The 115,343-nt window shown below is 42.5% G+C and carries 96 protein-coding genes, 1 tRNA gene, 3 pseudogenes and 1 riboswitch (2 of these 101 only partly in view); of the genes and pseudogenes, 14 read left to right on the top strand and 86 right to left on the bottom strand.

Translation table 11 applies throughout. The annotated features are described in order from the left end of the window. The 11 genes from H8S51_RS02420 to H8S51_RS02370 form a co-directional block, all read right to left on the bottom strand. Positions 1 to 973 carry the 5' portion of a saccharopine dehydrogenase NADP-binding domain-containing protein gene (locus H8S51_RS02420; RefSeq protein WP_015521093.1) on the bottom strand. 212 nt of this gene lie to the left of the window's left edge, so 973 of the gene's 1,185 nt are visible here — the first part of the coding sequence; it begins with the start codon at positions 971 to 973; the stop codon falls past the left edge of the window. Between the two features lie 67 nt (positions 974 to 1,040). Beyond that, on the bottom strand, positions 1,041 to 1,658 hold the full coding sequence (locus tag H8S51_RS02415) for a class I SAM-dependent methyltransferase (RefSeq protein WP_015521092.1): 618 nt from the start codon (positions 1,656 to 1,658) through the stop codon (positions 1,041 to 1,043). 3 nt (positions 1,659 to 1,661) lie between these two features. After that, positions 1,662 to 2,519 carry a LicD family protein gene (locus H8S51_RS02410; protein ID WP_186899969.1) on the bottom strand — a complete coding sequence of 286 codons (858 nt, stop codon included), beginning with the start codon at positions 2,517 to 2,519 and terminating at the stop codon, positions 1,662 to 1,664. Between the two features lies 1 nt (position 2,520). Then, positions 2,521 to 3,702, bottom strand: a complete 1,182-nt coding sequence (locus tag H8S51_RS02405) for a CDP-glycerol glycerophosphotransferase family protein (RefSeq protein WP_186899968.1) — start codon at positions 3,700 to 3,702, stop codon at positions 2,521 to 2,523. Positions 3,703 to 3,713: 11 nt separating this feature from the next. Beyond that, entirely contained in the window at positions 3,714 to 4,460 is a 747-nt protein-coding gene (locus H8S51_RS02400; protein WP_186899967.1) for a DUF6564 domain-containing protein, read from the bottom strand. Next, positions 4,461 to 5,462: an NAD-dependent epimerase/dehydratase family protein gene (locus H8S51_RS02395; protein ID WP_186899966.1), complete on the bottom strand. Its 1,002-nt coding sequence runs from the start codon at positions 5,460 to 5,462 to the stop codon at positions 4,461 to 4,463. It lies immediately after the preceding gene. Positions 5,463 to 5,489: 27 nt separating this feature from the next. Continuing rightward, positions 5,490 to 6,785: a phosphoenolpyruvate mutase gene (gene aepX, locus H8S51_RS02390; protein WP_186899965.1), complete on the bottom strand. Its 1,296-nt coding sequence runs from the start codon at positions 6,783 to 6,785 to the stop codon at positions 5,490 to 5,492. A gap of 2 nt (positions 6,786 to 6,787) precedes the next feature. Next, on the bottom strand, positions 6,788 to 7,519 hold the full coding sequence (locus tag H8S51_RS02385) for a metallophosphoesterase family protein (RefSeq protein ID WP_186899964.1): 732 nt from the start codon (positions 7,517 to 7,519) through the stop codon (positions 6,788 to 6,790). Positions 7,520 to 7,581: 62 nt separating this feature from the next. Continuing rightward, on the bottom strand, positions 7,582 to 7,944 hold the full coding sequence (locus tag H8S51_RS02380) for a molecular chaperone (protein ID WP_186899963.1): 363 nt from the start codon (positions 7,942 to 7,944) through the stop codon (positions 7,582 to 7,584). Positions 7,945 to 8,038: 94 nt separating this feature from the next. Then, positions 8,039 to 9,229: an acylneuraminate cytidylyltransferase gene (locus H8S51_RS02375; RefSeq protein ID WP_186899962.1), complete on the bottom strand. Its 1,191-nt coding sequence runs from the start codon at positions 9,227 to 9,229 to the stop codon at positions 8,039 to 8,041. 27 nt (positions 9,230 to 9,256) lie between these two features. Continuing rightward, the gene (locus H8S51_RS02370) at positions 9,257 to 11,059 is read right to left on the bottom strand and encodes an aminotransferase class I/II-fold pyridoxal phosphate-dependent enzyme (RefSeq protein ID WP_186899961.1); all 1,803 of its coding nucleotides are present in this window, start codon (positions 11,057 to 11,059) and stop codon (positions 9,257 to 9,259) included. Between the two features lie 131 nt (positions 11,060 to 11,190). Here H8S51_RS02370 and H8S51_RS02365 point away from each other — a divergent pair, with 131 nt between their 5' ends. Both H8S51_RS02365 and H8S51_RS02360 read left to right on the top strand, forming a co-directional pair. Further along, entirely contained in the window at positions 11,191 to 12,174 is a 984-nt protein-coding gene (locus H8S51_RS02365; RefSeq protein ID WP_186899960.1) for a LicD family protein, read from the top strand. A 24-nt stretch (positions 12,175 to 12,198) separates the two neighbouring features. Further along, positions 12,199 to 14,223, top strand: a complete 2,025-nt coding sequence (locus H8S51_RS02360) for a sulfatase-like hydrolase/transferase (protein ID WP_186899959.1) — start codon at positions 12,199 to 12,201, stop codon at positions 14,221 to 14,223. A 95-nt stretch (positions 14,224 to 14,318) separates the two neighbouring features. On the opposite strand, the gene H8S51_RS02355 is transcribed toward H8S51_RS02360, so the two are convergent. Continuing rightward, positions 14,319 to 15,203: a LicD family protein gene (locus tag H8S51_RS02355; RefSeq protein ID WP_186899958.1), complete on the bottom strand. Its 885-nt coding sequence runs from the start codon at positions 15,201 to 15,203 to the stop codon at positions 14,319 to 14,321. A 205-nt stretch (positions 15,204 to 15,408) separates the two neighbouring features. On the opposite strand from H8S51_RS02355, the gene H8S51_RS02350 reads away from it, so the two are divergent. The 3 genes from H8S51_RS02350 (at position 15,409) to H8S51_RS02340 (ending at position 20,237) form a co-directional block, all read left to right on the top strand. Further along, the gene (locus tag H8S51_RS02350; protein ID WP_186899957.1) at positions 15,409 to 17,310 is read left to right on the top strand and encodes a CDP-glycerol glycerophosphotransferase family protein; all 1,902 of its coding nucleotides are present in this window, start codon (positions 15,409 to 15,411) and stop codon (positions 17,308 to 17,310) included. A gap of 69 nt (positions 17,311 to 17,379) precedes the next feature. Further along, positions 17,380 to 18,543, top strand: a complete 1,164-nt coding sequence (locus H8S51_RS02345; protein ID WP_186899956.1) for a CgeB family protein — start codon at positions 17,380 to 17,382, stop codon at positions 18,541 to 18,543. Positions 18,544 to 18,575: 32 nt separating this feature from the next. Continuing rightward, the gene (locus tag H8S51_RS02340) at positions 18,576 to 20,237 is read left to right on the top strand and encodes a glycosyltransferase family protein (RefSeq protein WP_186899955.1); all 1,662 of its coding nucleotides are present in this window, start codon (positions 18,576 to 18,578) and stop codon (positions 20,235 to 20,237) included. Between the two features lie 16 nt (positions 20,238 to 20,253). Here H8S51_RS02340 and H8S51_RS02335 read toward each other — a convergent pair whose 3' ends face one another. After that, a complete protein-coding gene (locus H8S51_RS02335; protein ID WP_186899954.1) occupies positions 20,254 to 21,387 on the bottom strand; it encodes a CgeB family protein in 1,134 nt (377 codons plus the stop codon). Then, positions 21,384 to 23,108: a glycosyltransferase family protein gene (locus tag H8S51_RS02330; protein WP_186899953.1), complete on the bottom strand. Its 1,725-nt coding sequence runs from the start codon at positions 23,106 to 23,108 to the stop codon at positions 21,384 to 21,386. The genes H8S51_RS02335 and H8S51_RS02330 overlap by 4 nt, the downstream gene beginning before the upstream one ends. Positions 23,109 to 23,197: 89 nt before the next feature. Between H8S51_RS02330 and H8S51_RS02325 the strand changes: the two genes are divergently transcribed. Genes H8S51_RS02325 through H8S51_RS02310 form a run of 4 tightly spaced genes read left to right on the top strand, consistent with a single transcriptional unit; the run spans position 23,198 to position 28,180 of the window. Next, a complete protein-coding gene (locus H8S51_RS02325) occupies positions 23,198 to 24,160 on the top strand; it encodes a hypothetical protein (protein ID WP_186899952.1) in 963 nt (320 codons plus the stop codon). A 43-nt stretch (positions 24,161 to 24,203) separates the two neighbouring features. Beyond that, complete coding sequence (locus tag H8S51_RS02320; protein ID WP_186899951.1) at positions 24,204 to 25,079, top strand: N-acetylneuraminate synthase family protein; 876 nt, start codon at positions 24,204 to 24,206, stop codon at positions 25,077 to 25,079. 13 nt (positions 25,080 to 25,092) lie between these two features. Beyond that, positions 25,093 to 26,268: a glycosyltransferase family protein gene (locus H8S51_RS02315; RefSeq protein WP_186899950.1), complete on the top strand. Its 1,176-nt coding sequence runs from the start codon at positions 25,093 to 25,095 to the stop codon at positions 26,266 to 26,268. Between the two features lie 25 nt (positions 26,269 to 26,293). Beyond that, positions 26,294 to 28,180, top strand: coding sequence for a CDP-glycerol glycerophosphotransferase family protein (locus H8S51_RS02310; protein ID WP_186899949.1), 1,887 nt, complete (start codon positions 26,294 to 26,296; stop codon positions 28,178 to 28,180). Between the two features lie 14 nt (positions 28,181 to 28,194). Here the strand turns inward: H8S51_RS02310 and H8S51_RS02305 are convergent, their stop codons facing one another. The 16 genes from H8S51_RS02305 to H8S51_RS02230 all read right to left on the bottom strand — a co-directional run bounded on the left by H8S51_RS02305 (position 28,195) and on the right by H8S51_RS02230 (position 45,714). Continuing rightward, positions 28,195 to 30,057, bottom strand: coding sequence for a motility associated factor glycosyltransferase family protein (locus tag H8S51_RS02305; protein WP_186899948.1), 1,863 nt, complete (start codon positions 30,055 to 30,057; stop codon positions 28,195 to 28,197). A 17-nt stretch (positions 30,058 to 30,074) separates the two neighbouring features. Beyond that, positions 30,075 to 30,371 (bottom strand): hypothetical protein, encoded by a 297-nt coding sequence (locus H8S51_RS02300; protein WP_186899947.1) that lies wholly within the window; start codon positions 30,369 to 30,371, stop codon positions 30,075 to 30,077. A gap of 105 nt (positions 30,372 to 30,476) precedes the next feature. Next, positions 30,477 to 31,289: a flagellin N-terminal helical domain-containing protein gene (locus H8S51_RS02295; protein WP_186899946.1), complete on the bottom strand. Its 813-nt coding sequence runs from the start codon at positions 31,287 to 31,289 to the stop codon at positions 30,477 to 30,479. 210 nt (positions 31,290 to 31,499) lie between these two features. Continuing rightward, the gene (flgN, locus tag H8S51_RS02290) at positions 31,500 to 31,979 is read right to left on the bottom strand and encodes a flagellar export chaperone FlgN (protein ID WP_330615233.1); all 480 of its coding nucleotides are present in this window, start codon (positions 31,977 to 31,979) and stop codon (positions 31,500 to 31,502) included. A 13-nt stretch (positions 31,980 to 31,992) separates the two neighbouring features. Further along, positions 31,993 to 32,373 (bottom strand): flagellar export chaperone FliS, encoded by a 381-nt coding sequence (gene fliS, locus H8S51_RS02285; protein WP_015521068.1) that lies wholly within the window; start codon positions 32,371 to 32,373, stop codon positions 31,993 to 31,995. Positions 32,374 to 32,486: 113 nt separating this feature from the next. After that, positions 32,487 to 35,228, bottom strand: a complete 2,742-nt coding sequence (gene fliD / locus H8S51_RS02280; protein ID WP_186899944.1) for a flagellar filament capping protein FliD — start codon at positions 35,226 to 35,228, stop codon at positions 32,487 to 32,489. A gap of 72 nt (positions 35,229 to 35,300) precedes the next feature. Beyond that, a complete protein-coding gene (locus H8S51_RS02275) occupies positions 35,301 to 35,759 on the bottom strand; it encodes a flagellar protein FlaG (protein ID WP_241070860.1) in 459 nt (152 codons plus the stop codon). Between the two features lie 241 nt (positions 35,760 to 36,000). Next, complete coding sequence (gene csrA / locus H8S51_RS02270; protein WP_006857370.1) at positions 36,001 to 36,216, bottom strand: carbon storage regulator CsrA; 216 nt, start codon at positions 36,214 to 36,216, stop codon at positions 36,001 to 36,003. Between the two features lie 2 nt (positions 36,217 to 36,218). Then, positions 36,219 to 36,680 carry a flagellar assembly protein FliW gene (gene fliW / locus H8S51_RS02265; protein WP_006857371.1) on the bottom strand — a complete coding sequence of 154 codons (462 nt, stop codon included), beginning with the start codon at positions 36,678 to 36,680 and terminating at the stop codon, positions 36,219 to 36,221. 81 nt (positions 36,681 to 36,761) lie between these two features. After that, entirely contained in the window at positions 36,762 to 38,354 is a 1,593-nt protein-coding gene (locus H8S51_RS02260; RefSeq protein WP_118772395.1) for a flagellin N-terminal helical domain-containing protein, read from the bottom strand. 21 nt (positions 38,355 to 38,375) lie between these two features. Beyond that, positions 38,376 to 40,217: a flagellar hook-associated protein FlgK gene (flgK, locus tag H8S51_RS02255; RefSeq protein ID WP_006857373.1), complete on the bottom strand. Its 1,842-nt coding sequence runs from the start codon at positions 40,215 to 40,217 to the stop codon at positions 38,376 to 38,378. A gap of 17 nt (positions 40,218 to 40,234) precedes the next feature. Next, the gene (gene flgK, locus H8S51_RS02250; RefSeq protein WP_186899943.1) at positions 40,235 to 41,998 is read right to left on the bottom strand and encodes a flagellar hook-associated protein FlgK; all 1,764 of its coding nucleotides are present in this window, start codon (positions 41,996 to 41,998) and stop codon (positions 40,235 to 40,237) included. 21 nt (positions 41,999 to 42,019) lie between these two features. Continuing rightward, positions 42,020 to 42,520, bottom strand: coding sequence for a flagellar protein FlgN (locus tag H8S51_RS02245; protein ID WP_006857375.1), 501 nt, complete (start codon positions 42,518 to 42,520; stop codon positions 42,020 to 42,022). A 28-nt stretch (positions 42,521 to 42,548) separates the two neighbouring features. Further along, entirely contained in the window at positions 42,549 to 42,830 is a 282-nt protein-coding gene (flgM, locus tag H8S51_RS02240) for a flagellar biosynthesis anti-sigma factor FlgM (protein ID WP_006857376.1), read from the bottom strand. Positions 42,831 to 42,958: 128 nt separating this feature from the next. Beyond that, positions 42,959 to 43,594: a GNAT family N-acetyltransferase gene (locus H8S51_RS02235; protein ID WP_186899942.1), complete on the bottom strand. Its 636-nt coding sequence runs from the start codon at positions 43,592 to 43,594 to the stop codon at positions 42,959 to 42,961. 68 nt (positions 43,595 to 43,662) lie between these two features. After that, on the bottom strand, positions 43,663 to 45,714 hold the full coding sequence (locus tag H8S51_RS02230; RefSeq protein WP_241070858.1) for a M28 family peptidase: 2,052 nt from the start codon (positions 45,712 to 45,714) through the stop codon (positions 43,663 to 43,665). Between the two features lie 168 nt (positions 45,715 to 45,882). Between H8S51_RS02230 and mscL the strand changes: the two genes are divergently transcribed. After that, a complete protein-coding gene (mscL, locus tag H8S51_RS02225; protein WP_241070857.1) occupies positions 45,883 to 46,281 on the top strand; it encodes a large conductance mechanosensitive channel protein MscL in 399 nt (132 codons plus the stop codon). 72 nt (positions 46,282 to 46,353) lie between these two features. Here the strand turns inward: mscL and H8S51_RS02220 are convergent, their stop codons facing one another. Continuing rightward, positions 46,354 to 47,040, bottom strand: a complete 687-nt coding sequence (locus H8S51_RS02220; RefSeq protein WP_006857379.1) for a DUF6198 family protein — start codon at positions 47,038 to 47,040, stop codon at positions 46,354 to 46,356. Positions 47,041 to 47,271: 231 nt separating this feature from the next. Between H8S51_RS02220 and H8S51_RS02215 the strand changes: the two genes are divergently transcribed. Continuing rightward, entirely contained in the window at positions 47,272 to 48,168 is an 897-nt protein-coding gene (locus tag H8S51_RS02215) for a LysR family transcriptional regulator (protein WP_186899940.1), read from the top strand. Here the strand turns inward: H8S51_RS02215 and bsh are convergent. The 19 genes and pseudogenes from bsh to H8S51_RS02120 form a co-directional block, all read right to left on the bottom strand. Continuing rightward, the gene (bsh, locus tag H8S51_RS02210; protein ID WP_172681930.1) at positions 48,165 to 49,139 is read right to left on the bottom strand and encodes a choloylglycine hydrolase; all 975 of its coding nucleotides are present in this window, start codon (positions 49,137 to 49,139) and stop codon (positions 48,165 to 48,167) included. The genes H8S51_RS02215 and bsh overlap by 4 nt on opposite strands. 52 nt (positions 49,140 to 49,191) lie before the next feature. Next, positions 49,192 to 49,728, bottom strand: a complete 537-nt coding sequence (locus H8S51_RS02205) for a hypothetical protein (protein WP_186899939.1) — start codon at positions 49,726 to 49,728, stop codon at positions 49,192 to 49,194. 142 nt (positions 49,729 to 49,870) lie between these two features. Next, a complete protein-coding gene (locus tag H8S51_RS02200) occupies positions 49,871 to 50,689 on the bottom strand; it encodes an MATE family efflux transporter (RefSeq protein WP_241070856.1) in 819 nt (272 codons plus the stop codon). 276 nt (positions 50,690 to 50,965) lie between these two features. Further along, positions 50,966 to 51,568: a pyridoxal 5'-phosphate synthase glutaminase subunit PdxT gene (gene pdxT / locus H8S51_RS02195; RefSeq protein ID WP_186899937.1), complete on the bottom strand. Its 603-nt coding sequence runs from the start codon at positions 51,566 to 51,568 to the stop codon at positions 50,966 to 50,968. A 110-nt stretch (positions 51,569 to 51,678) separates the two neighbouring features. Next, positions 51,679 to 52,569 (bottom strand): pyridoxal 5'-phosphate synthase lyase subunit PdxS, encoded by an 891-nt coding sequence (gene pdxS, locus H8S51_RS02190; RefSeq protein WP_015559695.1) that lies wholly within the window; start codon positions 52,567 to 52,569, stop codon positions 51,679 to 51,681. Positions 52,570 to 52,800: 231 nt separating this feature from the next. Continuing rightward, positions 52,801 to 53,853 carry a 16S rRNA (cytosine(1402)-N(4))-methyltransferase RsmH gene (gene rsmH / locus H8S51_RS02185; RefSeq protein ID WP_015559694.1) on the bottom strand — a complete coding sequence of 351 codons (1,053 nt, stop codon included), beginning with the start codon at positions 53,851 to 53,853 and terminating at the stop codon, positions 52,801 to 52,803. 375 nt (positions 53,854 to 54,228) lie between these two features. Next, on the bottom strand, positions 54,229 to 55,809 hold the full coding sequence (locus tag H8S51_RS02180; protein ID WP_117920303.1) for a glucose-6-phosphate isomerase: 1,581 nt from the start codon (positions 55,807 to 55,809) through the stop codon (positions 54,229 to 54,231). Positions 55,810 to 56,014: 205 nt separating this feature from the next. Then, on the bottom strand, positions 56,015 to 57,157 hold the full coding sequence (gene nagA / locus H8S51_RS02175) for an N-acetylglucosamine-6-phosphate deacetylase (RefSeq protein WP_117920154.1): 1,143 nt from the start codon (positions 57,155 to 57,157) through the stop codon (positions 56,015 to 56,017). Positions 57,158 to 57,257: 100 nt separating this feature from the next. Next, the gene (gene nagB / locus H8S51_RS02170; RefSeq protein WP_186899936.1) at positions 57,258 to 57,983 is read right to left on the bottom strand and encodes a glucosamine-6-phosphate deaminase; all 726 of its coding nucleotides are present in this window, start codon (positions 57,981 to 57,983) and stop codon (positions 57,258 to 57,260) included. 19 nt (positions 57,984 to 58,002) lie between these two features. Then, the gene (locus H8S51_RS02165) at positions 58,003 to 59,151 is read right to left on the bottom strand and encodes a BadF/BadG/BcrA/BcrD ATPase family protein (RefSeq protein ID WP_186899935.1); all 1,149 of its coding nucleotides are present in this window, start codon (positions 59,149 to 59,151) and stop codon (positions 58,003 to 58,005) included. 172 nt (positions 59,152 to 59,323) lie between these two features. Continuing rightward, positions 59,324 to 61,111, bottom strand: a complete 1,788-nt coding sequence (gene ilvD, locus H8S51_RS02160) for a dihydroxy-acid dehydratase (RefSeq protein ID WP_186899934.1) — start codon at positions 61,109 to 61,111, stop codon at positions 59,324 to 59,326. Positions 61,112 to 61,256: 145 nt separating this feature from the next. Further along, on the bottom strand, positions 61,257 to 62,612 hold the full coding sequence (locus tag H8S51_RS02155) for a GntP family permease (RefSeq protein WP_117920160.1): 1,356 nt from the start codon (positions 62,610 to 62,612) through the stop codon (positions 61,257 to 61,259). A gap of 227 nt (positions 62,613 to 62,839) precedes the next feature. After that, positions 62,840 to 63,544, bottom strand: a complete 705-nt coding sequence (locus H8S51_RS02150; RefSeq protein WP_117920162.1) for a FadR/GntR family transcriptional regulator — start codon at positions 63,542 to 63,544, stop codon at positions 62,840 to 62,842. Between the two features lie 76 nt (positions 63,545 to 63,620). Next, positions 63,621 to 66,659, bottom strand: a complete 3,039-nt coding sequence (locus H8S51_RS02145; RefSeq protein ID WP_117920164.1) for an AAA domain-containing protein — start codon at positions 66,657 to 66,659, stop codon at positions 63,621 to 63,623. Positions 66,660 to 66,672: 13 nt separating this feature from the next. Next, positions 66,673 to 68,115, bottom strand: a complete 1,443-nt coding sequence (locus H8S51_RS02140; RefSeq protein WP_186899933.1) for an ATP-binding protein — start codon at positions 68,113 to 68,115, stop codon at positions 66,673 to 66,675. A 195-nt stretch (positions 68,116 to 68,310) separates the two neighbouring features. Beyond that, a complete protein-coding gene (locus tag H8S51_RS02135; RefSeq protein ID WP_186899932.1) occupies positions 68,311 to 69,489 on the bottom strand; it encodes an ABC transporter ATP-binding protein in 1,179 nt (392 codons plus the stop codon). Between the two features lie 5 nt (positions 69,490 to 69,494). Then, entirely contained in the window at positions 69,495 to 70,499 is a 1,005-nt protein-coding gene (locus H8S51_RS02130; RefSeq protein ID WP_186899931.1) for a FecCD family ABC transporter permease, read from the bottom strand. A gap of 96 nt (positions 70,500 to 70,595) precedes the next feature. Then, positions 70,596 to 72,224 carry an ABC transporter substrate-binding protein gene (locus H8S51_RS02125; protein WP_241070855.1) on the bottom strand — a complete coding sequence of 543 codons (1,629 nt, stop codon included), beginning with the start codon at positions 72,222 to 72,224 and terminating at the stop codon, positions 70,596 to 70,598. Between the two features lie 469 nt (positions 72,225 to 72,693). Beyond that, positions 72,694 to 73,935, bottom strand: a pseudogene (locus tag H8S51_RS02120) (sirohydrochlorin cobaltochelatase); the annotation flags it as partial. Positions 73,936 to 74,185: 250 nt separating this feature from the next. Then, positions 74,186 to 74,379, bottom strand: a riboswitch (cobalamin riboswitch). A gap of 209 nt (positions 74,380 to 74,588) precedes the next feature. Here H8S51_RS02120 and H8S51_RS02115 point away from each other — a divergent pair. After that, positions 74,589 to 74,674 (top strand) — tRNA-Ser (locus H8S51_RS02115). Positions 74,675 to 74,853: 179 nt separating this feature from the next. Continuing rightward, positions 74,854 to 76,635: a methyl-accepting chemotaxis protein gene (locus H8S51_RS02110; protein WP_186899928.1), complete on the top strand. Its 1,782-nt coding sequence runs from the start codon at positions 74,854 to 74,856 to the stop codon at positions 76,633 to 76,635. Between the two features lie 172 nt (positions 76,636 to 76,807). Here the strand turns inward: H8S51_RS02110 and H8S51_RS02105 are convergent, their stop codons facing one another. The 8 genes and pseudogenes from H8S51_RS02105 to H8S51_RS02070 all read right to left on the bottom strand — a co-directional run bounded on the left by H8S51_RS02105 (position 76,808) and on the right by H8S51_RS02070 (position 83,907). Then, complete coding sequence (locus H8S51_RS02105) at positions 76,808 to 77,143, bottom strand: cupin domain-containing protein (protein WP_186899927.1); 336 nt, start codon at positions 77,141 to 77,143, stop codon at positions 76,808 to 76,810. 93 nt (positions 77,144 to 77,236) lie between these two features. Further along, entirely contained in the window at positions 77,237 to 77,569 is a 333-nt protein-coding gene (locus tag H8S51_RS02100) for a cupin domain-containing protein (protein WP_186899926.1), read from the bottom strand. A 125-nt stretch (positions 77,570 to 77,694) separates the two neighbouring features. Continuing rightward, on the bottom strand, positions 77,695 to 78,882 hold the full coding sequence (locus H8S51_RS02095) for an MFS transporter (protein ID WP_186899925.1): 1,188 nt from the start codon (positions 78,880 to 78,882) through the stop codon (positions 77,695 to 77,697). 12 nt (positions 78,883 to 78,894) lie between these two features. Then, entirely contained in the window at positions 78,895 to 80,106 is a 1,212-nt protein-coding gene (locus tag H8S51_RS02090; RefSeq protein ID WP_186899924.1) for an HD-GYP domain-containing protein, read from the bottom strand. A 340-nt stretch (positions 80,107 to 80,446) separates the two neighbouring features. Continuing rightward, positions 80,447 to 80,804: pseudogene (locus tag H8S51_RS02085) on the bottom strand (recombinase family protein); the annotation flags it as partial. 252 nt (positions 80,805 to 81,056) lie between these two features. After that, positions 81,057 to 81,395, bottom strand: a complete 339-nt coding sequence (locus H8S51_RS02080; RefSeq protein WP_117684373.1) for a hypothetical protein — start codon at positions 81,393 to 81,395, stop codon at positions 81,057 to 81,059. Positions 81,396 to 81,574: 179 nt separating this feature from the next. Beyond that, positions 81,575 to 82,531 (bottom strand): 2-hydroxyacid dehydrogenase, encoded by a 957-nt coding sequence (locus tag H8S51_RS02075; protein ID WP_117920182.1) that lies wholly within the window; start codon positions 82,529 to 82,531, stop codon positions 81,575 to 81,577. A 32-nt stretch (positions 82,532 to 82,563) separates the two neighbouring features. Beyond that, the gene (locus tag H8S51_RS02070) at positions 82,564 to 83,907 is read right to left on the bottom strand and encodes an MATE family efflux transporter (protein WP_117920184.1); all 1,344 of its coding nucleotides are present in this window, start codon (positions 83,905 to 83,907) and stop codon (positions 82,564 to 82,566) included. Positions 83,908 to 84,123: 216 nt separating this feature from the next. On the opposite strand from H8S51_RS02070, the gene H8S51_RS02065 reads away from it, so the two are divergent. After that, positions 84,124 to 84,582: an Lrp/AsnC family transcriptional regulator gene (locus H8S51_RS02065; RefSeq protein WP_117920186.1), complete on the top strand. Its 459-nt coding sequence runs from the start codon at positions 84,124 to 84,126 to the stop codon at positions 84,580 to 84,582. Between the two features lie 420 nt (positions 84,583 to 85,002). On the opposite strand, the gene H8S51_RS02060 is transcribed toward H8S51_RS02065, so the two are convergent. From H8S51_RS02060 to H8S51_RS01925, 28 genes and pseudogenes are all read right to left on the bottom strand, one after another. Continuing rightward, positions 85,003 to 85,341, bottom strand: coding sequence for an NAD(P)-dependent oxidoreductase (locus tag H8S51_RS02060; RefSeq protein WP_241070997.1), 339 nt, complete (start codon positions 85,339 to 85,341; stop codon positions 85,003 to 85,005). 20 nt (positions 85,342 to 85,361) lie between these two features. Further along, complete coding sequence (gene rhuM, locus H8S51_RS02055; protein ID WP_408639574.1) at positions 85,362 to 85,550, bottom strand: RhuM family protein; 189 nt, start codon at positions 85,548 to 85,550, stop codon at positions 85,362 to 85,364. A gap of 141 nt (positions 85,551 to 85,691) precedes the next feature. Beyond that, positions 85,692 to 86,150, bottom strand: coding sequence for a DUF4317 family protein (locus H8S51_RS18495; RefSeq protein WP_330646707.1), 459 nt, complete (start codon positions 86,148 to 86,150; stop codon positions 85,692 to 85,694). A 75-nt stretch (positions 86,151 to 86,225) separates the two neighbouring features. Next, complete coding sequence (locus tag H8S51_RS02045; RefSeq protein ID WP_117920190.1) at positions 86,226 to 87,326, bottom strand: Fic family protein; 1,101 nt, start codon at positions 87,324 to 87,326, stop codon at positions 86,226 to 86,228. A 123-nt stretch (positions 87,327 to 87,449) separates the two neighbouring features. Next, complete coding sequence (locus H8S51_RS02040; RefSeq protein WP_186899923.1) at positions 87,450 to 88,805, bottom strand: sodium-dependent transporter; 1,356 nt, start codon at positions 88,803 to 88,805, stop codon at positions 87,450 to 87,452. Between the two features lie 66 nt (positions 88,806 to 88,871). Further along, positions 88,872 to 90,254 carry an alanine/glycine:cation symporter family protein gene (locus H8S51_RS02035; protein WP_117920305.1) on the bottom strand — a complete coding sequence of 461 codons (1,383 nt, stop codon included), beginning with the start codon at positions 90,252 to 90,254 and terminating at the stop codon, positions 88,872 to 88,874. 170 nt (positions 90,255 to 90,424) lie between these two features. Further along, positions 90,425 to 92,146 (bottom strand): methyl-accepting chemotaxis protein, encoded by a 1,722-nt coding sequence (locus H8S51_RS02030; protein ID WP_118772381.1) that lies wholly within the window; start codon positions 92,144 to 92,146, stop codon positions 90,425 to 90,427. A 210-nt stretch (positions 92,147 to 92,356) separates the two neighbouring features. Beyond that, the gene (locus tag H8S51_RS02025; protein WP_117920196.1) at positions 92,357 to 93,292 is read right to left on the bottom strand and encodes an ABC transporter ATP-binding protein; all 936 of its coding nucleotides are present in this window, start codon (positions 93,290 to 93,292) and stop codon (positions 92,357 to 92,359) included. Then, positions 93,279 to 94,370, bottom strand: a complete 1,092-nt coding sequence (locus H8S51_RS02020; RefSeq protein ID WP_117920198.1) for an ABC transporter ATP-binding protein — start codon at positions 94,368 to 94,370, stop codon at positions 93,279 to 93,281. Before H8S51_RS02020 ends, H8S51_RS02025 begins: the two co-directional genes overlap by 14 nt. A 16-nt stretch (positions 94,371 to 94,386) precedes the next feature. After that, positions 94,387 to 95,457, bottom strand: a complete 1,071-nt coding sequence (locus H8S51_RS02015; RefSeq protein WP_006857402.1) for an ABC transporter permease — start codon at positions 95,455 to 95,457, stop codon at positions 94,387 to 94,389. Position 95,458: 1 nt separating this feature from the next. Continuing rightward, positions 95,459 to 96,394, bottom strand: coding sequence for an ABC transporter permease (locus tag H8S51_RS02010; RefSeq protein ID WP_186899922.1), 936 nt, complete (start codon positions 96,392 to 96,394; stop codon positions 95,459 to 95,461). 308 nt (positions 96,395 to 96,702) lie between these two features. Continuing rightward, on the bottom strand, positions 96,703 to 98,418 hold the full coding sequence (locus tag H8S51_RS02005) for a peptide ABC transporter substrate-binding protein (RefSeq protein WP_186899921.1): 1,716 nt from the start codon (positions 98,416 to 98,418) through the stop codon (positions 96,703 to 96,705). A gap of 343 nt (positions 98,419 to 98,761) precedes the next feature. Next, positions 98,762 to 99,514, bottom strand: coding sequence for a tRNA threonylcarbamoyladenosine dehydratase (locus H8S51_RS02000; RefSeq protein WP_118772422.1), 753 nt, complete (start codon positions 99,512 to 99,514; stop codon positions 98,762 to 98,764). 37 nt (positions 99,515 to 99,551) lie between these two features. Continuing rightward, a complete protein-coding gene (gene larE / locus H8S51_RS01995) occupies positions 99,552 to 100,361 on the bottom strand; it encodes an ATP-dependent sacrificial sulfur transferase LarE (RefSeq protein ID WP_117920306.1) in 810 nt (269 codons plus the stop codon). A gap of 160 nt (positions 100,362 to 100,521) precedes the next feature. After that, entirely contained in the window at positions 100,522 to 101,424 is a 903-nt protein-coding gene (locus H8S51_RS01990) for a PdaC/SigV domain-containing protein (RefSeq protein ID WP_186899920.1), read from the bottom strand. A 42-nt stretch (positions 101,425 to 101,466) separates the two neighbouring features. Further along, positions 101,467 to 102,120 carry an HAD family hydrolase gene (locus H8S51_RS01985; RefSeq protein ID WP_117920213.1) on the bottom strand — a complete coding sequence of 218 codons (654 nt, stop codon included), beginning with the start codon at positions 102,118 to 102,120 and terminating at the stop codon, positions 101,467 to 101,469. 139 nt (positions 102,121 to 102,259) lie between these two features. Then, the gene (locus tag H8S51_RS01980) at positions 102,260 to 103,288 is read right to left on the bottom strand and encodes an aldo/keto reductase (RefSeq protein WP_186899919.1); all 1,029 of its coding nucleotides are present in this window, start codon (positions 103,286 to 103,288) and stop codon (positions 102,260 to 102,262) included. Positions 103,289 to 103,356: 68 nt separating this feature from the next. Beyond that, a complete protein-coding gene (locus H8S51_RS01975; protein WP_186899918.1) occupies positions 103,357 to 105,297 on the bottom strand; it encodes an LTA synthase family protein in 1,941 nt (646 codons plus the stop codon). A gap of 219 nt (positions 105,298 to 105,516) precedes the next feature. Then, positions 105,517 to 106,281, bottom strand: a complete 765-nt coding sequence (locus H8S51_RS01970) for a response regulator (RefSeq protein ID WP_241070854.1) — start codon at positions 106,279 to 106,281, stop codon at positions 105,517 to 105,519. A 12-nt stretch (positions 106,282 to 106,293) separates the two neighbouring features. Then, complete coding sequence (locus H8S51_RS01965) at positions 106,294 to 109,152, bottom strand: response regulator (RefSeq protein WP_186899978.1); 2,859 nt, start codon at positions 109,150 to 109,152, stop codon at positions 106,294 to 106,296. A gap of 217 nt (positions 109,153 to 109,369) precedes the next feature. Then, entirely contained in the window at positions 109,370 to 109,603 is a 234-nt protein-coding gene (locus tag H8S51_RS01960; protein WP_117920220.1) for a purine biosynthesis protein PurH, read from the bottom strand. Positions 109,604 to 109,658: 55 nt separating this feature from the next. Continuing rightward, a pseudogene (locus H8S51_RS18350) lies at positions 109,659 to 109,907 on the bottom strand (ABC transporter ATP-binding protein); the annotation flags it as partial. 109 nt (positions 109,908 to 110,016) lie between these two features. Continuing rightward, complete coding sequence (locus H8S51_RS01950; protein ID WP_241070853.1) at positions 110,017 to 111,210, bottom strand: HNH endonuclease domain-containing protein; 1,194 nt, start codon at positions 111,208 to 111,210, stop codon at positions 110,017 to 110,019. A 170-nt stretch (positions 111,211 to 111,380) separates the two neighbouring features. Then, positions 111,381 to 111,821 (bottom strand): hypothetical protein, encoded by a 441-nt coding sequence (locus H8S51_RS01945; protein ID WP_241070852.1) that lies wholly within the window; start codon positions 111,819 to 111,821, stop codon positions 111,381 to 111,383. Between the two features lie 319 nt (positions 111,822 to 112,140). Then, a complete protein-coding gene (locus H8S51_RS01940) occupies positions 112,141 to 112,956 on the bottom strand; it encodes an alpha/beta fold hydrolase (protein WP_118210242.1) in 816 nt (271 codons plus the stop codon). After that, complete coding sequence (locus tag H8S51_RS01935; protein WP_241070851.1) at positions 112,937 to 113,569, bottom strand: TetR/AcrR family transcriptional regulator; 633 nt, start codon at positions 113,567 to 113,569, stop codon at positions 112,937 to 112,939. The genes H8S51_RS01940 and H8S51_RS01935 overlap by 20 nt, the downstream gene beginning before the upstream one ends. A gap of 99 nt (positions 113,570 to 113,668) precedes the next feature. After that, positions 113,669 to 114,568: an ABC transporter permease gene (locus H8S51_RS01930; protein ID WP_118592044.1), complete on the bottom strand. Its 900-nt coding sequence runs from the start codon at positions 114,566 to 114,568 to the stop codon at positions 113,669 to 113,671. Positions 114,569 to 114,877: 309 nt separating this feature from the next. Then, positions 114,878 to 115,343, bottom strand: the 3' portion of a protein-coding gene (locus H8S51_RS01925) for a class I SAM-dependent methyltransferase (protein WP_186899917.1). 350 nt of this gene lie beyond the right edge of the window; the window shows 466 of its 816 coding nt (coding positions 351-816); the start codon falls outside the window, past its right edge; it ends in the stop codon at positions 114,878 to 114,880.

The raw sequence follows: 115,343 nt of genomic DNA, 5'->3' as shown, positions 1-115,343 counted from the left end.
CTAAGGTAAATACCGATTCATCAATGTATGCCTGTAACTTATCTCCCGTTGCATCGATTCTGACCGGATAACCACCGATTTCTCCAAATACACCCGGAGAGAATATTTTTCTGCTGTCGCTCTCTCTTACAGCATCGATAATGGAACAGATAATATCGTAATTGCTGGATGCGTTCATCATATTTCGTTTTTCGTCAGTCGGCATTGTTATTTTACACCGTGCAAAAATATCATTCTGATCGATATCCAGTTCTTTCCCCTGATAAAATACCTTTAACAGCTGTGGAACTTCCTCTGTCTGTCCCTCTTTACTGATCACGACATCATGGAAATGTGCTGTTGCAAACATCACATCCACATTCCAGAAGTCCGGGATCTCTTTGATCTCGGCAACTGCATATTTGATCCGCGGTACCAGATGGTTCATATTGCCGCTTCCGAAATCAGGATATGGCTGTCCTGCCGTTTTTAACCATGGAATTACGGCATCAGAATAAGATGTATTAATTACAATTCCGTTCAGATCAGCGATTTCACATGCTTTCATGATATTTTTGATATACTTGATCGCTAACGGAGACCAGATACCATACGCACGTAAATTTTTCCATGAAATACTGCCATACTTCAATCCTGAATACACACGGCTTGAATTGACAATAAAATCAGGTTGATACTTTTTGATACATTCTGCCACCTGTCCGACTTCATCAAAATCCACTCCGCTCTCAATGATGATCTGCGAGCGATTCACATGACGGATCAATGCACTGATGCGGACAATATTCGCATTGTTTTCCAGCTTCTCTGCATTTCTTCCGACCACGACAAGTTTCATTGATGCGTCGTTTCTACTGGTCAGAAAATCCAAAAGATAGGTTCCCACGCTTCCCAGTCCTAAGATCATCACGGTAATGTTATTGTCTTCAATATGTTTTTTTACAAGCTGTAATCTGGTTTCCAGATCCTTCATTTTCTTTCACCTCATCCTTGAATCTATCCTAAGCCGCCTTGTTATGCTCCGTTCCTTAGGCTTTTTATTATTTTACCGCAACCATACGGAGTACAACCGGGTCCGAATCCCCAAATGGTGCAAATCCGGTTTTTTCTTCTGCATAGATAACCTGAAAGCCGGTTTCGGTCAACTGCTGTGCTAATTCTTCCTTTTCGATGAATCTTCTGTTGTGTCCATTATAGAAGTATGTATTTTTTGCCACCAGAGTTCCTTTTCCAAACAACTCATCCTTTACGCATCTTACTTCTATGAAAAATTTTCCGCCTGGTTTTAATGCTTTATAAGCATTTTTTATACAACATTCCTGCTCTTCCTCTAAAATAGCATGGATGGTAAATCTGCTGTAGAGATAATCAAACTCTTCGCTTCTCTCTCCCAGATAGCTGACATAGTCTTTGTTTTCCACATTTATTTTTCCGGCATAAACCTGCGCAATATGCTCGGTTGCAACATCGGAAGCATCTACTGCATAGACCTGCATCCCGTTTTCCATGAAATAGATACTGTCCCGTCCGTTTCCACAACCCATATCTACAATTTTTTTGTCTGTTTCTACCTGCTCAAGTACCCATCTTGCAAATAATGACGGCTCATTCACTCCTTTATTTGCTGCATAAAATGTATCCCAGTATGATTTATCCATTGATCACAGTCCCTCCTGATTTAATTCTAGTTTAGATACTGGCGCATGTCCCACTCTCTTTTCTTCTGGTGGAAGTTTCATATAATCGCCATATACGTATGACAAACAATCGTCATAGGCCCTGGTTCCCCAGAATTCTTCTCCCTCAAAGACATATTTTTCACGATCTAACAGCCAGTCCCTTTTAAATCCGTATCTGGAATACAGACTGTTGACCTTTTTATTCTCCTCTTTTCCCGGTGCCGTAAACAGCAGACAGCGGACTCTGTCTGAAACCTTATTTCCCTTATGTACCATCACATTGCGCAACTTATATATGGTGCTTTTGGGAATTGGTGCCAATATTTTGTATACCAGACGTACCAGTGGATTTTTCTCGGTATTTTTTCCAACCTTTGCCCACAACATTTTTCTCAGTACAAAACCATATGCATCCTGCAAAATACGGAATGGTAAAAACCACGGCACATTATCCAGAGGAAAGATATCGATAAATACTCCATTTTTATATGGAATATGCTCCTGTCCGCAACGGACATAAGTTGTATTCAAATTGCGCAGCTTGGAATATCCCCAGAGGTAATATTCATCGGAACATTCATCCTGAAGGAAATATTTTGGGGGCAGTTCTTTTTTGCATGCCTCGCGAAATCTTCTATAATCTTTACGTAGCATTAAAATATCCACATCATCATCCCATGGGATAAATCCCTTATGCCTTACTGCACCAAGCATGGTTCCATATCCCAACACATATTTGATATGGTTTTCTTCACAAATCCGATGTACTTCCCTTAGCATTTCCAACTGGATTTTTCTGATCCGCTCCCGCTGTTCTTCTGTAATCTTGATTTCTTCCATATTATCTGTTCGCTCCTGTCATTACTTTTTTGCATATCTCGCGATGAACTTTTTCACCACAGGTTCCATCGGTATTTGCCATTGAACTTCTTGCATATTCCATTCGTTCCTGCTGCTTTGGATCAATGCCAGCCAATACCATATTTAAAAAATCAGAAAGATTCTCTCCATCTTCTCTGAAATAGTTTGAAAAATAATCACAAAAAACACAATCCTTACGATTTTCGCTTTTCCCGGTCAGTAAATAGGACGGTTTGCCGGTGAAATTATACTGCATTACCAGTGAGCTGTAATCGCTGATCATGGCATCCGATGCTTTCATTGCCGCTTCCGCCGTATCACTGTCATCGATCATGGCATTTGGTGCTTTCCGGATGCGCTCCAACAGCGTGTCATATTCCGCCTGCTTTTGTAACATTGATCTCATCGTATCAAGTAACAGCGGGTGCGGACGCCAGATCAATGCCAGCCTGTTATCCTGCAAGATCGGTTCGATCAGTTTCTGGATCTGTTCCAGCCAGCTGGCATTTGTCAGGCAGGTGGTAATACTCGTATTTAACAGGATCACTTTGCGATTTTCTGTCACTAGCTTCCACTCATCTATTTTGGAAAACTGTTTTTCCCCGATCTTATAGACAGCATCTACCTTAGGGCTTCCTAATACCAGCAGTCTTCTTTCCGGGTAACCGCAAAATGCGTACGCATTTTTCAGATTTTCACTCTGCAGGATAAGGTAATCACTGTATACTGCTCCCATATTGGCACAGACCGGTAACATATTTTCGTATTTTTCACAAAACCCTGAAATATAATACGGTACATATACCAAGATACCTCCGCCTTTTTTCAGTTCTGTGGAAAAGAAACGCGGATGCACCATCGTTACTTTATTGTACTGGTCATAGGGATTGTGGATATACATAACATCCGGCATTTCCTGTTCCAAAAAATAGGTCTGATAATCTATGATCGGAACTTTTTTAGCAAACGCCGCTCCCTCATAATGTTCTTTTTCAATCTCCCCATCTGTGTTTTTGGAATAGTATGGTATCGGTATGACCTGACATTCACAGCTTTCATCCCGGTCTGCAGCTTCCCATATGCTCTCCAGAGAATCCCACATCGAAATTTTATACGGGAAAAAGGCAACTTTTATCTTCTTCGAACTTTCCTCTTTGTTCATCTGTCTTACCCTTACAACTGTTCTTCGTATTTTAAATAATCTGCTTTCGTATTGCAGTTTTCCCATGTTTTAAGAGGAAGCAGCTCTCTTTCCTCCTCACTGATCTGATGGAAATATTCCTCAATAAACTTAAGATTTGTTCCCTGCCACATCGTCTCCGGGCTGTCTGATACCAGCTGCTTCACAACGTCTGTATCAGCAAATTTCCAGATCTGTCCGGAATTATAAATTGCCAGAAATGGCTCTGTGATCTCCACCGATCCATGCTTGGTGCTAAATTTATATTTCAGTTCATGCGCCTCGTTTATGTATGCGATCACTGCTTTGTTGCTGTAGATCGTTTTATTGTTATAGGTAGCAACACTCCGCGTTGATCTTTTTACATCATCCAGGGATGCCTCATCAAAAAACAGATCGCCCTCGATCAGGGTAATTTCTGAACTGTTATCCTGCAGACATTGTTCCAGCCCCAGCTTTAATGTATAACCGGTTCCAAATTCCTGATAGTTTGGATTGTATACCATCTGGATTTGAAATGGAAAATCCTCCTTACAGGCAGATACATATTCAACCAGTTTCTCGTACTGGTATCCTCCTACCAGTACTACCCGGTCAAACCCTTTGCATTTTCTTAAGATGGAATATAACAGTGTCTTACGGACATCACCCTCTGTGTAAATCCCTTTCAACACCGGTTCTGCCATATCCTGATTAAATCGGCTCGACATGCCCGCAACTGCAACTATAACCGTTTTCATTTACTTTCCTTCCACCTGTCTTCTGTAATCTACACACATTTTGATGCCCTGTTCCAACGTGATCGTCGGTTTCCATCCCGTACGCGCCTTTATCTTTGCAGCAGATAATACACGTCTCTGCGGATCGGATTCACGATATCCTTCAAAAATAATTTCCGGTTTTTCAATCCCGATCGCTTTCGCACATACATCTACCAGTTCGATCATGGAAACTTCCTGCTCCGTTGCCACATTATAAACAGTTCCGTCCAGAGCCGCATCTGTGTCTGCAACGGCAAGCACTGCTGCACAGCTGTCAATATTATGAAGGAAAGTTCTTTTATTTACTTTGGAATTTTCTAACAGAGTTACTTTTCCATCTTCCATCAGACTGGTAATGACATGCGGGATCACATGTTTTGCCAGCAGCTCATTTTTACTGTAAACATTGGCAAAACGAAGGGAACATCCCTTTATCATTCCACGCTCTACCGCATCTTTCATAAAAAATTCTGTCAGAAGCTTTCCGGTTGCGTAACTGGTCCTCTGGCTGTGTTCTGCTGTTGCCAGAAGCAGGAAATCATCCTCTTTTACGCCGCCCTCTTTCCAGGATGCCATCGAATAAACCTCTGATGTGGAACAGTTGATATAACTGTCTGCCCCGACACGGATCGCCTGCTCCAAAAACTTTTTCATTCCGATCACATTCGTCTCAAATGTCCGGTCAACATGATAAAAATGTTCGGTATGTACGACTGCTGCACAGTTGATGTAGATCACCTTTTCATACTCTGCTTTTCTTGCGGTTACCTTTTCTTCCAGTTCTTTCATCTGTGCATCGTTATTAATATCGCCTTCAAAAAATTCCAGGTGTTCCGAATCGATCACATCCTTAATCGTTTCTGTGGATGATGCAAAAAAATTATCAAAACCGATCACATCATCGCCCCGTTTTACGATCTGGCGTGCAAGCTCGTTGCCTGTCATTCCTGTCATTCCACTTATTACATATAATTTCTTCATACGCTGCCTTCTCTCATTACTGTAACTTTATTCTACCGGAACCAAAGATAAAATGTCTTTGATCGACATGCAGTCCTGACTTGCCTCATAGCATCTCTCATTTTCCAGAACAGAGGTGACTACTTTTTGCATTGCCGGAAATGCTGCCCGTAACATATGGTTTGCATAAATAACCACATTTATCTTGTGCTCCTTAAATTCGCTCTCTCTTACCTGATTGTATGTCGTCGGTACCACAACGATCGCTGTATCTTTATCCGTTTCTCTGAAGCGGTCTGCAAATTCGAAGATCTCATCCGGAGTCTTTGCACGGGAATGGATCATAATACCATCCGCGCCTGCTTCCACATATGCTTTTGCACGCTCTAACGCATCGTCTACTCCCTGATCCAGTATCAGGCTTTCGATTCTGGCGATCAGCATAAACGCACTTGATCCGATCGCCTTTTTGCCTTCTCTGATCTTCTCACAGAAATGTTCGATGCTGTCCTGATGCTGTTCCACATCATTGCCCAACAGGGAGTTTCTCTTTAATCCGATCTTGTCCTCAATAATTACTGCGGAAACACCCATACGCTCCAGTGTCTTGATGTTGTAGACAAAATGTTCTACCAGTCCGCCCGTATCCGCATCGAAAATGATCGGTTTTGTTGTTACTTCCATGATATCATTTACGGAATTAAGTCTGGATGTCAGATCGACCAGTTCAATGTCAGGTTTTCCCTTTGCAGTAGAATCGCAGAGGCTTGAAATCCAGATGCCGTCGAACTGTCTTCTTTCTCCATCCTTTTCAATACTTGTTTTTTCAACGAGCAGCGCGCTCAATCCGTCATATGCGACCATGACTTTAAACACTTCTCCGGAGCAGATCTTCCGGCGCAATACCTGTCTTCTTACCTCTGGAAGTCCACGGCTCTCACTCATCGCATTTTCAAACAGATGCAGATTTGAGCTTTTATAATATGGGATTTCAATCAGTTCGCCACCCCACTCAGCTAACACCTCAATAACACGATCTCTGACCGCTTTCTGATATCCATCGGTCCAGTTATCTCCGTGGATTACGATATCCGGCTTTAATTCCCGAATGGTCTCATCATAATAGATATCATTCTGGACAACGACCTTTGATACACCTTTGATATTCTGAATGATCCTCATACGTTCTTCCAACGGAAGTATCGGATATTTCTCATACATTGCAACATACTTGTCACTTAAAACCCCGACGGTTACCTCGCCAAGCTCCGCTGCTTTTTCTATTACATTGATATGTCCTGTCTGAATAATATCAGTAGACATGCACAAATACACTTTTTTCATTTCTATACACCTATCCTTAGTCTCTCTTTGTAAAAAGAATCCACTTCATCCGAAAATGCCGCTATCTCATGCTCTATGTCATAGGAAACTGCTTTCATCTGAACGCTCATCGTCTCCGGTTCCAATATGGCATACTGTGCATTTGCATTATGATTACGTGGCTGTCCAACAGAACCCGGATTAAGGAACACGGTTTTTTTCCGGTTCCGGTATTCCTTACATTCTGCCGGATAAAAATGTTCAAAATAATGCGGGATATGGGAATGTCCGGAAAAGACATAATCGTATTTTTTATACGTTTCCTGATCCTCCCCATGAGAAATGCTCTTCCAGAAGAAATCAACAGCCGAACCATGGACTGCCAGACATTTTTTCCCTGCCAGCTCAAATTCCATGTGGCCGCTCTTGTCCATCTCGTTTTCCAGATACTGCATGGTCTGCGTTGTCAGCATCTTTCTGGTATGTGCTGCACACTTTTTCCCACGTTCGCTGGAAAATCTCGAATCGTCTCCATCCACGACTGCCTTTTCATGATTTCCCCAGATATTTACCAGGATCTTGTGTTTTGGCAGGTTCTTTAACTTTTCCACCACTTCATTGGAATGTGGTCCATAGTCGATCAAATCGCCTAACAACACAATACCTTCAAATTCCTCTATTTTTTCTGTTTCCCAGATTTTATTTAATGCAGACAAATTTCCATGAATGTCTGACATGATCAAGATTCTACTCATATTTTATCCAATACAAAAAGAGTTCACGAAAAGTATTAACATTTACCATGAACTCTTTCCCTTTAACCGATTACTTCTCTGGCTGCTGCTCCGAGCTTCTCCAGCTCCGGCTCTAACGCACGGAACGCATCTGCCATTTTTGCGTCATCTTTTCCTTTTACTGCCTCCCCCAATGCGATCACTTTCTCATTGAAAGCCTCTTTGACGATTCTCTCTTTTCCTTCGTTGATCACATCCAGCGTTGCGTTCAATACCTGGATTTCCCAGTTTATCGCATTGAGAATACTATCCAGAAACTTATCCGTATCATCCAGTCTCTGTCCGGATAATTCTTTAATCAAAATTCCTACATTTTTAACAACTTTGTCATTATAGGAAACAAGTGTCTCTAACGCCTCCAGCTTTTCTGTTCTGCTATCCTCCATGATTGCCACCTGACCTTGCGGTCATTCCTTTCGTAAAGTATTTATAAATCTATATTTATTTATCGGCTTTTTCTTCAAATACCTTAATACAACTTTATTCGTGTCCCGCCAGAATACATTCGATCACTTCGCGGACTGCGCCGCTTCCTCCTTGGCGTTTCGTTACATAATCAACGATCGCTTTTACCTCGTCCATCGCTCCCGGCACACTGGCAGAAAATCCTACCGCCTCTAAAAGCTCTTTGTCATTGATGTCATCGCCCACATATGCCACTTCCTGTAACGAAATTCCATACTGTCCGCACAGTTCCTTTACTACGGCCAACTTGTCTTTTATTCCCATTTTAAGGATATCCAGATGCAGTTTTTCTGCACGTCTTGCGACCAGTTTCGTATTCTCTCCGGTCACGATCCCGCAAAGGATGCCTTTTTCACGCATCAGACGCATCCCAAGACCGTCCAGCGTCGAAAACTTCTTTAACTCATCCCCGTTTTCCGAATAATACATTCCGCCATCCGTCAGACAGCCATCACAGTCTGTCAGAAACATCTTAATTGTTTTTTTTGCGTCCTGACCGGTTTTTTCCTGTGCCACACGTAAACGCCGTTCCAGCATTTTTTCAATGATCTGCCAGTCAGATGGTTCATCGATCTCAAAAAAGGTGTCCTCACTCATCTCCACTGCCTTGACTTTGCCGGAAATACGGTTTCCTGTCTCACACAAACGCTCTTTGGATGTGATATAAAATGCCCCGTTTTCGACACAGTATCCGTCAAATTCCTGTCGTCTCGGACGATGGAAATAATCATAATTTAATGCCTGTGCCGTTCCATCTTCTGCCACATTCCAGTTAAACCGTTTCTGCCGTACCACAGAGAGCACACTGTCGGTGTCCTCTTCTTCATATAATGCAAATCCCCGGTCCAAATCCTCTGCGGTCAGAAGTGGCGATGTTGCCTGGATCAGCACAATATGGTCAAACGCATGCTCATTCGCAAACTCCAGCATTGCAAATTCTGTCGATGCCGTGTCCGAAGCAGACTCCGCGCTTCGTCCGATCACTTCCAGTTTCTGAAATGCTTCATTTTCCTCCTGCTGCTTTACCTCAAGCAGTGTCTCCCGGATCTTCTCACTGTCCGTTGCCACATATACTTTGTCGATCTTTGCACAGCCGCAGGCTGCCGCTACCGTCCAATATACCAGTGGCTTTCCACACATTGGTTTGATGTTTTTAAGCGGGATCGATTTGCTTCCTCCCCGCACTGGAATAAATGCTACATTCATCTCTTGTCTCCATTTCATCGTTATCTTTTACAGTCTTTTTGCAAGTGCCCTTTGTAACTTCTCATTGTCCTCGCGATCTCTTATCGCGATCCGGATATACTGCTTTCCATTGTCAATCTTTCCGCTCAGATCTTTGATCAGGATATTATCTTTTAACAGTTCTGCTGCCAGTGCCTCACTACGCTTTCCATTTGTCAGCTCACACATAAAATAATTTGCTGCGGACGGATATACCTTAAGTCCTTTTATCTTGCAAAGTTCCTGATAAAAGAGAGCCCGCTCTTCTCTCAGCCAGACCAGTGACTGTTTATAATCGGCTTTATATTTATCCAGTATCTGCATGAAAAATTCTCCAAGTGAATTAATATTCCATATCGCCACTTTTTTCTTTAGTACCGCGATCATCTTTTCATCATAACTTGCCAGGATACCCAGCCGCAGTCCGGGCACTCCATAGGATTTGGAAATGCTCTTGACCAGATACAGCTTCGGATATTTTTTCATCATGCGTTCTGACAGCATGGATGCACTGGTATCGTCCGCAAAATCAAGAAAACTCTCGTCTAAGATCAATGCGGTTCCATTTGACTTACACCAGTCTAAAAGTTTCCTGATCTCTTTTTTATCCAGATAATGTCCCGATGGGTTATCCGGATTGATCAAAACCATTGAACTGACCGGATGCTCTGTAAAATAGCTGCACAGGCTGTCTACATCATAAGAAAAATCATGTTCTCTGCTGTCATATACCACATATCTGCCATTGCAGCGATGTGGGTATTCCTCAAATGTCGGGCTGATCACACCCACAGTTCCCTCTAACTCAGTCAAAAGTTCCTTGATCAGCTCTGCCGCCCCATTTCCGATCACGATATGCTCTTCCGATACGGAAAAACTCTTTGCAGCCAGAAGGCTGTTGACCCGCATACCGGATGGGTACTGTCTTACCAGCACATCAAAATTTGACTTCATCTCATTCATCATGCGCTCGGTCGGAAAATACGGGTTTACCAGATAACAATAGTCCTTCAGATGAGGGAAACGCCAGAATCCACCGTACCGTGAGGTTAATGTATGATAACGTTCTACATCATCCTCAAGGAATAAAAGTTCTGCGATGTCCAGATCCTGAATATCGTCTATCTCATACCACTGTTCGCCGTGCAGACGTTTTGCCTTCAAGGTGTTTTTATCCAGAGTCAGGATCAGCTTGATCACCGTCTCATAGTATTCGTTGTTTCCCATTACCTTGGCATATGCCTCCAGAAACGGGACATAGACATTTCTGGAAAAATCCGCGCTGAGTTTATAGATGTTAACAGTCTTATAATAATGCGCTTTCTCCGAGTATTTTAGCAGCTTGCCTGGAATGAAATCCAGAATATTGTCTTCCTCATCTACCACAACACAGGTTCCGTCCATCCAGTTCTCAAACTTATCCACAAGGACCAGCGTGTCCCTTTCATCCTCAAGCAGCAGATCAATCACACTCTCCTCAAAGATCAGATCAGACTCCAGTAAAAGTGTGTCTTCGCATCCAAGCTGTTCCTTCGCCAGAGCCAGTGAAAAAATATTATTTGTCTTGTCGTACACATCATTGATGATAAATTCGATTGGTGTACTGATATCCAGTTTGTTTACGAATGTCATCAGATTTTCATACTGGTATCCGACCACCATAATGATCCTTGATAATCCCTTTTTATCAAGGATACGCAAAACACGCTCCACCAGTCTTACCCCACCAACTTCTACCATACACTTTGTATTTTCTCTGGTTAATTGCCCCAAACGTTTTCCCATTCCTGCTGCCAGAATAATCGCCTGCATCTTTTTTCCTCCGCTCCTGAACGTATCGCCGTTCTGTTGATTCTTTTTTACAAAAATTATATATATGTTTCGTCTATTTTGCCGATATATTTATTATATCTTATATTATCACAATTTGAGGAGTAATGCATATGAATTTTCCTGCTGAATTTTTTCAAGATGAATATCGCTGCGATTTTCTTGTTCCAGAGTTGATGAAACGCGCCTGGGCGACAGAAATCGAGATTTTGGAAGTCGTGACACAGATCTGTGAGAAATACAACCTGCAATACTTTGCTTATTATGGTACACTGCTCGGTGCTGTCCGACATCAGGGTTTTGTTCCATGGGATGATGACATTGATATCTGCTTAAAACGAAGTGACTATAATACTCTGGTTTCCGTTCTGCCCGATGAATTACCGGAAGGCTTTATCACAGACGGACTGCACGCTGCTGATGCCACACGCAGATTACAGACCAGCATCATTCACACAGCAGTAAAAACAGATCCATCCTACTGGTCTCTTCCAGATTACATCAGACGATTTCATGGTTTTCCGTTCCGCGGAACAAGCATTGATATTTTTCCTCTTGATTATATTCCAAGAGATCCGGATACCTTTCTTCTGGAAAAACTTCTACTCGGACGCATTTTCGTACTTTTGCGTGATTTTGATACCTTACCGGAAGATACAAAAGAAGCCCGGATTGTGGAACTGGAAGAACTCACTGCGACAAAGCTGCCGCGAAACGAGACGACCAAATGGTCTTTATTTCATCTTCTTGAGGCGATTGCTTCCATGTTTGACGAAAGTGAATGTGACGAACTGGATCTATGTTTCCGTATTCCCTATGAAAACAAAGATCCTCTGAAAAAAGAATGGTATAATGAAACGATCTACCTTCCTTTTGAAGGTTTCCAGATCGCCGCTCCAAAACATTACCATGAAATATTGACTACCTACTATGGAGACTATCAGGTACCGGTCAAATTTACACAGTCACACGAATATCCATTTTATAAAAAAAGTGAACAGGAACTGACTGCCATTCTGACGCAAAAAGGCTTTCAGGGTAGTATCTGTGATTTTATCCACAATATTGATTCCTTTCACATTCTTGAATCCAAATAATTTTGAAAAGAGGACATCCCACCCATGAAGCAAAAACTTGAACAGGCAATCTTACAGCAGGACATTCCAGAGATCGAAGCCTGCCTGACACGTTATGAAGCCTGCAATCCCACCGACTTTGATCTTTTTTCTTACAAAATCTCACTGGCTCTGCTAAAAGAAGACTTCCAGGCAGCCTACGATCTTGCAAAAACGGCAATTACCCTCAATCCATTTGATGTAGAAGCCAATTATAATTTCATGGTCTGTGCCAGATCACTTGGGAAATACGCCGTCGCTTATCAGTCGTTCCTGATGATCCAGTTTGTGCAGATGCGATATCGGATAACAGTTATCAACGATGAGACACTGGCTGTATGGGAACAGGAATTTCAAATACTTGCTGCAGAAGACACTGACTTGGAGAACGAATTTTCCCGTATTGAGCAAAACCACCGCTATGCCATACTGGACCCTTTTAAGAATTATCAGGAAAGTCTGTGTGGAAAAATACTTACCTGTTATAATGGGCAACAATATTATATTGGGCTTGCTGACAACTGGTACGAATCATACTTTAACTTTTCGTTTATCAAGGATCCAATTCATGCCAAATGTGAATTATTCCCAATTGCCGATATCAGCACAAAATATGACATTCCTGCTGACCTCGGCAAGGTACTGGTTCCCATCTGCCTAAATTATGATCTCACACAGAAAAATTCCAATTACATTACTGATGCTGCAAAAGATCCAACAAAATTCTACCGGGAATCAGCACGAGAAAAATACTGCTATCTCCCTGTAGAAAATGGTACTGCACTGCGAACGGCTTATCCCACTGTTTTTGGCACCCCAATTCCATTGACGCACCCCGATGCAAACGGTCGAAAAAAACTGGTATTAAGCATTTTTATCGATAGTTTTAATTATTATCTGGTCAAAGATCTCGGTCTTGAAACACTAATGCCGGAAACTTTCCGATATTTTTCCAAAGGCATTATCTGTAATAATTATTACTCTGGTTCCGAATGGACTCTGCCGTCCATTGCGACCTACTGGACCGGAAAACATTCCAGTCATCACATGAACCTTATGGAGGACTACCGCTTTGACTTTATGAAAGACTCCAAAGTCCTGTCAGAATATTTTCACGATGCCGGATATGTGACCGCAAAGATCGGTGGAAACGATGCAGTTACTCCATGGCAGGGATACATCCGCGGGATTGACCGCTTTACCTATCAGTATTCCTCCCAGGCATACCGCACCAAAGAAGTTATCAGTGACGTCATCCAACAGATCGAAACCTTTAAGGATGCCTGTCAGTATATCTGGTTTGACTTCCTTGATCTGCACGATATTGCCGGGGGATTTATGTGTTCTCTTCCGGTGCAGTCCAGATTGCCACTGGCTGCACGACATATTGACAATGACATCACAACGACGGTAAAACAGTCATTCAGCCCTAACCGCCGGGAAATTTATATCCAGCAGTTACGCGAGTTAGATTTTTATCTTGGCATCCTGTATCAGTATCTGGAACGCAATTATAAAGATGAAGAGATCATCGTCTCACTGTTTTCCGACCACGGAACCGCTTTCATGGTGGAAGATGGGAAACCTTTCCTTTCCGAGCAGCGTGTCAATGTGCCATTTATGCTGCGTTGTAGCAATCTTTCTCCTCGGGTTTCGGATGAGCTGATAGAAACTGCCGATTATACTGCTATTCTGTGTAAACTAGCCGGTATTCCATATCACTTTGAGGGAACCGATGCCAATCTGCCCCTTACATTTGGTGGCAAACAGGAACGCGACTATACGTTTTCCCAGAACATTTTCCCGGGTGACCCTTACCGTGCCGCTTTACATGGAAAGGATTTTCATTTTTATATGGACTCCACCATTCCGGTATCGCCTGACCTTCGCATTGATCTGACCGGCCGGAAATGTCTTCTTACCGATACTAAGGGACACCCCGTTCAGGATGAAGTCCTCATGAAAAAATATGAAGCCATTATAAAAAAAGAGATTGCTCATCTTTTGATCTATCCTCTCGCAGGTAATTGATAATAATCATAGACTTTGGCTCGTTGCTCGCGTAAATAACACAAAATGGAGGGAAACATATTCGTTCCCCTCCATTCTATTGCCGTAAACATTTTCTATTCTTTTGCCAGTCTTGCATCCACAACAGCCTGCTGCTTCTTGTAAAATGGATAGTTATGACCATCTGTCCATTGCGTTGGTTTCTCGTAATCTCCATACATATTTCTTAGTACCGCGTCATACTCCTTTGGCACTGGAATTTCACTTGTCTCAAACGGTAATCGGATACTTTCACTATACCACTCCTGTTTATAGCGACGGCTCGATCTATTTAAATAATAAATCAGTTCTGCATAGTCTCCTCCGTCATCGTTATACATCTGCAGCACTCCATCTGCCACACGCAGTAGCTGATGCCATATCTTTTTCGTGCGGTCAATAGTTACTCCACACATATCTTCTATTATTCTTATCGTTTCCTCTGTTTCATCTTTTGAATAAATCGCTTTTATTAACATGCGAAGCATACTGCACTGTATATCTTCTTCATCTTTATCTACAGGCAGCTTATCCAATGGGAAAATATCCACTCCTACCGCATAAGGACATCCATGCCAGCGTTCCAGATACTCCTTAGTATAATTCACATAGTTTGAATTGACAACTCGCGCAAATATCTCGTTGTACTCTTCGTTCGCATAAATACTAAGCAAAAAGCATCCATCCGGACGTTCTCCATTAAAGATTCGTAAAAACCGGTTATAGTCATCTCTTTTCATTACAATATCAATGTCATCGTCCCACGGAATAAAGCCTTTGTGCCGGATTGTTCCAAGCAAAGTTCCCCAGTCGGCAAAATACTGTATGTCATATTCTTTACAAATCCGATCTATGATTTCAAGCACCTCTATTTGTGCTGCCCATGCTCGTTTCATCATTTCTTCTATGTAAAATCCTTCTCTTTCTTCTCCCCTAAAATAGAATTCTGGAAATTCTGCCATATGCCTGACTCCTTACCTTTCCGTGTATTCGCGAAAATGATGCTTATAAGTTATCTTTTATAATATCGGCATTTCAGGAACAAATATTAGTCTGTCAACAGATTTTTTCGCACATATATACCTGCAATTCCATACCGCTTTTCATTGCGAATCTTTTTAAAATCTTTTATACTATTAGCAGATAACACATCGGAGGTCATACACTATGCAAACACCAAAAGAAGAGATGATGCAGCTCATCTCCACCTGCATTGAAAATCAGGATTTTCAGACAGCCCGCGAATGTCTGAAAATTTACAGTAACTCTTTCGGAGCGGATGAATTCTTTGATTCCTGCACACTGTCACTCCTTAATGATAACGGACCCAGAGTTTCTCTTATCTGCCTTGATGTCAGTGCCTCTACGTTAGAGGATTATCTTGCAGTCGAGCCCTATAAGAATCTTGAAATCATCGACTTTGTCGGCAAAGATTATATCAATGACCTCACGACTTACCTTAAAACATGTAGCAGCAAATATTTATGCTTTCTGGAAGAGAACCAACGCTATGAGGCATCAAGGATCGCATCCATGGTCCGTCATCTCGAGCAGATACCGACATTGAATGCCGTTGTCTGCACGCGTAACCACATAGATAGCGATGGCGAGATCATTGCACATCCTGATTACGCTTATGAAGATACTCTCGAGAATAAAATTCTTGATGGAAAGCTTCTTTTGGAATATTCCATCCATGCAAATGTCAATCTGTATGGCACCCCGTCAACACTGGTATTATCTGTCGCATATGCACAGGGACTCCTTTTGTCTGACGCTCATGTAACACCTGATATCTGTGCCATGTCACTTCTGTACCAATTATTACTTCCGGCATGTATCGGCTATCTGCACACACCTTACGTTTCGACATTTTTGGAAAATTATCGTGATACCTCTGAAACACAGCTTCACTACGAAGCGTACATCCGTTTTCTGTCTGACAACGGACAACTTTCCTGCAATACGCCGGCACATGTATCTACCACATCTCCTGCTCCTCTGAAAGAGCCTCTTGCCCGTGACATTACATTTATCTCCGGAACATGCGGTGGAGAGTTTTTCAATATTAAGCCCATTGCAGAGGAAGCCAGCCGCCGTGGTTTTCATGTGCATTTTACAGAAGACCGATACGCAAAAGCAGAGATCGGTATCTACTCCCAGCATATCTGCCATCCTGAAAATTCAAAGTTTTCTGTTATTCTGCTACACGATATGGCACAGGGTAGTGACTCTTGGCCAAATCTCTGGGAAGTAGAACGGTGGAATAATTTTGACATTGGAATTCTTCCAGGCAGATCCTGGGCAGAACGCTGGACAGATTGCAGCTGTTTCTACTATACGCATCCCCGCAGTGGTGTCTATGAACTGGGCTATCCAATGAGTGATACCATACATGGCGAAGAATTGCAGAAACGCGCATCTGAACTTCGCCGTGAACTTGGACTAAAATATGACTACACAATCCTCTATGCCCCTTCCTGGGAAAATGACGGCAAGGAAGATGATTTCATACAGGCATTATCCTCTCTGAAAGTCAACCTGATCATCAAACAGGCATGCTGGAATTTTCTTCCCGAGATCCAGGCAAATGTCGAGGAAATGCGTAAACTGCACGAACATCATTATGACAATGTCTATTATATCGAGCAGGAAGAGAGCATCATGAACGCGATCGCTCTCTGTGATCTTCTGGTCTCTGAGGAGTCAAGTGTCATGGCAGAGGCAATCCTTCTTAACAAGCCAAGCATCGCTGTAACTGACTGGTTGATCCCTGATAAAACTCCAAGCCGCAAAGCAAGCGTTCCTATGGACTATGTTATCAAATGTCATAAGGCCGAACTCCGTGACACCGTAGACGCTGTTATCTCACATGAAATCCCATGTGAGGAATACATAAAACGTGGCTGGCGCACTTTCAGTAATGCCGGGAACTGTTGCAAGGATATCGTCGATGCCATTGAATATTTTACACAGGGAGCCGATTTCGTTTCAACCGGGGACGTTCCCGACTTTCTGTCCAAGCAGGTAACTGCTTCCCGCTACACCCGCTGTACTATGTGGAATTAAACGGACGGCTGGGTTTTCGGGAAATATTGACCACCTAAAAAATTAGTAAAGATAATTGGAGAATTGATCATGAAATTACTCTTCCTTGATTCACCTTCTTTCGGGAAATTGGATCTGATTGATGCTTTTGAGCAACTGGGATTTACAGTTCAGCTTTTTAACCATGAAAAACTGCACGAATATTGTTGTAAAGAATTTGATGACGCTTTCGACAACTTTGTCGCACAGGACTGCTATGACTTTGTTTTCTCGCTCAACTACTATCCATCCATTTCAAACGGATGTAACCGCAATCACTTAAAATATCTGTCTTTTGTATATGACAGTCCGTTGGTTTCCCTGTATTCGTACACGCTGATCAACCCATGTAACTATATCTTTCTCTTTGACAAAGCTCTTTACCTTGATTTTGCCAAAGAGGGGATCACTACCATATATTATCTGCCTCTGTGTGCAAACACTGCACGTCTGGGTGCCATGCAGCTTCCTTCTGACAAGCGTTCTATTTTATCCAGTGATGTCTCTTTTGTCGGCGCACTCTATAATGAGTCCCATAACTTTTTAGACCGCATGACAGATCTGGATGACTACACCAAAGGCTACATCAATGCCATTATGGATGCCCAGATGAAGGTAAATGGCTATTTCTTTATTGAAGAGCTCTTAACCCCTGACATTATCGCCTCCATGAAAAAATCTCTGGAATACCATACGCAGCCGGGCGGCACCGAATCGGATGCCTATGTCTATGCCAATTATTTTCTAGCGCGAAAGATCACGTCGATCGAGCGGCAGAACCTGTTAAAAGCCGTGTCCGAGCGTTTTGACACCAAATTATACACACATAATCCAACCCCGGCACTTCCTTCCATCCAGAATATGGGAGCTGTCGATTATTATGATGTGATGCCGCATGTATTCAAAAACAGCAAGATCAACCTCAACATTACGCTTCGCAGCATCCGTTCCGGTATGCCGCTGCGCGCATGGGACATCCTCGGAGCCGGAGGATTTTTGCTGAGCAATTATCAGGAAGATTTCTTTGATTTCTTTGTGCCGGGTGAGGACTTTGATTTCTTCGACGGAACAGAAGACCTTTTAACCAAGATCGAATATTACCTGTCACATGAAAAGGAACGGAAAGACATTGCCGAAAATGGCTTTTGCAAAGTCGCCAAACAACACACTTACCTGCACCGGGTACGCACCATGCTCGAAACCGCAGGACTTTAAAACACCGATATTTTTGATAAAGGATAGATTTTATGACTGAGCATGACCTGCACATTACCATTTGCAATCCAACTTATAACGAGTCCGTGTCTTTGCAATTTTTAGACATCCTTCTGGACGAAACGCTGCTTTATGACAGCACGATCTATGTCCCAACGGCATGTTTTGAAACAGTAAGCACCCGAAATCACCGCCTGCCGTGCAAGCAGGTCTATGAATTGCTGCTGCGCCTTGCCACAGAGTATCCGGTCATTCTTACTGCGGATGCACCGGCTGACCTGGAGCAATACAGTGTACTTTCTTCCTCACCCGAACCAGTCACGTTTGATTCCTTAAAAGCGGATTGTTATATCGTCTCCCGCTACAAACAGCTCCTGCAGCAACAGGACTATTTTGATGCGGCTGTCAGCAGCCTGTTAGAGCTTGCCCAGTCCATCCAGAAGCAGGAAGAACTGGTCTCGTATCTTTCGGATATGCTGTCTGAAGCACCTGCCTACCAGTACCTCTATGCCGGAAGCCAGCCGTTTTTAATCTACACCGGAGACAGTGTCTGCTACCAGATCCTGACCGTATTTGCCAGACAGTTTGGCGCGGCGCTTCACAGGCTTGGCTATCTCGTAGAATATTTTGATCTGTCCTCCGAAGATTTTACCGAATCCTACCGCCTCATCGGCAGACACTATCAGGCGATCATCGGCGTCCAGAGCTATATGTTTTCCGTGAAACTGAATCACGGCATGGGATTTTTACATGACAAAATTGGGGGGTCAAAATATAATTTCCTTTTTGACCACCCGTCCAGATTCGAAAATCATCTGAAAGATGTTCCAAGCCAGCTTACGCTCCTGACCGTAGACCGCAATTACGCTGCCTACGCCAGAAAGACTTACCCGGTCGATGCCATCTTTTTTCCACCGGGAGGCATACGCACCTCGTTTGAACCACAGGAACGTATTTATGATGTGACCTTTATCGGAAGCTACTTTGATAATTTTTCTTTTGTGCTGGAGCTTTTTTCTGAATTTGACCGGAAAGAACGTTTCCTCGCCAACCGTTTCTGGCTCATCATGAAAAAAAATCCATCCCTGCCGGCAGAACATGCGCTGTCTCTGGCACTGGACCACTATCACATGCAGCTTTCCTGGAATGAATTTGCAGAACTTTTCCACAAGTTCCGGGATCTTCCGGTCTATCTGTCCACCTATTACCGCATGAAGGTGTTGAAAACTCTTCTGGATGCCGGTATTCCGGTGCATGTATTTGGTACAAGCTGGAGCACCTGCCCGCTCCGTGAAAATCCAAATTTTCTCTGGCATAACAAAGACCTCTCCACGAGCGAATGTCTTTCTATCTGGCAACAGTCTAAGATCGCGCTAAACACGATGACCTGGCACAAAGATGCCATTACCGAACGTATTTTAAATGCCATGCTTCAAAAAGCGGCAGTCCTCACAGAGCGCAATCCTTATATGGAAGAACATTTTTCCGACGGAAAGGATGTGCTGCTCTATGACTTAGATCAGCTTTCTGCCCTGCCAGAACTTGTGCGTTCTGCGCTCTCTGACCCGGCACAGCTTTCCCGGATCGCACAAAACGGCTATCAAAATGCCCTTACAGACCATACCTGGGACAGCCGGGCAAAAGAATTTATACATATTTTAGAGAAATCCAGTGCACAAAAAAATGAGGGGTAAATCCCTCATTTTTCTTTTACTCCGCTGCCCGGATGATTTTTTCAATCTGCTGGCGGAACGTATAGTATTTCTGAACCGTTTCAAACCCATGACGTGCAATACGGTTCCGCTCGCTTTCATTTCGCAGATAAAAATCTGCTTTTGCATACAGATCTTCGATGCTTTCATAAACGACGAAATCATCCCCGATCGTAAAATACTCCGGCATCTCTGCCTGAAAGTTTGTCAGCAGGAAACCGCCACATCCTAATATATCAAAAACCCTTAACGGAATTCCACTTTGGATGATCTTCAGTGAAATATTCAGATTTATCCTGCTGGATTTAAAAATTTCCGGCATCTGCTTATAATAATCTGCATATCCCATATATTCTACTTTATCGAGACGGGCATCCTTATCGGTGGAATACAGCCTGACTGCATGATGACTGGACAATACTGCCAGTGCCAGATACCGTTCCCTGCCAGTGATCTCACACGCCATCATATATTCCAGTTCCGCTTTTGTAACAGCCACCTCTCCATTAGATGCTTTCTGATAGCACGCATTTAATTCCTGCAAAAGCGCATCATCTAGCAGGTCTCCCAGAAAATATCCGCCATACACCTTCATCTGCGCCTGGAGGATTCCATCGAGATATCCTCTCTGATAAGTATTTAGCGGCCCCATATAATACTGGTACTCGGTCTGATAGAGTTTTCCGACCAGAGATATATCCGTCTGATCATCACACTTTGCCGTATAACGTGAAAACGTCTCCACATCTGCTGCAAGCGGCATATGATAAGCTGCGATCCCCTGTTTTTTATATTTCTCCGCCTGGATCCGGTCAAAAAAGAAGATCCGGTTACAGGAATTTTTCATCGTTTCGATATTGCGGATATGGATCGGTGCATCATACACCCACGATACATAACGAACCTGCTCCCTCTCACACACCATGGACACCAATGGTGCATAATTGATAGAAAACACCATATCATATTTTTTCTGTTTTAACTTCTTTTCCAGAAGATCCACGATCCCATCATCCACTTCCCAGTCACTCTGCTGGTAAAATAGGGTATCATATTCTATTCCCAACTGTTTCCATGCACGTTCCACCCCTTCATTCATAAAGGAATGCCACTGATAGAACAATATTTTCATCGATTTGTGCTCTCTTCCTCAATTATTTGCATTAACTGCTCTGCACGCACTTCCCAGCTTGCCATCGCACTTGCCTTATTTTTTGCCGCTTTTGCAATCTCTAAGCGTTTCTTTTCGTCCGTAAGCAGTCCATTTAACAGCCCAGGCAATTTTTCTAACTCCCGTAACTCAAACCTTACCGTTTCGTCTCTGTAAAATTCCTCCAGCTGACTGCTGTTATCACTGACAACTACGGCTCCGGCAAGCATACTGTCTGCGATCCGCTCCGTAAACCCATCCTTATGCCATGCCATCACATTTAAAGACAGCTTTGTCTTTTGCAGCACCGCTGCCGCCTCGTCGCCAAAGACCGCTTCGTGCATACAGAGCAGAGGATTTTGTGCAAACGGGCTATTCTTCCATGTATCTCCAAATACATGCAGTTTTATCCCTGCCTGCAGGATCGTTTCTACCACCTTTTCACGGTAATAAAACATGATACACTGGATCACTTCTTTGAACTCACCGAACCGTTCCAGAAACGCCTCCTGATCCAGTGTTATCTTATAATGATCCAGTGTTTTTTGAAATGCCAGTTCCGCTGTGATGTCCGGATTTTTTCTCATAACAGATAAAAACCGTGCTGCAAGAAACTTTATTTCCCTCGCACTACTCGTTATCGCGGCAAGTTTGTTCCGGTAATCCGTATAAGTTCCCAGAAATGCCACATCATAGATCCGTTCGTCATCGTTACCGCCCTCTGCCATCCGCCTGCCTCCCGGTGGCAGTAAATACGCATCTGCAACGCCTTTGTCATATTTTCGGATAAACGCCTGATAATTTCTGTCATGCGTGAGGATGTAATAGCGTTTCGGCGCACACTGCAGCTGCTTTTGCATCCAGATGGGATGATCCAGTACAAAATTATATTTCGGTCCCCCGATCAGATCCTGAAAATAGCTCTCTCCATCTTTCCGCTGTACCGAAAAGATCCATGCCTGAAATCCGATGGATGCCTTATATCTCTCTCCAAGCAGCCTCGGAAGTCCCTGCACATCCTCCGCTGCAACATCATAAAACCGGATGGCGTTTCCTTTCGCATACAACGCCTTTGCCAGTTCATTTGCCAGAATGTTTAATATGTTATAGCAGCAACTGTCCCCGAGGTAAATCAGGATCGGCTGTGTCGCATCATAGTAATAAAAATACGCTTCCGTCCGCGTGATCATCTGCTGTAAAAAAGCCTCTACTTTCGGCGCACTCTCGACTGCAAGCCCCTCGGTCAAAACCGCCTCTACGACTGCCTCAAACAGCCCTCTCTCCTGCAAAAATTCACGGTATCTTCCGGCAATGTAGGCATCGGTACAAAACTCGCACCAGATCTCCTGCACTCCATTTTCTACGTCTCCTGCCCCCGCTTTTTCTGTCTCTCCTGCCAGGAATAAAGCCGGCAGCAAATGCACCGTTTCACGCTCTGCCACGCGAAGAGCCAGCTCATATTCTCTTTTGGCCGGAAGTCTTGTATTTTTCCCGCCTGCCTCAGACAAAAGTTCTTTTTCAAGCAAAATACCATTTGCTACGATACGCTCATCTAACAGCAGCTCTTCCATGTCAAGCTCCCTGCTCTCGTCCTGCTCCCACAGACATGCCGCCCGTATACCTTTTTTCTCCAATGCCAGTTTAATCGTCTGTTGTGTCACAGGAACTTCTTTTCCCCGGCACAACCACAGATATTCTTTCATATACCGCTGCTATTATTCCTCTCTCTTATATTAATTTTTATCGGCAATTTTCCGATATATAATTAGATAAAATACATATGGTGGCTTAGATGGAAAAAAATACAGTAAACACATCACTGATTGACAGTACAGCAATAAAAATTATAAAAAACCATTACAATTTTTGCTATTTACATGCAATGCTGGAAAAAATTCAACACATTTCCGTTGAGAACCTGATTGTTGGTTCTTCTTACGGATTATATGGCATTATAGAGTCTTTATTTCAAAATGGTGCGCTGAATTTATCTATGCATAATCAGGATATTTATTATGATTTTCTTGCTGTCAAACAGGCCGTAAAAAATGCTTATACCAAACCAAAACGCTGTTTTATTCTGCTCGGTTACTATGCTCTGGGACAAGATTTGTCTTCTCAATCGCGTCTCGGTCATACTTTAATAAAACAAATCTATTATCCACTATATCGTGACTCACACAACTTGGATCTTTCTGAATACTTCGATATTTGGAAATGGGCTGATGTTTACCAGACATTTGATTGTCCAGATAATGCTATATTAGAGCTCAAAGAAACCATAGATTATTTTATCTGGCAACAGGGTTCTTATTTTAATTCCCATTGTGAGCGGGGCACCTCTATGTCAGAAAAATTAAATGGTATCCTCTGGGACAAATGCCAACCCTCTTTACGAACCCAGCTTGCTCAAGAACGTGCGGATTCTCATAATAAACTAATACATTATGAAACATCCATTTGTGAAAATAAACAGCTTCTGGATAAGCTTATGTTATATTTATCTTCACAAGAAATTCAACCTATTATTGTAATCCCTCCATTTTCAGATGAATATAACCATTTCATACTCCCTGCTTACCATGAACAGATTTTAAATGTACTTGAGAAAATGCCCTACGATATTCACTATATTGATTTTAACCACTATAAGATCTGGTCATCCCTTGACTTTTTTGATGCAGATCATCTGAGCCAACAAGGGGCTATACGATTATCCGCTCTTTTAAATGACACATTTATTTTAAATCAGTAATCACTATTTTTATAATAATCTTTATACCGGAGGATTTTTAATCATGACACACTATGAAAAACCATATATTATCGCAGAAGCCGGATGCAACCACAAAGGCGACATGGAGATCGCCAAAGAACTGATCAATGTTGCAGCCATGTTCTGCCATGCAGATGCGATTAAATTTCAAAAACGCTGCCCGAAAGAACTTCTGACCCCGGAGCAGTACAACGCACCGCATCCAAACCCTTGTAATGCTTACGGTGACACCTATGGTGCCCATCGGGAGTTTTTAGAGTTCACTGTCGACCAGCACGCCCAGTTAAAAGAATGGTGTGAAGAAGCCGGCATCACCTATTCCACATCCGTCTGGGATATGACTTCCGCAAAGGAGATCGCCTCTTTGAAACCAAAATTCATCAAGATCCCATCTGCATGCAATACACATTTCGAAATGCTGCAGTGGCTCTGTGACAACTATCAGGGCGAGATCCAGTTATCTTTCGGAATGACAACACATGCGGAAGAGGAACAGATTGTGACACTGTTTGAAAACAACGGACGTGCAAAAGATCTTGTGCTTTTCAACTGCACCTCCGGTTATCCGGTACCATTCTCTGATATCTGTCTGTTGGAGATCGAGCGCATGAAAAAAAGCTACGGCTCCCGCGTAAAGAAGATCGGCTTCTCCGGTCATCACCTCGGTATTGCCGTTGATGTTGCCGCTTACACCCTAGGCGCAAACGTGATTGAACGTCATTATACGTTAGACCGTACCTGGAAAGGCACCGACCATGCCGCATCGTTAGAGCCGGATGGCGTGCGTAAGCTTGTCCGAAACTTAAACGCTGTCTATGACTCTTTAACCTACAAGTCCGAAGAAATCCTTCCGATCGAACAGGTACAGCGCGAGAAGCTGAAATACCGCAAACACTAAACAGGAGCAGCACATGAATATACTATTTTATCAATATGGCAGCATTTGTGAACCGGATATCATGGAAGGATTTGAGGAATTAGGCTTTCATGTGGACTCCATTTCAGAAGAGATTAAAAACAAGTCCCTGACTGGCAAAGAGCAGATACAGCTGATCGATCAGGCTCTTTCCAAAAGGGACTATCAGTTTGTCTTTACCATCAATTTTTATCCTGCCATATCCGAATGTTGTAACATCTATCACATTCCTTACTTATGCCTGATCGTGGACAGCCCTGTATTAGAGCTCTATTCGGATGCGATCAAAAATCCGTGCAATCGTATTTTTCTGTTCGACCGGACACTCTATGAAGAATTTGCACCGTCAAATCCAGACTGCATTTTCCACATTCCACTTGCAACGAACGTCAATCGCTGGGATCGTGTTCTGTCACAGGCATCAATGCAGCAGAAATCGTCTTTTTCTTCCGACGTTTCTTTTATTGGTTCTCTTTATTCTGAGAAGTGCCCCTATTATGAGTTAAAGTTTCCCTCCACTTACAGCAAAGGCTATATTGAGGGACTTTTACAGGCGCAGAAAAAAGTATATGGCTATTTCTTTCTGGAAGAAGCACTGGATCCAGCTCTGGTAAACGATATTGTATCTCATACACCGACCTTCTATCAGTTCCCGGAACGCTCACGGAAAGACTACCGCGCCGCATTAGCGCAGTTTTACCTTGGCCCGAGGATCACCGAATTGGAACGCGTTGAAATGCTTACCGCACTTGGCTCTCATTTCTCTGTGGATCTGTATTCCAATAGCAATGCTTCAAGCCTTCCGGTGCATTTTCGTGGACGTGTCAAAACGCATACTGAAATGCCGCTTGTTTTCCATGAAAGCTGCATCAATCTGAATATGACTGCAAAGTCCATTCGTTCCGGTATCCCACTGCGCATCTGGGATGTGCTGGGTTGTCAGGGCTTTTTAATTTCGAACTATCAGGCAGAGATCCCGGATTATTTTGTTCCTGGGGAAGACATCGTCCTTTATTCCTCCAAAGAGGAACTTCTGAATCTGACCGCATACTACCTTTCCCATCCCGCCAAACGGAAAGAGATCGCACACAATGCCTATGAAAAGGTTAAAGCGCACCACACTTACCTGACCCGTATTACACAAATGTTAGAAACCGCTTTCCATCTTTAAACTGTTTATTATTAGGAGAACCATCATGCAAACACCACAAGAAGAAATGCAAACACTCATCCAGACCTGTTTTGAAAGCCAGGATTATGTAACCGCTTACGAATGTCTGAATATTTACAAAAACTCCTTTGGCTGTGATGACTTTTATGAAGCCTGTTCTATTTCACTCTTAAACTACAACGGACCAAAAGTAACTCTGATCAGTCTGGATGTCAGTGATGCTGCTCTGGAAGCCTATCTTTCCACCGAAACCTATCAGGACCTGGAACTGATCCAGTTTTCCGGTTATGACTACATCAATGACCTTGCATCGATTCTCCCAACCTGTGACAGTGAATATTTCTGTTTTCTGGAAGAGCATCAGCGTTATGACGCAAATCGGATTGCATCCATGCTCTATCATCTGAAACAGTCTGCACAGCTTGATGGTATTGTCTGCGCACGGAATCATATTGATGATGATGGAACCATCATCTTTCATCCGGATTACGCCTACGAAGAGACACTCGGCAATAAAATTTTAACCGGTCAGCTCCTTTTAGAATATTCCATCAGTGGAAATATCAATCTGTATGGCAATTTATCCACACTGCTGGCCTCTACCGCTTACGCCAAAACATTATCCTTTTTCACCGAACAGGTCACACCGGATATCTGCTCCATGGCATTGCTATATCAGCTGTTATTGCCGGCACATATCGGATATCTGTATACCCCTTATGTCTCGACAATTCCCGAAGCATACAAAGATGTCTCTGCAACAAGAGCACATTATGAAGCATACATCCATTTTCTGACAGACATTGGAAAACTCTCCTGCCAGATACCGGAAAAACCGGTTCCTCTTCCCAGCAAAGAAACGCATTTTCCTCGTGAAATTACGTTTATTACCAATCAATCCGATGGCTGCTACTATAATCTTTTACCCATTATCAGGGAAGCCGAACGTCGTGGTTTCAAAGTAGTCTTAAGCGATGACCGAAAAGTCAGATCCGATATCTGCGTTTATTCGCAACATATCTGTTATCCTGAAAACGCGCGTTTCTCTGTCATTTTACTTCACGATATGACACAGGGAGATCACTACTGGCCTAACTTCTGGGAAGTAGAACGCTGGAATAAATTTGACATTGGTATCCTGCCCGGCAAGACCTGGGCAGACCGTTGGGCGCATTGCAGTTGTTTTCCATACGCCCACCCACGTCACGGTGTCTACACTCTCGGCTATCCTAAGAGTGATGAGATAAATGGGGAAGCATTGCAGGAACGCGCTAATGCAGTACGGGAAGAGTTTCATTTGAAGTATGATTACACCATTGTCTACGCGCCATCCTGGGAAAATGACGGCAAAGAGGATGACTTTGTAAAGGCGTTGTCATCTCTCCCTGTCAATCTGGTGATCAAACATGCCAACTGGAAATTATTCCCTGATATTTTGGCGAACACGATCGAAATGCGCAAGCTGCATGAACATGAATACGATAATGTCTATTATATGGATCCTACCGAAAGTATTATGACCGCAATCGCGCTCTGTGATCTGCTCGTATCAGACGAATCAAATGTTATGATTGATGCCATCCTACTGAATAAACCAAGCATTGCTGTCACAGACTGGCTGATCCCGGACGAAACGCCAAGCCGGCCTGCCAGCGTTCCAGTTGATTTTGTCATCAAATGCCATAAAGCCGAACTGCGTCAGACCGCTGAAGCTGTTATGGCTCACACCATCCCTTACGAAGATTATGTGAAAAAGGGCTGGGATACCTTCAGTAATGTTGGAAACAGCTGCCGTGAAATTATCGATGCGATCGAATATTTCACACAGGGAACCATAACAGATCCTTCTCCTGAATTTCTTACCAAACAGGTCACAGCATCCCGTTACGCGCCTTGCAGTATGTGGAACTAAAAAGAGTGTTCCGATCAATCGGAACACTCTTTTTTTAATACGGGCTTTAATATGGCATCTACCTGCACCATCGCAATATTTATTCCCTCTTCATATCCATTCAACAGCCTGATCCCACGCTCTGCAATCTCCTTTACAGACAACTCCTCTGCCGTATAGATATCCTCAGCAACGGCATACTCTGTCTGCTTTGCATAAAATTTAATGAAATTCATGAACTGTTCCTGCTCATCAATATCGTTGACCCTGCCAATCCGGCGGACCATCTCCTGATATTCAGCCGTATTCTGTCCATTGCTCTCTTCCAGACGGATCAGGGTCTGGTATGCTTCTCTTCCTGCCACGATCTGTTGTTTCAATCCATCCAGATAGTCATCTAAGTGGTAAAATTCCTGCTCTAAGTCCTTTCTTTCTTCTTCTGTCAGCATCCGTGGTGCACTTTTAATGATCGACGGAAAATCCTGCTCTTTTTGACACAGCTGGTCGATCGCCTCTTTCAGTGTCAGTTCGATCGCTCCATGTATTCTGGCTCCGCCTTCGGTTGCATTGTATACGGTTATCTTTCCTGCATTCCGTTTGATTGCCAGTTCAAACCATTTACGGTAAGAATCCATCTGTATGTCTGTCATTAACATACTTCCATCCATACCCTCTACTTCCATAAGCAGATCCTCATCACGCTTATTTGCTTCACTCTCAGCAAATCCACTGACATGAGTTTTTCCCCTGGTATATGCCAGATCCTGACCGATCAGGATGATTTTTTGAAAGCCCAGAAACTCTGCCAAGGAAAACGCATCCGTCGCTACAGAGCCACCAGTATGCAGCTCTCCTAATTTCTCCCCGCAGCGTTTTTCTATCACTTCCTCAAATCCTTCAAATCCTGCCGGAGATTCATAAAAAAGACGGCTTTTATTTTCTTTTGCTATCGTCGGGATCGAATTTGCAGTCAGAACGATCGGGTATTGACGGATCCGTTCCTCCTTAAATAATTCCGGATTCTTTCGCGGATCTACACTGATTCCAATATGAAAATCAATGTCCTTTCTTGTCAGTGCCTTCAATGCCGAATCCACTGCAATAATAAAGGCACGGTTTCCCACTTCCTTTAACTGTCTGATATTTTTATCCAGTGATGGCCCCGCCGAGACGATAATAGCAGGGATTTCTGATATATCATACTGGTTTATCGCCTGTTTTAAATTATTGATGGAACTCTCCTTCAATACATACGGCAGATTATATAACAAGTTATTCGCCAACTGCTTTCCAAACGCAACTTCTGTATTCATATTAAACACATGCTTCTTTATGCAATAAAGCATTTTCTCAATATATTCTTCTCCCTGCTTAAGATATAAAACATCATAATTTGGCAGAATATATTGTGTTACCAGATTTCGGTTCTCATAACCGATCCATTCATCCAGTTTGCCGTGCAGCCGTTCCCCATTGATGCCCTCTGCCACAAGATAGACCCATTCTTTCTCTATAATGTCATCCAAGGGGAACTCCCTCATTGCCAAAATAAAATTTTCATGATCCGGCTCGTAAACGATCATCTTCTGTGTGCCATTACACATCTTACAAAGTTCACGCACCACTCTGCCATCCGACAGACCAAACACACAGATCACGGCATAATCCTTAAATTTACTATGCCCTTTTGCATATTTCTGCGCTGCCAGTTCCGGCTCATATATACTATTCAAACGCCAGTTATATCCATCTCTTTCCTGGCATATTATTTTCTGATGATTGATTGTTTCTGTTACAAAACAATGTTCAAAATCACAGTCTTTCACGGACTGATACTTTAAAATAAACTTTTTCTCCAAACATTCCAGTGCCTGTTCATTGCGTTCTAGTATCTCCACTGTCCATCCCCCTGTTTTTATTCTTCCAAGAGTCCTAATTCTTCCGGGATATCATAATATAATAAATCTGCCAATGCGAGAGCATCTTTATACTGATACGATGTTACAAGTTCCTGCAGATCATCTCTTACCTTCTGCTGCATTGTCATTCCGGTATTCTCCGGTAATTGCGCCAATAATTCTGTCAATGTCTGCATTTTTCCGCTTACATCCACAAGTAAATTTGCCAGCATCTGATATGCTTCTTTTTCATGGTTCTGATAAAACAGATCGGCACACGCTTTTAACTGTTCTGTCAGTTTCTGTTCTTCCATATCCATTCTCCTATCAACCCATAGTTCAACTGTTATCTCCATATAAAAAATAAAACCGGCAGTAAACTGCCGGTTTTATTATGTTCGTACGATTGTCTCTTACAATTACTGTAACAGAGAAAGTACACCCTGAGTAGACTGGTTAGCCTGAGCAAGCATAGACTGTCCTGCCTGAGCAAGGATGTTGTTCTTGCTGTACTCAACCATCTCTTCAGCCATATCTGTATCACGGATACGAGACTCTGCTGACTGAGTATTCTCAGCGATGTTATCAAGGTTAGCGATTGTGTGCTCTAAACGGTTCTGGATAGCACCAAGTTTAGATCTCTGCTCAGATACCATGCTGATAGCTTTCTGAACGGAACACATAGCTGCACCTGCTGCTGAGAAGCTAGAAACTTTAAGAGAGTTTACTCCTAAGCTAGATGCAGACATAGAGTCGATAGAAACTGTGATGGTCTGTCCGCAAAGAGAACCAACCTGAAGGTTCTTTCCTGTGAATTTTCCATCGATTAAGTTCATTGTGTTGAACTGAGTTGTAGAAGAGATTCTTGTGATCTCAGACTGTAACTGGTCAATCTCTTTCTGGATAGCTGTTCTATCAGCAGTTGTGTTAGTATCGTTTGCTGCCTGAGTAGATAACTCATTCATACGCTGTAAGATAGAGTGAGTCTCGTTTAATGCACCCTCAGCAACCTGGATTAAAGAAACACCGTCCTGAGCGTTGTCAGAAGCTTTGTTTAATCCACGGATCTGGCTTCTCATTTTCTCAGAAATTGTTAAACCAGCAGCATCATCACCTGCACGGTTGATTCTGTAACCAGAAGATAATTTCTCAGAAGATTTTGCCTGAGCTCCTGTTGTGATACCTAACTGTCTGTTAGCGTTCATAGCTGTAAGATTGTGCTGTACTACCATAATTCATTTCCTCCTTGAATTTACTGCGGCTTCCATGCCGCATCGTCTTAATTTTGCAGCTTTCCATCCCGGCCGTACGCTCCATTCTGTTCCACTGCCAAGTAACTTTTTCAAGTAATGTTCATCATCACTTTGTTTACTTGTATTATATATCGGATGTTCATCCCGATACTTTATAGTAAAAAAGAAATTTTTTTCTTTTTTCTATCTCTATTTCTTCTTGTCCGTAAACACCGACTCGCCATAGTTTGTCTTCATCATATTTTTATAATACTGATTTACAACACGCTGGCTCTTGCGGACTTCTCTGACCTGTTTATGTACAGATGCAAATTTTTTTGTCATTAAATCTTTATTGCGTGCTTCCTGTACCTGTATGGTTGCACTTTTACTGGTTAATTTACGGATATAATCCTGCATCTGCGCTATTTCATCACGATAAAGATCCTGATGATTCTTCAAGTCATCTTTTACCCGGTCAAACAGTTCCTGAAAACCATCATCCAATAGATCCAGCTTTTCGATCTGCTTTGACTTTTCCTCTACTGTCTTATCAAAATCATCCGGATCTAATGCAGGATTTTCCAATTCTTCACTCTGCCTGATATTTAATTCCATAATGGTATCTAATATCTCACTCTTTTTTTTCAGGCTCTGTATCATAACCGGAATATATTGGTTTTTCTCCATCTTTTCCATATCCTTACTGCTGTGTATGTGCCAGCTTCATAACCTGTTTCCAGGTATCACGCATGGTACGAAGATGTTTCAATACTTCTTCCATGATTTCCTTATCTTTTTTCATGTTTGCTTCCTGTAAGCGCATCATCAGATAATTATATACCTCATCAAAATCTTTTGCCACCGGATATTTATGATTCAACGTACTCTGAAACTCCTCAATAATGTGCTCTACTTTTATAATATTATCATGGGCTTTCTGTATATCTTTCGCCTCAATTGCCTCAACCGCAATATTCGAAAATTTTATCGCACCTTCATAAAGCATCAATGTCAATTCTGCCGGTGATGCAGTCATAACTTTGTTGTTTGCATACGCTGCGTATCCCTTGTTAGCCAGCATAAATCATTTCCTCCATATGTAATTCTGTATTTTAGCTATAATTCATGTCAGAAATATCTGTCCCGCATTCAGGCAGAACAGATACCCTTAATCTTTGCCAATATTTCTTTTTATCAACCTCCGAACAGGTTGGATAATGAAGATGTCTGGCTCTGTAATTTAGACAATGCTGTCTCCATTGCAGAGAACTTCTTGTAATATGCGTCCTCCTGATCCTGCAGTTTCTGCTCCCACTTTTTGATCGTGGTGGTGTAATCACTGTATTCAGAAGCCATCTCTTTATCATTGTATACTTTATAAATACTGCTTAAAGTTGAAGATTTCATCTTCGTTCCAATTGCATCGTATAAATTGGTCGTAAGCTGCTGCATAAAGGAAACGACCGTATCCGGATCAGAGTTGATCATTGCCATCAGCTTATCTTCGTTTCCGGAAGTTGCTGTATCGTCCTCGTCACCGTCAATATGATATGCATTCTGCTGGTTCTCCGGTGCATTCAAGAAACCTAATGTCTTGATTCCAAAACTTGACAGATAATATTTCTTGCCATCAATCGTAACCGGCTGACTCATGGCATTCGTCATCAGATTCATGACACTTTCCAGGCTGTCATCACGGCGGAGCAGTGAAGATTTAATTTTTTCTTCCCACTTCTCAACTTCTGAATCGGACATTGCACTCTTTTCATCATCTGTCAAAGGCTCATATCCCTTTGCCGTATCTGCGTTGTAAAGTGATGTCATTTCGTTGATCAGAGAATTGTACTGTGTCAGGAAACTCTTGATCTTATCGTAAATTGCCTGTGTATCGGTCGCAGTTGTGACGGTAATCGCATTGGTATCCCCATCTCCGGTTGCCTGCATTGCAGTAATGGAAAGTCCGTTGATAGAGTAGGTATTCAGTGAACTGGTGTATGTAATACCGTTTAATTTAATTTCAGAATCACAGCCATCAATCTTCTTAGCACCTGAATTGGTATATTGAGAGCTCTGATCCATAATTTCTTTTGAATTCTGTACTTTCTTTACAAATGCAGTTAATGCTGTTGTATAGTCTGATGAAGTTGAATCCATTGCAGCCAGATCTGCAAGTACCGAATTATCATCCATCGTTTTCTGTGCTGTGGTCATGGTCGTCTGATTCTTTGTAATGACCTCCGCATATTTGTTTGTCACCTTTGTAACATCACTTGCTTTACCTGTTTGATATGCCTGCTGAATGGAATCAATGATATTCTTTCTGGAATATTCATCATCAGCAGCCAGTGAATCCTCTGCACTTTCATACACATTGACTTTCTCAATATTAGATGTCAATTTAGAAACAACCTCATCGGTAAGTGTATCCTTCTTATCCTCTCTAATCTTACTGAGTACATCTGCGGAACGTTCGATACCTGTTGCTGCAGTTCCCTGTGTATATTTCATCTCTGTAATATCTTCTGTTGTACAATCTGACACAGCAACTGTTTTTCCACCACTGACTACATTTTTATCACTATCTACTTCCTTAAAAGTGGTTCCGTCTAATATATAATTTTTTCCATCTGTTCCTGCATATGTTCCGTTATCATTCGGTGTATACACAACTCCGTTTTTATCTGTATACTTATCCCCAATCTTATGCGATGTACCTGTAGCATTATAATATGCCACATTTTCTTTGATACTGATCGTCTGTGTCGTGCCATCATCTGAGATATAAGAATATTTTGCATTTCCATCATCATCCTTATCACCGGTTGCTGTCCAGACATGACCATCTTTATCTGTATAAGTTCCGTCATCATTCGCTGTATAGGTAAGATTATCGCTTCCCTGATAAGTTACAACTTTCTGTATATACTGTTTGGTTCCATTATTATCATACGCGTAAATCGTATTACCATCTGCATCTTTACCTGCTTCTGTATATACATTCCCAGCCGCATCCATCACAGAATTCACTCTCTGGGTTGCACTCATGCCAAGTAAAGTTTTAAGTTTCTTCTGATCATCAGCAGATAAACCACTGTTTTTTAACGCATCCATCATCTCTGTATATGCCGCTGCATATCCATATGCAGATGAAAGATTCGCATTCTGTCCTGATGCTGTCTTATATGATGCCTGCGCCTTCTGATATTTCTCGATGGCCTTCACAACATTCTGTTCTAGTTGTGTACCATCTGCATCATAGTACTGCGTATAAGACTTATATGTTGCATTTGTTGCATCCGAACCAACAGCCAGTCCCATCTGATACAGTGCTCTCGCACCTTCTGTATTTGCACCGGTCAGGGTAAAATCGTTATCTTTTCCGGTATCCTTTGAGCTAATGAAGATACGATGATTTGTTGCATCATAGTTTGCACTGACACCGGCATCTTTTAATGATGCAATCACATCACCAACGGTTGATCCCTGTGTTAATGTGATCTCTTTTGTTGTACCATCACCCTTTGTCAGATTGATCTTTGCATCTCCACCTGTATAACCTAGTTCAGCAAGTGTTGTGGATGTCGTCGTCTTGCTTGAAAGCTGTGCTCCGGTCAGATAACCCGCCTGCGCAACTTTAAGAATATTTAACTGCTGTGTTCCGGTCGGTGCATTATTTCCTGCCTTTACCGTTGCTTTGGTAGAATCGGAAACAGTTGTTGATTTTAAATTATATGCGGTAGATAATTTCATGCTGCCGACGCTGCTGTAAAGACTGTAAATCTTCGTATTCAGTGTTTTCCACGCATCCTGCTTCCAGGATAATTTTGTCTGTGCCTTTTTGTATTTATTCGTCTTATAGTTGTATGAAGATACCAGAGCTGAAATGATAGACTCTGTATCAAGACCTGATGTCAGACCGGTAATTCTGATTGGCATATTATCACTCCTATCTGATGAAACTTTTCATCTGTTATTATATACTCTGCAGACAGACTGTACTGTCTTTGTTTACATTTTCTCGTCCACTAAAAGTCCTGCGACTTCCCAGACTTTTGCGATCATGTCAAGCGTTTTCTCCGGCGGATATTCCTTTAAGACTTCTTTGGTGTCCTTGTCCACGATCTTGATCATAACGCGGTTCGTGGCATCGTGGATGCCAAAGACTGCTTCCGAATTGTGTGCTCTCTTATTGATCTCTTCTACAGCTTTCCGGATCTGGGTGTTATTTCCTGCTCCTACGAGTGTTTCCTGCTCCTCATCCTTGTCGTTTCTGGCACTCAGACTGTTTTTGGTATCCGTACTGTTTTTGTTTTCTGCCTTCCATGGAGTCGTGATGTTCTCCACTGTCTGCGTTGTGCCGCCTGTAGCACTTCCGCTGCCTGCAGCACTGCTATTTCCTGCTGCAGCTGCCTCTACGGATTTGCCGTAAGATGCTGTCGATGTTTCCTGTATCCGTTGAACTCCCATGATCCTGACCTCCGTTTCCATGGTATTCACAGCTTCTTCCCGCTGTAATCTGCACTTCCCTGTGTCTATCTGCGCCTGTCGGTTATATTCCAAACTATGCGCATACTTTTACCTAATCTGCAATTTATATCGGTTTCTTCGCAGATAAAATTAATACCGGAGCCGCATTTTTCTGTCTGAATCAATAGAAATCACGCGCTGCGGTCATTCTATCATCCTGAATTATGAGCTCCGGTATTTTTCAAAGCAGATCCTTTAAAGATGCGATCGCATCGATATTAAGAGCTGCCTTATTTTCATTCTGAATCTGAAGATATACTTCCTTGCGGTATATCGGCACTTCTTTGGGTGCTGATATGCCGATCTTTACCTGATCTCCGCGGATTTCAAGCACTGTGATCTCAATGTTATTGTTTACCACCAGAGATTCACCTTTTTTTCGTGTCAATGCCAGCATTTTTATTCCTCTGCTTTCTTTCTGCCTTTTACAGCTTCATATACATTAAACTTGATCGGATAATCATCCTCGACGATCACCTGGCATCCTTTTCTGGTGTCTGTATTGATCACCAGCGGTGCTTTCAGATTAACAGTCGTATCTTTTTTATCCGCCGCTGCTGTGAGCGTTACAAGTATGTAGGTATTATCCTCTGTAAGATCTCCAAGTGGCGTCAGCATCTCATCGCTTACCGATGGTGCATAATCAGGTTTGATCTCATTCGGATGCATGACCGGAAATGCAATTTCCGGTTCGTCCATGGACTGAAACCACATGATTGAGGACGGTGTTCTCTCTTTTTCCTTATCAAAAATCAGGGTAAACTTTCTTAAATCCGGGAATCCGATCATTCCATTCTCTAAAGTAATGATCTTCTCCTCGTCAATATCTATCTCCCCAAAAAGCCTTGTATTTGCTTTCATTCCCTTTTCCTCCTGATGCAATCTGTATGGTCACGACATGTATTCTAAGAATATTGCCGTTATTTCTGCTGTTAATATAATTTACAGATAGCTGAGCAGTGTCACCTGATTCACCTTAGATGCTGCCTGCAGTGATGACTGATAAGCAGTATATGCCGCTGTATATTCCAAAATAATATCAGAGAGTTCACGATCTTCGTTCTTAGACTTCAGCTCTTCCATAGTCTCCTGCTCATTTGACATACGGTTTTTGGTCAGAGCAAGGCTCTGTCCTTTACTTCCGACATCCGTTAATGCAAGATTCACTTTGTTCAGGTATTTGTCACAGTTTCCGATGTAGCTGTTATAAAGTTTCTGCATATTATCATTTGCATAATCACGCTCTTTTTCGGCTGCCGCGATCCACTCTTCTAATTTTGCCTGACAGTCATCGGAAGAATATTCCTGCATTTTCTTCATGGCATTTAAATCTGTCACTTTCTGTTCTGCGTCAAGCGAACGCTGTACCGCATCGATCAGCTCATCCACATCCCTGCTGAGTCCGTGATCAAATACATTTGATGCCTCTGTATTGACAGTAAGTGTCTGGTTTGCTGCCACTACATAATCGATATCCTGATAGATCTGATTGCCATCTTTATCATATTTCTCATACTTTAACTTATTGTTCGTATCTGTAATATTTGTGCAGTTGTAATAATATTCCGGACGAAGTTCACCATTTGTAAATCCGGTCTTTGTATAGGAAATATCAAGAGATGCTTTATTAGTGGAAAGTGTATCTGCTGCTGTTTTGCTGAATACCATTTCTCCGGTATTACGGATCAGCACTGCCTCACCATCTGCAATGTCATATGATTTTGGTGTTTTCGTGGATGCTTCTAACCATTTATCATAAGAATCGTATACCGTGACGTTCATATTTCCAGTCTGCTTCGCACCTGCCGCATCCGTATAATTATAATCAATGGTTACTGTACTTCCATTTGCAGAGGTTTTCGTGGTAGTTCCTGTTGCATCTGTCACATCCAGACTGTCAATGCTGTCATAACCAAGACGGATTCTATTATAAGCAGCCTGGGTTGGAGAGGCGATCTTTGTGCCATCTAACACATCTGCCTGATTTCCCGGAACTGTAACATCATTTCCATAATACCGGTGTTCCTGCAGATCAGCATACGACATCTTCTGGTCGATCTCGTATGAAGTCTTTTGTTCGTCTTCCGTGAATGTCAGCTTTTTATTTGTGCGGTATCCGGTAAATACTGTTCTGCCGGCATAGTCTGCATTTCCCTCTGCATATACTTTGTCACGAAGTTTTTCCAGCTGTGTCAGGATTGTTTTCCGGTTGTCTGTTGTCAGGGAATCCTGGGCACCGTATTCGCACTGGGTACGGATCGTCTTGATTACTTCCTGCATACTGGTGATCGCAGTCTCTGTTACATCTAACCATGACTCTGCATCTGGAATGTTCTTCTCGTAGTACTGGTCGATCTCGCTTAAGGTACTGCGCAGACGGAGTGCACGGATCGCCGTTACCGGGTCATCGGAAGGACGCTGTATTTTTTTCTGGCTGGTCATCTGATTGTTCAGTGTGTCCACATTTCCTTTATTTCCATTGATATTAATGGATGTATTATGCAATATGATATTATTTGTAATACGCATTGCCATTTCCTCCTGTTATAAATCCGTTTATACTCCGGTTTCCTCGATCAGTTTGTCATATACTTCTGCCATAACTGAGATCATTTTAGATGATAAATTGTAGGCATTCTGGAACTTGATCAGATCAAGTGCTTCCTCATCCTCATCCACACCGGAAACAGACATTCTCTGTGTCTCAAGCGCCGCCTGTATATTTGTATAATTGTTGCTGAAGATCGTAGACTGCTGTGTATCAATGGAGATATCAGAAATCATACATTTCAGGAATCCTGATGCATTTCCTGCACGGAATAAAACCGTATCACTCTTTAATTTTGCCAGATCTTCCACCAGTTTATACTTATCTACACCTTCCTCTGTATCTGCCTTATACTGTGCAGCCAGTTTGGAAGAATCTTTTACACAAATGGAAGATACACAGATATTGGATGCTGTCAGTTTGTAATAGGAGCTTGCGCCGCAGTCTGTCGTGTTTCCATGATTCTTATCGCTCTTTCCTAATACATATTCCTCACCGGTCACCTGATCTGCACCGGTAAAGAAAGAATAATAGTCTGTTGCATTTCCGTCTAAATCCTGTCCTTTTAACATGATATCATTAAATAAAGAACAGAAAGAACGTAAAAACTGATTCATCTGTGACATGTAATACGGAACACCCATGGTATCAACAGAGCTTCCGATGGATGCCTGCATACCGTCTACCTTATTGGACTGCTGCTGGCTTAATGCGTCCTCAAGTTCGAAAGTATAGGATGTGATCTTGCCATTGGCATCCGTCTCAAATGTAAAATTCGTATAATTGTAATCTTTTCCGTAAATGGTGAGTGTACCGCTCTCCGGCACTGTCATTGCCTCAATATCTGTGATGGAAGGACTGACTACTTTCACATGTTTGCTGTCGATCACTCTTGCCTCACCGGTAAAGTTCTCTCCGTTGTTGCCATCACGGATATCAAACAATGCCTTTAAGGTACCTGACATGGAACTTGCGCCAGCTTTGAAGCTGTTGCCGGTTTTCTCCCATTTAACATCATATAAACCGTCCATATCGGACTGGTTTACTTTATTTTCCCTTGCAACACATTTTAATGTTTCATAATCGTAGGTATCTACCAGTACCTGACCACCGATCTTAACTGTAAAGTAATTAGCTCCTGTCGGCAGTTCCGGATCGTTTGAGTTCTGTACCGGAAGTTCCTCTGCCTCTGTCGGAACAATCTTGGATAGCTCATCGATCAGTAAGGCTCTCTGGTCACGCAGTTCGTTCGCATAACCACCCTGAATTTCAATGACGTTGATCTGGTGGTTTAAACTTGCGATCTTCTCTGCAATGGAATTGATATTCTGTACCGTGGACTTGATTTCCTCATTGGCATTATTCTGAATATCTCCCAGACCGGATGCAACGCTGTTAAAGAATGTTGCAAAGTTCTGGGCACTTCCGATAAACTGCTGACGTGTATTCACATCTCCGGCATTGTTCTTTAAAGTGTCTAAGTCATTAAACATCGTGTTTAAGATTGTTGAAAAACCTTTGGAAGAATCATCATCAATAAAATAATTTTCAATCTGCTTCAGGTAATTGAGCTTCGTCTCATATAAACCGACAGATGACTGGTTGTACCAGTATTTGTTGTCATAATACTGGTTGCGAAGCTGTTTTACGGACTCGGTCGTAACACCGGTTCCCATACTGCCGTATTTTGCATAGGCACGAATAGACTCGGAAGCAACACGGTTTGCCTGCTGTTTGCTGTATCCTTTTGTCTGTACATTCGATATATTATTTGCACTCGTATTTAAGGCAACCTGATATGCACTTAATCCTGAAGATGCAATCGTTAATCCAAAAAATGTTGATGGCATGTTAACCTCCTATGCTGCTATCCAAGCTGTGTGATCAGATGCTCGATCATCTCATTAATCACATTAATAAAACGGCTGGATGCATTGTATGCGTTCTGGTATTTGATCATATAAGTCAGTTCTTCATCCGAAGAAACTCCGATTACCTGCTGTCTCTGGTTATCAACTGACTGTACCGTCTGGGAAAGGTTTGTTGCAGTAGAATTGTATACATTTCCGTAGGTAGCAACCTCTCCGATCATAGCTGCATAATAGTCCTTAAAGCTGTATGCCTTTGTGTCATTCGGATTGACTGTAAGGCTTTCTTTATCCCACACTGCTGCAAGTGTCGCCATCAGGGACTGGTCCACGTCTCCATTCTGCCGTAAATGTGGAAGTAGTGTTTCATCTGTGATCAATGCGCTGTTCACACTTGTACTTCCCATCGTGTACTGCTTTGTTGTATCAGCCGGATCTTCTTCATTGTATAAATAATAGGTCTTTGTCTCACCAGAAGCCGGATCTGTATAGGAAACCTCCGTATAACGTTCCGTTCCAAGTCTTGTAAATAACTCCTGTGGTGGCAGTTTCCCATCTGATCCCACTGCGCATTTATCTGCATCTAAGATCTTTGTATTTGCTGTTACCGTATAAGTATTGCCATCTGCATCCGTCATGGTAACGGAATTATTTCCTGTCAGGCCTGTGATATAATTCGATGCTTCCGTATTCGGGCATAAAATATCGTTGATCGCTGTTGCAATTCCATGGAACAGCTGATCCATCTGTGCTTCTGCACGGAGCATAACCGACATGCCTGTCGTATCATCATAAGTCTTGCCGTCCACTCCAAGAATATCCTTGTAATTGGCAACTTTATCTCCTCTCGCAAGCACAAGAGCTTTGATCTCTCCCATATCGTTTTTATTTTCCGTGGAAATATCACGGTTAAAATTAAACAGATAGGTATACTCACCCTTGTCCGGATCTGACAGATGAGACCAGTATGGTGTCACAAATCCTGTCGCTTTGTCCGTCTGTTTTTCTACTTTATAGTAGCCGTTCTCATTGACAAACTCGTTGCCCTCCACGCTGACGCGCACAACACCGTTTACTTCTTCTTTATAGGAGATATCAACGAGACTTGCTAACTCATCCAGTGCTAAATCTCTCGCATCACGCAGTGTCATTGCAGTCTCAATATTTCCTGCCTCGATCTTCTGGATCTGCAGATTCAGTTCACTGATCGTCTTTCCAAGTTCATTGACCTGATCAATGTCATCGGAAATCTGTGAATTGATATTATACTGATAACTCTTCAGTCCAGAATAAACAGCACTTGATCTGCTGGTAAAAAGCTGTGCCTTCTGAACAACAAGATTCTGATATACGCTATCCTCCGGGTATTTATATAGCTCCTGAAATGAGCCCCAGAAATCGGTTAATGCATCCTGAAAAGCCTGTCCCTCTAATTCCTGATAATAGTTCTGCACTTCTGTCAGTGCCTCACTAGTCGATGCATAAAAAGACTGACGGCTTGATTCCGTACGGTATAACCGATCTAAGAATACATCTCTTGAATGGACAACATCTCCGATCGTTACACCAAGACCGGATTGCTGATTGCTGATTGCTGCTGTTGTATTAAATGTGACATAGTCACGGTCTGCAAACAAAACGCTCTGACGCACATATCCTGTTGTATCTAAGTTCGCCAGGTTGTTTGATGTTACGTTAAGTGCATTCTGACTGCTCTGTAAACCGGCTACGCCGATAAACATACTTCCAAAACCATTTGCCATGGTAGTTCCTCCCTGCTTTTACTATTGCTTTGCGTCGAATCCGCTGCTTCCTAAGATATCGCCCGTATTGTAAGCGTTTTTATCATAGTTGGCAGTCTCAGGTGCCTGCCGCGTGCTTCTTAGCAAGGTAAGGTCAAATTCCACCATCTCCAATGCCTGTTTTAAAAGTGCTTCATTCTGTCTGTTTAGCTGCTGCATCTTAGCACCGGCCTCAAGCAGCCTGTCACGCTGTCTGGTAAGTGCTTCCTGTTCTTTTGGCTGCTTGTTAAGATATCCGATCATCTTTGTGATTGTCATCTCTTCCGGACTCTGACCAAGGACAGTCGCCATATCCGTCAGGACACGGTTTCTTTTATTGGAAAGATTAAGAAGCACGCTCGCAGCATCCTGCTCTCTCGTCGTAACATCCGTAAGATGTTCGATATTGCCCTGCACCACTGCGTCTGTTTTTTCAGTCGCAAGTGTGATCAGTTCCTGATACTGCTTCTCTTCTTTACCCAGCACATCCAAAAGCTCTTCCATTAAACTAGCCACAGATTCATCCTCACTTTTACTTTACTAAAGCATTGTACTTTTCTAATAACTTATTCGCGAAATCATTCATATCCACGTTATAATTACCAGAGTCCAACCTTTCCTTAAGCTGTGCGACTCTATCTTCCCTGATATCCGAAGCATCTGCCACTGCCTGCTTTGCGATCTGGTAATCACGTCCCATAGAAGAGATCTGCACTTCATCGCGTCCGGTGCTCATCTGTTTTGTGTTCTGCACTTTCTGCGTTTTCTCTCTATTGTAAAGTTGTGCCACCTGATTATAAGCTTCTACTCGCATAATGGCATCTCCTTTCTTCCTTGAAATTCGCTTTCTAGTCTTTATATCGGACGAATCATTTTTTTCATTAGTCCAAATAATAAAAAAGAAATGACGGAACACTCTTTCTGCAGTATCCCGTCATTTTCCTACTGATATTCCCGGATCAGGCAATATTGTTTCAATGGGAAATTCTTCTCCACAATGCCATACACCTGAAATCCAAAATTTTTATAAAAATCAACATTTTTTTCATTGTGTGTTTCCAATGAGATCATCATGTGGTGTTCCTGCGCATATGCGATCGTCTCATCTAACAGTTTGGCTGCAATTCCATGATGCTGCATATCCGGATCGACTGCCAGATAAATGATATGAAGCCTCTGTGTCTGATGCAGCTGATCAGTCCAGCTCGAGTTCAGGTAATCTCCACCCTTGATAAAATTGTGGAACGTTGCAAGTGTCGGATCTTCTTTGATCAAATATGCATCCGTATGGATCGTCGCCCACGACTCCGTCAGGAAAAAATGAAACATATTGATATGTTCCGCTTCATCCGACACAACAAGAATACTGTTTAATTCTTTACTGTCCGCAAAAATCTCACATGTCTCATAAAATTCATCCATATCACATTGAAATAATTCCGGCATCAGCCGTTTTCTTACTTCGGCATCCGGGATCAGCGTTTCATAAAGTGGATCGTGCGCAAAACAACGGTATAACAGCTGTTCTAATTTTGGCAGATCTTCACGCTCTACCCGGTATAATTTGTCCGATTTCATATTTTTCTTATCCCCTTTTATTGTATCAAAACATTTCCTGTATTGTCTGAGCGATTGCTTTTATTATATCAAAACATTTCCTGTATTGTCTGACTGATTTCTTTTAACGTACCCAATAAACGTCCGGTCTGTTTATTATAACATTCCTTCAGGTAATGCAATTCTTCCCGATAGTCCGTGTCCGCCTCTTTTCTTTTCTTCAGCAGACATTTTACCACATGGTAGAGATCCTCATGCTCTAACAACCGGCCATAACCCCATTTTAAACGCTCCTTCGGCTGGTTGAACACATAATCCGTAAAATGGCGGTAGACATATTCATCAAACATAAACGCATATGCATTGTTATCCACCTGATAAATTTTTTCCAGTGCTTTATCCACATCAGACTGTTCTAAAGCATCTATGGTATCCTGCAGCAAGCCAATATTTTTCCACAGGATCTCGTGTGGGAAAAATACCTCTCCATACCAGTCAATACGGACAAAACAATCCTGCTCCTGCTTAAACTTTGCAAGCAGTTTTGCCTCCCTGCTTCTGTTTTCCACAAAAAGCTGCTCTGCCTCTTCCATATTACCATTTGCAAGAAGCATGTGGTAGCGGGCATTGATTGCGGCAGTCTGGTCGTAAGACTGTTTTTCTTTTTTCTGTGCCTCTTCTGTTACCTGAATTAATTTTTTGGCGGCTGTGGCAATCTGTTCCTGCCCAATCTGATTTTTCTTTGTCTGTGACAATATTTCTTCCGCAGCGGTCACAATCCTGCTGTCTCCCGCGATCACACGCTCTAAAACCGGTGTAAAATCAAGCGGCACAACTGCCGTGTCATCCAGTGCTAAGATCAGCAGTGTGAACAGCTCATGGTGCAGCCGGTAAACCGCCTCATCATAAAAATCATCATTATCAAACTGGGAATGGTAATGTGTTTCCATGAAACTTCCGCCGGTAAAATCATTGACCATGGAAGGGATTCCTGCGATTGCCATCGAAAAATCATCTGACCAGGTTTCGATCGGTGCCGTCATGCTTGTCATCTCAGGATAAGCCTTTGTCAGTTCCGGAAGTCCGTCTAAATATTCTTTTATATAATGTACATATTCATAACAGCAGCGGATTCTTGCACGCGTGCCGTGTGCCAGCGCCGGCAGCTCAAAATTCAGATCTGCGATCACTTTTCCGACCCATTCCGGATGTGCGGTAAAAATCTGCTCGTAAGCTCCGGTCGACCAGTCAAAGTTGGAATCAACAACGCCCCATTCCTCTGCCGCCATCGCACAGAACACGATCGTGTTGTTCGGCTTGAATCCGCTTTCAATCAGCGTTTTTGCAATGCCAAACATCATGGCGACTGCCGTATTATCATCTTGAAATCCACTGAAATAGGAGTCATAGTGTGCAGACAACAATACCATGCGCTCCGGGTGTTTTCCCGGAATACAGCCTGAAATGTTATAAGTCGTGCAGTCACGTTTTACCCGGCTGTCGGCTTTCAACCATACGGTTGCTTCTTTCTCTCCATCCAGCAGTTCCCGCAATAATGCAGCATCCTCCCTTGAGATGGAAAATGCCGGTGCATCCTCCGGTCCGGCGATATCCTGTGCGTTGAGTGCCTTCGCATCGACTTCTCCATAACCGCCACACTGCACAGCGATCACTGCCGCCGCACCTTTTAAATGTGCCTGATAAACCGGATAATTGATCCACCACTCATCTCTCTGGTTGATATCCACTAACACCAGTTTTCCGGTTACATCTTTCCCTTCATAATCCGCTTCTGTTCCCTTTCCAAGATACATCAGGGAAAATGCCTGCTCACCGTCCGTTACAAAATCTGTCTGATATGCCCCGAGCAATGCGGTATGCCTTTTTCCCTCTTTCGTTTCAAACGTAAGCTCCGCATTTTTAAACTCCCAGCCATCCACGGTAACCGCATTTTTACATACATCCGACAGTCCAAGTTTTTGCATCTCATCCTTTAACATTTCCCCTGTCAGGAATTCTGCCTTCGAACCCGCAGGACGGTAACCGAGTTTTTCGTTTGAGCGAAACTGCTCCATCCGTTTTGCAAGCTGGTACGAGTAATCCGTATCAATATTTTTTATGACCGCTTCCTGCATTGTCATGTGTGTCACACCTTCTTTTTTGCTTCTATTTTTGCTGTTTTTTGTGTTATCTATTTCTTTTTGTATTCAAATTATTTCCTGTTTTTGATTATAACACACTTTTTTGTTATGAACAGTCTTGTGGGGGGATTTTGAGCCGATATAATTATGTGGATGGGTTCGATTCGGATGGACATGGCTGTCGGTATTATTATCGGCGGTGCTTTTACAAGTATTGTGTCGTCACTGGTCGAGGATATTATCAACCCGTTTCTTGGAATTTTCGGTGGCATGAATTTTGACAAGCTGCACTGGAATATTGTTGGGGATGTCACATTGAATTACGGAAAGTTTCTGACTGCTGTGATGAATTTCCTGATCATGGCTTTTGTTGTATTTATACTGGTGAAAGCGTTAAATACCGCTGCTTCGAAATTAGCGGTCAAAGAAGATGCGCCGGAAGAGAAAAAGCCAACTAAGATCTGTCCGATGTGTAAAAGTGAGATTGCGATCGATGCCTGCCGCTGCCCACATTGCACCTCTATCTTAGATGCAAAGGCAGTGGAAGCATTTGAGAAAAATTTGTAATTTTCATTTGCCACAGCAGATGAAAATTCAGGTAAGTAATTATACGAAATGTGAATGATACATTACACTAGTTCAGGCTGTCTGTCTTTGTGTCATGAACGATACAAAGCAGGCATGTCTGTCCATCCATTTTCCGATCAGTCCGATCACTTTTCCCATAGTAAATGCGGCTAAAATAGTTCCGATCCCAAGGCCGTCAAGATGTCCTAAAAATGCAAAGGTCAGTCCGGCTGTCACGGCAAGGCAGGTAACATCAAATCCAACTTTGATCTTAGAATAGGTAACGGATGTGATATCCGACAATTCTCTCGGGAATAAATCCGTCGGTATGATCGGCAGTTTGCATCGGTTCGACAAAGCAATTCCAATACAGAGCAAAATATAACTGATCAGAAAATAGATTACACGATATCCCGGCGTCAGCGGCAAAACATTGATCCAGCTCTCATGCACATCCAATAATTCGCTGAATGCAAATCCCACTACAAAACTGAACAGATACTGCGGCACAAATTTTTTCCGCAGGATCATGAGACTTAGCACCAGAAGTCCCTGAAATATATAAGTCCAGGTTCCAAGCGATACGCGTGTGAAAACTTCGGAAAATGCATACGGCACGCTTGATATTGCCGAGATGCCTGCACCGGAATGCAGCATCAGTACAACACCAAGACTGTTGATGGCAACTGCGACCATGAGTGCAAGTTCCCCGCGGACCGTGCGGCGGGATTTTTCTTTCTGTATTTCTGTTTCTTTCATTTTAAATATTTCCTCCCGGGGATGTTTTTACAGAAGTCCTGCTTCTGCATTTATGGCCATCCCCAAATTTCAGAAACACTTTACACCTTTCTAATTCATTTAACAAATCAATAGTTTTTATAGTTCGATAGACAGTATCTATTAATCGTGATAAAATGAGCAAAACAGGAAGGAAAATCCTCTCCTCGCCATTGGGCTCGGATTTTGCTTCGCAAAACAAGGAGGATTGCCATGAACTTATTCCAGCTTCGTTATTTTGTAACTTTAGCAAAAATGCAGCACTACACAAAGGCTGCACATGAACTTTGTATCACACAGCCGAGTTTAAGCCATGCGATCTCGCAGTTGGAGGCAGAACTTGGCGTGGCACTTTTTGAAAAAAGCGGACGCAATACTACACTCACAAGTTTTGGGGAAGAGTTTTTAATCTGCGTAAACCGCACGCTTGCCACATTGGATTCCGGAGTTTCATCCCTGCAGCGGAGCGCACGCGGTGACGGATTGATCCGGCTTGGCATGCTGCGTTCCCTCGGTGTCAGTTTCATTCCGCAGCTTGCCGCGCGTTATCTGGCATCCCATCCTGAGCATGATGTGCGTTTTACATTTCATACCGGCTCGACCGGCGATCTTGTCAACGGTCTCTCGGCAAGGGATTATGATCTGATTTTCTGTTCCATGCCGCCGGAGACAGAATCGTTAGACACTGTGCCGATCACCCACGAGGATCTGGTACTTATCGTTCCAGACCATCACCCACTGGCAGCAAAACAGTCCGTTGCATTGACGGAAACGCTCATCTATCCACAGATTTATTTTTCCCACGGTTCCGGTATGCGTGCCGTTGTGGACCATCTGTTTTCACAGATCAATGCAGTACCGCAGATTGCCTATGAGACAGAGGAAGCCGAGGTGATTGCGGGACTCACTGCACAGGGTTTTGGCATTGCCGTCGTTCCTTATATGGATCTTTTATTAAAGCTGGATGTGAAGATTCTGCAGATCAGTGCGCCTGTATGGGAGCGTAATCTGTATATGATTCATGACCGGCAGGCGTTTATGCCGCCTGCCGTAAGAAATTTTTGTGAATTTGTTTTAAAAGAATGTAAGTATCCTATGATACCAGATTAATTCTGCCACAGGATCTGTTGTTTTGTGAGCATTGGATAATGCACCGGAACACTTCCGTCAAGATCTTCTCTGTGCATGTCCACCGCCGTGATCTGGCTGTTGGAATATGTGGTGTAGTAATAAATTCCACGGCTTGCATTACAGCAGGAGGTGTAGATCGTGATCTCATATTTTCCATCGGATACCTCGCAGCAGCCTCTCTGCTGGTCGACAGATCCTAAGATATGGAAAAACTGTGCCACACTCTCCTCCTCGGAATCGTCAGAAACTGCGTTCATTTTTGTAAACGCGACTCTCGCAAAACGGGAAGCTGATGAAAGATCACCCGGCAGTCCTAATGCTCCCATGCCACGACTGTACATATTCAGATCCAGTTTATCCGTAAAATGATTTTCCGGCTGTTTTGGTGACAGTCCCATGTAATTATTCAGCATAAACATCTGCTGCTCAAATGGCGGATTGTTTGTCAGGACACCAACCGGATTTTCATGGATATGCAGTCCGTCTTTCATGGATTCTACTGTAATCGATCCACTCTTATCTGAGATGATCCAGTGTAGCATGCCGGACGGCAGATTTTCACTGAACGGCGTATCCACAATATTTAAATCTGCAATCAGCTCCCGCACCTCATCTAACGTTGCGCACTGCGCAAGCACCCATGGAATAAATTCAAAGGATGCCACATTTTTTTTACCGCTTTCTTCCTTATGATAATATGCATTGCCGACAAAATTAAGTCCCGCCATGCCGACGCCTTTTTCGTTCACCGCATCATAATAAAGCGGATAATCTCCTGCCATGTGCGCCATGCCAATGATCGCATAATGTTTTTCCAGATTTTCCGTGTGACGGAAATGAAATGGATAATTCCGCGGTGTCACCGCGATTTCCTCGCCATAAGAAAATTCATAATCTAATGTTCTTCCAAAATAAAAGTCTTTCGTCAGGTAAGTTGCTGCTGTACACATAAAATTCTCCATTCTTATATTGTTTTCAAGCCGGGGCTTTCGTACGAAAAATCTAGCCAATCTCGTCCACGTTTGCCCCACGCAGTTTAATTCCGTCTGTCTGTTTTAAATCCTGCTGGTATGGATTCGACTCATTATAATATCTGATCTGTGTGTCCGTCACACCACCGGAAATATAAGAACGGCCACATTCCGGGCAGACCGATGTCTGGACTCTGACGGATGCAGATACCACTTCGCCGTTTTGCGTGGCAGCTTTGTGATACGCATTGGAAACATGCTGCCCCTCATGTGCCCGGACAGCAGAAGATGCCGCTTCCGGTGAAATATGCGCAGCATTTTTAAAGGAAACATTCGCTTCGTTAGAGCCATCAACATATTTGCGGTTTTTACAGGTCTGGCACTCTGTGGTCTTAGATTTATCGACTGCGCCTTTCTGTCCCAGTTCATCTTTATTATTAACATTATTCCGCTGATTTAAATTATTATCATAGAAATCTGTGATATTCCATTTGTATCCATCCACGCCACCGATCATAACGCTCCTCCCCTCCATCCCCATAGGTCTTTTATACCCAAGATTCATCATACGGCAAATCTGCAATTCAATATGCCAATTTTTACAGTTGAGATAATATGCGACAAATACGAAATTCATCCTACTAATTTTCATAACTGTCGGTTTCAAAATTGCTCGTTCACCTTTATTATACGCCCGATCTTACCGTCTTTCAATCCATCTTCTGATTCTCATCCATAAAACAGCCGACAATATGTTGCTGGTCACACACTCCGCTCAAAATGCCGTCTTTGCAGGTAAAATATTGGATGGAAATGGAAAAATATTTACTTTTCTTTAAAAAATACCACAGGTAATAGATGCTTGCCAAAATATTTCCGATTGTCGTCGCAACTGCGGCTCCCGCAGCTCCCATTCCCATACCGCTGATCAACACCGGATCTGACACGATATTGGCGACGGTGCCGATCATACTGCCGATCATTGCCTCCTTACTTACACCCTCCGCGCGCACAACAAAGCTTGCCGCTGCCGACCAGATGATAAACGGCGCCCCGTATGCAATGTGAAAAGTGTATCCTTTTGCATAGAGAAACGTCTGCTCGTTTGCTCCGAACATATTTAAAACTGGCGTCATAAATACCATTAAAATGACTGCAAGTGCTACACCGACGACCAGGGATGCATATGTCACAAACGCGGATACCTGTTTCATTCTTTTTTCATTTTTCTCTCCCATCGCCATGGATGCAGCCGCACTGCCGCCCATTCCAAACATGTTGGCAAATGCCATAAACAGTATAAAGATCGGGTTTGTCAGGCTGACTGCCGCCACCTGCAGCGGATCGCCGGTCTGTCCGGCGAAAAAAGTATCCGCCATGTTGTATACAACTGTTACCAGACTGCTGATCACACTCGGGATCGCCATCTTTGCAACCGCCTTCGGGACGGGAAGGCTGCTCATCAGTTCATTTTTTCTCCTTTCTTTCGGTGGTTTTTCATGAAAAAACGCTTTCACACTAATTACCATTTCTACACCGATATTATCCTCAATATATAATGGGCGAAAGTTCCTTTGTTCAAGTCCCTTTCGCCCATTTCTTCTTTCTTTTTAACATTTTCACAGTCTTTTCGGGCGAAACCATCTTCTGTTCTCCTGTTTTCGCCCTGATTTTTTCATTTTCGTGGGCTATTGGCTTCATCCCTTATAACGCTTTCGCCCATTCTCTTCTAAATCTCCATTAGACTTCGGTAAAAATGGATGAATCTCTTTCATTTTCCGTTCACTTCGCCAATTTTTTCTTTCTTATACACCCTGCACGATTTCATTTAAGAAATACGCGTGCACCCTTGCATCTTCACTCACTTCCGGGTGAAAACTGAGCGCAAGCTGGTTTTTGTAGCGGACTGCTACCGTATCGCCATCCACTATCGCCAATGTCTCTACCTGCGGATCTAAAATTTCATCAATGTATGGTGCACGGATAAAATTCATCCGGTAGGTTCCAACGTGTGTGATCTCAGCATCCGTGACAAAGCTTCCGAGCTGTCTACCATAGGCGTTGCGTTTCACGCTTACCGGCAGGGTTTTTAAATACGCTCTGTCATCGTTGGAAACACGCTCTGCTAAAAGGATCAGCCCTGCGCAGGTCGCAAGCACCGGTGTACCCGCTTCGATCAGTTCTTTTAACTGGTCAGACATGCCAAGGTCTCTAAGCAGTTTTCCCTGTACCGTGCTTTCACCTCCGGGAAGCACGATCCCCTGCAGTCTGCCATTCTGCACAGCCTCTTCCAAATCCTTTTTCTGACGGATCAGGAATGTATCCGCACCAAGCCCGTCAAGCATCGCCTGATGCTCCGCAAATGCGCCCTGCACCGCAAGGATTCCGATTGATACTTTTTCTGACATGATAATCTCCATTCTTGCGCTGTTTTTTGCGCATCTCAAGTTTGTGCGTAAGCATAAATCCTGCGTGTGAAAAATCTTATTTTTCACACTTATCTCCATTTCTGAGCAATTTATTTCCCACGCTCTGCCATAAGCAGCTGTATCTCATCCTCGTTGATGCCAACCATCGCTTCTCCTAAATCTTCAGATAACTCTGCAATCAGTTTTGCATCATTGTAATTGGTCACTGCCTGTACGATTGCTGCTGCACGTTTTGCCGGATTGCCGGATTTAAAAATACCCGAACCTACAAATACGCCCTCGGCACCAAGCTGCATCATCAATGCTGCATCTGCCGGAGTTGCCACACCGCCTGCCGCAAAGTTTACAACCGGAAGTTTTTTGTGGTCATGCACATATTTTACAAGATCATATGGAACCTGAAGCTGTTTTGCCGCCTCAAAAAGTTCATCCTCACGCTTTGCCGCAACTGCCGCGATCTCGGAGTTGATCAGTCTCATATGATGTACCGCCTGAACCACATCACCGGTTCCCGGCTCCCCTTTGGTACGGATCATCGCTGCGCCCTCAGCGATTCTTCTGAGTGCCTCGCCTAAATTTTTTGCTCCGCAGACAAACGGCACCTGAAATTTTGTCTTGTCAATGTGGTAAACATCATCTGCCGGAGAAAGCACTTCACTCTCGTCGATGTAGTCGATTTCTAATGCCTGTAAGATCTGTGCCTCCGCAAAATGACCGATTCGGCATTTTGCCATAACCGGAATGGAAACTGCACCCTGGATCTCTTTGATCAGCTTCGGATCACTCATTCTTGCCACGCCGCCCGCTGCTCTGATATCCGCCGGGATCCGCTCTAATGCCATAACCGCACATGCTCCTGCCGCCTCTGCGATCTTTGCCTGCCCGGCATTTGTGACATCCATGATGACACCACCCTTTAACATCTGTGCCAGTTCACGATTTAATTCATACTGCTCTTTTGTATTATTTATATTACTCATAACTAACTTTCTCCTTTTTCAGACAACCAGTTTGATTTCTGCGCAGTTTTTCAAACAGTTACTCTGTATCAATTTTTTTCCGGATCCTGATGTTATGAAGTATAAGAAAAAACTGGATGCGCGAAAACATCCAGTTTTTTCTTTTTCAACCATGCCAGTTTGTAATTGACATGATCTGAGCATTCATTTTTTATTTCAATCCATGATACCATATCAGCACCAATAAATCTTCTATGCCCGGACTGCCCAGCGCATCTTCGTAGACCGCGCTCTTCCATTCTGTGCACATTCCTGTGCACTCGGTCTTACAACATCTTTTGAATAATCTGCATAAATTCCTGCCCGATAGCCTTCTTTTAATGCTTTTTTGACCAGTTTATCCTCCCCGGAATGAAACGTGAGGATCGCCACACGTCCACCTGGTTTTAAGGCGTCTGGCAGTTTTTCCATGAATTCATATAAGACCTCAAACTCACGGTTCACATCGATGCGGAGTGCCTGAAATGTACGCTGACAGGTCTTTTTGATCGTGTCTTTTTTTTCTTTTTCCGGCAGAAAATCCAGTGTTTTTTCAATCACTTCGCGCAATTTTGTCGTCGTGTCGATCCGGTTGCCTTTTCGTATCTCGTCGGTGATCGCCTTCGCAAGCTCCTCACAGTAAGGTTCATCGGAATTTTCATAGAGCATTCCGGCAAGTTCCTCCCTTGTGATGGTATCAAGACGTTCTGCCGCGCTGATTCCTGCTTCCTGATTTAAGCGCAGGTCAAGTGGGCCATCCACCTTAAATGAAAATCCACGCTTTGGATTGTCGATCTGCATGGAAGATACACCCAGATCCGCTAAAATGAAATCAAAACCGCCGACTTCTTTTGCGATCTCATCGATCGTACAGAAATTCTGCAGCCGGATCGTCAGGATATCCTCTCCGTACCCGAGTTCTTCCAGTCTCTTTTTCGTCTTGGCGGACTCCTCCGGGTCAACATCGGTTGCATAGATATGCCCCTGTCCGTTCAGACAGGCAAGCATTGCTTTTGTATGCCCTCCATATCCTAACGTAGCATCAAAACCGGTCTCGCCCGGCTGGATCTTTAAGGTATCAAGGATTTCCTGCACCATAATGGAAATATGCATTCCTGCCGGCGTATTTCCCTTTTTGATGACATGTTCGATCGTATCCTGATATTTTTCCGGCTGAAGTTCTTTATATTTCTCTTCAAACTTCTTGGGGTATTTTCCCTTGTAACGTACACGCCTCTTGTGCGGTGTCTGCTGTTCCTGTTCCATATGTCTGTCCTTTCTGTTTCCAAATCATGGTTTCAAAAAAATATTTCTTATGATGATCTCAAAACCATCCTTTTCCATCAGCAACTAATGTCTTTCATTATAATTGCTGGATTGGAACAATTCAATGCCTGATTGCTTTGCGCATTATAAAAAATCCCACAACACAAAAAATGCCCTCTTCTGAGAGACATTTACCCGCCTGCTTAGAAAAGAGCATTTTTACTTCATCTGAAATTGTATTCACTGACAAACTGCATGTAATCTCAAATTACATGTAATCTCAAATTACATGTAATCCCAAATTATATGTAAGCCTAAATTACATGTAATCCTAAATTACATAGAATCCCAAGTTTACACCATCATCCGTATCTACTAGATATTCAGCAGATCACTAAATACTTTCAGTGCACCGTCTGTCTCATGTGCAAGAACACGTTTTGCAAGGACTTTACCAAGCTGAACACCTTCCTGGTCGAAGCTGTTTACATTCCATAAGAATCCCTGGAACATGATCTTGTTCTCAAAATGTGCCAATAATGCACCGAGGGAACCAGGATTTACCTGATCACCAATGATGATACTGGATGGACGTCCGCCCTCAAAATTCTTGTTGCGGTTTTCATCAGATTTACCACATGCAAATGCAACGATCTGTGCTGCAACGTTTGCACAGAGTTTCTGCTGGCTTGTGCTGTCCTGGATCACAACATCAGTTCCGATCTGGTTATTTTTAAATCCAACAAACTGTAACGGAACAATATCTGTTCCCTGATGTAATAACTGATAGAAAGAATGCTGTCCGTTGGTTCCCGGCTCACCAAAGATTACCGGACCTGTCGGATAGTTTACAGGTTCACCGAAACGGTTTACAGATTTACCGTTTGACTCCATGTCAAGCTGCTGTAAATGTGCCGGGAAACGGTTTAATGCCTGGGAATATGGCAATACTGCGGTGCAAGGATAACCTAATACGTTACGCTCATATACACCGATCAAAGCATCGAGCATCTCCGGGTTCTTTAATACGTCTTCATTTGCAGAAAGTTTATCCTCAGCGGCTGCACCCTCTAAGAACTGTGCAAATACTTCCGGTCCGAATGCAAGTGATAAAACAGCACCGCCGACTGCAGATGTGGAAGAGAAACGTCCGCCGATATAATCATCCATAAAGAAAGCTGCCAGATAATCATCGCTCTTTGCCAGTGGAGATGTCTCACTGGTAACTGCGATCATGTGTTTCGAAGCATCAAGTCCTGCTTTCTTTAATGCGTCTTTTACAAAAGATTCATTTGTCAGTGTTTCAAGTGTGGTACCTGATTTAGAAACCAGTACGAAGATAGAATGAGCCACATCGATGGAATTTAAAACTGCTGCTGCATCATCCGGATCAACATTGCTGATGAATTTTGCTTCCATTTTAAAAGTATTATTTTTCTTTGCCCAGTTTTCTAATGCAAGATACATTGCGCGAGGACCGAGGTCACTGCCACCGATACCGATCTGAACAACTGTTGTAAACTTCTCACCTGCTGCATTGGTGATCTCACCTGCATGTACTTTGTTTGCAAAATCAGCGATTCTGTTCTGCTGCTCTACATAAAAAGCACGTTTGTCCACGCCATCAGCGTTTACAGCATCACCGAGCTGTCCACGTGTCATATGATGAAGTACCAGACGTTTTTCACCGGTATTTACAACTTCTCCATTGTAGAGAGCCTTAAACTTCTCTGCAAGCTGTGCCTCTTTTGCAAGTTTTACGAGTGCATCAAGCACGTCATCATCAACAGCTTTTGCTGCATAATTGTAAGAAAAGCCCTCCGCCATAGGAATGCTGTAATTTTTTACACGCTCTGCACCGTTCTCGCCTGACATTACTTCTGCAAGGTTTACACGGGAAGCCTTTGAAAGTTCCTTATAAGAATCAAGGGTATCTAAGTTGTTCCAGGTAATCATAATGTCCTCCTTGTTTTTCAGAGAAAATGTGCTTTCCATAAAAACACGCATTTTCATCTGTAAATAAATTTTTAATCACTTAAAATTTTTTTAGCTTAAGTGATTATACTATTAAATATCTGCAAGTTCAAGACTCTGCCCGAATATCACGAAAAATTACTAAAAAAATGTAAAAATCATGCACTTTTTACCATATTTATATTCTTTATATTGACATTATTCTACCTTTTTGAATGATATTTCTGATGTTTAATTTCTGATCCAGCAACAGCACATTTCCATAATTGCCAACTGCGATCTTACCATAATCTTCCTCCACACCAATGGCTCCTGCCGGATTTTCCGTTGCCGCTAACACTGCCACTTCAAGTGGGATTCCCATGTTCTGCACACAGTTTTTCATGCAGTCAAACAGATTTGTGACACTGCCCGCAATGACACCCGGATCTTTTGTCAGGACTGCTTTTTTCCCTTTTACGGTCACATCCTGTCCACCAAGCTGGTAATCTCCGTCTAAAAGTCCTGTTGCTTCCATGCTGTCAGAAATCAGTATCACTTTATCTGCCCCGAAGATGCGGAATGTGGTTCTCACCATCGCCGGATGGATATGGATGCCGTCTGCGATCAGCTCCACCTCTGCCCCCGCCTCAAGTGCCGCTATGACTGGTCCCGGTTCCCTGTGATTGATTCCAGGCATGGCATTATAGAGGTGTGTCATGTGGCTTGCACCTTTTTTTAATGCCTTACACGCCGTATCATAATCACAACAGGTATGTGCAATGGAGATTTTTACTTTGTCATGGCACTGCTCAATAAATTCCATGGCGCCCTCTCCCTCCGGTGCGATGTCTACCAGCCTGATCAGTCCGCCGCTTCTTTCCTGCAGACGCAGAAACATTTCTTTATCCGCCGGCATGATGTATTCCGGGTTCTGTGCACCGGCTTTTTTTATATTGATAAATGGTCCTTCCATATTGATGCCGACTAAATCTGCTCCCGTATCTTCCTGATAGTCCGCTGCCTTATCCATGATATGTCCTAAAATTTCTTCATTATAAGACATGGTTGCCGGACAGATTGCAAGAACACCGTTTTTTGCTTCATACTCCGCTATTTTTAACAATTCCTCTTTCGATGCCTGACAAAAATCATAACCTACCGCTCCATGGAAATGGATATCCACAAGTCCCGGTATTGCATACATTTCCGCTCCATCAACCACATCCTCCTCTGTGGCTTCCAGTGCACCATGCTCTGCAATCTCTGCAATGCGCTCGTCTTTAATTCTGATATCCTTCTTTTCAAACCTGTGGTCTGATGTATAAACCATTGCATTTTTGATGATCATAATTAATCTCCATTCCTGCGCTGCTTTTAAGCGCATCACAAGTTAAATCTTGCATGTGAAAAATGTATTTTTCACACTAATCTCCATTCCGCCGCTTCTTTTAGATCTCAGTAAGCGCTTCTTCATCTGCGATCAGTGTGAAATCCGGATGCATCTGCAGAATGGATGCCGGGACTTCCGGTGTGACCGGTCCGGTAAATGCTTTTTTGATGATATCCGCCTTATTTTTCCCATTTGCGATCATGATGACTTTCTTTGCCTGTACGATTGGCAGGATGCCCATGGTATATGCCTGACGCGGAACTTCATCCTTACTCTCAAAAAATCTCTTGTTTGCCTCGATCGTGCTCTCCGTCAGTTCCACACAGTGTGTATTTTTTTCAAAATGATCCGCCGGTTCGTTAAAACCGATATGTCCGTCCAGGCCAATTCCAAGAAGCTGCATATCAATACCACCGGCAATTTCGATGATCTTGTCATATTCCCTGCAGACTTCCTCACTGTTAAGATTTTCTCCGTTTGGAATGAAAATGTGGTCTTCCCTTACATTTACATGTTTAAACAGATTTTCCTGCATAAAACTCCAGTAGCTCTGTTCGTGGTTTCTTTTGATTCCTCTGTACTCATCGAGATTGATCGTTGTGATCTGTGAAAAATCAACTTCCCCCCTATTGTATGCTTCCACGATTTTTTGATATGCACCTACCGGTGAACCGCCGGTAGCAAGTCCTAAAACCGCATCCGGTTTTAAATTTACCTGTCCTAAAATCAAATTTGCTGTCTTTACAGAAACCTCATCATAGTTTTTCACTTTAATAATTCTCATGTTATTTTCCTCCCTCTCCCTACTGGTATGAATCATATGACATCATAAAACGTTCTTTTACCGGCTTTGTATCAACCCCACATAACAGGCAGCACATGATACATGCGCCATATACCGGCGGATAGTCCGGAACGTCTAATTCAATATCCGGATGCAGCATCTCTTTTAGCATTTCCCGGAATGCCGGTTTCTGTTTTAAAATTCCGCCGGATGCAACCACATATTTTCCGATATCATAATGATCCACGGCAAAATTGATAAGTTCCGCTAAACATGCTGCATTGTTCTTTAAAATCTGCTCGGCGATTTTATCCCCATTTTCATATGCCAGAAATACGCACGGCGTAAACGAAGCAATATAGGACTGGTTTTTACTGTAGATGTCCTGGATGCTCTCCCATACCGTATTCCCTAATTTTTCCTCAACAAGATCCGTCAGTATCGTATGTTCTCCGATCCCGTCCCTTGCATCCTGCGCTGCACAGATCGCATCCCGTCCGATGTGGTAGCCGCTGCCGCCTTTATCAAGCAGATAGCCGCGCCCGCCAAAATGCTTTAAATTTCCATTCTGGTTTGCGTAAATGATCATTCCGGTTCCGCTGATTGCAGCCACACACCGGTCAAGATTTTTTCCACAGGCAATGACGTTATAGATGTCATTTTCGCACTGGATTTTTACTTTCGGATATTTTTCTTTTAACATCTTTTTGATCTTTGATGTATTGTTTCCGGAATCTAATCCTGCAGCACCCACAAAGATTCCGCTGATCTTCCCTTTGATCTTCATGAGCGTATCAATGCCAAGCTGCAGGATGTTCATTGCCTCCTCCATTCCTACCGTATTCGGATTGCAGCCGTCTAATACGATCCGGTTTAAGATCCGTCCACTCTCAGAAAATAAGACAAACTCGGTTTTTGTTCCTCCCCCGTCAATTCCGATCATCATCTTTTCGCCTTCACTGCTCTCTCCGATCAGTGTATCAATGGATACATCTAAAATCTCTGAAATTACACAGAGATTCTCGATACTCGGACAGGACTGCCCGCACTCCCACTTCGATACTGCCTGCGGGCTGATCCCTAATTTTTCTGCAAATTCATACTGGTTTATTCCCCTTTTGTTCCGGTATGTTTTAATGTTCTCCGCCATTGTCATGATATCAAACATTTCGCATCCCCCATTTCGTTTTTTCTAATTTCATTATAAAACTAATAGTTGTTATTTCAAGCATGTACTAGTTGTTATTCCTTTTTGTGCGTCAACCATTAGTTGATATATAAATAGAAAAACAGAGCGGATATCGTACAAGTACAATACCGCTCTGTAAAAGTTATACTTTTTAGTCCATATAAGCACCCTTCATCGCACTGGTCGCGTGCTGTGCATACAGTTTTAACAGACCACGTTTATATTTGCTGGTAAATCCTTTCCAGTTCTTTTTCCGCTCCTCTAAAATCTGTGCTATTTCTTCCTCCGTCTTTTCCTCACCTTTCACACCTACGATCGCAAGACGGCGGTTTGCAACATCAAGTTCAATGAGATCTCCCTCTTCCACAAATGCGATCGGGCCGCCGGCTGCTGCCTCCGGAGATACATGTCCTACGACCGGTCCTCTGGATGCGCCGGAAAAACGTCCGTCTGTGATCAGTGCAACGCTGGCTGCAAGTTTCGGGTCAGAACAGATTGCCTCGCCGGTGTAGAACATCTCCGGCATACCGCTGCCTCTCGGTCCCTCGTAACGGATAAATACAGCATCCCCCGGAACTACTTTACCCTTTAAGATCGCATCGATCGCTTCTTCCTCACTGTCATAAGGTTTTGCATTTAATCTTGCATGGAACATTTCTTTCGGACAGGCAGTGTGTTTGATGACTGCTCCCTCCGGTGCAAGGTTGCCGCGCAGAATCGCAATACTTCCATCCGTACCGATCGCATGGTCAAAGTCTGCGATGATATCGGTACGTTTGATTTCTTTTCCGATCAGTGCTGATTTTTCTTTTAAAATTGCATCACAGTGTTCGTAAAAACCGTTTTTCTTTAACTCTTCTAAGTTTTCGCCAAGTGTCTTTCCGGTCACTGTCATCACATCAAGATGCAGCATGCTCTTGATCTCTTCCATAACTCTTGGCACACCGCCTGCATAGTAAAAATACTGTGCCGGCCAGTCTCCTGCCGGGCGGATGTTCAACAGATAATGCGCACCGCGGTGCATTCTGTCAAATGTATCTGCATCAATCTCAAAACCAAATTCGTGAGCGATTGCCGGAATGTGCATAACCGCATTGGTAGAACCTGAAATCGCTGCATGTACCATGATCGCATTCTCAAGGCTTTCCATCGTAACGATATCTTTTGCAGCAATGCCCATCTCGACTAATTTCATCAACTGTTTTCCCGCATCATAAGCAGCCTGCTTTAACTCCGGTGCAGTCGCCGGCATCAGCGCTGTTCCCGGAAGCATCAGTCCGAGTGCCTCCGCCATAACCTGCATCGTTGAAGCAGTTCCCATAAAGGAACATGCGCCACAGCTCGGACATGCATTGTGCTTGTAATAACGAAGCTGTTCTTCCGGAATCTCACCACGCTCATACTGTGCGCTGAATTTTCCGATCTGCTCTAAAGTTAAAAGCTCATTGATCTTGCAGCCCGGATCATTTTCTACATATTCCGGTTTTACAACGGTTGCTTCCATAACTCCGCCGGTCACAACGATCGCACTCATTTCTTTTAAACGACCGATACTCATAAGCATCGCCGGCATTGCTTTATCACAGCTTGCGATAAACACTCCGCCGTCAAAAGTTGTTGCGTTCGCCTGTGCTTCCACAAGGTTGGTAATCGCATCTCGGTGTGCTAAGGAATAATTGATTCCATCATGTCCCTGTGACATGCCATCACACATATCTGTCGCATAATAACGCGCTGCTTTTCCGCCGTTTTCGTCAACACCTTTTACTGCTTCTTCCACAAAAATATTTAAATGACTTGAACCCGGATGACTGTTTCCATAAGTGCTCTCTATGATGATCTGCGGTTTGGAAAGCTCCTCCTCTTTCCATCCCATACCCATGCGGAGCGGATCCATCTCCGGTGCAAGTTCTCTTACTTTCTGACTTCTTAATTCCATATTAATCTCCATTCCTGCGCTGCCGTCCATCGCATCTCAGGTTTGTGCATAAGCACAAATTCTACATGTGAAAAATGTATTTTTCACACTAACCCTATTTTCTGCGCTACATTCGCGCATCTTAAGTTTATTTTTCACATTTCTTCTATACAAAGAAAGAAATAATAAGTGCTACGATAAATCCGGTTCCACCAACTAATGTCTCCATGATTGTCCATGTTTTTAAAGTAGTTTTCTCATCAAGTCCGATCAATGATCTTACCAGCCAGAATCCGGAATCATTAAAGTGTGAGCAGACTGTCGCACCACCAGCAACGGCTGCAACCACACATGCAAGATACATCGGTGATAAGGATGCAATCTCTGGCATTGCTGCTACGATTCCTGCTGCCATGGTCATTGCTACGGTTGCAGAACCTACACAGATTCTGACAAGTGCTGCAACTAAAAATGCTACAACAACGATCGGCAGATTTACGGATGCGACTGCATTACCAATGATCTCACCTAAACCGGAATACTGTAAAATGTAACGAAGCACACCGCCGCATGCTGTCACAAGAAGGATCAGTCCTGTCGGCTCTAATGATTTTGTGAGGATCTTCTCTAATTCTGCCATAGAATAACCATGTCTGGTTCCAAGGATAAACATTGCTGCTAATGTTGCAATCAGGAGTGCTGCAAACGGCTGTCCTAAAAAGTTAAACAGCGGCTGTACACCTGCTAATGCCGGTACCACTCCTGCAACGGATTTTAATATGATAAGTACCAGAGGAATCATGATAATGGTAACAACGGATGCAAAACTCGGAAGTTTGGATTCATCAATATCTTCCTGATTTGCGATCTGCTCCGGAACCGGAACATAAAATTTCTTCCCACAGATTGCTCCCCAGACCGGACCTGCAACGATCATCGCAAAAAATCCACAGCATACACCGACTAAAATAACCCAGCCAAGTTCCACGTTTAACATGGTAGCAACTAAAACCGGTCCCGGTGTCGGCGGAATGAATGCATGTCCCACGGCAAGTCCTGCTAAAAGCGGGATTGCATAAAACAGGGATGATTTCTTTGTTCTTTTGGCAAGAGAAAATGCCAGCGGAATTAAAATGATAAGTCCTGCATCAAAAAATACCGGGATGGAAATAACAAGACCGGTGATTCCAAGCGCCCATGCAGCCTTCTCATCTCCAAATTTCTTTACCATTGTAACTGCCAGCGTCTGTGCTCCACCCGATGCTTCCAATATCGCACCAAACATGGAACCTAGTCCTACCAAAAGAGCGATTCCTTTTAGCGTGTTTCCTATACCATCATCGACCGCTGTTACGATCTCTTCAAATGGCATTCCTGCGATCAGTCCGATTGCAATCGCACCGATTAAAATGGAAAGCATGGCATGAACCTTAAATTTGATAATCAGAACTAACAACAATGCCAGTCCGATAATTGCTGCGATAACCAGTCTTGTGGTATCTAATTCTGCGACGTTACCCATGATATACCTCCTTATCAGCTTTCGTATGACGTCTGATGTTTCGTTGTGTTTATTCTATTTTACAGGGCATTTTTTGTCAATACATCTGATGTCTAGTTCTTTAAAACCTCTTTTTTAGACAAAAAAACAAGGCTTTTCTCTTAAAAACAGCCTTGTTTTTTGTGTATTTTTCCGATATTGCCTTATATTATCAGCACCTGGTGGATGATCATAGGACGTCTTTGCATCTAATTCTCTTTTTTCAACGCCTCTTCCTGTTTTTTCAAAATCATCTGACGATTATAATTAAGGTGCATGATCATAGCATATTTTGCCCCTGCACTGTCCCCTCTTAAAATTGCATCCGTGATCGCACGGTGCGTATCGATCGTCTCCTCTTTTAACTGGCGGTGTGTCAGATTCACGAATGTAATGACCGCTGACTGGATGATCGGCACAAGTTTTTCGATCACTTTATTTTTGCTGCAGCGCGCAATGCAGGTATGAAATTCCACATCCTTCTGAAGGTGGTTCTCTCCTGCAAGATAAAGTGTTTCCACCTCATCACACAGACGTTTTAACTCTGCTTTTTCCTTGTCCGTGGCATTTTCGCTTGCTAACATTGCAATCTCCGGCTCTAACATCAGACGCACATTGCAAAGGTCAAGCGCCAGTTCAAATTTATCCGTAAACTTTGAAAGCCCAAGCGGATCATCCTCTAATCGGTTTGTCCCGATCACATAGGTTCCGGACCCCCGGCGGACTTCAAGCACTCCTTTGGAAACCAGGCTTTTTACAGTTTCACGTACCGTACTCCGCCCAACACCAAACAGTTCTGCCAGCTCAAATTCATTTGGCAGCTTCTCACCTATTTTTACCGGCGTATGTAAAATATAGTCCATCAATTCTTCTTCTACATGCGGTGCTAACAATTCCCGGCTCTTTTTCTCCATATTGTTTCATTTTCTCCTTTGTGCTGGATGATTTCTAAAGACATCATACCACTTTTTTCCGGATGTTTGGAAACTTTTATCTCGCCTTCGCAAAATATTCGTTTAATATCTCTTTGATATAGTGATAACGTCTCGCATAGGAATTTTCCACGCGGATGATCTGCATATGGTGTGCTTTGCAGATTTCATTTTTCTGTCTGTCCCTCTCCCGCACCACCTCATCCTCAAAATGCTCCTTGCCGTCAAGTTCGATCGCAAAAACAGGCATCTCCTGTTTTCCTCTTTTTTCGTAGACAACAAAATCAAATCTTCCCATATAAAACAGGTTATCGTAAGTGACATTTTCCTTAAACACCTGTGATATGGCGACCTCTTTGTGAATCGTGTATCTGTTTCTGGTGAGCCAGATATTTTCCAGCGCATGTGTCAGATTCTTTAAAAATGCAGTTTCTGTCTCTGTGGAAAACGGCTGTATTCCAAGTGCCCTCGAACTGACATGTTTTTCCGTGATCTTTGATTCACCGTTCGTTTTCACATATTGCACCAGCTCGTATAGGTCATCATCCTCATTTCCCTGATGAAGACGTTCTAATTCCTTTTCGTCTGCTAAAAGGATCAGCTTGTCTTTCGCCCGCGAAGTTGCGACATTGATCAGCTCTTTATTATTTTTAAGCCAGTCATAAGTGCCTTTCCCGGTCCGGTCACTGAGTGCTGTAGAAAACAGCACTACGTCCTTCTCATCTCCCTGAAACGCATGTACCGTCCCACACACAACATGTTCAAATCCATTTTCTCTGATCCCCTGCTCAATCAACATCCTCTGATTTACAAACGGTGTAATGACAGCAATGCTTTTATCCTGATTTTCCGCTGCATAATGCATAATCTCTTCCACTTCTGCGGGTGAGGTATTTTTGATGTCACTTTGACCTCCAGCCACATTTACATAGACAAGCGGCTGTTTTTCCCTGCTGTCAGAATGCACCTGCAGCTTTGAGTTATAATATTTTTTATTGTTAAAGTCGATAATTTTTTCATTACAACGGTAATGATTGCGCAGCAAAATCTCATCACTGACCGCATCACAGGCAAGATAAGTCTTATAAATAGAATTTTCGCGGTAATCATATTCATCTGCGACATGGTATTTTCTGCGCAGCCTGCGGTTAGTAAGCTCATCTAATAAGATCACAGGCTTTAACTGCTGCGGATCTCCCACCAGCATCAGTTTTTCGCCACGGATAATGGGCACTAACGAAATTGCTACATTGCACTGGCTTGCCTCATCCATGATCGTCATGTCAAACAGTGGTTCCGGTTCCCCTAATTTATGGGCGGAAATGCAGGTCGTTATCATGATCGGAAATACCTTCTGCAATTTTTTCACGTTCTCTGATTTCTGCAGATACTTGTTAAATGCCACCGCCTGCTCATTCGGATCGTCATCATCATCCAGAATTTCCCGCAGATCCCCAAATCTGTTACTTTCCAGCTCCTTAATGTATTTTGCTGACATATAAAATAGATACTGATAAAACTCTTCCTCATTACGGTCTAGGAGCACCATCGCATCCTGCTCGGATATCTCACCGATCTTTTTGATTTTTTCATCCAGATTCCGAAGCTGGCGTCCCTGAAGATCTGCATGAAAATGAAAGAGTGTTGCGACATTTTTCATCCGCTCCTGATATTCCATTACCTGTGTCAGCGTCTCTTTACGTTCTGTCAGATCTAAGATTTCCTCATACTCCTTTAATCTGCCGGAAAGCTGTTTTGCACGGTCGATCCTGTCACCCTTCCGCCGGTCTAACGTAGACGAAAACACTTTAATTCCCTGCACTTCTCTCCGAAGCTGATTAATATAGCGGATGCATTCTTTTACCTTATCCTGGTTTCCAAGGCGTAATACCGGAAATGCGATTCGTTTTCCTTTATAGGTCAGGGAACTTAATTTTTCAAATACGTTGTCTATGGGAACATTATTGTAGGATGCAAACAACACCGTCATATTATTAAAAAACGCCGTTACGATCGTATTTAAGATTGTATTTGTCTTGCCGGTTCCCGGCGGTCCCTGAATATAGGCAAGCGGATATTTCATGGCATTATTGATGGCAAGAAGCTGGTCAAGATTGATATTGCGATTTAACAGAGCGATCGGATACGCTTTCGTTCTTCGCGGCCGCTCTAAAAGATCTCCGAAAAAAGCACGGATTGGAAAAGTAATCTGTTCTTTTTCGTACATATCAAGGATTGCCTTATATTCCTCATGCAGGTTCAGTACACAGTCCATACCAAGTCCAATGACATAGGGCATATCATCCACAACCGATTTTGTTCTGCTTTTTTCTGCGATAGCATCTTTTATTTTTTCAAGATTTGTTTCAAAATCGGACAGCAGTTCATATTCATCCGCATCTAAATATCTCCGGATACTTTCCTGTGTTCCTCCTATGGTAAACTGCGTGCAGACCGTGATATCCTCATCCGGTTTAAACGCTTTATTTCTCACATCAAGATTCAGATTCCGGTATGCAAGTACATACAAACCCTTTTTCGTATGGATACTTAAAATATTAAGCGCCAGCTTCTTTATATGGAGTGTCTTTCCCTGTTTATCCTCCCGGCTCATCCTCCACTGAAAGTTCGTCACAATTTCCTTAAACTGCTCCTCCGACAACTGGTACTCTCCGTCACGCACCCGGTCGCCATCTATATAATGCACCAGCTCATAATCTGTGGTATACGGCGTGGCATCCAGTTTGCTGCACATTTCCAGATAACTTAGTATTTTTAAATTAGCCGTGTTTGCAAAAAGGTTCTGATAACGCTCCGGATGCAGTGCAATGTCTTCGGTCAGCTGTTTGTTTTCCGGACAATAAGAACCTTCTATAACCTCGGTAGACAGGATAGCATCAATATAAATTTTATCGTATTCTTCAATCGTGCACCTGTTCAGATGAAGTCCTTCTACTTTTAGTGTCCGGTTACGTGGATCTAAATCCCGGATTCCGATCCAGTAGTTTGTATGTTTGCCTTCTTTGTTCAGATATTCAATTTTCAGCCATTTTCCTTCATGAATGGCTTTGAAGATATCCCTGCATATACTGTTCATATAATCTACACTTTTATTGAATTCTTACCATTTCCGGATTAGTCTTAAAATAAGATGCCCTTGAAACTTTATTTTTTTCCAGATACTGATTTTCTACCAGATTTTCCAACACCTGTTTTCTGAAATAAGTAGAATCACTTACTCCCAGATACGATACAATCTCGGAAACCTTGCGTGCCTGATAATAACAAAATGATAACACCTTTTCATCATAGACCGTTCCATTTGGTACTGGTGCAAAAAGTATATTCGGTACACCACTGTCTTCCACTCCATCTGAATATGTCAGATCCGGAAGCACCAGTGTAAAATGATCTGATGAAGAATATATATATGGCCGATGTGTTTCATCGACATTCTGATATTCTTCCATAATTTTCTCAAATCCTGTCCCTGCTGCCTCCATAACATTGCAGTTTACCAATACAGACGTTATTAATTCATTTCTCCTTTTCGAAATGATTCCGGATAAATCATACGTTTTCCCAATTTTTTCACCTATGTAAAAACCTCCTGGGGAAGAAATTTCCAATCTGTCCTTAAACATATCCATCTGAATCTGTGTTCCGTCTAAAAAGTAATCACGATGTGCAACCGCATTGATCACACCTTCAAACAATGCACGTTTTGGATATGCATCTATATTTTTTCTTGTATTATCCAGTTTTATCATGGAATGATTCATTCTCTGTTCCACAAATTCTATCATGTAATTAATATCTGCAATTATATTTCCATGGAAACGGTTGACTGTAACAATCCGCTCACTTCCCTTATTAAACCCTGAGAACACAGAACATACAACCTCTGTTTTTTTTCCCTGATAGTCATCTCCAAAAAGCACTGCACCATTGACAAGCAGCCCATTTTCATTATAAAACCCCATCGACATTAAAGCTTTTTCCGATAATTCTTTTCCATTATTATGCAATGCATAAAATTCCTGAAGCGTCTTATAATTTTCTGCTTCGTATTTTTTATCCGACAAAAGAAGATCAAACTGTGTGTTCCTGCTTTTAACACTCATTTCTATAATCTCTTCGTAGGTTGCACCATTTGTAAATCCGTCCCGTCTCATAAAAATGGACGGAATATTTTTATACTTTAAAATGACCGGCTTTACAACTGATTCCGGTATATACACATGTATAATAAATCGTTCATTTCCGTTTGCCTCATAACGCACAAAAGATACTTTCATCTGTGGTCTCGGTGACAGATGTTCGTTCACTTGATTATTAAAATAATTCCGTTCATTGTCAGCTTCTTTTCTGTTAAAACCTATCAGCTTATTTGTTTTATCTTCGACTCCGATATAAAAATCTCCTCCGGAAGCATTTGAAAATCCGGCAATGCTTTTCAGCCATCCCACAACATCTTCCCGATTCAACCTGCTCTTACATTCACATTTATCACTTTCCAACTCGACGTTTTCTACAATCTCTTCCAAATACATCGCTTATCACCCCGGTTTTATACACAGTTTTAATATGCTTTATATTTTATTTCAATCATACTTCAAAGTCAACTTCAAAGTCACTTCAAATAGTTTCATTTTACTTTGAAGTATAATTCTATTATTTCCATACTACACATAATTCAAACTTTTTTGCGATGTTCTTTCTTATTGGCTGATTTTTGGCTCATGTTCTCACATGTTATGTATTTTCCCCATCCCCCTTGCATACTCTGCCAGCTCCCTGTTTGCCTCATTGAACGGTCCAAACTCTTCCACTGTGCAGATGCAGGTCTTGCAATGATCGATCAGCTGTTTTGCTGCCTGCACTTTTTCCATTCCAATCGGGAAAAATGCCTTTTCCGACACGACTTCCGATGCTAAAGCCACTGCTGCATTGTACTCTACATCATTTTCCTGCAGGATTCCTGCCGCAAACGGAACAGCTTCGCGCCACAGTCTGTTGTATACCGGGATTCCGCTGCCTGCACCTCCGATCACAAACACCTGCGGGCTGACCGGATTTAAAATCTTATCGTCACTGCAAAAATCTTTGTTCTGGCAGCTATCGGCACTATGCTCCCGGAAACCTTCTGCATTTTCATATCCCGCACACAAAAAGATCTGCCCTGTTACCGGATCAAAACTTCTGTCTGATACTCCGTACAACTCCTGCACATAAGTCCCGGCAAAAATTTCTTCCGGCGTGCCGACACGGTCGATGCGGTCACCTCTGACACAGGCGATCGTATCGGAAACCTTCTGCGCAAGATCAAGTTCATGCAGCGACATGATGACTGCCATCTTTTTATCTCTTGCAAGCATACGGATATTTGTAAGAATATCCATCTTAAACCCCATATCCAGATAAGAAGTCGGCTCGTCTAAGATCAGTATCTTCGTATCCTGGCAGATCGCACGCGCAAGCATCAGACGCTGGCGCTGTCCGTCACTGATCTTCATAAAATCCTGATCCTGCACCTCTTTCGCATGGACGAGTGCGATCGCCTCATCCACTTTTACCCAGTCTTCTTTTGAGAGGATACCAAATCGCCCCGTGTAGGGATAACGCCCGGAAGCCACTACTTCCCTGCCACTCATCAGTTCCGTGCGAAGCCGTTCCGTCATTACCATGGACAGCCGTTTTGAAATCTGGCTGTCTTTTAACTCATCCATGGAGTTTTCACCCAAAAACACCGTTCCGTCCAGTTTCTTTAGCTGTTTGGTGATCGTTTTTAAAATTGTGGATTTTCCAGAGCCATTCGGACCGATCAACGTCAGTATCTCTCCCGGCCGGACAGAAAGATTCACATCCCCGATCAGCGGCTTTTTCTCATAGCCGACGGTCAGATGCTCTGTACGGATTTCCTGCATATGCGCTACCTCCCCTCCTGTTTTCTCAACATTGCCGCAATTACAACCGGAACTAAAAACAGCGCTGTGACAGAACTGATGCTGATCTCTGTCGGTGCAAACACAGTCCTTGCGATTCCATCACAGAAAAGTGTCACGACTGCGCCGCACAGAAAGCACCCCGGTATTAAAATAATCGGTCTTGCTGTCTTTGTAGCCATCCTTACCAGATGCGGCACCGCGATCCCGACAAAGGAGATCGGCCCTGCAAACGCAGTCACACAGGCAGACAGCAGGCTCGACAAAAGGATCATCGTAACCCGGAGCGCCTTTACATTGACACCTATATTTCTGGCATAAGCCTCCCCCATCTGGTATGCCCCGATCGGTTTTGCCAGACAAAATGTCACAAGAACCGCTGCACCAACGATCACGACGATCATCTTTATATTTTCCCATGTCATGCCGGAGAAACTACCCATTGACCAGTTGTGAAGGTTAACGATATTCGAATCACTCGCAAACGTAACACAGAAATCCGTGATGGCAGAACAGATATAACCGATCATGATTCCGCAGACTACAAGCAGAGACATTTTTGATACACGAAACGAAATAAGCAGCACAAATCCCATTGCGAGCATGGAACCCACAAATGCAGCCGCCACCATGCCAAAGGAGCTGATCATGATCCCTTTTTCCAGCAGAAAAATCATGGTAAGTGCCACTACAAGCTTTGCACCGGATGAAATTCCAAGCACATACGGTCCTGCGATCGGATTCTGGAAAAAACTCTGAAGTAAAAATCCCGATACCGACAAAGCACCTCCAAGCAGGATCGCAGCAAGTATACGTGGCAGCCTGATTTTCCACACGATCTGCGAAAATGTCTCATCTTTTCCACTTCCTGCAAAGATTGCAAACAGGTCTGATGTGGATATGTCAACACTTCCTGCTGCAACATTCCATACAAAAAGTGCCATCAACAGGATAAATGCAATAACAAACGAAATAATATATCTTCTCTTCATGATCTAATTTTCTCCCAAAGCCACAAAACTACCTTCAGCCTGGTACAATCTGCCAGTCATTATCTTTTATGACACCATTTCCTTTGCGGCATAATATCAATCCAGTTTCTTTAAAAACCGATACTCTGCATCGGTATCTCCAGTCAGAACTTTATTCAGATCCTCGATAAAATCACAGGTTCCACTCGTCTGCTGATAAAAGTTACTGCCGGTCGTATAAACCTGACCTGATTTTACGGCTTTAAAATCTGCAAACAGGCTGTTTTTCTGCACCAGTTCAGCAATCGATGTCAATTCTCCTTCTATTGTACCATTATAAATAAGAATGTCAGCATCTTTTTCGGCCGCATAAAAATCTTCCATCTGCATTTTCAATGTGGAGAGCGCATTTTCTTCCTCCTCCACATAGCCGTTTAGGGAATAAGTGCCGCCCGCAAGTTCTATCATTGATGACACATAATCGTTTGGTTTGCGCACGGTGACGGTTCCATCGGATGCGACTGCAAAAAATGCCACGGAAAGTCCTGTTTTTTCTTTCTCTAAAATTGGTTCTATATGCGCCACCTGCGCATCAAAAAACTCTTTGGCCTGCTGTTCTCTTCCGAACAAAACGCCAAAAAGTTTTATCCATTCGAGTCTTCCCAGCGGATGTTTTTCATAGCTGGAACGCTCGATCATGACCTTGATCCCAAGTTCTTCTAACTTCTCTTTCACTTCCGGATTATGTGTGATCATCGTATTTTCAATCGCAAACGTACATCCCCCGGAAAGTAAAAGTTCGTAATCCGGTGCACTGTATTTTCCGGCATAGATCAGCTTTCCCTCTGCCATGGCATCTGCGGCTGTCTTTACATACCAGTCTTTTTCTTTGGTTCCGGTATATTTCAGATTGGAAACCGCCCCCGTCTGACAGACTAAGTCCATCACGGCACTAGATACCATATATACATTTTCAAGCGGCTGCTCTAAAACCGTCACATCCCCCGGCACATTCTTTGGTACAGACACACCTTTTGGTACAAGCAAAAAACGACCGTTATCCACGATCGTAATCAGCTTATAAGCACCATATTGTTCTACTTCAAACTGATCGGCGTAGGATAACTCCATACGCCCATTGCAGTTTAAGTCTGTAAAATCAGCCGTTTCCGGGAATCGGAAAGTCAGTGTATAATCGATCTCATGCGGTGTACTCATTGCCGTCGTATCACCGATCACATCCATCTCACATGGGATTCCATCAATTGGAAATGTGAATGTAGAGTTTCCACCCTCATTTTCATTGAGATATTTCTCCCCGTTCACGATCATGTAATCGTAATGCGTACTGCTCCATGTGATCGTCGCATATGCCACTCCATCCGTTACAGTAACTTTCGCCTGTGAATCCACGGTTGCTTTTCCACTGCCGCCCTCTAATGTGACATCCACTGTATATTCGCCATCCTCAGGGACGGAAACTTCTGTACTGTCTGCCTGCTCTGTGGCATCTTTTCCTGCGATGCTTTCTTCTGCTCCATTCTGCTCTGCCATGCCGCCTGCATTTTCCTCTGTAGCATTCTGTCCTGCTGTCTGTGTATTTTCCCCTGCTGCTCCCTGTGCATCTTCCGTTGCAGCCACACTACTCTCTGTCTGGGCAGCATCATTTTTTGTTCCGCATCCTGCAATGATCTGCATGCACATCATTGCAGCTAAAAGCACTGCAGTCACTTTTCTTTTCTTCATATATCTCTCCATCTATATCCAGGTCTGTATCTGACCGACCAGCCCGGATCAGTTAATCTGCTTTCTGTGGATCAGAAACACTTACCTTATGATCGTACCACTCGCCTTTTGTGCCGAGGATTGCAAGATCAAACTCTTCATCTAATGCTTCTACCGGCACATCAAAACCGTATACTTCCTCACTGGTTCCATCACTGTATTTCACAGTGTCAGTTGTAGGCTCTAAAATAGCAGCGCCATCTTTCTGTGCATCGTCTGCTGTTCCAACGAAAAGGTTTACGATCTTCTTTGATACAAGGCTGATATGGATCGTCATTGTTCCATCCTGTACAGTAAGTATTCCACGTCCCTCGTCTGCTTCATTTACATGGAACATACTGCTGTCGGTATCAAACTTTGCTGTGTAAGTTCCATCCTCGAGAGTACCAACGGTACTCTCTGTGGTGGATGTTGACTCAAGTGCTCCTAAAGAATCGATTGCGTCTTTTGTATGATCTACATAAATCTGCTCGATCGCGTCGATTCTTCCAAGTCCTGAAATCTGTGTATCAATGCTGTCAAAATATCCGCTTGCTGTAAACTGGCTCTTCCAGGAATCCTCATCATCTCCTGCCATATCGTTGTTCGCATGATCTCCTGCAACAACCATAAGCGGTCTTAAAACAACTTTTGTATAACCTGCTTCTTTTACTGCCTCGATCACATTTTCGCAGGATGTATCTTCCGGCTCACCCTCAACAGTTCCGATAAATACATTATCATAGGAAAGCGCTTCCATCTGGGCTGCCATCTGGCTGTAGCTTACTTTTGCAGAATGGGAAGTACCATGTCCCATAAATACGAATGCTGTACCATCCTCTTTTGCAGCATCCAGGGAATCATAACCTGCTGTCTTTACAGCCTCTGCTGTGATCGCCTCTGCAACTTTTGCCTTGTCCTCATTGATCACGGTGGCATCTGATCCAACTTCGCCAAGTAATGGCTCTGCAACGGTTACTGTCTCAAATTTGTCTTTATAATTATCAAGTGCTTCTACAAGCTCGTCATACTCTGCACCATGCATCAGATGTGTCGGCTGGACAACAAGATTTTTTACTCCGTTATCAACTGCTCTCTCTAATGCCTGATCCACATTGTCAATCTTCTCATCATCTCTTGCCTGAACATGGTTGATGATGATCTGTGCTGTAAAGGCTCTTCTTACAGACCAGTCCGGATATGCTGCTTCGAGTGCTTTTTCAATTCCGCCGATATCTTCTGCACGGCTGTCATTGAAAGATGTACCAAAACTTACTACTAAAAGTTCGTTCTCTCCGATATTATCCTCATTTAAAGGATCATCCTTTGTGGCATCTCCTGTATCTCTTCCGAAATAATCAGAATCTGCATTTTCACCGGAAACTAACTCTTTCTGTGCATCTGTCAGGGCATCCCATGCCTCTTTTGCTTCTGCACACTGTGCATCTGTATTGTCATTTCTTGTCTGAACATAAATCGCATCGATCAGTTCTGCGACATGATCAGCGGCTGCCTGATCGTCAACTTCTGTGCTCTCTACTGTTTCTGTTGCTTCTGTTTTCTCTGAAGCTGCCTCAGAAGTCTTAACTGTGTCTGTTGCTGTGTCTGCTGCTGTGTTGTTACTTCCGCATCCTGCGACCATGCCTGTGGCAAGTGCTAATGTAGTAAGTAACGCAATGGTTCTTTTCTTCATAATACTCTCCATTCCTGTGTGAAAATGTGTTTTTCACACTAATCTTATATAATGTATTGTTCATAGCTCACAGTATTTTCCCATACAAAGAAACACTCCGCCTTATGATACGGCGGAGTAATAAGTCTGCACATACAATAAAATGTACGCTTTTGCGGACATTCTGTTGTCATGAATAATAGAATGTACGCTCTGCGAACACTCTGTTTATACGGTACGACCAATTACTCGTGATCCGGGAAAATCATTTCCCTGTACCAGACAACTGGCAGGTTTCCTGGCTGAAAGATCATCACACAGATTCCGCCTTCCCAACGCATTGCACAAAAATGCAAAAAACATCAGTGACTTATCTTTAGAATCTGCACTCCCTAATCACAGTGACGAGATCGTACAGGAATCACACCTGTTTCCCTTTTAACCGGCCTGTTCCTGATTTAAAAATACGGCATCTTTTGCATACAGCCACATGCTTTTGGCAATAAACTACCCACTCTGCACACATTCTATTTCAAAAACGACCGGCACCAATTATCTTCTCTATGAAACTCTTAACATACTAGCATATACGCCCCATATTTACAACAACCACTTTTCTCTTGCAAATCATGCAAAATATGATATACTAATCAAGTATTTGCAAAAACATATCTGGAGACGTATCGAAGTGGTCATAACGGGGCGCACTCGAAATGCGTTAGCCCTCCGGGGCACGAGGGTTCGAATCCCTCCGTCTCCGCTCTTCAAAACGGAAACACGATTTATTTTATATTCGTGTTTCTTTTTTTTACACTTTTTCTCCATTTCTCATAATTTTGCTTCTAAAGTACCATATTTTTTGCAATTTATGTCTACCATTTTTTGTCAAAAAATAGTAAAATAAGTGTAATTAATCTTAGGAAAGGGAGCTTGATATCCATGAAAAGCAAAAGTGTTAAAAATTCACTGACAATAATGTGTCTTCTGTTCGTCCTCGTATCTGCTGTAGTCATCGGTAGTATTTCTATCGCAAATATCAGCACCATGACCTCCATGGCAAATAAGAACTATGAAAATGCCATGTTAGACGGGTACAATACCGAGATCAAAAGTCAGGTACAGTCTGTCATCGCCATTTTACAGGCAGAATATGACAAATTCCAAAACGGTGGTCTGACCGAAGATGAAGCAAAAAAAGAAGCAGTAGAAATCGTCCGCAACATGCGTTACAGAGATGATGGAAGCGGATATTTCTGGATTGATGACACCGACTACAACCTCGTTATGCATCCGATTTTAACCGAACAGGAGGGAAATAACCGTTATGATCTAACTGACCAGAATGGTATCAAGATCATTCAGGAGATCATGAAAGTTTCTACCGGTTCCGACGGCGGCGGCTTCAACGAGTTTTACTTTACCAAAGCAGACGGTGTTACTGTTGCCCCAAAGATTGCATACTCTCAGATTTTTACTCCATGGAACTGGGTTGTTTCCACCGGTAACTATGTAGACGATATGGATGCCGAAATGGATATTGCAAAAAATGAAGTTCACGAAAAATATCAGACTATGATCACAGTCCTGATCATCATCGCTCTGGTTATTGCAGTTGCCGCATTCATTGCATCCCGTATTTTCGGTAATACCATCTGCAAACCTTTGATTGAAATTCAGAATTTTGCAAACAGAATGTCAACCGGAGATCTGACTACCGGAGTCAGTGTTTCAAGTAAAAATGAGCTTGGTAAAACAGCCGGTGCGCTTGATCTTGCACAGCAGGAAGTCGTTGGACTTATCTCTAACATTGACGGGGTTTCCTCTCATTTACAGTCTGCCGTTTCGGATTTCAAAAAGAATTTCGACAGCATGAACGAATCTATCCAGAACGTTTCGGCTGCAATCAATGAAATTGCCCAAAACAGTAACTCTCAGGCAGCATCAACTTCAAGTGCCTCTGAAAATATTGCTGAAATTGCCGATGGCATCGCAGATACTTCCTCAGAAATGGAATCTCTTGATCAGAATGCACAGCTGATGCAGGATCGTTCCAATAAGTCCATGGAAACTTTACACAGACTGATTGATGTCAATTCTACAACCAAGACTGATATTGATTCCATGTACAACCAGACAGCACAGACCAATGATTCTGTCAACAAGATCAGTCAGGCAGCTACCTTAATCAGCGAAATCGCATCCCAGACCAACCTGCTTTCTTTAAACGCTTCCATTGAGGCAGCAAGAGCCGGTGAAGCCGGACGTGGATTCGCAGTTGTCGCCGAGGAGATCGGCGGACTTGCTACCCAGTCAGCACAGACTGTCAGCGAAATCAACAACATCATCAGTGAGCTGAGCCAGAATTCTGAAAAGTCCATGGAACTGATGAAGAAAATGAGTGAGGCTTCCGACGAACAGGTTGCAGCTCTTGAAAGTACACAGCAGATGTTTGAAGACTTAAAAGGTGCTCTTGATTCCTGTATGGCGTCCATCCAGACCATTACCGGAAAGATCCAGAATGTCAATTCTCAGCGTGAGCTTGTCACAGAGAGTATCGATACCTTGACACAGCTTGCAACCGACAATGCATCCTCCACAGAAGAGACTTCTGCTATGGCAACGGAACTGGATGCCGCTGTTCGGCAATCTTCCGAGCTTGTGTCCGCTTTGGCTGATGATATTTCAAAGCTCTCTGCAGATATGAAACAGTTTAAACTGTAAATCCGTATGAACTATATACAAATTAATATTTAATCCCAAAAAACCGTGCGGTAATTTTAATCCGCACGGTTTTTCATATCTTTGTTTTCCGCCGGCCAGATAAGTATATCCTGCTGCGGCGGTTCATCTGTCTTATTTTTCCTGATTTTTTAAATGCGCTGCCTGACAATCACTAAAAAGCCACTGTAAGAAGCATTTTAAAACGTGTCACAGCCTTAAGCGCATGGGAAATACCTTTTGGCATAATAATGGACTCGCCTTCTTTTACGATATTTGGCACTCCGTCGATCGTGATCTCTGCTTTACCCTCTAAGATCTGAACCATCGCATCCCCGCCTGCTGCGTGTGCACTGATACCCTCACCTGCATCAAATGCAAATACTGTCATGCCTACACCCGGCTGCTGTGCAAGTGTCATGCTTGCTACTTTTCCTGCTTCATAGTCTACAAGATCTTTCAGACAAAATGCTTTTCTGTGCTCTACGTTTTTGATTAATTTTTCTCCCATGATTTTTTCCTCTTCTCTGCTATAAAAATTCTTACCGTCCGTAAAATAAACTGAAACCATTATAAATCTGTATTTTACAGATATCCCATATACCTAACCGGTTACGGTAATCTGCATGATTTTAAATGCCCCGTTTCCCTTCACGCCATGTGAAATGCCTTCCGGAATCATGAGCGTTTCACCTTTTTGCAGCGGATAGTTCTGATCTTTCGTGTATATATATGCTTCACCGTCTAACAGCACATACATGGTATCTCCGGGATATTCTTCTTCCCGGACATCCTCACCGTCTGCAAATGCAAGCATTGTCATGCACACATGATCACTGTTTGAGAGTGACATGCTGACTACCTGGTGCTCGCGGATATCAATCAGGTGATCTAAGGGCTGGGCTTTTTCGGTGGGCAGGTTTTTTAATGTTGACATTGTTGGGTTCACCTCTGTGGTTTGCTGTGTAAATCCATAGTTACGGTTTATAGTATACACAGTTTAGAGAAAAAATCTGTTGTAAGTACAACATGTTTGGTAAATCATGTAAAAAATTTTATTTATTATTTCTGTTTCTCTCCCTTTTTGCCCGCAAACACCAACCCCAGCAGCAATACCACCGGAAACAGGATGCCCGCAAATATTCCAATTCTTAAGTTATTTTCAAATGCGCTCGACACAAATCCAACCAGAGTCGGTCCGCCGGAACAGCCCAAGTCCCCGGCGAGGGCGAGCAGGGCAAACATAACAGTTCCACCGCGTTTTAATGCAGCGGATGCTTTGCTGAACGTACCCGGCCAAAGGATTCCAACGGAAAATCCACAGATCCCGCAGCCTACAAGTTCCAACATTGGAACCGGGATCAGGGAAATGCAAAGATAGGAAAGGATGCAGAGCGCACAGCTCAACTTCATGAAACGGTCGAGATTTAATTTTTCACCATATTTTCCATAGATCAGACGGGATGTTCCCATCAGGATGGAAAATGACATCGGACCGACCAAGTCTCCGACTGTCTTTGTGATACCAAGTCCCTGCTCCGCAAAGGTGGATGCCCACTGGCTGACTGCCTGTTCTGCGGCACCGGAGCAGACCATCATGACCATCAGCATCCAGAATACCTTTTCCCGGAATAGTTCCTTCATAGTCATACCAGTCTCGCCCTCCTCGTGAAGGCTATAAATCGGTACTTTCGTAAAAAGGATCATATTTGCGATCGGAATGATCGTCCATAATAAAGTAAGGATTTTCCAGTTCCGAGTGCCAAAAGCCGCAAAAAATATGGTAGACAGCAGGACTACACCCGTGCAGCCCCAGCAGTAAAACGAGTGGAGCAGGCTCATTGCCGCCTCTTTATTGTCGGTCGGACAAGCCTCAACGATCGGGCTGATCAAAACTTCGATCAGTCCGCCTCCAACCGCATACACTACGACTGCACATAAAATTCCAGCAAAATGATCCGGCAGTACCTCCGGCAAAACCGTTAACAGTATCAGTCCCACAGCGGCACAGATATGTGCAATAATCACCGATGCACGATAACCGATCCTATCTATAAATCCTGCTGAGAGCAGATCAACTAACAACTGGATCACAAAGTTGATCGTGATCAGCAGTGTGATCTGTGTCAGCGGTATCTGATAACTTTTCTGAAATGTCACAAATAAAAGCGGTACAAAACTGTTTACGATCGCCTGCACGATATAACCGATAAAGCAGGCATACGTTGTTTTTTTATAATCAAACTTCATAATCTCTTTCTCTTACGCAAAACATTTTTTGATCTGTTCCGTGATCCCGCCGTCAATCCATCCTTTCTGTACCATATTTTCCAGTATCGCACATGCCTCATCATGCGTCATTCCGGCTTTATATGGTCTGCTCTCTGTCAGTGCCTGATAGATATCAATGCACGCCATGATGCGTTCCTGCCGGTTTAACTCAGCACCTGTTTTTCCGAACGGATACCCGGTACCATCGAGTTTTTCATGGTGGAGCGCCGCCCAATCGCGGATATCCTCCATTCCTTCCGCCTGTGATAAGATCAGATATGTGTATCCCGCATGATTTTTCATTTTGGAAAACTCTTCGTCCGTCAGGCGTCCCGGTTTTTCTAAGATATCATTTCCGATTGCAACTTTTCCGATATCGTGCAGTGCACCTGCCAGATACATTTTTAGCACCGTCTCCTCGTCATCACCGAGATATGTGGATAATCTGGCTGCATTTTCCGCAACACCAAGTGAATGACGGCTTGTAAATTCGGATTTATAGTCAATGATCTTTGCAAACAGATTGGCAAAATTTTTGCACATTTCACCGCTTAAATCCCGTTTTTTCCTTGGTACAATATTCCACAGCCGCTCTTCTAAATCTGCATCTCCAAGGCTTAAAAAATGTTCTTCCCCAAAAACGTCCAAAAAAACATCCACACATGCATCATCAAATTTTGTCCCTTTATTTTTCAAAAGATAATCTTTTGCGCGCTGCCACACGGCATCATCAAATACCGGCGTCCGGCAGAACGCATCTAAAATATCACACAGATGAATGATCCTTGCAAAAAGAGGGATCTCTTCCCACTTTTTTCCAAATGGTCCGCTTCCATCGGCATTTTCATGGTGATATAAAATCACATTTTTCACATCCGTCAGAAACGGGTACATTTTTAAGTTTTCTTCCCCGTAAATGCAGTGGATGCCAAGCTGCTTTGACGTTATATTTTCCGTATTATTTTTTGTAAAGTCATTGTGAAATTCCTCATGAATATACTGCGTCAGCGCATTGTCATGCAACAGCGAACATGCCGCAAGATCCTGCAGGGCATCTCCTGTAATTCCCATTTTTTGTGCGGTACATACGCTCATATATGCAACTCTTTTTCCATGTTTTGTCGCAACATGGGTCAGTTCCGCTTCGACACAGTCGAGTGCATAAGAGCATGCACCAAGCAAACCAATAATGTCTAATTCCATTTCCCATTCACTTTCTTTTTTATTTTTTCTATCTTAGCACACCAAAATGACTTTTTATAATAATACAGACCAAACCCCTGTTTTACAAATGCTTCTGCTATAAAATTTTCAAATAATGCACCTTTATAAATTCCAAGATTTTTATTTGCCCGAAGATCCTCTTCATAATCAATATTTATCTGTCTTTGTAAACTTTCATTTCTGTATCAGAAAAAGGTCTGCATTCCGTCATATTTTCCATCCAGCTTAAACGCTTTCAACGCTGTCGCCATATATGGTCTGTTCATGTCACAGCTTCCCCGGCAGGTTCCAAGTCCCTGCTTTGCAAGATAATAGGAAGGTCTTTCTTGTACCCGTATATTGCGTTGCTTGTCAGATGCTTTCCGTCCATCCCCTTATTATAAAGTACGGATTTGATTTTCCGGCTGGTATCTCTTACATACCACTCATTCATAATATTAAGGAATGGGGCAAATATCCACAAGCATACGTTTCCAGTCCGGTCTGTCGAAATTGGTTCCCGACCAGCCATCATCTGTATAATGACGCAGGTTGGTAAATCCATGTTCGGTTGCATATTTCTCCAGCATTTTCTTCTGGTTTATGATACTGTTGCTGTCACCACTTTGCTCATCATCACGGGATAATCTCTCTTAGAGCGCAGTGATTTTGTTTAGTTCCGGTTGTTTGGTTTTCATAAGATTCTCCTTTCAAAACAAACAACCAGCTTATCTGTGGTTTTATTCTACCACGAATAAGCTGGTTTGTGTAAAAATAATTATTGTCTCACTAATAGGAGAAATCCGAAAGAAAATCGGAACTGTCTTATAAGTATCATAAAATTTTAATTCCATAAATTTATGGGAATTATGGGATATATATTGATATCTTTCTTGTAAAAATATCAAGTTTCCTGTCTGTAGTCATTTCGGCAAACTTGAAGTTTCCATTTATTTCTTTTTGCGGTATTTGGGTTCAATACCTACTACATACGCTACCATAGCCGCAATACTAATAAGCATTGCACCCAATATAGGTATAATAATCAAACCCGAATTCTGCCCATCTAATAAAGGCAATCCAATTAACGTAAACAAAACACCATACACGCACCACAATATGCCCAAAGCACGATTATAGCCTTTCACATCTTCTATGGGCGCTACCTCAGCATTTGCCCAAAAACCGAAAGGTTTTGCTTTCTTGGAATTAAAATCATAAATGCCCATTACAATAAATAATACGCCGATTATTACCCAAATAACAAATGCTATTAATCTTCCTTCCATAATATGTATCCTTTCTTTGTAGTTCTGTAAATTCCGATTTCTATTTTTCCAGTAATTCTATTGTTTATGTTGTTCCTGCTGTATCGGAAGAAGATATCAAAGCACTGACTTATTGATTGTAATTATATTTTTTTCACTCTGCAAACCCGGAAGTTATATCATCACTTTGCTGCCAGATGCTATATACCTGATACAACATTGATCGGATTCCCTTCCATAAACTGCTTTATATTATCCGCCAGAATAGAAACCAACCGCTGTCTTGTCTCAAGTCCTTTCCATCCCATATGTGGCGTCAAAAGGACTTGATCCATAGTATAAAGAGGGTTGGTTTCTTCAGGTGGTTCAGTTTCCTGAACATCAAGTCCGGCTCCTGCAATCGTACCATTTTCCAATGCTTCTATAAGAGCAGCCTCATCAATAAGTGCACCTCTTGAAGTATTAATGATAAACGCTGAGGGCTTCATAAGTGCTAAAGACTCTTTGTTTATCATATGTTTTGTACTTTCCGTCAATGGACAGTGCATGGAAACATAATCACTATTCTCGAGTAATTCCTCAAGCGATACATAGCGGATCCCCTTCTCATCCGCTCTCGGTGTCCTGGTATATACAAGTATGTTCATATCCAAAGCCTGTGCGATCTGGATAACCTTCCTGCCAATGTGTCCTGCACCTATAACACCAAGTGTTTTTCCATTTACCTCAACATGCGGAACCTGAAGATTTCTGGTGAAATTGTCATGATTTCCGCATGCCAGCATTTTCATCTGTGCCTGCATTGCAGAACTCAGATTCAATATCATCATGATCGCAGTATGTGCCACACGTTCTGTGCTGTATGCCGGGATATTGCAGACTGTAATCCCCTTCTTCCGTGCTGCTTCAAGATCAATATTATTATATCCTGTACCTGCCTCGCAGATCAGTTTAACAGATTCCGGGAATTTCTGTATCATTTCTGCACTTACAGGCATCTCCTTTGTTACAATGACATCTGCACCCTGAATACGCTCTGACAGCTGCTGTTCTGTTGTATCATCATATACTGTAACATCAGAAGATAAAACGGAAAAATCCAGTTTCCCATCAAAATTCATTTTCTTTGCATTCAATACCACACATTTATCGTTCATACTATAAATTCCTCCTTTTGAATTACTTTAGTCTATCGGGATTGCACTTCTTTATCAGTCGGCCATGATCTCCGAAGAGCCATATAGGATATTAAAAAGTTTGCAAACCAACCAGCCGGTACAGCAAGCCAGACAAATGCAATGCCAAAACGCGGTGCGCAAATCAAAGCAACCGACAGGCGTATCGCCAGGTTTACCATATTTGCAATAAGGAACGGGCGCATGATTCCAATGCCACGAAGAACCCCATCAGTTGCCATTTTGATTCCCATAAAGATGAAGAAGTAACCGAGCCATCTCATATAACCCTCGGATACTTGATAAGCCAGGGCAGTTCCATCTTTACCAAGGAATAGCGAGGAAATCTGAGTATGCAAGGTTTCAATGACTATAAAAGCAAGAACTGCAAAACATACATCTAACACCAGTGCAGCGTGATATCCTTTTTTGATCCGTTCAATTTTCTTTGCACCAAGATTCTGGGAAACATATGGGGAAACCGCATTGCCAATGGATACAAAAATCAATGAAAAAACATTCTCTACCCGCATCGTCGCCGCATACCCCGCAAGTGCCTGTGTACCGAAAGGGTTTACAACAGCCTGTACGATCATCATACCGATAGACACTGTAGATTGCTGAAGAACCGAAGGTACAGCAATTTGAAGCATGGAATATAACTCCTTCCTGTCAAACCAATCAAATCGACTTTTATATCGACGCATCCGGCTAAGGAAAAGAAAAAGTGAAAACACCGCAGAAATCCCCTGTGCTATAAGAGTCGCAAGGGCTGCCCCAAACACCCCGAGCCCAAGTCCGGCCACCATCCAAAGATCCATAAAAATATTTAAGATTGACGAGAATACCAGAAGTCCCAGTGGGATTTTTGATTCACCAATTGAAGTGAACATGTTGGAAAGAATGTTATACATAAACAGAAACGGAAAGCCCACAAAATAGACCCGCAGATATAACACTGCATCATTCAGTATATCGCCAGGGGTTTGTAATACCCTCATCATCGAGTGGGAAAAGCAAAAGCCAAAAACACCAAGGACTATGCTTAGAATTAAGAAGCTAAACAAGGACGTTGACACGATGGTCTTCATTTTTCCATACTCCCTGGCACCGAAATAGCGGCTTACGAGCACACCGGCACCGACACCTGCCCCCAGTGCCACACAAATGAAAACATTGGTCAGCGCTGCGCAGGCCCCGACAGCTGCAAGTGCAGAAGAGCCAACAAATTGACCGACGATGATAGAGTCAGCCATATTGTATATTTGTTGAAAAAAGCTGCCCAAAATCATTGGCATTGCAAAAACCGTCAACGCTTTAAGAGGCGTATCTGTGATCAAATATTCATCTTTTGACATTATCATATTCCTCCACAGCCTTTATAATTTCACTTATTCTCCTTCGCCAGAATTTATTCCATGCATTCAAAACGCAAGTTTTAAATTACGTTACGAAATAATTATATGTATTTACAGCTGCCAAGTCAAGCCAACGTTTACTTTCAGTAACATAAATGATATGATATTTAAGAAAAATTACTATCCGAAGGATATTATTTTACAGGAGGGACACTTATGTACCTGAACGGTTTAGATGAACTGGATCAGAAGATCATCCAGTTGCTTATAGAAAATGCACGTATTTCTTACTCTGATATCGGTAAAGAAACCGGTATTTCCAGAGTGGCAATAAAAGCCCGGATTCAGGCTCTGGAGAAAAAAGGCATAATTGAAGAATATACAACTATAATAAACCCTCAAAAGATCAGCGGTGCTGTTTCATGCTATTTTGAAATTGAGACAAAACCAGACCATCTGTCGCAGGTGACAGATATATTACATAATAATGATACCGTCACGCAGATTTACCGTGTCACAGGAAGAGACAAACTGCATGTACATGCCGTTGCCTCATCAAGTGATGAAATGGAACGCTTCCTGCACACAGTCATTGATACACTTCCCGGCGTTATCAGCTGCAGCTGCAATACGATCTTATCACGTATTAAAGATATTAAAGGATTACGGCTATAGAAACCTGCTAAACAATTACTTATATTACATTTTGCTATTATTGCAACACATTATAAATCAGATTAGCACAGCCTTCAATACTGTACAAATCAGATTCGGTTCCAAACAGGCGGACAATGCTCATAGGTGCGAATTGAAAAACACAGAAAGCAGCAACGATTACTGCCGTAATTATAGTCCCAGATGGGCTGTGCACCAGTAGAAAGTCCCACAATTTTCTTCAGGATTTTTGACGACAAAGCAAAACTCTCTTTGTGGAGCTTAACACTCTTAAATTTCCAAATATATACAAAATAGATGATGAACGTTAAAATCTGTCCTATGTTAGTAGCCCATGCAGCACCTTTTATCCCCAGTGAAAAACAAAGATAAATATCGGATCAAGGATAATGTTTGCGATGCAGCCTATCAACATACCAATCAAACTATACTTTTAGGACTTCCATCGGCACGTATGATACCTGCAAGCTTATCCTCATTAAGTGCTTTTGCGAGAGCCTGATTATCTACAATCGGACCTCTTGCACAGTTGATTAATATTGCTGATGGCTTCATCTTAGCAATTTTCTCCGCACTGATTAATCCATTGGTCTCTGCATTTGCCGGAGTATGCACAGAGATAATGTCACTTTCTGACAGCAATGTATCCAAATCGACATATTTAATTCCAAGTTCTTTTACTTTCTCTCGTTCATGACGCGCATATGCAAGTACCTTGGCACCAAATGCCAGAAACAGTTTTGCTGTCTTGAACCCAATCTGTCCACAGCCAATAATTCCTATGGTTTTTCCTTCAATTTCAGTTCCCGCAAGCCCATATTCTCCTTGGTGTGGTCTGCCTGATTATACACAATTTCAGCCGCAGTCTTACCGGTAATGGCATAGTGGAATTTATTCTGTATGGTGGCATAAAAATGATATGCAGTATCAGAATCTCTATCATAATCAATGCTGCACTCTGCAAAGATATCAGTTATCTGTTGCCATATTCTGCGTTCGCTGGCACGGGCTGAATGAATTAAAAGGAAGATGGCTTCTTACGGTGAAGGAATTACAGAAAACCATTATGGAGAAAGGACGGATGTTATATGAACGAATTACAGGATACTTTAGAGGAGATCATGAAGATTTTCAAATGTCAGGAAGACATGCTGGACATTCTGGAGAACGAGAAGTCTCAAAACATCTTCAGAGAAGCCAAGACAAAGGCAGACTGTATCAATGGTGCTATGGCTGCTTGACCAATCTGTGCTGTGATCCTTAAATGCAGGATACAAAAATCCGGTCTCTTTGATTCCCTCAAATAATTGCCAGATACTCCCCGGCTTTCTTTTTTCGTCCGGAATCCTGTATTCTTTTATCTGTTCATTGGTTTTTGAGATCAGCACCGTCTTTGCAAGTTCTAAGTTTTTGGCTCTTTCGGATGCAGACAATTTTAAGAAATGCGTATTGAATGTTCCATCCACATATCCCTCTTCATCAAAATATGCGCCTGCGATCCGGTCTATGGATGCCCGTGCGGGCGTCATTCGTCTGGTGAGTTCTAGCATGTCGTCGCGATTGATCATTTTAATCCCCATTCCTGCGCTGTTTTTTGCACATATCCAGTTTGTGCCGGGGCACAAATCTCCATATCATAATAGCTATTTTAACTGATTTAATATCTTTTTCTCATTCATTCTCGTAAAATCGCTCAGTCTGTATGAGCGTATTCTCTCCTTCACGATCACCGGCACTAAAAAACCATTTGCCGAGAGTTTTGCACACCTGTTTATGATCGTTTTACTGGTCACTCCCACCAACTTGCTGACATCAATCGGCGCAAATTCATACAAATGTTTTTTTATCAGAAATACCAACAGCTCTTTCTCCTTCGCATTCAGATAAGACAATCCGACAAGCAGATCCTCCTCACTGGATTCCCTGGACAACTCGCATACTTTCGCGGAATATAATTCCATCATGCGCAGGAAATAATCTACCCATATCTCCGGATGCGGCGGATTATCCCTCCCGGAATAATACAGTGCCGGAAGTCCCATCTGCAAGGATCGGTAATACTCTTCGGCATCATATGCAAAATACTCTTCTAAAGAACCGATCCCATAAAACCCATATCCATTCAGGTCTAATATATACCCGGACATCAGTCTTGCCGTTCTTCCGTTTCCGTCTTCGAACGGATGGATCGTCACCAGTTGATAATGGACAACTGCAGCAACGATCAGCGGATGATCGTCTGTTGTATTCACATAATTGACCAATTCATCCAAAAGTTCTGGGATATCAATATATTCCGGCGGTATATAATCGGCATTTCCCGTCTCCGAATCATACACTGCAAACAAAAATCCCGGCGGCATGGCTCCCCTCAGCCCAATTTTTTCCTTAGATGCTCCTTTTTCCACTAACGCCTGAATCTCCAGAATCAATTCCTTAGAAAACGGGACTTTATCTTTTACCTTCTTTTCTAAAAGACACAATGCCATGAAGTAATTCCTTACTTCCTGCTCCGGCTTTAAGAAATGTCTGTGCGGATCACTTTCGATTGCGGCATCTGCCTGTCCCTCTGTGAGCGGATTTCCCTCTATTTTATTGGATGCATAGGAACTTTTCTTCTTGGAATTTTTTCTTAACTTATTTGCGGTAATACTCGGTATATGAACATTGCCCATTGAGAATTTATTTTTATCAATCTGTGATATCCTCTTTAGAATATTGTTCGTAAGTGTAACATGGATCATTTTGCTCCCTCCTGCATCATTCTATTATACCAGATTTCCGTAATTTATTCCATTAAATTTACACTATTTTTACACTATTTTTCACTATTCTTTCACTATTTTTCTCTTAATTGCTTTCCTTTTTTACACAAGCCCCTGAATCAGGATAAACAGAATCAGCAGCGGCAATATAAACTGAAAATACGGTTTTAATTTTTTGGGGATCTTAAGTCCCTCTCCCGTGTTTGCTTCGTCGATATATTTGTCAAATCCCCATCCCCACTTCGTTACGCTAAACAGCAGATAGATCAGTGAACCGATCGGCAAAAGCAGATTGCTGACAATAAAATCCTCACTGTCAAGTACATTGCGGCTGCCTATCAGATGCAGGCTGCTCCACACATTATAGCCTAATACGCACGGAATACTTGCGATTAAAATGATCACTGCGTTGATGAACGCAGCTTTCTTTCTGCTCCATTGAAACATGTCCATACAAAATGACATGATGTTTTCAAATACCGCCATGACTGTTGAAAAGCTGGCAAACGTCATAAACAGGAAAAACAGACATCCCCAGATACGTCCACCCGCCATATTGACAAATACATTTGGAAGCGTGATAAAGATCAGGCTGGGACCGGCATCCACTTCCACACCATAGCTGAAGCATGCCGGGAAAATGATCAGTCCTGACATGATCGCAACAAAAGTGTCAAGTCCACAGATCTGTGCTCCCTCACCGGCAAGTGAATGTTCTTTTCCCATATAACTTCCAAAGATCTCCATTGCCGCAACACCAAGACTTAAGGTGAAAAATGCCTGGTTCATAGCCGCTGTGATCACATTTTTAAGTCCTGTCTCTGCAACTGTATCCAGATCCGGTACAAGATAAAATTTCACACCCTCAGCTGCCCCCTGCAATGTGATACTATGCACCGCAAGAACAACGATCAAAATTAACAATGCACTCATCATAAACTTGCTTATTTTTTCCAGTCCATTCTGCAATCCCCTGCTGCACACAAAAAATCCGAGTACTACCGTAAGGATCATCCAGAATGCCATCTGCAAGGGATCTGCAAGAAGATTTCCAAATGCTGCTGCCGTGTCATCCGCTGTCATTCCGGTCAGAAATTCACCTTTTAAAAATTTGAAAAAATAAGATACCATCCAGCCAGAGACTGTCGTGTAATACATCATCAGCATATAGCAGCCAAACATTGCGATCCAGCCGTGAATATGCCACTTACTGCCTTCTTTTTCAAGTGCTTTATAACCTAACACTGCGCTTTTTCTGCTGGCGCGCCCCACGGCAAGTTCCATGGTGAGCACCGGAAGTCCCATTGCTATTAAAAAGATCAGGTAAAACAGGACGAAGATGCCACCGCCGTTTTGTCCAGCCACATAGGGGAATCGCCAGACGTTTCCAATTCCAATAGCGCATCCGGCGCTCACGAGTAGAAAGCCCAGGCGGGATTTGAAGGATTCTCTTTTCATATTTTTTACTCCATTTCTGGTTTTTTATTGTTATTAAGGTGGATTTTAAATGATATGATACATTTATTATTTTGAGGATTCAAATTCTTTTAATGCCGCAAGTGCCTGTCCGCCAAGCAGATACAGGATTCCTGTATTAAAAATGGTCATCAGTCCGATTCCTACATCGCCAAGATCCCATACAAAAGTATATGCTGCAATTCCTCCAATAAAAAGCATAACCAAGGCAAGTATCTTATACAATGTCTGCCAGATCCATTTGTCACCAAACAGATAAGCAACATTGCTTCTGGCATAAAACAGAATACCTAAGAATGTGGAAAAACTGAATAAAAACAGTGTCACGGCGATGAATATCACGCCAAATTCACCCAGATGATAGCGCATTGCCGATTGAAGCAGATCCATGCCCTCTTTTCCCGCCACGACATTTTCCGGTGCTGTAAGCATGATCATTGCAGTACAGCTGCAGATCACGATCGTATCAATAAATACACCAAGTGCCTGTGTCAGTCCGGCGCTGACCGGCGTCTCACATTCGGCTGCTGCGGCAGCACATGGTGCAGAGCCGGAACCGGCTTCATTTGAAAACAATCCCCTTTTTACGCCATTCATAAGGACAGCGCCGAAGCCGCCGGAGACTGCCTGCCTGAGTCCAAACGCTTCCTCAAAAATCCGACCAAAAACCGCCGGAATGCTACCAATATTTTTCAGGATAATAAATATTGTAATTACAAAATAGCAGACCGCCATAACCGGCACGACCACGTCAAGCACTTTTACCGTCGCATTTTTCCGAAGGACGATCACCGCCGCAATCGCAACCAGTACGATTGTTGTGTAGAGTGGCGGAATGCCAAATGCATTTTCAAAGGATGATGCCACGGAGTTACTGATAACCTGGCTGATGCCGCACCAACAGATCAGTCCTGAAATTGCAAAAAGTACCGCGATCAGCACATGCTTTTTCTTCTTTTTTAATTTTTCTTCACAGAAATGATGGATATAATATGCGGGACCTCCGCGATATCCGCCATACAAAGGATCTTTCTCCTTGTGTAACTGTGCGAGCGTCCCCTCCACAAATGCGGTCGAGGAACCGATCAGCGCTGTCACCCACATCCAGAACACAGCACCGGCACCGCCTGCTGAGATTGCCGCTACAACGCCTACCAGATTTCCCATGCCGACTCTGGTAGCCGTCGATACGATCAGCGTCTGGAATGTGGAAAGACTGTCCTTATTTTCCTTTTTTGCCATAAGTGCTTTTATCATATCCGGGAAAAGCCTGACCGGCAAAAATCTTGTGCGGATCGTAAAATAGATTCCTGTCGGAATCAGAAGAATTACAAGTAAAGAAATACCTATGCTGCTTTCCTGCGGCAAAGGGATCGTAATCAGATCTCCCCATAAAAATGCGTAGACCTTTTCAATAACCGAGACTATCATAGTATATACCTTTTCCATCCTTAGTTTGTACTTTCTCTATCATACTATAGATTGTCTCTTTCATGCAATAAACAAAAAAAAGATCCGCAGCATAAGCCACGGATCTTGTCTACCGTTTATACCACTCATTTTTTACAAATAAAGTGCACTCCATTTTATGTCTGATATTTTTATTCTGTTAAATTTTCAATTTCCGGAACTTTAAATTTCTGGATCATTCCCTGCAGACTCTCTGCCTCACTGCTCATCTCCTGACTGGCAGCCGCACACTCCTCAGATGTTGCAGAATTTGTCTGCACAACATCATTGATCTGCTCAATTCCCTCATTGATCTGCTGGATTTCTGTTGTCTGTGTCTCTAATGTATCCGCAATATGTGTAACTTCTTCCGTAATCTGCTTAGAGTTCTCTGCTACCTCCTCCAGCTGTGCCGCAGTCTCTTCCGCAATTATCATACCTTTTTCTACCGCATTCACAGATGTTTCGATCAGTGATGCTGATTCTTTTGCCGCCTGGGCACTCTGTTCAGCTAATAAATTTACCTGATTCGCTACAACTGCAAATCCTTTTCCTGCCTCTCCGGCCCTTGCCGCTTCAATAGAAGCATTCAACGCCAGCAGATTTGTCTGGGAAGCAATTTCATTAATTGTTGCAATAATCTTATCAATCTCTTTTGATGCCTCATTAATCTCATGCATAGAAGCAACCATTTCATGCATCTTACCATTGCTGTCTGAAATGGCATTTCCAAGTTCATCCACTCTTCCACTGATTGCTTTTGCAGATTGTGAATTTTTTTCTACCTGTTCAGAAACTCCGGCAACTGTAGCCGTCAGTTCTTCTACAACCGCTGCCTGATTCGTAGCTCCATCTGCAAGATCATTGGAACTTGATGCCACCTGGTCTGCTGCACTTGAAACCTCACTCGAAACATTTTTAATTCCTTTGATCGTTTCTGCCATACTCTTCTCAAATGACATGAAAGAATTTAAAATACCGACAAAATCTCCCTTCCACTCTACTTCCGGCTGAACATCAAAATTTCCTTCTGAGAACAGTTTCATTGCACGATCAATATCATCTACATAAGTTCCCAAAATACGAATTGATTTGCGCATACTGTGCGCCAGTCTTCCAATCTCATCCTCCGAATGATATTCCAGCGTACTGTGTAAATTTCCTTCTGTCAGTTCCTTTGCAACGTCTTCCACTGCACGTAACGGATCCAGAATTGTTTCAAGTACCTTTTTACTTGTTACCTTAGCCAGTGTGCATGCATAAACCAGACAGATAATAATACACACAATTCCTGCAACAGCAAAAATAATTGTAGTTCTTGCAGACTGCTCACTTACTTCATCTGTGATCTCATCTAATCTTATGGCAATTTCCACAAGTTTATTTAATGCAGGTGTACAACTATTAAAAATTTCATCAATCGCTTTCTCTTTTTCGCCATTTTTAATTTCTTCTATAATCGAATAACCAATGTTTCCCCAATCAGAAAGAGCAGATGCATACTCATTATATTCCTCATCCGGTAAGACTTTGGTTTTCTTTAATATTTCCAGCTGCGAATCCACTTCTGTAAGCTGCTTTTTTACAGTCTGCTCATAACTGTCATAAGCAGATGTATCATTATTTAATGCCATTTCCCTGATATTTCTCGCTGACGCATTCACATTGATCCTGCAGATTTTTACCGCCTGATCCGCAGCATTGACATCATCTATATAATGTAACATATTAGCAAATAACACACCTATGACCACGATAGAAAACAGCCCCGAAATCAACATCATAATAATGACTTTTCTGTAGCCATAGTTTATCCTTTCCTTCAAACGCATATTTTCCAATTTGTTTTTCATTGTACTCTTTTGTGACAACATAGATTGTTATTTCCTTTCTCTTTGAATTTTTTGAATTTTTACTCTTATATACCAAAATCCATTTTCAAAGTCAATAAGGTTTCGGTTTAAATTTTATATTCTATTTTTCACATAATATTCAGTACTCCCATCCCCAAAAAATTCAGCACTTTTACCAAAAAAGGAAACCACCACACCCCGGCTCCCGGTTTGTGATGGTTTCCTATTATATTATTCTGTCCATTTCTTAAATTCTTCATCCGTACATTTCACATAATGTGTCCCGGACACCAGATGATCCGTTCCTTTATTGTAATCAATGCCGGAAGTCTTGTAATCGTAGCTCAATGCCACACGATTCTTTTCCACGACCGGATTCGGTGCAGGTATCGCAGAAAGAAGGCTCTTCGTATATGGGTGGATTGGATTCTCAAAGATTTCCTCCGTTGTTCCGGTCTCTAAAAGATGTCCCAGATGAAGTACCCCGATGCGATCCGAAATATATTTGACCATGGAAAGGTCATGTGCGATAAACAGATAAGCAGTTCCGGTCTCCTGCTGGATATCCTTCATCAGGTTTACAACCTGTGCCTGAATGGAAACGTCCAGCGCAGAGATACACTCATCTGCAATGATCAGTTTCGGGTTCATGATCAGCGCTCTCGCAATTCCGACACGCTGTCTCTGTCCACCGGAAAACTGATGCGGATAACGGCCCGCATGCTCCGGCGCAAGTCCAACCTTTGCCAGAATATTTTTGATCTTTTCCTCACGCTCCGCGCGTGTCTTGTACATGTGATGGATATCTAAGCCCTCGCCAATGATGTCGCGCACTTTTTTTCTTGGATTTAAAGATGCCATCGGGTCCTGGAAGATCATCTGCATCTGTGTGCGCAGTGCCTGGCTGTTTGCCTTATTGATCTTTCCGCTGATGTCCATTCCGTTAAAATTGATCTCCCCGGCAGTCGGATCATATAGTCTTATGATACTTCTTCCGATCGTTGATTTTCCGGAACCGGATTCCCCTACCAGACCATATGTCTCACCCGGATAGATCTGGAAACTTACGTTTTCTACCGCATGCACGGTATATGTATTACTTACCTTAAAATATTGTTTCAAGCCTTTCACGGTAAGAAGAGGCTTACTGTTTTCATTCACCGTCATCGATCTTAGCCTCCTTCTTCATTCGCGCAATACGCTCTTTTAATTCAAGCGGCATCTCTGCCTTCGGTGCCCGCGGATCTAACAGCCAGGTTGCCGCATAATGCGTATCTGTGATCTGGAACATTGGCGGCTCAGCCTTGTCATCGATCTCAAGCGCAAACTGGTTACGCGGTGCAAACGCATCGCCCGGTTTCTCGTTTAACAGGTTTGGCGGCGAACCAGGGATCGTGTAAAGCCTCTCGTCCGCGGTATCAAGATCAGGCATTGCGGAGAGCAGTCCCCATGTATACGGATGCTTCGGATCATAGAATATCTCATTGATCGTACCTTTCTCGACGATTTTTCCGGCATACATGACATTGACGTAATCTGCAACTTTGGCAACCACGCCGAGGTCATGTGTGATGTAAATAACGGAAATGCCTCTCTCTTTCTGTACTCTGCGGATCAGCTCGATGATCTTTGCCTGAATCGTAACATCCAGTGCAGTCGTCGGCTCATCACAGATCAGAAGATCCGGGTTACAGGCAAGCGCGATGGCAATGACCACACGCTGTCTCATACCACCGGAGAGCTGATGCGGATAGTTTTTCATACGTTTTTCTGCATCCTCGATGCCAACCTCTTTTAAAAGTTCTACTGCCTTATCCCAGGCTTCTTTCTTCGGTGTCTTAAAATGCCAGATCATACCTTCCATGATCTGTTTTCCGATCGTCATGGTCGGATCAAGACTTGTCATCGGATCCTGGAATACCATGGCAATTCTTTTTCCATTGATATGGCGTCTGATCCACTTTTTATCTTTTGTTAAAATGTCTACCGTCTGCGGCGTTCCATCCGCATGATGATAGGAAAATTCTATGGTACCGCCTGTTACTTTTGCATTGGATGCCAAAATACCCATGGCAGCTTTCATTGTTACGGATTTACCGGAGCCGGACTCACCAACGATCGCAACTGTCTCGCCCTTCATCAGGTCAATATTGACTCCACGGATAGCGTGCACGCTTCCTGCAGTCGTCTGAAACGTAATATCCAGGTCCCGTATTTTTAAAATCTGTTCTTTTGTCTCTGACATATACGAATCCCCTTTCTTACATTTCTTTCAGCTTCGGATCTAATGCTTCACGTAAACCATCTGCTACAAGGTTAAAACTTAACATCAGAAGCGCCATTACAACGATCGGCGGAATGATCTGGTACGGATGTGTGGTAAAACTGTTAAATCCTTCGGAGATCAGTGAACCAAGTGAACACTGCGGCACCGGAATACCAAGACCTACGAAACTTAAGAACGCCTCGGTAAAGATCGCTGTCGGGATGGAGAACATTACCTGTGTAATGATCGGTCCAATGATATTTGGCAGAACTTCTTTAAAGATAATAAAGAAATTTCCTGCTCCAAGTGTCCGTGATGCAAGTACAAATTCCTGCTCCTTTAATTTGAGCATCTCAGCTCTTGCGATACGGCTCATGCCGACCCACTCTGTCAGCATCAATGCAAAAATAATGGTAAGCATACCCGGCTGCAGTACTAATAATAAAAGAGTTACGATAACAAGACGCGGAATACCGTTCGCGACCTCCAGAAACCGCTGCATGAACATATCGACTTTCCCGCCAAAATATCCGGAGATCAGTCCATAGCTCATACCGATCACCATATCGATGATAGCGGCTGCTACGGCGATAATCAGGGAAACGCGTGCACCGGACCAGGTACGTGTCCAGATATCACGTCCGAAGTTATCACTTCCGAACCAGTAGTAAAGATCATCTAAGCCTTTTTCTTCATAGTAATTGATCTTTTTTGTTCCGGTCGTTGTTTTCATGCCCTCACTGCCATCGAAGATGCCAAGTTTTTCAAGACCTTTTACCCTCGGTGCAAAGTTTTTCTGTGTCAGTGACTGTTCGGAGTAACTGAAATCATTCATTCCCGGGCCAATAATTGCAAATACCGTAATGATAATGATCAGGATCAGACCGATCACTGCACTGATTTTTTTGAAATAGCGGATCAATACGTCTTTCCAGAAACTCTGTGCTGCAAAGTTGTCATCTAACGCAAGTTCGCCATCCGTATGTTTAAATTTAAAATCCGCCTCGACCGGTATGTAGCCGGCAGCATCATTTCCCACATTCATGGTATTTTCCTGTGACACCATATCAGTCTCCTTTCTTTGCCAGACGAATTCTCGGGTCAATGATTCCGTAAAGGATATCTACCACAAGCATGATGGCAATGTACATTGCAGAATAAATAAAGCTTAATGCGATAACCACGTTGTAGTCGTTCGACTGAATGGCATTTACCAGAAGACTTCCGACACCCGGTATTGCAAATATTTTTTCAACAACCAGAGAACCGGTCATCAGATCGACAATCAGCGGTGCAAGCACGGTGATGATCGGGATCAGTGCATTTCGCAGCGCATGTTTAAAAATCAGCGCTGAACCCGAAATTCCTTTGCTCTCCGCAAGCAGCATGTAATCGCTGCCGAGTACTTCTAACATTTCACTTCGTGTAAAACGGGCAATCGACGCCATCGTAAACATCGAAAGTGAGATACTAGGCAGCACGCTTGATCCGAAAATATCGCTCTCCGAAAACAGCATCGGGAACCACCCTAATTTAAATCCGAAGTTATAGCTGAGTGCCAGCGCGAACACATACGACGGCACCGACACACCGATAACTGAAATGATCGTCGCTAACGAATCCCATATCGTGTCATGTTTTAATGCCGCGAGAAGTCCAAGCAAAAGCCCGACCACGGCACCAATCAACACCGCATATCCTCCGATACTGATGGAGATCGGAAGTCTTGTCTTTATCAACTGGGAAATTGGTGTATTCTTTGAGATATTGTAACTTACGCCGAGATCTCCCTTTAACATATTGCCTACATATTTCACAAACTGTACCGGCAACGGCTGATCCAGTCCATATTTCGTATACAGTGCTGCCTTCTGGTCTGCATTTAACTTCTCATCGTTGAATGGAGACCCCGGCATCAGCTGCATCAAAATAAACAGAACGAGCAAAATTGCAAGCAACGTAAACAGAGACGTTACGATTCTCTTAAGTGCATATTTTTTCACGTTCTAATCCTCCTTTAGTTTTGCGGAGCAAAATGCGACTGCCTTTGCAGGAGCAGAGGATTTTCCTCCTTGTTTTCCGAAGGAAAATGCCTGCTATGCATGCTATGCTCAATAGCTTGCATAGCATGTGCCTCTTGCAGGAGCAGAGGATTTTCCTCCTTTAGTTTTGCGTTCACGACATAGGAAATTCCTGCCTCATTTCCTATAGCGTCAACAATATGATGAAATTGCCGCACCAAAGTTTTGCACTTTAGTGCGGCTATATTCATTTTCCTGCAAAACAGAATATTTACTGTTTCAACACTTTTTTATTCGGTCTTTACAGCATCTTTGTATACACGGTTGATAGCTACCGGATGATACTCAACGCCCGTTACTTTAGAAGAAAGCATCTCTGCGTTGCACTGTGTGTAAAGCGGATAAATAACAGCCTCATCCATAACAATCTTCTCAGCATCGTAGAGTCTTGCCCAGCGTCCCTCTGCATCTGTGCAAAGATCACCGGTTGTACACTCATCAATGATTGCATCGTAATCTGCGTTGCTCCACAGACCGTAGTTGTTAGAGTTATCTGTTACCCACATTCCAAGATATGTCATTGGATCTGCGTAGTCCGGTCCCCAACGTGTTAAACCTAACTGGAAGTTACCGTTCTGCATGTCTTCCACACGCTGTTTCTTCGGCTCAACAACCAGGTTTACGGTCAGTCCCGGAAGAGCTGTCTCCCACTGCTCTTTTAATACCTGCGCTACTTTCTGAGGTGCGTCATCTGCATCTACTACCATGTCTAAAGTGATCTCAGATTCACCAAGTTCCTCTAAACCTTTTGCCCAGTAATCTGCTGCTTTTGCAGTATCATAAGCACATACATCAGAGAATTTTGTCTGATCTTCGGAGAAGTCAGATCCATCCGGTCCTGCTGCAAACTGCATCGGAACTGCTGTGTATGTAGAAGCAGAACCATCTTTTAATACATCTGCTGTGATGGAATCACGGTCGATTGCCATTGTCATTGCAAGACGTATATTTAAGTTTGCGAGTTCAGGAACAGAATTCATATTCGGGCTGACATACCATAAGTAACCTGCACCAACGGTTGTGAATTCAGGATCATCTTTTACCTGGTCAACCTGCTCACCGTTTACTAATGTTGTATCTAGTGCGCCTGTCTGGTAGCTCATTAATGCCTGCTGTGAATCCTGGATTACCTGATAACTTAATCCGGAAAGTTTTACTCTGTCGGTATCATAGTAGTCTGCATTTTTTGTTAAATGGAATGCAGTTGCTGCCGGCTGATAAGAATCCAGCACAAATGCACCGTTTGATAATACTGTCTCAGGACTTGTTGCAAATGTATCTCCACAGGAAGTAAAGAACTCCTCATTTACCGGATAGAAAGTCGGGAAATACATCAGAGAAGTGAAATAGCTGACTGGTACATTCAGTTCAACCTGAAGTGTATTGTCGTCTACTGCTGTCACACCAAGTTCACTCTTGTCTTTCTCACCTGCGATGATCTCTGCTGCATTTTTGATCTGACCGATATCGCTTAACATATATGCATACTCTGATGCAACATCCGGATCAACAGCTCTCTGCCATCCGAATACGAAATCTGCTGCGGTAACCGGTGTGCCGTTGCTCCATTTTGCATCGGTACGAAGATGGAATGTATAAGTTAAACCATCGTCTGATAAATCATAGCTTTCTGCGATTGCCGGAACTGCCTGTCCGTCTGCATCCATCTGCATCAGACCGTCGGTGTAATCAGCGATTACCTCAAAAGATGTTCCGTCGGTAGCCTGCTGCGGATCGAGTGACTCGACCGGAGTCTCAAGCATAACATTCATGTCTGATGCGCTTGCTGCGGCATCTGTTCCTGCAGCATCACCTGCTGCGCTGCCTGTCTCTGTGCCTGTGGTTGTTCCCTGTGTTGCAGAAGAACTGTTTCCGCCACAGCCTGCAAGACCAAGCATCATTGTTCCGGCCATCAAAATAGCCAAAACTGCTTTGGTTTTTTTCATAATAGTAATCCTCCTTGTTTTTGCGAAGCAAAAATCCGAGTCCTCTGACGAGGAGAGGATTTTCCTCCTTAATAAAAATGCGCAAAGATGGCTCTTTTTCTCTGCGCCCCTTTACGCTGATAACACTTTATCACATTGCATTGTCAAATGCAAGTATTATGTTATACATTTTGTACTTTTGTACTAATTTTTTTATTATATTCTGTTTTTGTCTATTTTTTCTAAAAACAGGCAAATTCACACACAAAAAAATAGGTGAAATACCTTTTCATGTATTTCACCCATAACTTTTTTAATCTTCCTCATGTTCCCTGCATCAATATTTTAAATATTTTTGTAAGAATTATTTTGTAAGGTCTTTTATAACTTCCCCTGCAAGGATCAGACCTGCCACAGACGGTACAAATGCGATACTTCCCGGAATATCACGGCGTTCTGTACATTTATGGACTGTTCCAGGCGGGCAGACACAATGTGAACGGCAGCTGATACTCATATCTTCGATCGGTCTTGTCGGCTGTTCCTTAGAATATACAACTTTTAATTTTTTGACGCCACGTTTTTTTAACTCACGGCGCATGACACGGGCAAGCGGACAGACTGTCGTCTTATAAATATCTGCTACTTCAAATTTGGTCGGATCTAATTTATTGCCGGCTCCCATACAGCTGATCACCGGTACGTTACACTCTTTTGCCCGCATGATGATCTCTAATTTGGCTGTAACTGTGTCTACTGCATCCACGACATAATCATATTCGGAAAAATCAAACTCATGTGCATTTTCCGGCAGATAAAAACATTTTCTTGCTTCCACCTTCGCATCCGGATTGATCTCTAAGATGCGCTCTGTCATCACATCAACTTTATATTTTCCAACTGTCTTTCTGGTTGCAATGATCTGACGGTTGATATTGGTCAGGCAGACCTTGTCGTCATCCACGATCACAAAAGATCCGACTCCGCTTCTTACAAGTGCCTCCACAACATAGCCGCCAACTCCGCCGATCCCAAAGACCGCAACTTTCGCATTGGCAAGCCGTTCCATATTATCCGCCCCAAGTAATAACTGGGTTCTCGAAAATTGATTTAACATATCCTGTATATCTCCTGTTATCTCTATTGCTATTTCACTATAGTGTCTCATTCATACTTCCCATACGGTATCCACCAAGATCAAGTGTCACATAGGAAAATCCCAGTTGTTTCAGGTAAGAATAAATCTTTTCCCGGTTTTCCCCGGAAACCAGTCTCTCAATCTCATCCGGCAGCACTTCAATACGCGCAATATCCCCATGGATTCTTACGCGCACCTGATGAAATCCCAGATCAAGCAATAACTGTTCTGCCTTATCTACCATACCAAGTTTTTCTTCAGAGATCGTCTCTCCATAAACAAACCGGGAGGAAAGGCACGCAAATGACTGCTTGTCCCATGTCGGCAATCCCATTTCTTTGGAAAGTGTGCGGATCTCTTTTTTATTCAATAAGGCCTCTCTGAGTGGACTTTTGATACCAAGTTCTGCTACGGCTACAAGTCCCGGACGATAATCGCCGTTATCATCCATATTCGAACCCTCTGCTACGGCATTGATCTGATATTCATTTGCGATTTCAAGTATTTTTTCAAACAGCTCATGCTTGCAAAGGTAACAGCGGTTCTTCGGATTCTGCCGGAATCCCTCGATATCAAGTTCTTCTGACTTGCACACGATATGTCTGATTCCCTGTTCCTTGCAAAACTGCTTTGCCTCCTCTAACTCCCTTTTCGGAAAAGAACAGGAGGATGCGGTAACTGCGATCACATGATCTGCACCAAGTGTTTCTTTAGCAGCGGCAAGCAGAAATGTAGAATCCACTCCGCTGGAAAATGCAACGGCAACACTGCCCAATGATTTTAAATATTCCTGTAAATTTTTATATTTTTCCTGTACTGACTGCATAACAATCCTTCTTCTTACTGCCTTTTTATAAAAACTATATTTTTCCATTAATTCCTAGTTTTCTCATAGGTTCTATGTATTTTAACATGATATGATGTGAGTGTCAAAAGGTATGACAAAACGGACGTCAAATGCTTCTGCATCCAGCGCCCGCTTCCGTCTAATCCAGTCTTACCACTGCATAATCACCCATAGCATGATTGACATAAAAGATCACATATACTTTTCCATCATGCATGTAAGATTCTCCTGTTGTCTCATCTGTTCCATAATCCTCCGGATCGCCATCAAAATGAGCAAGGCTTGCTGCAAGTGATTCCTCTGTCGGTTCCATCCAGATAAAATTAAATTCCAAAATATCCTTCATCGTGATTTCTGCAGAAGGATTTCCATCTGCATCCAGTACCGTATACCCCTGCGCGCTGCCTCCATCCTCTTTCCCGGCAAATAAAATTTTTGCTGTCTGATCCGGATCGGCAAAATCAGAAAATGTCATTTTTTCGCCGGTCTTCATGTTAATGTTAACGGATGTAAGTGCTGCGGACGGATGTGCCGCTCCCTCATAATTATAATAACCCTGACAGGTCAATGATAATATATCCTGCGTCTGTTCCTGTACGGTGTAGGTAAGCATTACAGAATCGTTTGCGCCAAGGCTCATCTCCTCTGTATCTCCTGTCATTTCCCCGGCAGCCTCTTTCGCAGTAGTTTCAAAGTAGTTATTCCATTCTTCCTGCTTGTCGGTATTACTCCATCCTGTGATCTTCGGGTAAGAAATATCAACCAGCTCTGTTTTTTTATAACTTACCATCTCTACCTGATAATCACTCTGTGCTTCCTGTTCTGCTTCTGTCCCATCGGCAATGTCTGTTGTTTCTGCCCGCTGTGTATCTCCAGAAGATTCTGTGTCATCTGCCTGTGCCTCATTCTGTACCGTGCTTTCACTCGTTTCCTGACGGTCTGCGCTATTGTCCGCACCGGTACTCTTATTTTCACCACAGCCTGCTGCAAACATCAATGACAGTGACAATGCTACAATCAATATAAAGTTTCTTTTTTTCATGCAAATTTCCTTTCCTCTGCAGACAGACTAATCTGCCATCCTCTACTGCTCTAAAAATTTTACAATATCCTCTGGTTTCTCTGCAAAATGTGTTGCTCCATGTTCGATCAGAAACTCCTTATCACGGAATCCCCAGAGTACCGAGATACATGGCAGTCCGGAATTTTTTGCTGTCATGACATCCACATCTGAATCCCCGATATAGACGGCTGTATCAGCAGATTTACCCAGTTCTTCCAGTGCAGTTTTTACCATATCCGGTGCCGGTTTTCTCGCCACACCTTCGCGTTCTCCGATCGCAGCCTGCACGATACCTTCAAAATAAATTTCATTCAATTCTTTGACGGCAAAATCAATCTTATTAGAAACGATCGCAAGGGCATAACCTTTTTCTTTTAATTCACGAAGCAGCGGAACCACTCCATCATAGGCTCTGGTTTTGTCATTGCAGTGCTCTCCATAATATTTTTTAAATATAGAAAATGTTTCTTCAAATTTTGGATTATCAAATCCTCCCGGAACGGAAAGTTCCATCAGACGACGCACACCGTTTCCAACGAATGAACGCACTTCACCGATCGTGCGCTCCGGCATCTGCATCGTGCGCAGTGCATGATTGGTGGCATCCGCCAAATCCTCTAACGTATTCAATAAAGTTCCATCCAGGTCAAAAACGACTGTTTCATACTTTTTCATAATGAACCTCATTTCCAGACAGCTTATATTTCACACTGCCATTATCTTCCTAATATTGACTCTTACGGTTTCCGCAGGCACCTGTTTGTAATCTTCTAATTAACACTCACGTTCCCCGCAGGCATCTGTTTGTGATCTTCTAATTAACACTCACGTTTCCGGCAAGCACCTGTTTGTAATCTTCATAATTTTTTGCCAGAAGCGCAGGCGTATCAAGCCCATACGGACATTTGCTCTTACACTTATTGCAATGTAAGCAGTTTTCAATTTTCTTCATCTTAGCCTGAACCTCAGGTGTGAGCTGCAGCGCTGACGGGGAACGACGGAGCAGTAATGACATGCGGGCACAGTTGTTGATCTCGATACCCGCCGGACACGGCATACAATAACCACATCCGCGGCAGAAATCTCCCGCAAGTTCTTTTCTGTCATGCTCGATCAGTGCACAGATCTCATCGGTCATAGCTGGCGGATTGTCAATATAAGAAATAAATTCGTCCAGCTCTTTTTCTCTCTGCACGCCCCAGATCGGCAGTACATTTTCATACTGCGCTTCAAATGCATAGGCTGCTGCCGAATTTGTGATCAGTCCACCGGAAAGTGCCTTCATCGCAATAAAGCCCATATTTGCCTTTTTGCATTTTTCCACCAGAGCAATATCTTTATCTGTTGCCAGATAGCAGAACGGGAACTGTAATGTCTCGTACAATCCGGATTCGATCGCTTCCTCGGCAACTGCAAGTCTGTGGTTTGTAATACCGATATGACGGATCTTTCCCTGTGCTTTTGCTTCGAGCATTGCTTCATAAAGTCCTGTTCCATCCCCCAGTTTCGGGCAGAAAGACGGATTGTGGAACTGATAAATATCAATGTAATCCGTTCTTAAATTATGCAAAGAAATGCCAAGCTGCTCCCAGAATTCGTCTGCATTATTTGCCGCTGTTTTCGTTGCAATATAAACTTTCTCACGCATTCCATCAAATGCTTCACCTAACTTTTCCTCGCTGTCCGTGTAGAAACGCGCTGTGTCAAAAAATGTAATGCCCGCTTCATACGCTTTTCTCGCCAGTTTTACCGCATCCTCCGTACTGACTCTCTGGATCGGCAACGCACCGAATCCATTTTTATTTACTTTGATCCCTGTACTTCCTAGTACTACCGCTTCCATAACTCTTATTGTTTTTCTCCTTAAATCGTATTTTAACCACTATTTGCTCCCAGCCTCATCTATGCATTCTATTGTTTTAGATATGGGAAAAATAACTCACTCTTATTTCGCTTATCAAACATATTGTTATACTGCAGTATCTCATAGTTTTTCAGCCATCTGGCGTCCTCACCGGCCGCATCCTCCACATGCAAAAATCTGCCCTGTGATTTTGAATAAAAACCTCTGGAATTGACTGCAGGAATTTCTTCCATCATGTCAGCTAAAAACTGGTTATATGCCGGAAGCGTGATGCCCGCACGCTCTAATGCCAATGTAGACAGATAATTAAGACTTGTCAACTCAACATTTTCTTTTTCGCTGTCATAATTTGTCCAGATGAAAAATGGTACTGTATAGAGATTTTCAAGTTCCGACAGCGTCAGTCCCCCCAGACCTTTTCCATTCAGATACGGATAAAAGCTGGATGATAAACTTGGCTGATGATCTCCGAAAAAGACGATCTCCACCGGATCATCCACTTTTTCAAAATAGGAGATCAGATACTCTAATGCAGAATCACTCTCATGAATCAATGACAGATACTGGTTCACATCCGGATAATTGATACCGAGCATCCGTGCCTTTTCATCAAAATTATCATATTTTTCCGTATAACCACCATGATTCTGCATGGAAATACTCATGATAAATAAATCTTCATTGGACTTTTTGCTCTCATAACGGTCAACGATCTTTTCATACAGTTCCTGATCTGTAATATAATCACGTAAGATCTTGGTCTGGTCAAAATCATCTATAAAGTGTGTCTCATCAAATCCCATATTCGGATATACAATATTCCGGCTCCATCCAGTCTCATAATAAGGATGCATTGCCACACAGGTATATCCGATATTTTTCAGATCTGACACCAGTGACGTCGGCGTATCGGTAATGTACTGCTGATAGACAACCGAACCGCTCGGAAGAAATGCCATGGAGTTGCCGGTTAAAAATTCCCACTCCGAGTTCGGTGTCTTAGCACCAAATACTGAAGAAAGCGCGTGTCCCTTGATCGTATTATCTTCCAGAGAATCATAAAACGGCGTCAGATCGATATTCGTTGAGAAATTACCCACCACGCTTAAATCCGCATAAGACTCACTCATAACAACAATGATCGTCGGCTTCTTTTCTTTCCCCCCGTTATCGATATCCGTCTCTTTTCCATACTGTTTTTCCAGTTCCTGCACTGCCTCTTTCGAATATCCCTCCGGCTCCGCAATAAAGCAGTCACGGATACTTAACACAAAGTTTAAGATGTAACCGTTTCTATAACTTCCCTTTTGTTCCCATGTTTCTGTCACTACAGTCTGCGTATGTTTTCCTATATATACACAGCAAAGCACGGCAAGTGAAATACAGACGATCGACATTGGAATCCTTTTTTTGAAGGAAACATGCAATTTCCGGATGAGTGCAACATACAGCGTGGAAAGAAGTATCACATACCCTGCCCTTGCATCCATGACAAATTCATAATTGCCTGCCACGGATAGTCCTGTCTGAATGGACTTTAAATCACTGAAAATAAATTCATTTCCCCGAAACAAATATACAAAATAGTTGATCCCTGCAAAGGATAAAAGCACAATGTGCGAGATCAGGCAGGTTAAGCCTGTATTATTCGTAAATACCTGGACGACCAGAAAAACTACCAGGCAGCATAATACGTTTAACAGCATTTTGTTATCTGAAATCTTAGCTCTCAGTTCTGCATCCAAAAGCAGGTACTGGATATGATAAGCCGTAAAAATACCGCCGCTTCCCAGCATAAGCGCACTCCACAGCCATGACAGTTTTTCATTTAATTCAATCTTTAAGCTCTTGATTCCAAAATAAAGTACTCCAAAACCAAGCAGCACCCATATCGGAAATCGAATGACTGCAAACAGCACTGCTGCAAACACCATTGCAACTGCAAGCCGGATCAGATTCTCTTTTTCAAAATATAACTTTATCTTCATGGTTTCCTCATAATTCAATCTCTCATAGTCTCTTTTTCAACAAAGTTATTCTATCATTACATACAGATTTGTCAATTTTGTGAAGATTAAACTTTTCTTAGTTTTTTGATTTTTATTCTTCTGATATTACAGGTCCCGGTAAATGGTGGGTTTTCAATATCAATAAAATACCCCCTGAGCAGATTTATATCATGCCTGCAAAGGAGGTATTTTTCCATATTATTTTGTCCGCTTTTTAAAGAAATCATCGATTGCTGCATGCAGTTTCTGTGCATCCATGCTCTTTAACAGATAACCGTCCGGCTTTAATGACATCACGTTCATGACTGTCTGTGCATCATTTTTTCCCGTCAGGAAAATAATCGGAATATTCTGAAATTCTGCATCTTCGCGTATCATCTGCATAAACTGCCTGCCGTCGACGATCGGCATTTCATAGTCTAATAAGATCAGATCCGGTATATTTAAGGCAAGGTATTTGATCGCCATTTCGCTGGAATTGACCGGGATCACCTGATATTTATCTTCTAACAGTGTCTTAATATTTCGAAGTATTACCCCCGAATCATCAACTGCTAAAATCGTTCTTTTTTTCATCCTGTAATATTCATCGACCTGCCGTTTGATGTTTTCCACCATCTCCACAACATTGATCGGTCTTATAAAGATATCGGTAAACATCTGTTTTGGAAGTGTTTCCCAGAGTTTCTCAAGCTCTTCCACATTTCCCATAACAAATACAGGTGTTTTATGCTTGATCGCATGATCGACGATTACCTTGACACCTACCGCCTTTTTCAAAAGTTCTGCACTTGTACAGATCAGATAGCCCTGTGGCTGTTCTTTTGTGGTAAGTGTTGTTGCCATTGCGATATTTACTACATTTGCTTTAACCTTTTCTTTTTCAAATGTACTCTCAAATGACTTCATCAGATAACTCTGTTCTTCCATCAAAATAAGAAATTCTCTTTTGTCCTCAAGCATAATAAACCTCCTTTAGTCCCGCAATAACTCCGCCATGGTATCTGTCAATTCCATAATTTCTTCCATCGATACATCCGCCACATATACACGCAGCTGATCCATGGATTCTCTTAAACATTCCGGGATCTGATATTCTTCAAGCTGCTGCATGATCAGATCCACTCCGTCAAGATCAAATTGTTCTATGCATTGATGAATCTGCTGTAACGCATCGATCCACTCGCCATCCGAAACTTCTTTTTTGGCAGCTTCCTCCTTATCTGCATAGGGACGGAGTATCGTTTTAAAACCACGGTACATCGTAAGCAGATCCGGTGTTTTTTCCTCAAGCACTGATGTGTCTGCCTGCTTACCACAACTTTCAAGTTCCTTTGCCGCCTCTGATAACGGTACTGCACCGATCAGAAGTGCGGAACTCTTTAACGCATGTACTTCAATGACATAATCATTGATCAGACCTTCTTTCAGGCACTGTTCGATCTTATTTGCCTTGCTGTCGATCGTACGGTAAAAAATCTGGATCGTTTTCATAAGGGCTGCTTTTGAACCACAACGTTTTACCCCCTCTTCAAACGAAAATCCGTCTGTTACTTCCTGTGATCTTTCTGTCTCTGCCGCAGCATCCATATCATCCTCTGTAATAAGTTCTTTTGCCTCTTCCTTAGAAATCTCGTGTATAAGCTCTTTCGGAAGCCATAACTTTAACTGATTACAGATCCGTGTAAACTCAATCGGTTTTGCAACAAAACCATTCATCCCCACATTCAAAAATTCTTTTCTCGCATCTACCATTGCATTTGCAGTGAGTGCAATGATCGGCACTTCTTTTCGTTTTTCATCCGGCAATGCACGAATCTCTTTTGTAGCTTCTATTCCATCCATAACCGGCATCATATGATCCATCAATACCAGATCATATTGATCCTGCCGAACCATCTTAACTGCCTGCATACCATTTTCCGCGGTATCTATCTGCATCTGAAGCGGCTTTAAAAGCTCCTGCGCAACCACAAGATTCAGATCATTATCATCTACAAGCAAAATATGAGCTTCCGGCGCAATAAACAGATTCTCTGCTTCTTTTTCGATCACACTCTCCTTCTGCTGCTCGTAATTAACAGCAGACATTGGTGTCGCATCAACAATGGTCTGTTCTATCGTAAAGTAAAACTTACTTCCCTTGCCATATTCGCTTTCTACTTCAATGACTCCTCCCATCATATTGACTAAATTCTGGGAAATTGTCAACCCCAGTCCGGTTCCTTCCACATAACGGTTTCTGTCCATCTCCACGCGCTGAAACGCATCGAACAGAATTTTCTGATCTTCCTTGCGGATTCCGATCCCGGTATCTGCCACCTCATAATAAAGCATTACTTTATCCGTATTTTTCTGTCTGACATGCACGGAAAAGCGGACGCTGCCTTTCTCTGTATATTTAATGGCGTTATTCACCAGGTTTATGATGACCTGACGGATACGCCCCATATCCCCTTTCAGCTTACATGGAATATCCTGATCAATATCATAGATCAGTTCCAGACCGGAATGTCCGATCCTGTTTTCCATACTAATCCTCAGATCATGAAACATCGAACATGTATCATACGGTTCATCAAACAGCTGCATTTTACCGGCTTCCATCTTTGAACAATCCAGCACATCATTGATGATCGTAAGAAGCACACGCCCGGAACTCTGGATATTCAGCAGATATTCCTGCTCCTTCGGTGAATGCCGGGAACGCAGTAAGATCTCTGTAATTCCCACAATAGAGTTCATCGGCGTACGTATCTCATGTGACATATTCGAAACGAAGTTGGTTTTGGCACGGTTGGCATCTTCCGTCTGTAATACAAGACGCTTCATCAGATGGTTCTGCTCTATGATCTTTGTCACGTCGACAATTGTCATCATATATCCCTGTATCAGTTCATTGTCCTTTAACACCGTTTCTTCCACCTGATAATGCCGGTCTTTCCAGTCAAAAAAATCCTGACTGCCCTGAATAAATGTATATATCTTATCATCCGTGCAATATCCCTGTTCCTTATTTATAGAAGTAATAATTTTATCCGCCATCGAATTTAAAAAAAGGAAACGGTGATCCGCATCTGTTACAATGACAGCTTCTTTCAGATTATCAATAATATAATTTTTTGCATTTTTTACAGGATCAAACAAGCCGTATTTTACAACGGCAATGCTCATAAAGATACAGGACAACAGAATTCCAAGAGGTGTTGGATCATCTCCTTTTAGAATTTTTAAAATGCGCAGAGACAACAGGAGCATTGGTGAAAGCATCGCTGCGATCATAAGGAAATGGATTTTTCCTTTATTGGGCATACTTCTCTGAGAGCAGTAGGAAGAGATGATGATGCCGATCGTGGTCATGATTTCTGCCAGTAAGAAAGCCATATAGACATAGTACATTGGTGCTGGAGAGATTTCCAGCGTATATCCGTTCAGGTTTGCCTTCGAAGGAGCCAGCCAGTAATCTTTATAGTATAGATGATGATAATCAACGGTTGCGATCATAACATAAAATCCCATGTTTACCACAAGAAGCAGATGAATCGCCCACTGAGGGATTTTTATATTTTTCCAGCGTATCATAAACATGAGAGCGCAGAAATTACCAAAACATTTTCCCAGGTATTCCATTTTCCCGATCACAACCATAGTTTCTTTCTGACCGCCCACAATGTAAATACTTTTTGCCACAAGTGTCACCAGACAACAGGCAATCGTTAAGATAAGCTCCCCTCTATAGTTTGTATCTTCCTTCCGGAAAACAATCACCAGTAAATCAAAAGCCACAAGAACACCAAATATATGAAGTAACAGCCACAAAGCCGCAAATGTCATCACTTACGCTCCCCCTTCTGTTCCTGCACATAACTAGTACATTTTTACCATTATATCATGTCCTGGTGGGTTTGATAACTGGTTTTTCGTAAATTTTAGTTGACTTTAATTTTCAACATCTGTTGCCAAAGCTGCCCGCACTCTCTTTTTTCAAATCCGGCTGCTTTTCAAACGTACATGATGGATTCCTTTTACGAAACTCATTTGATTTTCCTCCTTATCTTCCCTGAGACCCGCAGCCTTCTCTTCCAGGCATATCCTCACTTTTCACATAGCGGGCATTGAACTCCATATTGATCTCGCGCAATTCTTTTTTCCCATCAATATAATCCTGATACATTTCCACAAGTCCTGACATGCAGCCATCGCAGGCTGCATCTATGTTTCCTAATGATTCTGCCACGATCTTTTCACGTTCTTCTTTTGTTGTCTCGGAAATTAAATATCCCATTGTCATTCTCTCCTTTTTCAAGTACCATGATCGCATTGGAATTTCTTACGGTGGAAAGCCTGTGTGCGATCGTGCCTGTAAACAAATGTGTATCCTGTATTACCATGGAAAGAGAACGCCGCAGGTCATCTTTCCTGATATCTTTGACGTCGATCCCATCATATGTGATCTGTCCCGGTTTTGCAAACAATGATATTCCGTTCAGCACCGTTTTCTCCGGCACATAGCCGAACACGACATCATGGAAACGCACATCTCCCTTTAACAGTGTCAGTTCTTCTGATGACAGTTTCCACGCATAAGGCAAAAATAAACCTCTTAACTCTTTCGGCTTTACGATTTTGTATACCTGAACGGAACTTATTTCGTAAATAAATGCAAAATATCTATAAAGGTAGCCAATCCAATATATTTCATGCAAGATTCCAAATTTGGTAACCTTGCCTTCTTGCCGAATCGTATACGGGATGCATATTTTTATCCAATATCTTACAGAACTCCTCTCTTGAATTTCCTTTTCGATAAAGTTCCTGATTTGCCCAAATGGAATGTAAATTGTCTCTGTAACAGGCTTCATATAACTTGTAAATTCCAGGCTTTTCATGCATCTTTTCATATAAAATAAACTGATTATCTGCAAACTTAGAAAAAAACAAATCCCATTTTGGGAGCTTGTTATTTTTCCTGGAATTCCAAATGGAATCCATCGGCATGAGATTCCAGAGTTCATCATTCATCACAAATGAGTGTGGAATAAAATGATCCAGATCATATTCTTGTGTATTGATTGGTTCACCCTTAAATACATCTATAATTGGCGTAATTTCCATCACCGCGTCCCAAAGCTTTCTTGCATTTTCCAACTTGCGTATTTTTTCATCTGCGGAGGTAAGTTTATATACCAATCCCGGAACTTCCGGATTATTATTCTGCAGCCACCTAACCTTTTCCAACTGAATCCAACCGAGAATGTTTACGGTATTGTCCCGAATCATTTGAAACCAGTCCTCTTGAAAGGTAATCACTCTTTTCAGACTTTTACCATCATTAAATGTATAGGGCAATAAGATTTCGGTCTGGCTTAGTTTGTTATAATATTCCATCATTCTTCCGGCACTGCTTTCCAGATTAATCTTCTCGACTCCACGATTTGCAAAGCCAGACAAAGCCTTGTAAGGAACATTTTTCGTGAGGTCTTTTTTGTAAGTGCCAAGTTCTTTATCCTCCGAAAACTCCAGCAATTTATTTATGATTTCTACGTCACTTGCATTGTTTGCAAGTCCACTTAATTTCTGTAATCTTAATACGGCTTTTTCAAGATTATCCTTAATAATTCCTTCCCCATAGATTCCACTTAAGTGGATGTGATACTCAAGAACCGGATACCAGGCATTTGATATCATTTTGTTGATGATTTCATCGTAGGCAGCTTCTTTTTTATTAGCAGATATCAGCTGCACAATTGCTTCGAGCCAATAAAACTTATAGCTGCACGTTGGAGAATTCATCATTTTAGAAAATCCATCTATGTCAAGCTTGTTGTAGTATTTCTTGTCGATGGGTAAATCAGCCAATATCTCACCTTCTCCCTTGATTATCTGTTTCAATTCGTCTTTTAAAATTGTAACTTTTTTTATTACAATTTTAAAATATCATGATGTTGGGGGCAAAACCATAAATAACTTTTCCCCTATTTCTATAGCACCTTGAAAAATTCATAATTTGTAGTATGTCGCCGGATTTTAGAAGATATATGCCGGGGCTTTCCTGCCTTGTTTTATGCAAGTACCGGATTTTGAGCGTAATGTCCTAAGCCCTTCACATAATTGAAGAGTTTCCGGAAATTCAATGCGGCTATTTTGGAACCGAAAGAGAACTTGCCACGCTGTTTTCCACGGGGCATCTTTTCCAAATGGTAATTCTTTCGAATATTTGACGGAACAGTTTCCACTCCATTACGGAGAATGCAAGTGTATATCAGTTCCATCCGGCTTAGTTTGCGGATGTTGGATTCAATCATCATGGAATCCATTCGTCTGACTTTGCCGCTGATTCCCATCAATTTTACAATGGAAGCACTTAGATCTTTCACACAGTCATGGTAGAGATCCTTATTATGAAGGGCATACTGAATTCGAAAATCCAGCATAAGATTTTCAACTTTCTCATCATCGGAATAATCAAAAAGCTCTTTGATGATGAGCGCGCCAACGATCACATTTACCGGAGTATTCGGTCTGGATGCCTTATCATTGTATAATACAGAAAAGCGCTTTTCATCAATAGCAGGAAATATTTTATCGGCAAAGATTTTTGCCCAGGATTTTTGCCCAGGATTTTTCCTCAGGATTTTTCCTGTGCTTTCTGTTCTCTGGCAGTTAATCCGGAAAAACTATCTGTAAATGACATTTGCTGGTAAGCGTTTTCCTTAAATGACATAGAGAATACCTTCTTTCTTAAGATATCTCTATTATACAGCAAGTAAACTATTTATGCCTATATTTACTACAAAATAGTGCAATCTGTGAATTTCCTTCCTAATCTACCTCGCTGATAAATTTTTCTATAAGCCTGTTTACTTCATCCGGCTGGTCGGTATTGGAATTATGACCGGCATTTTTTATCCATTTAAGCGGTAACCCTTCTCTCTGATGCCATTTCTTATTATAGCTTTTTGCTGAGCCCGCTTTATCCTTTTCTCCACAGATAAGTAACGCCGGACAACTGATACGATATGGCAGATCTGCTTTGATTGCTTCAGCAAGCATTCTGTACCCGAAGCCGGCAAGCCTTGCGTATTCTTTAGGGTCTGCATCATAGGACATCATCATTTTCCGCATAAGATTCTGACCATAATCTGTCTCAGCGCACCCTCTTGACCCTGCCCTAAGAAGCGCTTTCCATGGATATATTTTATATAATGGCTCTGCTCTTTCAAGAAGCCATATTTCCATTGCAGTCATATAAGACTTTTGAAGCGGTGCAGAATCAATAGAAATAAACCCCTTTATCTTATCCGGATATAATTCCATATGCATTTGAGCCAGATATCCACCCATAGACTGACCAATAATGATCGGATGATAAATTTCTTCTTTTGCTAAGATTTCATAAAGCCATTCTGCCATGTCAGCCAGACTGTAATTATTCGTAAATGGTCTGGATAATGCATGTGATGGTGCATCCCATACAAACACATTCTGTTTATTCTCAAAATATTCTATCTGCTTCTCAAAAAGTCTGTGATCTGCTGTAAGTCCCGGTAAAAATACTAACGTAATTTTCTCCTTGTCTATTATATTTACAAAATAACGGATGCAGCCACAGGATGTCTTATAACTGTTTTCTATCATTTTCCGTCCCCTTTCCATAAACCATTTCCCAATGATTTATCATTTCCAGATATTCCTGCTCAAAAACAGTTACATCATAATTTCCTGTTCTGTACCAATGCTTCAGCATCCCTTCTGAAGCATATAGAATTTCTTTATATATACGAACAAATTCTATATCCTTACGGATGAAATCGAGATTCAAAATTGACAAAAGCAATTCCAATGTCGTTTGGGTAACATCCTGTACATACGGTTGGATAGTTGATTGAATATCCGGCTCTGTTTCAAAGTATGAATTTATGGAAAATAAAGACAAAAATGTGTATTTTCTCATCACTGCACACTTAGCCATCAGACCCCGACGCATCATTTCAAAAAAATCATCTGTTTCATATACCTTATATTTACACATGTATTTTTTTGTTAAATCCGCTGCATGATTCCATAAAAAAATATACAGCTCCTGCTTGTTATGAAAATAATGAAACAAAAGTGACTTGGAAATTCCGGCTTCTGCTGCAATTTCTGAGGTTGGTGCCTTTTTATATTGATTCATTGCAAATACTTTATATGCTGCATTCAATATTTGAGATTGTTTTTCTACAGGCAAAGCATAAAATTTATAATTCATAAGCCGCCTCCGTTGACCAATTAGGTTAATGCGAGTATACACCCGTTGACCGATTAACGGAAGACCTCATTTGACCATCACTTCAATGACTAGGCTCCTTTACCTGTTTTCTTTTTCCGGCAGACAAGTCATAAGAAGAAAAATTGCTCCCAATACCACGATACTGCCCGCCATAATTAATATCATCTGTGTTGTATTAACTACATTTCCATGAAACTGCGGATTACAGTCTAACGTTTCCCTTATTGCCGTTATCAGCTCCTCTGGCAGCTTCTCACTCTCCATCTCCTCAAATATGCCACGAAGCATATGATTCTTAATAAGTGAAGTTCCATAAGTCCCCGGAAGATATGACAATGCTTTCTGCAATCCAGAGCCAAAATTAGAGATTGGCATATATGCTCCACAGATAAAGCCATAGCCTGCGCTGACAATCGTTCCTACTGCTGACATCTGCCCCTGCGTAGTAAGCGGATAACTTATAATACTTGAAAGTGTACTTCCAAATAGCACCAGAAGAATCTCATCAATAATAATCCAAAGCACATCCACAAAGCTTAAATACCAGCCCATTTTTCCTATGTAAAGAAGTCCGATCACAAGTGCCAGCCCATTTACAAGCAATGAATTCAGCACTGTTGCAAGGAAATATCCAAGATATATCTTTGAGCGACTTATCGGTGAAACATTTAAGTCCTTCCTTATACCATTCACCTTGTCCTGAACCATTGTAAGATTCACGCAGAATGTAACTGTTACACAGCTTACTGCTAAGAGAGCGGCAACTAGCTGGGATGCAACTGTCCCATCAATCAACTTTTCCGCAATCGTAAATCCTTCCGGAAATGCTGATGTAAAAGAGTCCTTATAAACCTTTGCTAAAAATGTTGCATACAATACAATCAAAATAAATGGTGTGATAAGTGCAGAAAAAAACATTCCTTTATCTCTAAAAAATAATTTCCTGTTCCTATTCATAAGAGAAATAACTGCCTTCATTCGTTTTCACCTCCCAGTACCTTGCCTGTTACCGCAAGAAATACATCATCCATTCCGCCCTTTACTACCTCGTAATCTCTAAATATATCCTGATGTTTAACTATAAGCTTTGTTGCTTCAATGTCTATATGAGCATTACTAAGATGCATAATATATGAACCAAGATGCATTAAAACACAAAAAGGACGCAGGATTACTCCCACGCCCCAATTACTATCTGGCTTTATCTGTCCTTACCATTGGCACTTCTTTCGCTGCTTCAACCTTCATATCTGCACCGCTTCTTTACATTCACGTATAAAGACTCTTTCACATGCTTTGATCGTCTTTTTCAAATATCAGAATCTTCTGCGTAACCTTTTTTGCAATCGGTAATAACGACAAAAGTCTGTATGCAGATGAAAATAACTCCATGCCACGAAGAATATTATCATCTTTTATTTTATGATACCCTGTTGTCATATTCCCAAGGTCTTCAAAATGATCTGCACCGAAGACAAATTTTGAGCCTGTTTGCTGTATGGATTTTTCTATTCCTTCTTTCTTTACCCATGCCTTTGCCAGACATTCCATAAGAATACAGGCATTATCAAAGTTGTCCTTTATTATTTTTAATATCTTACCGTTTTCTTCTGCTGTCAGATACATTGATAATCCTTCAATGATAAAAAGCATTTTCCCCCGCACTTTTACTTCTTTTGACCATGCAGGGTCAAGTGCAGAAATTCCTATCGTAGAAACACGTCCTGATTCCTCGAAAATCTGCTTGCGGATT

It is taken from the genome of Roseburia rectibacter (genome assembly GCF_014287515.2).
In the GTDB taxonomy this organism is placed as follows: Bacteria; Bacillota; Clostridia; order Lachnospirales; family Lachnospiraceae; genus Roseburia; species Roseburia rectibacter.
The sequence above is the reverse complement of the archived record's forward strand: the minus strand, read 5'-3'. Positions and strand labels throughout refer to the sequence as shown.

What these genes read in the sequence shown, in the direction of transcription:
- H8S51_RS02380 (WP_186899963.1), bottom strand. Translation starts at nt 7,944, where the DNA reads ATGGAGGATAGCAGAACAGAAAAGCTGGAGGCGTTAGAGACACTTGTT.
- flgM (WP_006857376.1), bottom strand. Translation starts at nt 42,830, where the DNA reads ATGCGAGTAGAAGCTTATAATCAGGTGGCACAACTTTACAATAGAGAG.
- H8S51_RS02260 (WP_118772395.1), bottom strand. Translation starts at nt 38,354, where the DNA reads ATGGCAATGCGTATTACAAATAATATCATATTGCATAATACATCCATT.
- aepX (WP_186899965.1), bottom strand. Translation starts at nt 6,785, where the DNA reads ATGAAAAAAGTGTATTTGTGCATGTCTACTGATATTATTCAGACAGGA.
- pdxT (WP_186899937.1), bottom strand. Translation starts at nt 51,568, where the DNA reads ATGTCAGAAAAAGTATCAATCGGAATCCTTGCGGTGCAGGGCGCATTT.
- H8S51_RS01960 (WP_117920220.1), bottom strand. Translation starts at nt 109,603, where the DNA reads ATGGGATATTTAATTTCCGAGACAACAAAAGAAGAACGTGAAAAGATC.
- H8S51_RS02035 (WP_117920305.1), bottom strand. Translation starts at nt 90,254, where the DNA reads ATGATAGTCTCGGTTATTGAAAAGGTCTACGCATTTTTATGGGGAGAT.
- H8S51_RS02350 (WP_186899957.1), top strand. Translation starts at nt 15,409, where the DNA reads ATGCAAACACCAAAAGAAGAGATGATGCAGCTCATCTCCACCTGCATT.
- H8S51_RS02135 (WP_186899932.1), bottom strand. Translation starts at nt 69,489, where the DNA reads ATGCAGGAAATCCGTACAGAGCATCTGACCGTCGGCTATGAGAAAAAG.
- H8S51_RS02075 (WP_117920182.1), bottom strand. Translation starts at nt 82,531, where the DNA reads ATGAACGATAAATGTGTGGTATTGAATGCAAAGAAAATGAATTTTGAT.
- H8S51_RS02110 (WP_186899928.1), top strand. Translation starts at nt 74,854, where the DNA reads ATGAAAAGCAAAAGTGTTAAAAATTCACTGACAATAATGTGTCTTCTG.
- H8S51_RS02080 (WP_117684373.1), bottom strand. Translation starts at nt 81,395, where the DNA reads ATGGAAGGAAGATTAATAGCATTTGTTATTTGGGTAATAATCGGCGTA.
- H8S51_RS02355 (WP_186899958.1), bottom strand. Translation starts at nt 15,203, where the DNA reads ATGGCAGAATTTCCAGAATTCTATTTTAGGGGAGAAGAAAGAGAAGGA.
- H8S51_RS01985 (WP_117920213.1), bottom strand. Translation starts at nt 102,120, where the DNA reads ATGAAAAAGTATGAAACAGTCGTTTTTGACCTGGATGGAACTTTATTG.
- H8S51_RS02370 (WP_186899961.1), bottom strand. Translation starts at nt 11,059, where the DNA reads ATGCAGGCGATTATTCTGGCAGCAGGAATGGGAAAACGTTTGGGGCAA.
- H8S51_RS02330 (WP_186899953.1), bottom strand. Translation starts at nt 23,108, where the DNA reads ATGAAAGAATATCTGTGGTTGTGCCGGGGAAAAGAAGTTCCTGTGACA.
- fliD (WP_186899944.1), bottom strand. Translation starts at nt 35,228, where the DNA reads ATGCCAATCAGAATTACCGGTCTGACATCAGGTCTTGATACAGAGTCT.
- H8S51_RS02310 (WP_186899949.1), top strand. Translation starts at nt 26,294, where the DNA reads ATGCAAACACCACAAGAAGAAATGCAAACACTCATCCAGACCTGTTTT.
- H8S51_RS01980 (WP_186899919.1), bottom strand. Translation starts at nt 103,288, where the DNA reads ATGGAAGCGGTAGTACTAGGAAGTACAGGGATCAAAGTAAATAAAAAT.
- nagA (WP_117920154.1), bottom strand. Translation starts at nt 57,157, where the DNA reads ATGATCATCAAAAATGCAATGGTTTATACATCAGACCACAGGTTTGAA.
- H8S51_RS02295 (WP_186899946.1), bottom strand. Translation starts at nt 31,289, where the DNA reads ATGGTAGTACAGCACAATCTTACAGCTATGAACGCTAACAGACAGTTA.
- pdxS (WP_015559695.1), bottom strand. Translation starts at nt 52,569, where the DNA reads ATGAGTAATATAAATAATACAAAAGAGCAGTATGAATTAAATCGTGAA.
- H8S51_RS02005 (WP_186899921.1), bottom strand. Translation starts at nt 98,418, where the DNA reads ATGAAAAAAACCAAAGCAGTTTTGGCTATTTTGATGGCCGGAACAATG.
- H8S51_RS02315 (WP_186899950.1), top strand. Translation starts at nt 25,093, where the DNA reads ATGAATATACTATTTTATCAATATGGCAGCATTTGTGAACCGGATATC.
- H8S51_RS02320 (WP_186899951.1), top strand. Translation starts at nt 24,204, where the DNA reads ATGACACACTATGAAAAACCATATATTATCGCAGAAGCCGGATGCAAC.
- H8S51_RS02065 (WP_117920186.1), top strand. Translation starts at nt 84,124, where the DNA reads ATGTACCTGAACGGTTTAGATGAACTGGATCAGAAGATCATCCAGTTG.
- fliW (WP_006857371.1), bottom strand. Translation starts at nt 36,680, where the DNA reads ATGAAAGCAAATACAAGGCTTTTTGGGGAGATAGATATTGACGAGGAG.
- H8S51_RS02040 (WP_186899923.1), bottom strand. Translation starts at nt 88,805, where the DNA reads ATGAAAAGAGAATCCTTCAAATCCCGCCTGGGCTTTCTACTCGTGAGC.
- H8S51_RS02275 (WP_241070860.1), bottom strand. Translation starts at nt 35,759, where the DNA reads ATGGGAGTTCAACGGATACAGGAAACATCGACAGCATCTTACGGCAAA.
- flgN (WP_330615233.1), bottom strand. Translation starts at nt 31,979, where the DNA reads ATGGAGAAAAACCAATATATTCCGGTTATGATACAGAGCCTGAAAAAA.
- flgK (WP_006857373.1), bottom strand. Translation starts at nt 40,217, where the DNA reads ATGCCATCAACATTTTTTGGATTAACGATTGCATCTTCAGGATTAAGT.
- H8S51_RS02335 (WP_186899954.1), bottom strand. Translation starts at nt 21,387, where the DNA reads ATGAAAATATTGTTCTATCAGTGGCATTCCTTTATGAATGAAGGGGTG.
- H8S51_RS02230 (WP_241070858.1), bottom strand. Translation starts at nt 45,714, where the DNA reads ATGACAATGCAGGAAGCGGTCATAAAAAATATTGATACGGATTACTCG.
- H8S51_RS02215 (WP_186899940.1), top strand. Translation starts at nt 47,272, where the DNA reads ATGAACTTATTCCAGCTTCGTTATTTTGTAACTTTAGCAAAAATGCAG.
- H8S51_RS02165 (WP_186899935.1), bottom strand. Translation starts at nt 59,151, where the DNA reads ATGTTTGATATCATGACAATGGCGGAGAACATTAAAACATACCGGAAC.
- H8S51_RS02410 (WP_186899969.1), bottom strand. Translation starts at nt 2,519, where the DNA reads ATGGAAGAAATCAAGATTACAGAAGAACAGCGGGAGCGGATCAGAAAA.
- H8S51_RS02070 (WP_117920184.1), bottom strand. Translation starts at nt 83,907, where the DNA reads ATGTCAAAAGATGAATATTTGATCACAGATACGCCTCTTAAAGCGTTG.
- csrA (WP_006857370.1), bottom strand. Translation starts at nt 36,216, where the DNA reads ATGCTGGCATTGACACGAAAAAAAGGTGAATCTCTGGTGGTAAACAAT.
- H8S51_RS02405 (WP_186899968.1), bottom strand. Translation starts at nt 3,702, where the DNA reads ATGAACAAAGAGGAAAGTTCGAAGAAGATAAAAGTTGCCTTTTTCCCG.
- H8S51_RS02025 (WP_117920196.1), bottom strand. Translation starts at nt 93,292, where the DNA reads ATGACGGTGAATGAAAACAGTAAGCCTCTTCTTACCGTGAAAGGCTTG.
- flgK (WP_186899943.1), bottom strand. Translation starts at nt 41,998, where the DNA reads ATGGCAAATGGTTTTGGAAGTATGTTTATCGGCGTAGCCGGTTTACAG.
- H8S51_RS02145 (WP_117920164.1), bottom strand. Translation starts at nt 66,659, where the DNA reads ATGAACAGTATATGCAGGGATATCTTCAAAGCCATTCATGAAGGAAAA.
- H8S51_RS02340 (WP_186899955.1), top strand. Translation starts at nt 18,576, where the DNA reads ATGACTGAGCATGACCTGCACATTACCATTTGCAATCCAACTTATAAC.
- H8S51_RS02030 (WP_118772381.1), bottom strand. Translation starts at nt 92,146, where the DNA reads ATGTTGTCACAAAAGAGTACAATGAAAAACAAATTGGAAAATATGCGT.
- H8S51_RS02300 (WP_186899947.1), bottom strand. Translation starts at nt 30,371, where the DNA reads ATGGAAGAACAGAAACTGACAGAACAGTTAAAAGCGTGTGCCGATCTG.
- H8S51_RS18495 (WP_330646707.1), bottom strand. Translation starts at nt 86,150, where the DNA reads ATGATCAATCGCGACGACATGCTAGAACTCACCAGACGAATGACGCCC.
- nagB (WP_186899936.1), bottom strand. Translation starts at nt 57,983, where the DNA reads ATGAGAATTATTAAAGTGAAAAACTATGATGAGGTTTCTGTAAAGACA.
- fliS (WP_015521068.1), bottom strand. Translation starts at nt 32,373, where the DNA reads ATGCTGGCTAACAAGGGATACGCAGCGTATGCAAACAACAAAGTTATG.
- H8S51_RS01935 (WP_241070851.1), bottom strand. Translation starts at nt 113,569, where the DNA reads ATGAATTATAAATTTTATGCTTTGCCTGTAGAAAAACAATCTCAAATA.
- H8S51_RS02200 (WP_241070856.1), bottom strand. Translation starts at nt 50,689, where the DNA reads ATGGTAATTAGTGTGAAAGCGTTTTTTCATGAAAAACCACCGAAAGAA.
- H8S51_RS02235 (WP_186899942.1), bottom strand. Translation starts at nt 43,594, where the DNA reads ATGAAATCGGACAAATTATACCGGGTAGAGCGTGAAGATCTGCCAAAA.
- H8S51_RS02415 (WP_015521092.1), bottom strand. Translation starts at nt 1,658, where the DNA reads ATGGATAAATCATACTGGGATACATTTTATGCAGCAAATAAAGGAGTG.
- H8S51_RS01990 (WP_186899920.1), bottom strand. Translation starts at nt 101,424, where the DNA reads ATGAAAAAAAGAAACTTTATATTGATTGTAGCATTGTCACTGTCATTG.
- H8S51_RS02345 (WP_186899956.1), top strand. Translation starts at nt 17,380, where the DNA reads ATGAAATTACTCTTCCTTGATTCACCTTCTTTCGGGAAATTGGATCTG.
- H8S51_RS02095 (WP_186899925.1), bottom strand. Translation starts at nt 78,882, where the DNA reads ATGAAGTTTGATTATAAAAAAACAACGTATGCCTGCTTTATCGGTTAT.
- H8S51_RS02395 (WP_186899966.1), bottom strand. Translation starts at nt 5,462, where the DNA reads ATGAAGAAATTATATGTAATAAGTGGAATGACAGGAATGACAGGCAAC.
- H8S51_RS02205 (WP_186899939.1), bottom strand. Translation starts at nt 49,728, where the DNA reads ATGATGAATCTTGGGTATAAAAGACCTATGGGGATGGAGGGGAGGAGC.
- H8S51_RS01930 (WP_118592044.1), bottom strand. Translation starts at nt 114,568, where the DNA reads ATGAAGGCAGTTATTTCTCTTATGAATAGGAACAGGAAATTATTTTTT.
- H8S51_RS02375 (WP_186899962.1), bottom strand. Translation starts at nt 9,229, where the DNA reads ATGAATGTAGCATTTATTCCAGTGCGGGGAGGAAGCAAATCGATCCCG.
- bsh (WP_172681930.1), bottom strand. Translation starts at nt 49,139, where the DNA reads ATGTGTACAGCAGCAACTTACCTGACGAAAGACTTTTATTTTGGAAGA.
- H8S51_RS01970 (WP_241070854.1), bottom strand. Translation starts at nt 106,281, where the DNA reads ATGCTTGAGGACAAAAGAGAATTTCTTATTTTGATGGAAGAACAGAGT.
- H8S51_RS02325 (WP_186899952.1), top strand. Translation starts at nt 23,198, where the DNA reads ATGGAAAAAAATACAGTAAACACATCACTGATTGACAGTACAGCAATA.
- H8S51_RS02125 (WP_241070855.1), bottom strand. Translation starts at nt 72,224, where the DNA reads ATGAAGAAAAGAAAAGTGACTGCAGTGCTTTTAGCTGCAATGATGTGC.
- H8S51_RS02220 (WP_006857379.1), bottom strand. Translation starts at nt 47,040, where the DNA reads ATGAAAGAAACAGAAATACAGAAAGAAAAATCCCGCCGCACGGTCCGC.
- H8S51_RS02150 (WP_117920162.1), bottom strand. Translation starts at nt 63,544, where the DNA reads ATGGAGAAAAAGAGCCGGGAATTGTTAGCACCGCATGTAGAAGAAGAA.
- H8S51_RS02365 (WP_186899960.1), top strand. Translation starts at nt 11,191, where the DNA reads ATGAATTTTCCTGCTGAATTTTTTCAAGATGAATATCGCTGCGATTTT.
- H8S51_RS01965 (WP_186899978.1), bottom strand. Translation starts at nt 109,152, where the DNA reads ATGACATTTGCGGCTTTGTGGCTGTTACTTCATATATTTGGTGTTCTT.
- H8S51_RS02045 (WP_117920190.1), bottom strand. Translation starts at nt 87,326, where the DNA reads ATGATCCATGTTACACTTACGAACAATATTCTAAAGAGGATATCACAG.
- mscL (WP_241070857.1), top strand. Translation starts at nt 45,883, where the DNA reads ATGGACATGGCTGTCGGTATTATTATCGGCGGTGCTTTTACAAGTATT.
- H8S51_RS02090 (WP_186899924.1), bottom strand. Translation starts at nt 80,106, where the DNA reads ATGGAATTAGACATTATTGGTTTGCTTGGTGCATGCTCTTATGCACTC.
- ilvD (WP_186899934.1), bottom strand. Translation starts at nt 61,111, where the DNA reads ATGGAATTAAGAAGTCAGAAAGTAAGAGAACTTGCACCGGAGATGGAT.
- H8S51_RS02385 (WP_186899964.1), bottom strand. Translation starts at nt 7,519, where the DNA reads ATGAGTAGAATCTTGATCATGTCAGACATTCATGGAAATTTGTCTGCA.
- H8S51_RS02015 (WP_006857402.1), bottom strand. Translation starts at nt 95,457, where the DNA reads ATGGTGTCACAGGAAAATACCATGAATGTGGGAAATGATGCTGCCGGC.
- H8S51_RS02105 (WP_186899927.1), bottom strand. Translation starts at nt 77,143, where the DNA reads ATGGGAGAAAAATTAATCAAAAACGTAGAGCACAGAAAAGCATTTTGT.
- H8S51_RS02180 (WP_117920303.1), bottom strand. Translation starts at nt 55,809, where the DNA reads ATGATTACCTGGAACAACTTAGATACCCTTGATTCTTATAAGGAACTT.
- H8S51_RS02155 (WP_117920160.1), bottom strand. Translation starts at nt 62,612, where the DNA reads ATGGGTAACGTCGCAGAATTAGATACCACAAGACTGGTTATCGCAGCA.
- H8S51_RS02400 (WP_186899967.1), bottom strand. Translation starts at nt 4,460, where the DNA reads ATGAAAACGGTTATAGTTGCAGTTGCGGGCATGTCGAGCCGATTTAAT.
- H8S51_RS02000 (WP_118772422.1), bottom strand. Translation starts at nt 99,514, where the DNA reads ATGTTAAATCAATTTTCGAGAACCCAGTTATTACTTGGGGCGGATAAT.
- H8S51_RS01940 (WP_118210242.1), bottom strand. Translation starts at nt 112,956, where the DNA reads ATGATAGAAAACAGTTATAAGACATCCTGTGGCTGCATCCGTTATTTT.
- H8S51_RS02100 (WP_186899926.1), bottom strand. Translation starts at nt 77,569, where the DNA reads ATGTCAACATTAAAAAACCTGCCCACCGAAAAAGCCCAGCCCTTAGAT.
- H8S51_RS02130 (WP_186899931.1), bottom strand. Translation starts at nt 70,499, where the DNA reads ATGAAGAGAAGATATATTATTTCGTTTGTTATTGCATTTATCCTGTTG.
- rsmH (WP_015559694.1), bottom strand. Translation starts at nt 53,853, where the DNA reads ATGGAACAGGAACAGCAGACACCGCACAAGAGGCGTGTACGTTACAAG.
- H8S51_RS02245 (WP_006857375.1), bottom strand. Translation starts at nt 42,520, where the DNA reads ATGGAAGAGCTTTTGGATGTGCTGGGTAAAGAAGAGAAGCAGTATCAG.
- H8S51_RS02020 (WP_117920198.1), bottom strand. Translation starts at nt 94,370, where the DNA reads ATGTCAGAGACAAAAGAACAGATTTTAAAAATACGGGACCTGGATATT.
- larE (WP_117920306.1), bottom strand. Translation starts at nt 100,361, where the DNA reads ATGCAGTCAGTACAGGAAAAATATAAAAATTTACAGGAATATTTAAAA.
- H8S51_RS02140 (WP_186899933.1), bottom strand. Translation starts at nt 68,115, where the DNA reads ATGTATTTGGAAGAGATTGTAGAAAACGTCGAGTTGGAAAGTGATAAA.
- H8S51_RS02360 (WP_186899959.1), top strand. Translation starts at nt 12,199, where the DNA reads ATGAAGCAAAAACTTGAACAGGCAATCTTACAGCAGGACATTCCAGAG.
- H8S51_RS01975 (WP_186899918.1), bottom strand. Translation starts at nt 105,297, where the DNA reads ATGAAGATAAAGTTATATTTTGAAAAAGAGAATCTGATCCGGCTTGCA.